We start from the raw sequence: 110,677 nt of genomic DNA on the forward strand, positions 1-110,677 counted from the left end.
AGGTCCTCGATGGGGGTACCCCCTGGTCTTCAAGACCTTGGGGGAGGAGCTACTAGGGCGTTTCGGCAACGCCGCGAGCGTGCGTGCCAGGCGCCGCGGGCCCGGGCGGGGTTTAGACACAGGCTCTCAGCATCAGGAGCGGGACCAGGGGGTGCGCCTTGCCACGCCGGGCAGGTGCGCCGAGACCGCTTCGGACCGGGGCCTCGGCGACCCCGTAGCCCGTCTCGGCGAGCGCCGTCGCCGCGATGGTGCGGGGGTCCCCCAGCTCCGCCAGGATCTTGCCGATCGCGGCGTCGGGGCGTTCGGCGCGCGTTACCTCGATGTGTTCGGCGAGGTCGGCGATGAGTTCCTGGCGACGGTCGGCGGGGAGGGTGGAGGCCTCGTGCTCGACGACGGAGAGGTAGTCGCGTACGGGGTCGGCAGAGGTCTTCATGCGAGGTCTCCGGTGGAGGGGGGCGGGGTGGTCAGGAAGGCGTCGACGGCGTTGCGGAAGCCGGGCCAGACGCGGGTGAACTCGTCGAGCGCGGCCCGGCCGCTGTCGGTGAGCGCGTAGTAGCGACGGGGCGGCCCGGAGGCGGACTCCTGCCAGGTGGTGGTGACCAGGTCGTCGCGGCGGAGCCGGGAGAGCAGCGGGTAGACCGTGCCCTGGCTGGTGGCCAGGGCTCCCGACTCCTCCAGAGCGTGGAGGAGTTCCACACCGTAGCGGGGACGGTCCCGCATCAGGGCGAGTACGCAGTACTCCAGGACACCCTTGCGCAGCTGGGCGGCCGCCCGGGCCTGCTTGGTCGAATCACCTGGTTCCATGCAATGCAAGATACCTGGCGGGGCAAGAGAAGGGGAAAGGGGGTAGCTTCCCCACCGCAGCGAGAGCGGTACTGAACACCGGGGGGCGAGCCGGTTGGTGAGCCATCGCCGAGCGGTCCAACTTGACGATTGGATACGGGAGTTGGTGCGCCGGGGTGCTGTGGGGTGGAGGGGGTGGGCCCGCGACGTTCGGCGAGAGCGGCGCCGATGTCCTCGCGGGCGACTCCGCGTGCCGCAGGCCCGGGTTCGACGTGGGCGAGGTCGTCGTCGAGGACGACGGGGCGAGAGGTGCCCATGTCGACGTGGGCGGTGGGCCAGCCGCGGCCGGCCCCGGTGATGAGGACGGGGACCCGGCAGATGGGGCGCCCCATCTCCACGGCGACCGGAGCCGGCGGCGGGGCGGGCAGTGACCAGTGCGGCAGCCGGCCCGGGTCGCGATCGGGTAGCGGCCGGGGCAGACCCGGCCGGAGCCGACGAGGCGGCAGGCGAACAGGCGGATGCCTCGTTGCCCGGCGTGGGAGGGGTCCGGCTTCGAGCTACGTGTTCGCGGGCGCAGTGAGCGCTCAGGCCGGGCCTGCGGCCGAATCCCCCATGGTGCCTTGTACTAGATGAGGTTTCGTACTAGAGGGAGCTGGAGGTCGGAGGAATCCTTGGAGACGTGGACGCTCTTGGCCTCACTGGGGAGGCCAGTAACCCGGCGTTCGGTGGATTCGAGGAGGACGTGTCCCCTGCAGTTCTTCTCCCTGTGAACACTGGCTCGGAAGCCAGGGGGAAGATCGATGCTCTTGATGTCCCGCGTGAGGTTGACGCACACGTTCTCCGATCGCGGACCGACGGTCAGGACGCCTTTGTCATCGGCATGGGCGGCTGTGGCTGCCAGCATGGGCGCGAGGATCAGCGGGGCCGTGAACAGCATTCTCTTCTTCATGACCTGACAACGATGAAGGCCCGCTGAGGAAACCGACCTTGGGGGACGATCACCGGTACGGACCTGGCCGCGCGACCGCGGTCACGTCCGGCTCCGGCGACACCAGCACAGCCGCACCCGCCGGCCAGTACGCCTGCGAACTCAATTGCCGACAGCCGACGTCACCACGTCTACGACCGGGCGGGCGACAACTCCGCCTGGCCGTGCCCGTGGCCGCCACCCACCGGTGGGTCGCCGAGTACGTGTTGGGAACAGTACGGCCGTCCAACCCTCATCCCCCCTACCCCCAACTCACAGGTGAGGCGGCACGTCGACCAGGTTCGGAATCCGAGAGGCCGACCATGAACGATGCCTACCACGAACGCTTTTGGCGAACAGAGCTGTGGCTCGGGGAAGGCTGGCGTCGGTCCTGTCCGGTGGGTTACGTTGGGCCGCGATGACTACCGGGACGGCCTTGCGCCACACACGAATTGGCAACCCGGTGCTCTCCTGAGCGCCGTACGGGCCCATGCCGGCCCGCCGTTGGACCGGGGACCCGGCGCTGCTGCGCGGGCCCCGCCCCCTGTCGTGTTGATCCCAGCTCAGCACATCAACCACGACAGGAGAACCCATGCCCATCAGGACACTGCACATTCCCACCCCGGACGGCCACGCCGACGCCTTCGCCGCCTTCCCCGACCGCGGCGAGCAGCACCCAGGCGTGCTGATGTACGCCGACGGCTTGGGCATCCGGCCCGTACTCCGGGAGATGGCCCAGGAACTCGCCGCACACGGGTACTACGTGCTCGTCCCCAACCTCTTCTACCGGCACGGCCCGGCGCCGGTGATCGAACTTCCCGAGCACATCGGAGAAGAGACCCGGCCCGCGGTCTTCGCCCAGGTGATGCCCTTGATCGAGGCGCACACCGCCGAACGTGCCCTGCGTGATGCCGACGCCTACCTCACGTTCCTCACCTCCCGGCCCGAGGTCAGCCCCGGGCCGGTCGCGGTGACCGGCTACTGCTTCGGCGGCCTCCTGGCCATGCGCACCGCCACCGCCCACCCCCACCAGGTGGCCGCCCTCGCCGCATTCCACGCCCCCGTGACCGCCGACGGACCCGACAGCCTCGCCAAGCTCACCGCCCAGGTCCACCTCGGCCACGCCGAGACCGACCTGACGCCCGAAGCCCTCAGCGAACTCAACCAGGCACTGGATGCCGCAGGGGTCAACTACACCTCCGAGATCTACCCCGACACCATCCACGGCTTCACCATGTCCGACACCGACGCCTTCAACCCCGCCGCACTACAGCGACACTGGGACCGCCTGCTCCCGCTCCTCGACCGCACCCTGACCAACAACTGAGGCGCCCGCGGCCGACGACGGGCCGGGAGGCCTGCCCGGTCAGTCGGTCGGCGCGGTCAGTCGGTCGGCGCCCGCGGGGACGGGGACGGCGGCGAAGATGGCGTCCTGCTGTGCCTGGAGTTCGCGGGCGCGTTCGGGGGTGGTGCCGGGCAGCCGCTGCTCCTCGTAGAGCTTGTGGGTCACCTCCTGGGCGTGCTTACTGGCGGGCGTGTGGAACTGGACCTCGAAGGCGTGCTGCGAATCGGGAGCCCGCCAGGCCGAGTTGATGGCCTTGTACCCCTTGTCGCGGGCCCAGGTGTTGGACCACTTGATGCTGTCGTTGCCCCAGGCGGACAGCACACTGGAGGCGACGGTGACGCCCTGGGTGTACCGGCCGTCCGGCCACTGGAGGGTGTAGCGCACCGAGTCCTTGATCTCGGCCAGCGCTTGGTTGACCTGCTGGCCGGGGTGTTCCTTCAGGGAGGTGGCAACCTTGCGCTTCAGTGAGTCGGGCGACTTGAGGCGGTAGTCGAAGCCGATGACGTCGGCGCCGCTGATCCGCGCGGCCGCCCGCACCTGGGGGCTGACGGTCCGCTCGGCTTCCCGCGCCCGGTCGTAGAAGGCGTCGACCGCAGCGTTCTCGGAGGCGTTCAGCGTGAGGCCGTCACCGCTCCAACCCCCGTCATCCGCAGACTGGTTGGCGTGAGTCGACTTGCGCGGCTTGTCGGTCAGGGGTCCCGCGGCTGCTCCGTGGACGGCGGCCGCGCTGAGCGCGGTGGCGAGGGCGGCGGCGATCGCGGCCCGCGAAACGGTACGGCAGAGGTTCATCGGCAGTGGCCATTCCTGATTCTCTCGACGACAGCCGTCCGCCGCCCCGGTCAGACACGGGGCAGCCGACGGACTCTGGCGTAGGACTCAACAGGAATCGCCTCCTCCAGGTAACCGCGCCACTCGCGACCAGGAGCAAACTGGCCTGATCACACCGCATCCCGACGAAATCCCATGGCCCCTCCTCCTGGCCTGTCATGTCACCTGTCATGCGGCCTGTCCTGTCGCGGCCAGTACCAGTTCGCGGACGGTGATCCGCTGGGGTTGCTCGTAGACCCAACGGACCGCCTCCGCGACCTCATCGGCCGTCGGCAGTTCCACCGCGTCCTTGAACGCCTGGTAGTCGGCCTTGGCGGTCTCGTCGGTGGTGTGCGAGAGCAGGTCCGTAGCGACCGCGCCCGGGGCGATGGTCACCACCCGCACTCCGTGCGCGGCGACCTCCTCGCGCAGGCTCTCCGAGATCGCGTGCACCGCTGCTTTGGTGCCGCTGTAGACGGTGTGGTTCGGGTAGCTCTTGAGACCTGCCACCGAACCGATGTTGATCACCGTGCCGGCTCCGCGCTCGACCATGCCGGGCAGTACGGCGGCGATGCCGTTGAGCAGCCCGCGCACGTTCACGTCCACCATCTGGTCCCATTCCCCGGCCGGTTGGGCGGCGACCTCGCCGAGCAGCATCGTTCCGGCGTTGTTCACGATCGCGTCGGCGGGACCGAAGGCGGCCTCGGCCTCGGCGACCGCGGCTGTCACCGCGGAGCGGTCGGTGACGTCCACCGCCCGTGCCAGCGTGCGGGGCAGGCCCAGACCGGTGAGCCGGTCGAGGCGCCGGCCGAGCAGCAGGAGCGGGTGACCGCGGTCGGCGAAGGCGCGTGCGGTGGCCGCGCCGATGCCCGTACCGGCGCCGGTGATGACGATGAGCGGCTGTGCCATGGCGTGTTCCATTCCTGATGGCTTGCGGGTGCTGTCTCCGGGTGTGGCCCCGGAGGCGATGTCATCAACCCTGCTCGTGCGGCGACTTGTGAACAATGCCGAACCCCGAAAGGATCGATAACCTGAGGGTTATGGAAAGCCGTGAGATCGAGATCTTCCTGACGCTCGCCGAGGAACTGCACTTCGCGCGCACCGCCGAGCGGCTGCTCGTCTCGCAGGCCCGGGTCAGCCAGACCATCAAGAAGCTGGAGCGGCGGTTCGGCACCGCGCTGTTCGAGCGGACCAGCAGGCGGGTCGCCATCACCCCGGTGGGCCGCCGCCTCCGGGACGACATCGGTCCGGCGTTCGTACGTATCCAGGAAGGCATCGCGCGTGCGACCGAGGCCGGACGGGGTGTTGCCGGACCGCTGCGCGTGGGCTTCTCGGGGGCGCTCCAGGGCGACTTGGTCCTCTCCGTCCAGGCCGCTCTGCGCGTCGGCAATCCCGAGTGCGAGGTGCGGCTCCAAGAGGTGCCTGAAGTGGAACCGTACGGGCCCCTGCGGTCCGGCGAGGCCGACGTGGCCATCGTCCGATTCCCCGTCGCCGAACCGGACTTGGCGACCGGGCCGGTGCTGATATCCGACGTCGTGATGCTCGCCGTCCCCGCCCGCCACCGGCTGGCCCGCCGCGACGCGGTCGGCGAAGGCGACCTCGCCGGCGAGACCGTGCTGCCGGCCGGCTCGCTCCAGGAGACGCTGGCCCGGGTCGGCGCCGGCCAGGGCGTCCATCCCGTCCCGAGCCAGACAGCGGTCTACCAGACCCGGCCGACGATCGCCTACGTCCCCTACCCCGACGCGCCACCCGCCGAGTTCGGTGCCGTATGGCGGAAGGCGGCGGACAACGCCCGGATCCGAGCCTTCGTCGCCGCCGCCGCTGCCCTGGTGCGTACGGAAGGCGGCCCCACGCAGGTCTGCGGAGCCTGCCGGGCCGACGCCGTCAGCCCCACCTGTCGGTGAATACGCGGCAGATCGTCCGGCGCCCAGGAGCGGGGGCACCGACAAGGCGGAGGGTCGCCGGCACCGGTCTCGTGCGGTTCGGACGACGCTCACGACGGCATCCTGAGCCTGCCTCGAACAGCCGTCACTCACCTTCGGCTTCCCCTCACCCGGGGGCCACCCGGGTCAGGCGCCCAGCAACCCCTCGCCCAACTGCCGTAAGAAGCCGACCACTACCGCCGCCAGCGCACCTCCCCCGCTACGTGGGCTCGGGGCCGGTGAATGCTCGTCGGCTGTGCACGAGCAGCTCACGCACCGCGGGGCTGTGCGTGCTCTTCCAGATCAGGGCCAGCAACGCTGGTGTTTCGACGTCATCGATGGTGCATGCGGTGAGCCGGTCACGGTAGCTCGCGGCCATCGAGCTGCTGAGGATCGCGACGGCGAGCCCTCGGGCGGCGAGGTCGGCGATGGCGCCCGCGGCGCTGGCTTGCAGCGCGATCCTCGGGTGGAGGTTCTGCGCGGCGCAGGCGTGGTCGAATACCGTGCGCAGGCCGGTGCCGGGTGGCATGCACGCGATCGGGTGGGCGGCCAGGTCGCGCAGAGTGACTCGTCGCTGTTTCGCCAAGGGATGCCCGGCCGGAACTGCTACGACGAGCCGCTCGCTGACGATTGTCAACGCGTCCAGCCCGTCGGGGGCGGCGGTTGCCGTCCCGATGAGAGCCAGGTCGAGGGTGCCGGCGCGCACCCCCTCGACGAGCCGGTCGGAGTTGTCCTCCAGGAGTGAGATCTCTACACCGGGATGTGCCCGGTGGAACACGGCGAGCGCGTCGAACAACGGCGTGAGAGTGCAGCCGATGACCATCCCGACCGTGAGCCGACCCCGGATCAGGTCGGTGACCTCGCCCACCGCTTGGCCTACCGCCCCAGCCGCGGCGAGCGCGGCACGGGCATGTTCGAGCGCGGCCTTTCCCGCGACAGTAAGGGTGGCGGTGCGCGACGACCGGTCAAACAACTCGGCGCCCAGTTCACGTTCCAGCTGGCGAATCTGGGCGCTGACGCCGGACTGGCTGATGTGCACCCGCTCGGCCGCCCGCGTGAAGTTCTGCTCTTCGGCGACCGCGACGAAGTATTCCAACTGCCTCAGGTCCATGACTGGAAATTCTAGCTCCCATTAGAACCATCTGTTGGACTTCTGATCAGCTGGCGGCCAGGCTGGAATCACGGAAGCGCACGAAGTCCGACGCAAAGCACACGAAGCCCGACACAGTTCGACACAGGAGGAACCATGCCGGAATACGAGAAGGCCATGCGGCCCGAAGACATCACACGCCTGTTCGTCGAGCGGTCCAACGCCGGTGATGCGGCCGGGGTTGCCGCGCTCTACGAAGAGAACGCGGTGATGGCCTACCCGCCCGGCGGGCAGACGGCGGGCCGGGAGGCGATCCGTGCGCTGTGGGAAAAGGTGCTGGCCAACCGCCCCCACTTCGAGCCGGAACAGCCGCTGCCGACACTGATCAGCGACGACATCGCGCTCACCTCGACCCCGCCGAAGGACGGCACCGGGGCGCGGGCACAGGTCGTCCGACGCCAGCCCGACGGAAGCTGGCTGCGCCTGCTCGACCAGCCCGAGTTCGTCCCACCCACCCGGTGAGGTCTCTCATTCCGCGGAAAGCGACGTCCAGGCTGGTTACGGGCCGCCCCATCCGGCCGGGGCGGCATCACACGAGATGTCAGCTCAGGTTGGTGTAGGCGTTCCAACCACCACCGGGGCTGGGCCGGTTGCCGAACGCGCCGTCGCCAGCTTCGGGCACCATGCGCGTGGGATGCCGTACCGAAGACGCGACGGGGGCCCCAACTCGCGTACTGAGCTTCGAGGTCTTCAACGGTTCCGGCATGCCCGGTTCTGCTGGCTGCGCTTCGCAGTCGGCCACTACCGCGCTAGCTCGCGCTACGCGGCGGCAGCCATCGTGTGATCCGGTCGAACAGTTCCGTCAGTGGCTCACCGACGTCCCGGCCGAACTCGCTCAGCCCGTAGGTGACTTGGGGCGGCGTCGTTGGTTCCACCTTCCGCCAGACCAGGCCGTCCTGGACCAGCGCGCGCAGGGTCTGGGCGAGCATCTTCTCGCTGATGCCCTGGATGCTCTCGCGCAGTTCGTAGAACCGGAGGTCGTTGCTCCGCAAGGAGATCAACACCCAGACGCCCCACCTGCTGGTCACATGGTCGAGCACATCGCGCGCGGGGCAGTCGGTGTGAAGCACGTCATACCTCTCGCCCGGCTCGTCGCGTGTGAACTGCGCGCCTCCCGCCATGTCATGAGCTTACCTTCAGGTATGTCCTTACCGAAAGTGAGCTCAGCTCCTAGCGTGAACGCCTCAGAGCACATCGGGCGAGGAGCTGAACATGATCGTGGTGACCGGGGCTACCGGGAATGTGGGACGGCCGTTGACGCGGGCGCTGGCCGAGGCGGGGCATCAGGTGACGGCGGTGTCGCGGCACCCGGCAGCAGTACCGGACGGTGTCCGCCACATGGTGGCCGACCTGACCGAGCCGGCCGGTGTCGAACCCGCGCTGGCCGGTGCGAAGGCTCTGTTTCTGCTGCTGTCCGGCGACCTGCACGCCGCCGGGGCGAGGCCGGCCGATGTCATCGGCAAGGCCGCGGCCGGCGGGGTCCGCCGGGTCGTCCTGCTCTCCTCGCAGGGCGTGGCGACCAGGCCCTTCGGCCCGACGCGGATCACAATGCGGTCCGTTGAGGATGTGTTGCAGAAGTCCGGGCTGGAGTGGGTCGTTCTGCGGCCGGGCGGCTTCGCCTCCAACGCCTTGTGGTGGGCCGAGTCCGTCCGCGCGCGGCGGGTTGTGGCCGCACCGTTCGGCGATGTCGGGGTCCCGGTCATCGACCCGGCGGACATCGCCGAAGTCGCGGCGGCCTGCCTGCTGGACGACCGGCACACCGGCGGTGTGTACGAGCTGACCGGCCCGGAGGTGATCACGCCGCGCCAGCAGGCGGAGGCCATCGGCGCGGCACTGGGCTCGCCGGTGCGGTTTGACGACCTCTCCCGCGACGAGGCCAAGGCCGCCATGACCCGGAGTCTGCCGGCGGAACTCGCTGAGGACACCCTGGACATACTCGGTTCCCCGAGCCCGGCCGAACTGCGCGTCAGCCCGGACGTGCAGCGGATCCTCGGCCGCGCACCGCGCCCGTTCGCCGACTGGGCGGCCCGCAACGTCGCGGCGTTCCGCTGAGAGCTTCCGCTTTCCGATTGCTTCCGCACGTCGCCCTGCTTCCGCACATCACCTTGTTTTCGCACGTCGCCGTGTCTTCTCACGTCGCCTTGTTTTCCCACTTCGCCTTGTTTTCCCACTCCGCCTTCGACTGCCTTCGCGGCAAAGGACACGCAGCGATGGACGAAGGTGGCGTCGCGCGAGGGCCGCCCCGCTGGGCAAAGGCCCGCCCGGGCTGACCGTACGTCGACCCGGGCGGCCGATGGGGTTCACCGTGGAGGTGCCGATCCCCATCGAATGGTTCGAACCCACCTGCAACACATTGCCGTTGGGTGTGGTCAGTGTGGTGCAGAAGGCGTGCGACGGGCCGGTGGGCGCGACAGGCGGTGGTGTCCGCGCGAAGACCACGGCCATTGTCTTGCGGGAGTTCGGCCGAGGCGGGACGGGTTGCACGGCCCGGCACGCATGAACTGGCCGCCCACCGTGCGTACTTACGCCAACGGCGGGCTCATCATGGGCGCCGCCTGCCGCCCGCCGCGCCGCGGGCTTCATCGGTTCGGGGTCCGGCGAGCGGAGCGCCGGACCCCGTGGTTGCCGAGGCATTCGACGGCCGGGAGCGCACCACGGGGGTTCGGAAAATCCGAACCCCCCAAGCGGGGGGCTCCACGATGGTGGGAACAGGATGACTGCGTCAGCCTTGATCCATGACCACTTCGTCTTTCCGCAGAGTGTTCCTGTCCACCGCCGCGCTGGCTGTCACCGCGTGCCTGACGTGCACCTCCGCCGCCGTCGCGGCGCCTGCTGCGCCGCCGGGCCCGTCGGCCCTGGCCCGGATGTCGCTGCCCGCGCCGACAGGTGCGTATCCGGTCGGCACGACCTCCCTGCACCTCACCGATCGCGGCCGCCCCGACCCTTGGGTCGGCTCTCAGCCGTACCGCGAGTTGATGGTCAGCGTCCGCTACCCCGCGCAGAACGTGGCCGGGCATCCGCGGGCTCCGCAGATGCTGCCGGGTGAGGCGGCCGGATTCGATGCGCTGAACAATCTCACGGACATACCGAAGGGCCGGGCCGACTGGGCGGCGACCCGAAGCCACGCGTATACGGAAGCACCGGTCGCGCGGCACAGTCCGCGGGGCTTCCCGGTGGTGCTCTATTCGCCGGGCGTCGGGGACCCCCGCACCCTGGGCACCACCTTGTGCGACGAACTCGCCTCGCGCGGCTACGTGGTGGTGATGATCGACCACACCTATGACGCTTCGGCGGTGGAGTTCCCGGGCGGGCGGGTGGAGAAGACCGTGCTGCCCGAGGAGTTCGGGAAGGCCGACAAGGCAGGAAAGGCACAGGTCACCGCGCTGCTGAAGAAGACCCTGGCGGTACGGGTCGCCGATACCCGCTTCGTACTGGACCAGCTCGGACAGCTTCCCGGCCGGCTGCGGGGCGCGCTCGACCTGGACGCGGTGGGCATGTTCGGGCAGTCCGCAGGCGGGTTCACGGCCGCCCAGACCATGCACGACGACCCGCGGATCAAGGCCGCGGCCAACCTGGACGGCGTCATGGGCTACACGCAGCGCGACGACGACCCGGCCAACCCGTCCTCCGTCGGGACGGACGGCGTCGACCGGCCTCTGCTGCTGATGGGCAAGGAGGGCAACAACCATCACACGGTCGCGTCCTGGGGCGCGGTGTGGCAGCACAGCAAGGGGTGGCTCAGGGATCTGACACTCACCGGCTCCGAGCATGCGAGCTACACCGACATGCAGTCCGAAATACCGCAACTGGCACGCCCATTGGGGCTTTCCGCGCAGACGGTCGCCGCCAACATAGGCACGGTCGAGCCGAAGCGTTCGGTGGCCTCACAGGAGGCCTGCACAGCGGCCTTCTTCGACCGGTGGCTGCGCGGGCAGGATCGGCACCTGCTCGACGGCCCGTCCGCCCGTTTGCCGGAGGTGCGGTTCGTGAAGTAGCCGTTCCCGTACGAGCGCCATCGCATTCCCCCGGCGCCGGCCCGGGTTCGGCCCCGGGCCGGCGCCGGAGCCAGAGCAGGGCCCCGGCCCGGGGCTGGGCTGGAGCCGGGGCCGGGTCCGGCCCCGGGACTGGAGCCACCCCCGGGGCCCCGCCAACCGCCGCTGCTCAGCACCGCGACCACTGCCGCCCGGCAGGAATTCGTGTGCAGTCCAGCCACCTGCCCACTACCGTGGACGGCATGAAGGTCATCAGCCACATCAACAGCGCGCCCGCGCGAGCGACCAGCTCGCCGGTTGCCGCCGCCTGACCTCATTCCCCACTCCCCCGGCGACCGGAAACGGCCCGCCGGTGGATCGTCGGATTCATGGTCCGGAATCGCTGTCCCGGATTTCCGTCCGGATTTCTGTTCTGGATTCCTGTCACGTCCCGTGTCTGCGGTCCCTTCCGGTTACCCCCAGACAAGGACCCGCAGTCATGAATACCGTCATGAACACCGAGCACGTCATTCGCACGTTCGTGGAGTACTTCGAGGACCGGGACCACCGGCGCATCACAGGGTCTTCCCTGTTGCCGCCGCCCGGTGACCCCGTGCTGTTCACCACCTCGGGCATGCATCCGCTCACCCCCTATCTGGAGGGCCGGCCTCATCCGCTCGGCCGACGCCTGGTCAATGTCCAACGCTGCCTTCGCACCACCGACTTGGAGGAGATCGGTGACGACACCCACCTCACGGTCTTCGAGATGCTCGGCACCTGGTCGCTCGGCGACTACGGAAGCTCGCAGAGCCTCGGCTGGGGCCACGACCTGCTGGTCAACGGCTTCGGCGTCGATCCGGGCCTGCTGCACGCCACGGTCTTCGGCGGCGACGAGCACTCCGGCCCCGACACCGAATCGCTGCGCACCTGGGAGGAGCTCGGGGTGCCGATCGAGCTGACCACACAGGAGAACTGGTGGTCCAACGGCCCCACCGGCCCGTGCGGTCCGGACTCGGAAATATTCATCTGGACGGGGGACACACCGCCCCGGTCCACGCCGACCCGCGACGAGCGATGGGTGGAGGTATGGAACCACGTGATGATGCGCTACCACCGCCGTGAAGACGGCACCCTCGACCTGCTGCCCCGGCCCAACGTGGACACCGGGCTCGGGCTCGAACGACTCGTCGCCGTACTCCAGGGCAAGGGGTCGGTCTTCGAAACCGACCTGTTCGAGCCGTGGATGGGCTCCGTGCCTTCGCTCTGGCGGCTGGAAGAGCGGTCGCTGCGGCTGGTCTGCGACCATCTGCGGTCGAGCATCGTCGTGATCGGCGACGGCGTCCTGCCGTCCAACACGGGGCGCGGATACGTCCTGCGGCGTCTGATCCGGCGGGTGCTCACCACACTGTGGCGGGTCGACCCGTCCCGCACACTCGGTGATCTGCCAGAGGAACTGGTACGGCACACCCTGGCCCGCTTCGGGCAGGGCGGGCACAGGCACACCGGCCCGGCCCGCGACGTACTCCTCGACGAGGAGCGGCGCTTCAGGCGGCTCCTCAGACGAGGCCGCCGCGTCCTGTCCCAGCCCCGTTACTCCGGCCCGCTCACCGAGGACGACTACAGCTACCTCCACGACACTCACGGCCTGCCCCGCCACCTCATACTCGGCCTCCAGAACGGCACCCTGGGATGACCTCTGGTGCCAGGCCCCTGGGGGCGGGCCCGCCCCGCGCTGTGGACGGGCCCCGAGCCGACACCTCGAAACCGTCGGAACCGGCCGCCCAGGCGCACGGACCTTAGACTCGGCGGATGGCAAAGTACTTTGACGTGCACCCCGAGAACCCCCAGCGGCGCACCATCAGCAGTGTGGCGGACAGCATCCGTTCCGGCGCGCTCGTCGCGTACCCGACGGACTCCTGCTACGCGCTGGGATGCCAGCTGGGCAGTCGTGACGGCATCAACCGGATCCGGTCGATCCGCGAGCTGGACGACCGCCACCACTTCACCCTGGTGTGCCAGAACTTTGCGCAGCTGGGCCAGTTCGTGCAGATCGACAACGACGTGTTCCGCGCGATCAAGGCGGCGACGCCCGGCAGTTACACGTTCATCCTGCCCGCGACGAGGGAGGTGCCGCGCCAGTTGCTGCACCCGAAGAAGAAGACGGTCGGGGTGCGCATCCCCGACCACGCCGTCGCTCAGGCTCTGCTCGCCGATCTCGGCGAACCGCTCCTCTCCAGCACTCTGTTGCTGCCCGACGAGGAAGAGCCGATGACGCAGGGCTGGGAGATCAAGGAGCGCCTGGATCACGTGGTGGACGCGGTCCTTGACTCCGGGGACTGCGGTACCGAGCCCACCACGGTCATCGACTTCTCGAACGGCGAGCTCGAAATCGTACGCCGGGGAGCCGGCGACACCTCGCGCTTCGAGTAGGCGCCCGCACCCACGCGGCCCTGTACCCGCGGTGCCTGTCAGTCGCGGCGAGGTCCGATGACGCCGCTCCCGTCGTGCACCGTGATCGCTTGGGCGGGGCATGCGTCGGCGACGTCCAGGATGCGTTCCTCCGGCTCGATCCCCTGCGGCAGCACCCGCGCGTGCTCGCCGTCCAGCGCGAACACGTCGGGGGCCGCTCCGGCACACATGCCCGATGCCAGGCAGAGCCGCGGATCCACGCGTACGGTCCAGGTCATGGCGGTCACCACGCGACCGGCATGACGCGCGGGCCGCGGACCAGCATCTCGGACTTCCAGGTCACGTCGCCGGCCAGTTTCAGCCCGGGGAAGCGGGTGATGAGGGCGCTCAGGGCTTCCTGGAGTTCGAGGCGGGCCAGTGGGGCGCCCAGGCAGTGGTGGACTCCGTGGCCGAAACCGAGGTGCTGGTTGCCCTCGCGGGCGATGTCGAGCACGCCGGGGGCGGTGAAGCGGAGCGCGTCGCGGTTGGCGGCGCCCATCGCGACCAGGACCGGGGTACCGGCCCGCACCAGAGTGCCGCCCACCTCGACGTCCTCGGTGGCGTATCGGGCCTGGCCGGCCCCGCTGCCCAGTGGCACGAAGCGAAGCAGTTCCTCCACCGCTCCCGCGATCAGCTCGGGCCGGGCCCTGAGCCGCGCCAGCTGGTCGGGGTGGTCGAGCAACGTCAGGGTGAAGTTGGGGATCTGGGACGCGGTGGTCTCGTGTCCGGCCACCAGGACCGCCACGCACAGGTCGACGAGTTCGAGTTCGGAGAGGCGGTCGCCGCCGTCGCGGGCCTCGATGAGCGCGGTCATCAGGTCGTCCTGCGGATCCTGGCGGTGCCGCTCGATCAACTCGCCCATATAGGCGCGGAGTTCCTCACGGTTGGCCTCGAACTCGGTGGCGGTGAGTGAGCTCGTGGACAGGGCCGCGTCACTCCACACCCGGAAGCGCGGCCGGTCCTCGGTGGGCACGCCGAGCATGCGGCAGATCACCGCGACCGGCAGGGGCAACGCATACGTGTCCACGAGGTCGGCGGGCGGTCCGGCCGCTTCCAGGTCGTCGAGCAGGCTCGCGGTGAGCTCGCGCACCTGAGGGCGGAGTTTCTCGACCTGGCGCACAGTGAACGCCCGCGCCACCAGGGAGCGCAGCCGGGTGTGGTCCGGCGGGTCCATGCCGAGGATCCCGCTGTCGTTCCGCCCCTCGGACTGCCGGGGCTCGTCGTGCGAGGCGCCTTCTGCCCGGCTGAATCGCTGGTCGCCGAGGACGAGCCGGGCATCCGCGTAGCGGGTGACGAGCCAGGCGGGCTCCCCGTACGGCAGTTGGACGCGTAACAGGCCCGGTATGTCGCGTACGCGCTCGTACTCCTCGGCGAGCTGGAGTCCGTCGGAGGTGTTGAAGGGATAGGCGAGGGGTGTGATGTCGGCTGTCGTCACTGCGGCCTCCCGGATGTAAGCAGCTGCTTACAACGGTAGGGGCGCTCCTGTGGGCGGTCAACGGCGCATTGTGGCCGTTATCCTGACGGGCCGTCTGAGAGGACCTGCCCCATGGAAGAAGCCCCCGATTCGCTTGGCCCCGATTCAGTCGCTCCCGGCTCGGCTGCTCCCGACTCGTCCGCCGGTGAGCGCCGTCGCGATGCCGGGGCCACCCGCCGCCGGCTGCTCGACGCGGCCCGGGACCTGTTCGCGGAACGGGGCTACGAAGGGGCGACGGTCCGCGAGATCGCCGAACGGGCCGGCGCCAACCAGGCGTTGCTGTTCCGGTACTTCGGGTCCAAGCAGGGGCTGCTCACGGAGGTCGTCGCGCAGGGTGGCCTGGAGCAGTTGCGTGCCACGCCGCCCGAGGAACTTTTCGAGACGGCGCTGCGTTCGATGCTGACCAGCAGCGCCTCGGGAACCGCCGACCGGTCCCTGGAGGTCTATCTGCGCTCCATAGGGCGGGGGGACGAGGCGACCGGGACGCTGCGGGAGCTGGGCGGGCAGTATCAGAGCGCCCTCGCCGCGCTTTCCGGAGCCAAGGACGGCGCCCTGCGCGCGGATCTGGCCATGGCCTGGCTGCTCGGAATCGGGCTCATGCGGACGGTCGTGGCGCGCGAGCCGCTGGCCAGCGCGGATCCGGACACCGTCTGCCGCCTCGTGGTCGACACCCTCGAACACCTCTGGTCCGCGCCGGAGAGCGAGACACCTTAGCGGCCCTCCGTTCGTAGCAGGCTCTCAACTTCCCGACCGCCAAGGGAAGATGAGGTCGGTCGGCTCCGCGGGACATCTGAGCGCGGCGGGATCCGCGCCTGTCCCGCGCATCGGACGGGAGCGGCGCTGAACGGCGTAGAGTCACCGCGCTCGTCCGGGCCGGAACCGTTCGAGAGGTCCGGCCCGGACGGGGGCGGGGGCTATTCGCTGATCCGGACGGCGCCGGACGGGCAGAGGCTGCCGGCCTGACGGGCGGCGGTCCGCTGGTTCGGGTCGGGATCGGGGGTGAGCACGTCCACGAGACCGTCGTCGTCCTGGTCGAAGACGGCGGGCGCGGTCAGCGCGCACAGCCCGGCGCCGACGCAGACGTTCCGGTCGGCCGACACCCGCATGGGGCCTCCCTTCTCCCCGGTCACCAGGTGACCGGGAGTTCGTTGACGCCCTGGATCGTCGTGCCCGGGCGCAGAGTCAGCTGATCCACGGGGACGGCGAGGCGCAGGGTCGGAATGCGCTCGAAGAGCGCGGTGAGGATGACTTCGAGTTCCAGGCGGGCCAGGTTCTGGCCGAGACACTGGTGCACCCCGTACCCGAAGGACAGGTGATGACGGGCCGAGCGGTGCACGTCGAAGGCATCCGGGTTTTCGAACACCGAACTGTCGCGATTGGCAATGGAGTTGGTGACGATCACGCCCTCGCCCGCCCGGATGAGCTGCCCGTCGATCTCTATGTCGGCCGTGGCCACGCGGCCGCCCGCGATGTCGGCGATGGCGAGGTAGCGCAGCAACTCCTCGACCGCGCCGGGCAGCAGAGTGGGGTCGGCGCGCAAGGCGGCGTGCTGGTCGGGGTGTTCGAGCAGGGTGATCACGCTGAGCGAGGTCATGGAGGCCGTGGTCTCGTGACCGGCGACGAGCAGCAGCAGCGCGGTCGAGATCAGCTCGTCGCGGTCGATCTCACCGGCCGCCAACTGGCGCGTCACCAGACTGTTCAGCAGGCCAGGACCGGGCTCGGCCTGCATCTTGGCGATCAGTCCGTCCAGGTAGTGCTGGAAGTCTTCGCGGGCGGCGATCGCACCGGCCGCGTCCGACGCCTGGACAAGGCGCCTGCTCGCGTCCTGGAAGAAGTCGTGGTCGGCGTACGGCACGCCGAGCAACTCGCAGATCACCATGGAGGGAACGGGCAGTGCGAACTGGCTGACCAGGTCGGCGGGCGGCCCGGCGGCGAGCATCTGGTCGAGGAAGCCGTGCACGATCCGCTCGACGGCCGGGCGCATGCCCTTGATGCGTTTGACGGTGAACTCGCTGATCGTCATCCGTCGGCGCGGCCCGTGTTCGGGCGGGTCCAGGCCGATGAAGGCCGGGCGGACCTCCCGGATGGCCTCGAAGCGCGGGGAGGTGGCGGGGAATTCGGCGCGGGTGCGGTCGGACGACAACCGGGGGTCGGCGAGTAGCTTCCGCGCCGTCTCATGCTTGGTGACGACCCAGGCCCGCCGGCCGTCGAAGAGGGTTACGGCGCTCAGCGCGCCGGGCTCGTCCCGTAACTGGCGGTATGTCTCGGGCAGTTGGTAGGGACACGTGCGGTCGGCAGGGAAGGCGGGGGCCTCGTGCGTCTGGATCGCTGTGGCGGTCTCGGTCATGTCGGTCATCGAATCCCTCGAAACCTCAGACGTTAAAGAACGGTCAGTTCTCTAAGGGCGAGGCTAAGCTGTCCCCCTTAGAGAACGCAACGGCTCCTATCGGACACACCCGGGAGGCATGGGTGCCCAGCAGCACCGGCCCGGCCACCGAACCGCCCGCTGACCATCGCAAAGGGCCGCGCCGCCGCGGCGAGGAACTGGAAGGCGCCATTTTGCTGGCGACCCTCGATGAGCTCACCGAGGTCGGTTACGCCGCGCTGACCATGGAGCGGGTCGCCGCCAGGGCCCGTACCGGCAAGGCCGCCGTCTATCGCCGCTGGTCCAGCCGGGCCCAACTGGTGGTGGACGCCTGCCGGTTGGGCAAGATCTCCGAAGTCGGCCTCCCCGACACCGGCGAGCTGCGCGCCGATGTGCTGGCCCTGCTGCGGCAGATGTCGGCCAAGATGGACAGCCCGCTCGGCGACATCATGCGCGGGCTCCTCGGGGAGATGACACGCGATCCGGAACTCGCCGAGCTGATCCGGGAGCGGGTCCACACCGTCGGCCCGTCGACGATCCTGATCATCCTGGAACGCGCCGTCGAACGCGGCGAGGTGGAGCCGTGGGTCCTGACCTCACGAAGGGCCTCGGTCGCGACGGACCTGCTGCGCAACCAGTTCCTGATGTTCGGCGCCCCCGTGGCGGACGAGGTCCTCACGGAGATCGTCGACGACGTGTACCTGCCACTGGTCCTGAGCCCGGCCCCGAAACCGCCGGACAAGGCCGACTAGGTTACGGAACCTGGTCGCTGGGTCCTCCGCCCATCATCCGGAGCATCCCCAGCCCTCCCGTACGGAAGAAACGTACGACCAGGACCGCCGCCAGCACGAGGAACGCGATGTTGAGCCAGGTCGTGTAGTTCCAGGCGATGCCCGCCATGGGGATGGTGGCCGAACTCCGGTCGGGTACGAGGCCGAGCCCCCCGAAGACGAACTCCACGACGTACCCGGCGACAGCCATCGCCAGGTAGAACGTGCCGAGGAGGAAAGCGGCCATGCGGGCGCCGTAGTACTTCCGGTAGATGGTGAGGATCGGCAGGATCAACAGGTCCGCGAAGATGAACGCGACGACACCGCCGAAGCTGATCCCGCCCTTCCAGAGGACCACCGCCAGCGGCACGTTCCCGATGGAGCAGACGAACGAGGCGATGGCCACGAGCGGGCCGATCAGCGGCCCCCACAGCTTGGACGCCAGCGGATGCCCGTCGAAGAAGAACGTACGCCAGAAGGAGTCCGGCACCCACGCGGCGATCGCGCCCGCGATGACCAGCCCGACGACGAGATCGCGCAGGATCGCCGCCCACTCCATGACGAAGACGTGGGCGGTGGAGGTGAATCCTTCGGCCGAGAACAGCCGCCTGGCGAACGACCCTTCCTTCTGTACGGACATGTCCATCGCGGCATGGCCTTCCATCGAGCCCGCCAGACCGCGCTCGGCCTGTTCGCGGGCCCGGCTCAGCAGCCCCTCGCGGAGGAAGAGCCGGAACAGCACCGCGAGCAGCACGATCATGAGAGGACCGCCGACGAACTCGGCCGCCGTGAACTGCCAGCCCATCAACAGGGCCAGGATCACGCCGAGTTCGACGACGAGGTTGGTCGAGGCGATCTCGAAGGCCATCGCCGCGGTGAAGTGCGCACCCTTGCGGAACAGCGAGCGGGCCAGCGCGACAGCGGCGTACGAGCAGGAGGACGAGGCCGCGCCGAGCCCGGCCGCAAGCGCGAGGGTGCGCGGCCGGTCGTCACCGAGCAGCGCGACTACGGTGGACCTGCGCACCACCGCCTGCACTACTGCGGACAGGGCGAAGCCGAGAACCAGGGCCCAGGTGATCTCCCAGGTCATCGAGCCGGCGATGCGCAGGGCGTGCAGTACGGCATCCATGGGCGTGCCTTCCACGAGGAGGGGCGTGGGGCCGGATGGGGGCGGGCGTGCGGAAGAAGCGGGGTTCCAGGCCCCCGTCGAGACGAAGACCCGGAACCCACATCCCTGCCGTCGGTTGACGGTTGTCTGCTATCTGTCAGCCGTCACCTGTCCACTGACAGCCGATGACTGATGACCGATGACCTATAACTGATAGCTGACAACCGTCGGCTGTCAGCCGTTACTTGAGCCGGTCGACGATCTTGTTCATCTGCTCGATCTCCGCGTTCTGCGCCGCGATGACGTTACCCGCGAGCCTCTTGGCATCGGGGTTGCTGCCGTTCTTCTGCTCGCCCTTGGCCATGGTGACCGCGCCCTGGTGGTGGCCGATCATGAGCTGGGCGAACTTCTTGTCGAAGTCCTTGCCCTTGGCGGACTTGAGGTCATTCATGTCCTGGTCGGACATCATCCCGGCCATGCCGGACGAGCCGTGGTTCATCCCGGCCATGCCGGACGAGCCGTGGTTCATCCCGGGCATGTCCCCCATCGGCGACGAGGCCGAAGGCAGCGGCTTGCCCCACGACTTCAGCCAGCCGTTCATGGTGTTGATCTCGGGGTCCTGAGCCTTCTCGATCGCGGTGGCCAGGCTCTTGACCTCGGAGTCGGCGGCGCGGCCATCGGCGAGGCGGGCCATCTCGATGGCCTGCTGGTGGTGCGGGATCATCTGCTGCGCGAACGTCACGTCCGCGTCGTTGAACGCACCGCCCGGGGACGGGGTGCCGGACGACGTGGCGTTGCTGGGCCCGTGGTTCGTTCCGGGCGTGGCCGGGCCGTCGGGCTTGGAGCTGTCGGAGGAACCGCAGGCCGTCAGCGCGAGGGCGAGGGCGGCGACGGTGCCGGCGGCCGCGAGCGTGCGACGGCGGGCAGCGGAGGGGAGGGAAGCGGACATCAAAGGGTTCTTTCCAGGTGGACGCGCCCCTGCTGGGGCGGGCGTGAACGGGTAGGGCACTCTTCGCCGGTCCGGCCGGGAGGCCGGGCCGGGCAGTGCCTGTCACGTCCGCGCGACGCACACCTGGAGGAGCAAGCCTCTGCCGCTGAGCGGCGGACCGCGCCGCGCCGCGACGAACCGGCCCGCACGGCGGAGCCCCCGGCCGACGAGGACCACCAGGCCGAGCACCGTGAGGAGACCGGCCGCGTCCAGCGGCAATCGCTCCCGGGCGGGGGTGGACACGCAGAGCTCGCCGCTCGTCCCCGTGACGACGGGGGTGGCGTGCTGCGCGCCCTGGATGTCCGCGTGGCCCGTACCCATGGGCACAGTCATGGACGTACTCATCGGCGCGGTCATGGGCGCCGGCGCGGCCATATCGCCGTGGCAGCCCGCGGCGGCGTTCGCCGGAGCCCCGTGCATGGAGAAGAGGCCGAACAGCACGGCACACAGCACGAACAGCCGGGACAGTCCCGTCCTGCGCGTCCGTCCGCGGTCCACGGCTTCCTCGGCCTTCTCTCGCTCGTACGACTCCTGTGCTACCGCCCGACGATACCCCCACCGGGTTTACTCGGGGTGCCCCCGCCCCGGTGTTGGCAAGGCTGGACGGTCACGCCGTGCGCCACCTCCGTTCGGGCTCCGACGAGTGTGGGCTTCATCGAAGTTGCCAGGTCAGTGGTGGAATTTGGGCTGGTCCGCCACAAGGGTGAGCTATGTTTTGAGCACACGTGGCATGAGAAGGAGGCCCGCCGGTGTCATCGGGGCAGCAGGTACGCGCCCAGTCGGCCGCGATCACGCCGAGCGGGGAGCCTTCGACCCATGAGCGCGCCCCGGCCGACCGGGTCCGCGCGCTGTTCGACGGCCACCGCCTCTCCCCCGGTCAGCGGCGCATCGCCCAGTACCTCATCGATCACCTCACCGACGCGGCCTTCCTCTCGATCACCGAGCTCGCGGAACGGGTCGGTGTGAGCCAGCCTTCCGTGACCCGCTTCGCCTCGTCCCTCGGCTACAGCGGCTATCCCGCGCTGCGGGAGGTGCTCCAGCCGATCGCCCTGAGCGCGCTGGCGGGCACTCCCGAAGGCCGCGAGGAGAGCCGCCACAACGAGCTCCAGGCGGCGGTGGACGCGGAGATCGAGAACCTGGAGAACGTCCGCCGCCTGGTCGCCAACACCACCCAGGTCCTGGAGATCGGCCGCGAGCTGGCCCTCTCGGTGCCGCTGACCGTCCTCGGCCTCAGGATCTCCGTGTCCCTCGCCGAGTACTTCGCGTACGCGGCCCGGCGCATCCACCCCGATGTCCGGCTGGTGACACGTGGCGGCAGCGTCGCCTATGACGCCCTGCTGCAGTCCCGTTCGGCGGGCGGGACCTGGGTGCTCGCCTTCGCGATGCCCCGGCACGCCAAGGAGACCCTGGCCGCGATGCGGGCGGCCCGCAGCGCCGGGCTGCGTATCGCACTGGTCACGGACACCACGCTCGGCCCGCTCGTCGACGAGGCCGATGTGGCGCTCACCGCGGGCACGGGCTCACGGCTGGTGTTCGACTCGTACGCGGCGCCGGGCGTGCTCGCCGCGGCCATCCTTCAGGCGATGGCCGACGCCGATCCCGAGCGGACGCAGGCACGGCTGGAAGAGTACGAGCAAGCCGCCGACAAGCACGGTTTCTTCCTCTAGAGCGGCCTGGCGCGGCCTGATCGGTTCTTCCGTTTCTTCCCTCAGCGGCCGGATTCGCCCAGGTCATTGCGCAAGATCTTCACACCCTGTGCGCGCATGAATTTTTTCATACCCTTGTGTACTCAACGGTATATATGTTTACTGAGCCGTGGCGGCCACCGATCTCTTCCTGCCAAGGAGAGCGACCCCAGTCCCTCTGAGAACGAACATCCAGCGTGACGCTCTCCCCCTCCTCCTCACGTCGCGCTGGATGTCCGATCCAGGCTGTTGGATCCGGTGGAACCGCTCGTGGCGGCCTCGGCTAACCCCTGAGCCGGGGCCGCCCCCCTTTCTCTCGATCAGAGTTCGACAACCATCGGAAGCGACGAGAATGTCCCCTACGGCCCCCACCACCACGCTCAGCCCGGACTGGCCCTGCCAGGTCAAATCGCCGGGGAGTCGTGACTGGGAACGCACCGCCACCCGTTGGCTGCGCGACCTGCTGCCGGCCCGCTACGCCGGCTACTCACCCCTCATCCGCCACCACGTCCTGCTCGCGCGGCACGCACAGATCCAGGTGCAGCACGAGATCCGCGCGGTGCGCGTCGCCCTTCAGACCAGCCGCGCCGAACTGCCCACCCTGGGCGTGGCCCCGGCCGTCATCGAGAACACCATCAGGATGTACGCGATGGAGCTCGAACAGCTGGGCCGCCTGGCCCGGGGCGTTCGGCTCGTCATGGAGGCCCTCATGGACGACGGCGCCCCGACGCGCAGAACCCACATACCGCGAAGGTGACGTCGGGGTCTACGCGGGCGTCGGCAGGTCGAGCCGCGTGAAGTGTTCGGGCGTGAGCGACCGCAGGAAGTCCGCCGCGTCGAAGGCCTCCCCGGCGGCGACCACGCCCGTCGCGTGCGAGCGTCCGTCGAGGATTCGCGCGAGGGCCTCGACGACGAGCGGCGCCGTGACCGCGTAGATGTCCCGACCGCCCGCGACCGCACGGCGCGTCTCGGCGCCCTTGCGGGCGGCCGCCTCGACGAGGAACGTCTGCGCCGAGCGTCCGCTACTGTCGGCGGGCACGGGCTCGGGCGTCGTCGCGTCCCGTACGTCCCGCAGCGGCGCGAGGTTCATGACGGCGCGCACCTCGGGCGTCCGCACATGGCGCGGGATGGTCACCTGGTCGGCCGTCGCGAACGGTGCGGCCTCCTGCTTCCCGAACGGCTCGGGAAACTCCCAGGGGAATTCCCGCGGCGTGTAGTCGAAGGGGGTCAACTTGCCTGCGGTGTAAGCGAGTTGCTGCCCCGCGTTGCTCTTTCCGGTGAGCCGGCTGCCGAGGGTGGGCAGCCAGCTGTCGAGGGCGTACGCGAGAACCACCTCGTCCGCCTCCGTCCAGTCGCCCAGGGCCGCGGTGGCCAGCAGGTCGCCAACGGCGCCGTAGAACGCGACCGAGGGCGCGAGGACGACGCCCGCCTCCTTCGCCCGTGCGTCGTACGTGTCGAACAGCGCGGCCGTGACGGCCTGTTCGGCGGCGACGTCCAGGTAGGGGAGGCGGGCGCGCAGTGCCGCCTGGGCGACGGGGAGCGCGGTCGCGAGGAACGGGCCCGCGCAGTTGACGACCGCCGATGCGCCTTCCAGAGCGCGGTCGAGGGAGGCCGCGTCCCCGGTCGACGCTACGCGCACCGGCGCGTCGGGGGCGAGCTCGCCGAGCCCTTCGAGCTTCGCCCGGTCGCGGCCTGCGAGCACGACTCTCGCACCCCGGCCGAGGAGCTCCTTCACGACGAAGCGGCCCGTGTGGCCGGCGGCACCCATGACGGCGACGGGCCGCTCGTCGGGCCAGGCGACAGTGTGCGGAACAGACATGGGGGAAAGGGCGGAACTCATCGTCGGCTCCCGGTTTCTGCGGGTGGTGTGTGGTGTGACGCCATGGTGCGGGAGCCGGACCCACAGGCACCAGCGGCCGGAATGACGAGGGGCGTACAGTTTCGGACATGACAGTTTCCGGAGTGAGTACGTCTGCGGCTTCGGGCGGCCGGACCGTGGCGCTGGCCGTCGCCGAGGGGAGCATGCTCTTCGAGGCCGCGGCGGCCTGCGAGGTGTTCGGCACCGACCATCGCGAGCTGGTCGACCCCTGGTACTCGTTCCGTGTGTGCGGCTCGCGGCAGGCCCGCGTCGGGGGCTGGCTCCGCGCCGACACCACGCACGGCCTGGATGCCCTCGCGTCCGCGCACACGGTGATCGTTCCGGCCCAGGACGACATCGAGGGCGACCCGCCAGGTGAGCTGATCGACGCCGTCCGCGCCGCGCACGCCGCCGGCGCCCGCATCGTCTCGCTGTGCACCGGGGCGTTCGTGCTGGCCGCGGCGGGGCTCCTCGACGGCCGCCGCGCCACCACACACTGGGCCCATGCCGGCCTGCTCGCGGAGCGGTATCCGAAGGTGGCGGTCGACGCCGGGGTGCTCTTCACCGACGAGGACGGCGTCCTCACCTCGGCGGGCAAGGCCGCCGGGATGGACCTGTGCCTGCACATCGTCCGCACCGACCACGGCGCGACGGTGGCCAACGCACTCGCCCGCCACCTCGTCGTACCGCCGCACCGGGACGGCGGCCAGGCCCAGTTCATCCCCGCACCGGTGACCCACGGGCGTGACCACCCGCTCGCCGACCTGCTGCCCTGGGCCCTCGACCGCCTCGACCAGCCGCTCACGGTGGAGGACCTGGCCCGGCAGGCGGCCATGAGCAGCCGCAACCTGGCCCGGCACTTCCACGCCGTCACCGGGACCTCGCCGCTGCGCTGGCTGCTGAGCCAGCGCGTACGGCTGGCTCAGGAGCTTCTTGAGTCGGGCGACGACAGCGTCGAGCACATCGCGGCGCGCACGGGCATGGGAACGTCCGCGACGCTGCGGCGCCACTTCGCCCGCGTCACGGGCCTGCCGCCCGAGGCGTACCGGCGCACCTTCGGGATGCGTTGACACGCCCCTCGGCCCGAGCGCCGGTGGGGCGGCGACCCAAAATGCGATCTACGGGGGTGCGTGCGAGCGTGGGAGGTGGCTCTACCTCCGACTGCCCAGCAGGGGGCGACCACCATGAGCAAGAAGCAGACCCGTCAGAACCGGGGAGCACGTACCGGCGGCCATGACCGGAGCACCACCTCCGAGGTCAAGGAGCAGGCGACCACCACCACGCCGGAAACGACGCGCTCCACGCCAGAGGTGTCCCACAAGCAGCCGCGGAAGTTCGGCCACAACTAGGGCCTGTCCGGCGGAACTTGACCGGGACGCGCGGCCCCGGCTCGCCACTCCGGTGCGAGTACCGACCAGATCTCCTCGTCGTGCCGCTCGCCCCGGTAGAGGTAGCTCTCGCGCAGCACGCCGTCCCTTGTCATGCCCAGCCGTCGGGCGACGGCGATGCTGGGTTCGTTGGCCGCCGCGACCCACCACTCCACCCGGTGGATGCCGCGCTCCTCGACGGCCCAGTCGATGATCGCGCGCACGGCCCGGGTCACCAGGCCCCTGCCCACCGCCGACGGCTCCAGCCAGCAGCCCGCCTCGGCGATGCCCTGCGCGGTGTCCAGCCTCCGGAACAGCACCGCGCCGACCAGTCTGCCGTCGGTCCGGATGCCGTAGAGCCGCCCGGTGTCGGCCGCCGTCCGGTCCGCGTACGTCTGGAGGAACGCCCGGCTCGACTCCAGGTCCGTCACGACGTCGGGCAGCCCGTTGTACCGCCCGATGAACTCCCGGCCCCGGTCCACATGGTTGAGGAACTCCTCGGCCTGCCAGGGTTCGAGCGGGCACAGTTCGGCGCCGTCCTCGCCCAGGGATATCGCGTACATCCACACCCTCCACGGTCTCGACCGGCACCCACAGCGCCGTCGGCCAGACCTTACGTCCCTGGGTAGTCGCGTGCGCCTCGCGAGAACACGACATCACCCTGTGCCCCCACCGGTGGTGTCGCGGATCCGCCAGAAGTCGCCTTCCCGCCCTGCTGAAGTGGTGGCCACACCTATCCCTGGCCACGCCATGTGGTGCCTCCACACAGGACGGGAGTCATGTCCTCCTCCACAGCGATCAACGCTTCCAGCGAGCCCTCCGCACCACCGGCTCCATCGCCGCTCTTGTCCTGGCTGGCGGTGCTGTCGGTGATGTTGGGGATCTTCTCGATCGTCACCACCGAGATCCTTCCCATCGGCCTGCTGACGTCGATCGGATCAAGTTTCACCATCTCGGACGGTACGGCCGGACTGATGATGACCATGCCGGGCTTCCTGGCCGCGCTTTCGGCGCCGCTGGTCACCGTCGCGACCGGGCGCGTCGACCGTCGGCTGATGCTGGGGGCGTTCACGGTCCTGCTGGCGCTGGCCAACTTCCTTGCGGCAGCGGCGTCGAGCTACTGGCTGGTGCTGGTCTCCCGGGTCATGGTCGGGGTCACGATCGGAGGGTTCTGGTCCATCGGTGCCGGTCTCGCCGGTCGTCTCGTGCCGGCGGGCTCGGTGGCCCGGGCGACTTCAGTGATCTTCGCGGCGGTACCGCTCGGCTCGGTGGTCGGACTGCCCCTTGGCACGCTGATCGGGGACCTCGCGGGCTGGCGCACGGCGTTCCTCGTCATGGGGGTTTTCACCGTCGGGGTGCTGGTGCTGCTGCTCCTGGTGGTCCCTCCGCTCCCTGCCGCGCGGACGACCCGGCTGCATGTGCTCGGCGGCATGTTCCGGAGCGTCAACACCCGGTTCGCACTGGGGACTACGTTCCTCATCGTCCTCGCACACTTCGGCACCTACACCTATGTGGCGCCCTTCCTGGAGCGGGTGACACATGTGGGCTCCGGCTCCATCACAGTCTTTCTGCTCGGCTACGGAGTGGCGGGCATCGCCGGCAACTTCCTCGGCGGGGTGGCCGTCGCGCGTCGCCCGCGAGCCACCTTCGCGGTCGCCGCCGCGATGATCGCCGGAGCCACCCTGCTGCTCCCGGTGCTCGGCCGGTGGGAGCCGGGAGCCGTGGCCCTGCTGATCGTGTGGGGCGTCGGATACGGTGCCGTGCCCGTCTGCTCGCAGACGTGGTTCGCGAAGGCATCTCCGGACTCGCCGGAGGCGTCCTCAGTGCTCTTCACCGCCTCGTTCCAGGCCACCTTCTCCACCGCGGCTCTGCTCGGTGGCGTCGTCGTCGACCGCTCTTCACCTTCGACGGTCATGACGATGGGTGGTGCGGCGGCCCTGCTGATGGTGCTGGTGGTGTGGGTCCACCACATGGGGAAGGTCTCGTGGCCCGAGCCCGGGTAGGGGCACCTGAAGAGTTCAACTCCCTTGGATCATGGTCGAGTTGACGGGACATTCCCCCGCCATGACGTGAGTACCGCAGCCCGCCGGTGAACCGGGTCAGCCCTGCGGCAGGGTGAACACCATGAAGATCACGGCCAGTGGTGGCAGCAGTGCGCACCAGGCAATCGCCCTGCGCGACACGGCGTACCGCATCTTTCGGGGCAGGACCCACGCCGTCAACAGCATGGCGGGCGTGCCGAACAGGCTCGCGTACAGACCGCCGACGATGATCCCCAGGGCCTCGTTCAGCGCCCGGGAGCAGTGGTCGGGCCCGCAGCTGTCCGTGGCCATCGCCGAGAGCCCGCCGAACATCACGGCCACGGGGACAAGCAGCAGCGCCAGCCCCGTGGCCCAGCCGGGCGCCGCCCAGGCGCTCTCGTCGCGGTCGGCCGGGCCACGGGGACGGGACTCGTGTGCGCTCACCACAGCATCTGAGGCATTCGCCGTGGCCCACGCCTGCCGCAGTTCCTGGTCCGTGCAGATCCCTTGATCGTTCATGTGCCCAGTGAACCGCCGTCCCCCGCAGGCACGCCTCCGACCACGTACTCATATGGCGCTCGCACACATACTCATCCGCCGCGGTCGCCCTCAGAACCCTTCGGAGCCCTCAGGCCCTCAGAACTCGGAGTTGGCAACCCAGCGCGCGAGCAGTTCGTCGTCCCCGGAGGTCTCGAAGGCGTCCGAGGTCCGGTCGAGGCGCCCGTACATGAGCAGGAGCAGATCGGCGGCGGCCCCCTGGACGGTGGCGTCCGCCGGGTTCGCGGACTCGGTGCCCGTGGGGTCGGTACCTGTGGGGTCGAGCCCGAAGCCGTCGGGGCTCAGCCGCACCAGCCAGTCGCCCGCCCGGTCGGTGCAGCGGAAGCGGATGGTCTCGTCCTGGCCGCGCAGGTGGGCGGTCTTGGGTGCGAAGGACGCGGCGAACGGCAGGTTGACCAGGAACTCGTCCACCCCGTCGGCCGCGAGAGCGGGGTCGATGACGGGCCGGAGGCCAAGGGCGAGTTCCGCGTCGACACGGTGCACCAGCGTCTCGAACAGCATCCGCCGCATCCAGAACCGGGCATGGGGATCGGCGCCCCACACCCACATGGTGGCGTCCGGGTCGGTGTCGGCGAACGCTCGGGCCGCCACCTGCGAGCTCGCCGTCAGCCAACCGGGGTAGCCGGCGTCGTCGGCCGGCAGCTCCAGTGCCGCGTCGCGAGTGAGAGGGCGTTCCTGAACGCGCTGACGCAGCAGCCAGGAGAACATGCGCTGCACGCTTCCGGTGTGCCTGATCAGGTCGACGAGCGTCCAGCCGGGGCAGCTCGGTACCGGCGTCGTCAGGTCCGCCCCCTCGACGACCGCCACGAACCTGGCGGTCTCCGCCATCACCGCCTCGCGGTGGGTCGCGGGCGAGGAAGCCCAGCGCGAGCCATGTGACCTGTCCCTGTCCATGCCGCTGTCCATGTGGCTGCACCTTTTCCGTTGTGGCTCTTACGGTCCGACAGCCCGGGTGGGTCCGCCCTCGGGAACTCTTCCACGGTCTGCCGGGGACCAGTCTGCTCCGCGGCCGGCCTCCTCATCGACTCGGGTCAGCTCATGGACTCGGGTCACCCCTGGGGCAGTGTGGTCGGAGCACACTCGGCCCGCCGTCCTGTGTGTGGCGTTTGCCCACCCAGCGGGGTGCGGACCACCCGTGGGGACCCGATGATGGGAAACCTGTGGGGCATACGTATCCGAGAGGCGGGACCGGGCCATGCCGCAGGAACCAGTGGGCGCGCGGGCCTGGTCAGGGCCCGAGGGCGCGGAGGCCTTCGCGGCCGTGGACGCGGCGACGGACTGGCTGGTCGGCTATCCGTTCGTGTTCCAGGCGCTCGCCGAGAAGAGCCGGGCGGGCAGAGTACTGCTGGACTTCGGCTGTGGGCCGGGCCGTGTCGCCGACCACGCGGCCCGGCGGCTCGGCATGCGGATCATCGGCGTGGACGCATCTTCGGAGATGCTCGTCCTGGCCCGCCGACAGAACACCCCGGGAGCCGAGTATCACCTGGTCAGGGACGGCCGCGCCGACGAGTTGCCCGATGCCTGCGCGGACGCCGCCATGTGCAACCACGTCCTGGCGTCGCTGCCCGACGAGCAGGCCGTCCTCGGCGTGTTCGGCGAGATCCGCCGGCTGCTGCGGCTCGGAGCCCCGCTCGTCCTGCTGACCACGGATCCGGCGGGCAGCGGCATCGAGTACGCCTCCTTGCGGATCGGCGAGTCCGGTGTCACTTACCGCCCCGGCCAGTCCATGTCCGTACGGCTGCGCCGCACGGACGGCTCCTGGCAGACCATGCCGAACCATGCGTGGCCGCCCACCACGATCTCCGCCCTCCTGGAACGGGCGGGGTTCACCATCACCGCGCAGCATCACCCGACGCCGGACGAGGCACAAGGCGTCGCTGACCCCGACCATGTGCACAGCCGCGACTGGGCGGCCGAACGCCGACTCCCACCGCTCGTGGTGACGGTCGCCACCAGGGCCTGAGTTGGGTCACCACGACAGCTCAGAGGTTGCTGTTTAGGAATCCCTTCAGCGCGGTCCCGTCCATCGGGCCGCTCTCCGCGGCCGTCGCCTTCCCGCCCTTGATCAGGACAACGGTGGGCGCTGCGGTGACTCCGTACCGCTGTACGGGCCCGGGGCACCGCGTCATGTCGACCTTGACGGCGGTCAGGCGCCCCGCGTACTCCTCGGCGGCTTCTCCCACGACCTCGTCCATCTGCTTGCACACCTTGACGGCCTTCGGCCAGGTCCCGCAGAAGTACGCGAGCACCGGGCCGTCGGTCATGCCGAGGATGAAGTCGAACTCCTGGTTCTCCAGCGGTTGGTGGACCCTGCGGGCCATGGCACTCCTCGTGTTCCGAGCAGTACTCCGGTCGGTACTGCGATCAGCACGGTCATCAGTGCTGCGGCCCCCATCATGACCCGCGGATCCGGCACACCCTGCCCCGCACCCCTGGGCAGACGATGGTCCAGCCGGTCGCCGCTATGTACGCGACCTGCGGGAACGGACACGTTCCGCTTACGTATTGAGCAGGTCATGGAACGGTGACGGGCCTGGTGGAAGCCCACGTTCCCGTACTAAGAAGTGTGATCGCAGGGACCGCGTTTGACGGTCCACAGTCACGTATGGGGGAGAACAGTGAGTAGTTTTGGCGTGCGGCGGACCGCATTCGGTGCCATCAGCCTGGCGGCCATCGGGGCACTGGCTCTGACCGGTTGCCAGAACGGCGACGGCAACGGCGGGGGCAAGGACGCGTCCACCCCTCCCGCCATCGGGTCCACTCCTCCCACCCACTCCGCACAGCCCAGCGCGCCCGCCCCGGCCGGCGATGGCGGCACGGCGAAGGCGGGACAGAGCTTCAAGATCGGCGAGGCGGCGCAGATACCGTTCAGCTACGGAACCACCACCAAGGGCACGATCGCGCTCACCGTCACGTCGATCGACCAGGGGCAGCCCGGCGATCTGGCCCCGCTCAAGCTGGGTGACAAGGTGAAGGGGAAGGTCCCCTACTACGTCCGGTACTCGATCAAGAACACCGGCACGACCGACCTGGCCTATGCGTCGGTGGGTCACATCAAGGGCCTTCTCGGGGACGGCACCGAGGCGCAGGACCTGATGGTCATCGGCACGTTCGACAAGTGCCCCAGCGAGCCGCTGCCGAAGGGCTTCACCAACGGCCACACCGCGACCGGTTGTGCGGTCGCCCTGGCGCCGTCGGCCGCGACCAAGGTGGCCTCGGCCGAGTACTGGGGCGACCCGTACACGCTCGGCAAGGGCCTCATCTGGAAGTAACGCATTCGAGGCCCCTTTGCATGGTGCTGCGCCCCATACCTGTCTCGTCCGGTGTGGGGCGCAGCACCATGTGGTCGGTGGTGGCCGGGCGCCGGATCCGGCCCAGGACGCGGATCGGGTCGGTTGCCCGGCGAGGCGCGCCGCCGCCGGGTCGCACGGGCGCATACTGGCGGCATTTCCGTATGCCGCGCGTCCGAGGAGCCGGTCATGGTCCTGTCTCCCCCGCCCTGCCAGCATCCGCCCGGAAGTCTCGCCCGCCGTTCGGTGCTGCTCGGCACGGCGGCGTGGTGCATGGGCGCCGCCGCCTGCTCGGGAGGGGCGAAGACGTCGTCGGCCGCCAGCACTTCGCCCGCCACCGGCTCGCGTACGCCGTCCGCCGCATCCGTCTCCGGCTCGCCGTCCGCCGTCGCGAGCCCGGGCGCCGTCGCGAGCCCGGGCGCCGGGTTGCCCCGGGCCGTCCCGTGGCGGCCGGGGCCCGGGGAGATCGAGCCCGCCGCCAAGCTCGCCGCCGTCAGACTCGTCGAGGCGCTCGGCACGTGGCCTGCCGGGCAGGGCGGCGAGCAAGCGGCGGTGGACCGGGCCGCCGCCCTGGGCACCCCCGTCTCATCGGCGTCCCAACTGACCGCCCAGGCAGGGTCGTTGAGGCCGATCGCGGATGCGGCGGTCGTCCGGGTGATCGACGCCCAGTACGGCGGGATCCTTTCCGACACGGCGAGCGTTCTGGTCGTGTGCGACCAGCCCACCCTGACCGGTACGACCGTCCGGCCCGGCGGCACCACGGTCGACGTACGGCTCAGCCGTGGCTCAGCCGGCTGGCGTGTCACCGCCCTGCACCCCGCAGCGCCCGGCCCGGCCACAGCGTTGGATTCGGCGGCGCGGGAGGTGCTCGCCCAGTCCCGGATCGAGCTGCCGCCCGCCTCCGCCGCCGACATCCGCAGCGGCGCCGTGCACGACAGTGTGCTGCGCGCGATGCTCCAACTGGCGGGCGCCTACCGGCTGTCGGTCAGCGTCGTACGTTCCGGGCACCCGTTGGACGTGTTCGGCACCGACCGCCCCAGCGACCATCCGCTCGGCCGGGCCTTCGACGTATGGCGCATCGACGGCCACCCCGTCGTCGATCCGGCGACCTCCCGTACCCTGATCACCGCCTTCATGCGGGCCGCGGCGGCGGCCGGTTCGTACAACGTCGGCGGCCCCGTGCAGTTGGCGGGTGGCGCCACGGCGAACCAGTTCTTCTCCGACGACACCCACCACGACCACGTGCATGTGGGCTTCACCGCCTGACGCCACCGCTCCACCGGATCAGGACCCGCCGTACTGGATCAGGACCCGCCGTTCCTGTTACGGGCCGCCATCGCGGTGGCACAGTTCGGCGCTGCTTGCCCTGCGGGGCGTGGGCGATCATCCGCCCTGCTGGGGCGTGGCGAACAACGAGCGCAGATACTTGCCGTTGACCAGTGCCGCGACGGCGAGCAACAGGACCCCGCAGACAGCTTGTTCGGCCTTCATCCACACCGGGAACGCGCCGGGCAGCGCGATGATCGCCGCTATGGCCACGATCATGACGCCGGAGATGACCCTGAGGCGGCGGTACGCCGAGCGCGAGCCGCGGGCAGTACGGATGGCGCACAGGTATGTCACCAAGGCGCTGGCGACGACGATGGTTCCGCGCACCCATACAGCCGAGTTCACGTCGGCGGAGTCGTTGCGCAGGAGCACGATGGCCACCAGCGTGAGCACGCTGATGCCGAGGTAGCCCCCGACCAGGAGCTTCGTACCGCGGAAGGCCGCCAGACTGCGCGGATGGTTCAGGCGTTCCGCGGAAACCGGGGCGGCTGCGGAGTGCGAACTCCGGGCGGCTTTCATGATGGTCCCTTCTCTGTCGGTCGCTGTCTGGCTCTCTGCCGATGTGTGGTCTCTGCCGATGTGTGGCGGCGGGGGCTATGGGCGTGCCGCACATCCTTCGCGGCGCGGCTTCCACAGCCCCCTGTGCGGCCATTCCCAAGGGTCCGTCCTGCCCGCCGCCCATCCATCGTCCCCGCGAACGAAACCCGGCCGACTCGGCCTCAGGGGCCGGTGAGGGCCACCCCGTAATGGAGCCCGGGGCATGGAGCCCGGGCCGAAACCCCTACACCAGGGGGCGAGCGGGGCCGCGCGGGATCGGTATGACTGTTTCCCCCTTGGGGGTGACCGGGGCGCCCATTCGCCCCGATACCTGATCCGTGCCCGTTAGAAAGGGCCCGTCCTGTTGATCAACAGATGGGCTGTTCCAGCATGTTGAAGACCGCTCTGCGCATCCTGGCCGCCACTTCCTTGGCCACCGCCTCGCTGACCGTCGCCGCTCCCGCCGACGCGACCGTCCAGCGCGCCACGACGGTACGGGCGCAAGCCCCCGACACCGGACCTTGCGGGCCGGTCGGCCGGTTCAACCCGTCGGACTGGTGGCGCACCACCACCTCAGCCTCCATCGCCCCGGCCGTCTGGCATGCGTCGGCGGCCGAGAACTGGCAGTGGCGCGACGACGCCAACACGCTCTGGCGGGGCGACACCCGGGACAACGTGGAGCAGCTCTTCAACGACGGCTTCACGCCGCGAGGCGAGGCGCTCACCCCGCTCGCCGAGTACATCGTCAAGGGCGGGGGCCAGAACACCGCGCATGTCAGCACGAGTTGCGAGAAGTGGGTGGCGGAGAAGTTCGCCACGTACGGCGCGGCGAAGACGGGGTGGGTCTACGAGATCGAGGCGCCCGGCGGCATCGATGTCAACGCCACTGCCCACCTCAATGGGTATGAGTCCCCGTACCTCTGGAACAAGGAGATCGACTTCCCCGGTGGGATCAAGGGGAGTTACATCAAGCAGGCCTGCAAGTACCACCTGGTGAAGACCGATCCGGACACCAAGGTCAACTCGTACGAGAACCTCGGTTGCCGCACCAACGGCCACTTCGAGCACCCTTTGACCGTCACCCGCTGACCACCCGGCGCTCCTGAACATCCGGGCGGGGTGGCGGGTGAGAACCCCGCTACCCCGCCGACCCACCGACTCTCAAGACTTACGCTTCGGCCTTGCGGGCCAAGAGGCAGGCGTGCGCTCTCCTCACCCGGCCGTCCGGCTCCTGCTCCGTGCGCGCGGTGACGACGAAACCGGCCTGGCGCAGCAGCTCGGCTGTGCGGTCCAGCGGCAGGAAGTAGGACTCGTACGAGACCGGACGGTCGAAGGCCCGCGTCGGGCACATGTGCTCGTTGTCACCTATGTAGTCCCCCCACATGAGGAGGCCTCCGGGCGCGAGGGTGCGGTGGAACTCGGCGAACACCGTCGGCTGCCGCTCGGGCGGTGTGTGGTGGGTGGAGTACCAGGCAAGGATGCCGCCGAGTTCGTTGTCGGAGAGGTCCAGCGCGGTCATCGAGCCCTCCATGAACTGCAGCTCCGGACAGGTCTCCCGGGCATCGAGCCCGCTCCGGTGGCCACGCCGACGAGCCGTCAGGAGAATTCTCCCAGGGCGTGTCGAATCGGCCGGGTCCCGTTCGACGCAGGGGTGAGAGCAGAGTCACGTGTGGTAGCCGCCCCACCCATCGTCCGGTCCCCTCCGTCGTCCCGGCCCACCCGCCGTCCGTCCGATCAAGGAGAGAACGCCATGCCCAAGGTGCGCGTACACAACCTCACCGTCACCCTCGACGGCTTCGCCGCCGGTCCCGACCAGCGCTTGGACGCGCCCTTCGGCGACGGCGTGGACGGCCTGCACGCGTGGATGTTCGCCGCGATGCGCGACCGTGCCGAAGGGAAGACCGGGATCGACGTCGACTTCGTCGCCCGCAGCGAGGAGAACATCGGCGCCACCATCATGGGCCGCAACATGTTCGGTCCCCTGCGCGGCCCCTGGCAGGACGAGTCGTGGACGGGCTGGTGGGGCGACAACCCGCCCTACCGCCATGACGTGTTCGTACGCACCCACTACCCGCGGCCCTCGCTGCCCATGGAGGGCGGGACCACCTTCCACTTCAGCGACGAGCCCGTAGAGACGGTCCTTGAGCGGGCGTTCGACGCGGCGGCGGGCCAGGACGTGCGCATCGGCGGCGGCCCGGACACCGTGCAGCAGTACCTCCGCGCCGGTCTCGTCGACGAGCTCCACCTGGCCATCGCCCCCATGCTCGCGGGCCGCGGCGAGCGCCTTCTCGACCATTTGGGCGATGGGGTCGACGGCTACCGGGTCGCGGAGCTGATCAGCTCCGCGACCGTGACCCATGCACGTCTGGTACGCCGCTGACGTGCGTCAAAGCGTAGGCCGGGACGTAGGTCGGGGGCACATGCCGAGCGTGTAGGGCGCGTGGGCACGGGGGGGGAGGGGGTGGTAGCCGCGTGTGTCGCGGAATGAGGACTGGGGGACACCCACGGGAACGCCCACGGGGACGCCCACACGGAATGGTGGGCGCGTATGGCTGCCGAGGGGAATGGTGGGCGCTTATGACGTCGTGTCAGGTCATCGCCACGGTCAGCAGGAATGCCGAGTCCTCCAGCGCCTCCACCGTGTGCGCCGTGGCCGGCACTGCCAGCAGGTCGCCGTCCCGGCCCTCCCATGTGTCCGCCCCGGCGACGAGCCGGATCCGGCCCGACCACACCAGGAGCGTCGCCTCTCCCCCGAGCCCATGTTCGCCGAGCGTGTTCCCCGCGGTGAGGGCCATGACCGTCTGTCGCAGTACGCGCTCGTGCCCGCCGATCACCGTGGACGCGCTGCGCCCGGCCCCGGCGTCCCGGGCAGCCTTCAGCTGAGCGCGGGCGATTGCTTCCAGGGAGAACTTCTCCATGCCTTGCTCTCACTTCCTTGTGTGAAGGGTGCCGCGTGTGAGGGGTGCCTCGCCACGGGGTTCGTACCAGGCCGACCCTGGCAGAACCGCGCGTCGGCGGCACGCCGGGACGCGCCGGAAGGCAATTCGGGGTACGGCCACCGACGGGGGCCGCCCTCGCCTCCCGCCCGGCACATGGGCCTCGTGCGATCATCGGCCGTCGTGACGGAACGGGAGGGTCGGATGCTGCTGACGTTGACCGGCGGTGCGGGCGCGGGCAAGACGACGCTGGCCGCGGCCCTGGTGGAGACCGCGCCCCGCGCTCCCGTACGGGTCCTGCACGGAGACGACTACTACTTCCTCACTCCGGAACGCGGGGTGTGGGCGCCCGACGAGGCGGGGACGCCGCGCCTGGACGTCGGCGATCCCCGCTCGATGGACGCCGAGCGCCTCGGCCGCGACGCCGACGCCGCCCTGGCAACCGCCGCATACGTCATCGTCGACGGCATGTTTGCCCACCACATAGCCCCGATGACCCGGCACGCCCGCTTCGACGTGTTCGTCGATCTGCCGGCCGACCTCCGCCTGGCACGCAAGATCCGGCGCAAATGCCTGCGCGAGGGCTTCCCCCTCGACGTGCTCCTGCGGAACTACGTCGACCACCGCCGGGACGCCCACACACGCCACATCGAGCCTGTGCGCCACTCCTGCGACCTGGTCGTCGACGCCACCCTGGATCCACGCGACCTGGCGGCAATGGTGTGGTCAGCCATCACCAACAGGGGCTCCGCACAGAGAAGTTGAGCCGTCAGTGGGTCTGCCGCACACCCAGTCCGCGTACCAGCGTCGACGCGGTGCTCGCGACCACCGCGTTGTCCGCGGCGGCATCGGCGGTCGTGTGGTTGGTGTAGATCGCGATGATCACCGGGTGTCCCGACTTCGGCCAGGCCACGGCGATGTCGTTGGCGGATCCGTAGGCGTCGCTGGTGCCGGTCTTGTCGCCGACGGTCCAGTCCTTGGGCACTCCGGCCCGGATGCGTTCGTCGCCCGTGACGGTGGCGCGGAGCCAGTTGTTCAGCCGATCCCGGTCCGTGGGTACCAGGGCGCTGCCGAGGGAGGCCTTGGCGAGGTCGCGGCCCATGGCGGCGGGGGTCGTGGTGTCGCGCCGCTCGCCCGGCTGCCAGTCGTTCAACTCGGGTTCCCAGCGGTCCAGTCGGGAGACCGGGTCACCGAGGGACCGGTAGTAGTGGGTCAGCCCCTGGGGGCCGCCGATCCGGCCGAGCAGCAGGTTGCCCGCCGTGTTGTCGCTGCGGGTGATGGCCGCACGGCAGAGTTCGGCCACGGTCATTCCCTTCTCGCCCTGGCCTTCGGTGGCCGGGGAGTTGGGGACCTCGTCACTCTTCTTCCAGTGGATGACCTTGTCCAGCAGCCCCGGCTCCGTGCGCCGCGCCGTGTCGAGGACGGCGGCGCACACCATGGCCTTGAAGGTGGACAGGGACGGGAACTTCTCGTTGCCCCGGTAGGTGACGGTCCGTCCGGTGGCGGTGTCGAGGGCATAGGCACCGATCCGTACGTGGTGTGTCCTCTCCAGGCGGCTCAGCTCGTCCGCCACGTCATGTGTGCCGCCCACATGGAACGGCACCGGTGCCGTGGTCGGGGTCCGGTCCCGAGCCTCGGCCGCCTGCACGGTGGACGCGGTACCCGTGGTGAGGACCGCGAGGGCGAGCAGCGCGGTGGGCCACTTCGTGCGGGAATGCGTACGGGGACGGCGGAAGGAGGCAAGGCGTGTCGTTTTGTCTCGCATGGCTCCAGAAGAACAGGCACGGGCCGCCGCCGTCCAAGACCCGTCCCGGCAACGCGGCCATAGCGATCTGCCTATGACGCCTGTTGAGGGCGCGGTCGCGGGGCGGAAGCCCGAGGCCCCGGATACGGGGACGAATCGTCCCTGGCGGGAGGGCCGTATGGGGGTCGAACGGGACAGCCGGGGTGCCGTATTGGTCATTTGTCACTCGGATACATCAATGATCCGTTGGATTTACTGACAAGTTGGCGATTGTTCACCCTGTGGCCTCCTAGAGTCTGGGGTCTCTTCCCGTACACACACGTACGGCCTCGCACGCACGTAAGGAGCGGAGCCATGGACTCGTTACGTCACCTCGTCGCCCATCTGGGGCTGGACCTCACCGCCATCTGCCTGCTCACGTTCGCGATCTACTATCCGAGGCACCGGCGGCGCGATCTCGTGCCGGCGTATCTCGCCCTGAACGTCGCCCTGTTCACCATCGTCGCGGCCCTCGCCGAAGTGGGCGGCAGTGGCGGCATGGCGCTCGGCTTCGGGCTGTTCGGCGTCCTCTCGATCATCCGGCTGCGCTCCGACGCGGTCCAACACGAGGAGGTGGCCTACTACTTCACGACGCTCGTCCTCGGTCTCATCTGTGGTCTGCCGCACCTCGGGTTCGCCCTGGCCGCCGCGCTCAGCGCCGTTCTGCTCCTTGTCGTCTACGCGGCAGACCATCCGCGCCTGTTCGCCCGCGCCCGGCGCACCGTCATCACCCTGGACACCGTCCACACCGACCCCGCCACCCTGCGGGCCGACCTCGCACGGCGCCTGGGCGAGCCCCTGCACTGGACGGTGATGGAGATCGACTTCGTACGGGATCTGATGGTCGTCGACGTCCGCTATCGCGAACCCGAATCGCGGCCGGTCGGGCAGCAGACCGGTTCCGTCGAGGCTCTTCGTCCGGCCGCGCCCGCGCTGGACGCCGTATGACCGTCCAGACCGCCGCGCTGCCGGCCACGGAAGCCGTACGGGCCATCAACGAGGCGGCCCACCAAGCCGATCCGATCTCACTGGCCGAGCTCAATGAGCGGTCCTCCCTGCTCACGCGGTTCGACCGCAGCTATCTCGTACCCGCCCCCACGTTCCTGCGGGTGGTCGGCCGGCTCACCGATGGCCGGCACCCCGGCGGGGCCTTCCGGGCGCTGGCCATCGACGGCCGTCGCTCCTTCCGCTACCACTCGGTGTACTACGACACTCCGGGGCTCCGCTCCTTCCACGACCACCGCCAGGGCCGACGCCTGCGGTTCAAGATTCGTGAACGCATCTACGAGGACAGCGGGGAGCGGCAGTTCGAGATCAAGCTCAAGGGGGCCCGCGGCGACACCGTCAAACATCGCTGCCCTCTGACCGGCACGGACACCCCGCTCGACACCACGCAGCGGGCGTTCCTGGCCGACACCCTGCGCCATGCCTACGCGATCGACGCGCCCAGCGCGCTGGGGCCCTCCCTGTCCACCGACTATCTCCGGACCACCTTCGTGGCCGACGGGCAGCGCATCACCTGCGATGCCGGGCTCGTGTGCGTCGATCTGCGCTTGAAGCACAGGGTGCGCGCCAACAATGGCCTCGTGCTGGTCGAGACGAAGTCCGCCGAGCATCTCACCGAGGCGGACCGGCTGTTGCACGCCCACCGGGTGCGGCCCGCCGTGTTCACCAAGTACTGCGGCGCGTTCGCCGTGCTGCGCCCCACACTGCCCGCCAACCGGTGGCGGCGCGCCGCGCGCCAGGCGTTCGGCCCGCAACCGCATTGACGGCACATATGGCCGAAAGCCATACCGCCCGTTCGTAAGGGGTGGGGCCACCATGTCACCGACTCGGCGCGCCCGGGCAACTTCGAGCGCTTCTGCCCGCAACCGTGCCAGTCGTATGGTGGGCCGTCACATGTGTCCGGACAGAGGGGTACTGATGGTGCGTAGAACGAGGCTCATCCGACAGGCCACCGCGGTCGCGGCCGCCCTGCTGCTGTCCGCCGGGCTCGGCTCTGCAGCGTTCGCCGCAGGCTCCCCGCCCACGCCGAACCCGGACGCGGCCGCGCTGGGCGCCTACTGGACCCCGGCCCGTATGACGGCCGCGGTGCCCGACGACACAGGCCGGGGTGGTTCCCTGTGGGCCCGCACCACATCGCCCACCGTGGACGGGCCCCGGCCCGGCGAGTTCATCCCGCCGAGCAAGAGCTTCGACGGCATCCCCCAGGCCGGCACCTTCTTCTGGACCGACGCCTCCGGCAAGGGCCGTACGTGCAGCGGCTCGGTGGTGCGCAGCCCGGGCCGCGACCTGGTCCTCAGCGCCGGGCACTGTCTGAAGGGGTACTCCGGCACCTCCCCCAAGCGCCATCTGGGTTTCGTGCCGCAGTACCACGACGGGCTCACGCCGTTCGGCATCTTCCCCGTCAAGGACAACGGCGTGTACGTCTCCCAGGAGTACTACGACCGGGGTGAACACGCGGGTGCCGCCTACGACTTCGGGTTCGCGGTCACCGAGCCCAACCAGGACGGAAAGCGGCTCCAGGACGCGGCCGGCGCGGTCCAGCTGCTCACCGGGACGGGGTTCTCCCACGCCCCTGTGCGGATGATCGGCTATCCCGGCGGCGCGCAGAAGCCGCTGGAGTGCCTGAGCTGGACCACCAAGTGGGTCAGCGACGACCCGGCCGACCCGGGCACCTTCGAGCGCATCGCCTGCGACGCCTTCGTGGGCGGGACCAGCGGCGGCCCGATGCTGGTGCCGTGGCCGGGCGGCTGGGCGGTGGTGGGGGTCATCGGCGGCTACCACACCGGCGGCAACACCCCGCAGGTCTCCTACAGCGCGGAATTCGGCGCCGCCACACAGGCTCTTTACAACGCCGCGACCACCGGCGCCCCGCCGGCGAGGCCCGCCTCCTGATGACCGTGACGATCACCCTGCGCGAGGTGCGCGACAGCGACCTGCCCGCCTTCTGGGAACAGCTCTCCGACCCGGAGGCGCAGCAGGTCGCCGCGGTCACCAGGGAGTACAACTACGACCGCCAGAAGTTCGACGCCCACTGGGCGCGGGTTCTCGGGGATGCTTCGGTCACGATGCGCACCGTGCTCGCCGACGGTGTGGTGGTCGGCTATGCCGCCCTCTACGGTCCGCCGGACGAGCGCGAGGTCACGTACTGGATCGACCGGGCGCACTGGGGCCGCGGCATCGCCACCGCTGCCCTGGCCCAGCTGGTCGGCCTCGAAAACGGCCGCCCGCTGTACGCACACGCGGCGGCCGACAACACCGGCTCGATCCGCGTTCTCGAAAAGTGCGGCTTCGTCGTCACCGGGCGCGGCCGGGGTTTCGCGTTCGCCCGCGGCCAGGACATCGACGAAGTGCTGCTCACCCTCGACTAGGGCCTGGCCGGCGGATCTGGTCCCCCGCTATGCGGCCCAGCATCTTCGATGCTGGTGAGCGGGGGTCTGGTGCGTCCAGCTGCAAGGCGGAGGAGGGCGGCGACGCGATGGGGGTCTCCCCTGTTCGAGCGGAGCCGAGAACTTGGGGGAGTCGGCAACCGACGACAACGCCGTGGGGGTCCCCCCTGGCCGATTAGGCCTTGGGGGAGGGCGTGCCAGGGCCACGCGTCCCAGACAAGATCCGCCGGACAGGCCCTAGCCCTCAGTCGTCCGCTGTCGCCGGCCGAGTCGGTCCGAACCATTCGGCCGCGCCGCCGACGCGGGCAGGGCGGAGAAGTAGCCGCGATTCATGGGCCAGTTGGAGCGCTCCCGGCGGGAAGGTACTCGCTCTGCCACACGGCGCCCGCCGAGGTCACCACCAACGTCTCGTATGCGCTGTGGGCCCGGGTCCAGGCCTGGGCGGCTTCGGCCCCCATGGCGAAGAGGGCGGTGGCGTATGCGTCGACCTGCGTGAGGTGGCGTCCGGTGACGGTGACCGACGCGAGGCCCATGGCGGGCAGCCCGGTGTGTGGGTCGAGGATGTGATGGCCGCGTTCGGCGGTGCCCGAGGTGGCGATCGCGAGGTCTCGGCCGGTGACGACGGTCAGGAGCCGTCCGGGGCGCAGCGGGTGCGCGATGCCGATCCGCCATGCGCTGCCGGGGGCCGGCTCGCCTCTGAGTTGGAGGTCGCCGCCGCCGTTGACGCAAGTGTTCCGCGCCCCGGCGTCGTACAGGATCTGCGAGGCGTGTTCGGTTGCCCAGCCCTTGACGAGCCCGGACGGGTCGAGCCGGCCGCCGGGGGTGTGGCTGAACCAGCCGTCCGTCGTGGCGGCGGCCGCCTCGCAGAGGGCGAGCACCTCACCCACCTCGGGCGGGCAGTCGCTCACTCCTATGTGGCCCCGCGCCATACGGCTGATCTCGCTGTCGGGCCGGTAGGTGGAGAAGACGGCGTCCACGTGGTGCAGCCACGCGACAGCCTGGGCCAGGGCGTCGCGGACTTCGGGGGTGGGCCGGTCGCGGATGTCGAAGGAGAAGACGGTGCCCATGACGTGTTCGGCGTGGCGCAAGCCATCGGCCGTGCGGGAGGGGTGCGATCCTCCGGCCGGACCGGATGCGCGCGGCCCTTCGGCCGCGCGGCTCGGGCGTGGTTCCTCGGCCGCGTGCGCCGGGAGCGGCTCCTCTGCCGGGCGGGCCACGTCACTCACCGGCCCTGTCCAACGCGCTCTGCAGGGACTGGATGTAGCCCTCGCTGGTGTAGCTGGCTCCCGACACGGCGTCGATCTGGGCGTTCTGCGCGCCGAGCGCCTCCTCCTTCAGGCGGGGCACGGCCCGTGCGGCGATCTCCTGGTCGCGCCCGCTCTCGGATGGCACTTGGAGGACGTGGACGGCGGTGAGGCGTCCCTTGGCAAGGGTGACGGCGACCTGGACCGGCCCGTAGCGGGTGTCGATGACGTCTCCGGTGAAGTCGCCGGTACGGGTGCCGGTGGCTGCCTGCCCCGGCGTCGAGGCGGCCGGCCGGGGTGCGGACACGGCGGGCGGATGGCTCTGATGGGGCTTGAGGGACAGCAGCAGGACGACGCCCGCGGCGGTGGACAGGGTGGTGACGGCGACTCGGCGCACGGCGGGTCTCCTCGGGGCTTCGGGGCGCGCGTCAGAACGCGAAGGACTCGTGGTGGATACGGCGGCGGTGCACGCCCGCGCCGCGCAGGGCGCGCAGGGCCGCGTCGGTCATGCCGGGAGGGCCGCACAGGTACACGTCCCGGTCCCTCAGGTCGGGCACGTACTGGAGCAGTGCCGCGGCCGTCAGCGGCAGGCGGTGCGCGGCCGGTTCGTCGACCGAGTACAGGATGCGGGCGCCTCGGGCGGCGGCCAGGGCGTCGAGTTCGCCGCGCAGAGCGAGGTCCTCGGGGCGGCGGGCCCAGTAGATGAGGGTGATGTCGCCGGGCAGGGTCTCCAGGAGGGTGCGCAGCGGGGTGATGCCGACGCCGCCTCCCAGGAGAAGCGTCTTGGTGGTGGTGCGGCGGGCCGCGGTGAAGCCGCCGTAGGGGCCTTCGGCCCAGACGCGGGTGCCGGGGGCCAGCCGGGCGAGGGCGGCGCTGTGGGTGCCGACGGCTTTCACGGTGATGCGCAGGGAGCGTTGGTGGGCGGGGGCGGAGAGCGAGTACGGGTTGGCCGCCCACCACAGGCCCGGGGTGAGGAAGCGCCAGCGGAAGAACTGGCCTGGTTGCGCGCCGAGTTCGTCGAGGTGCTCGCCGGTGAGGTGGACGGACACGACCCCGGGGGCCTCGCCGCGGACCTCGGCGACGCGCAGGCGGTGGCGGATGCCGCGGCGGACGGGGACGACGAAGCGGTACCACAGGAGCAGTGCGGCGACGCCGAGGTACATCGCGTACCAGGCGAGCTGGACGGACCGATTGCCGACGAAGTCGGCGCCGTTGGACAACTGGTGCCCGAAGGCGAGGAAGACCGCGAGGTAGGTGGCGAAGTGGAGGTGGTGCCAGGTCTCGTAGCGCAGCCTGCGGCGGGCGGCGCGGGCGGAGACGATGCCGGTGCCCATCAGGAGGAGGAATCCGGCGGTGCCCTTGAGCAGGTCCGGATAGTGCAGCACGAGGGTGGTGGTCTGGTTCACCACGTTCGTGTGCGAGGTGACCGCGTAGCCCCAGATGATCAGCAGGGTGTGGGAGAGGGCGAGCGAGAGGGTGTAGCGGCCGCCCATGGCATGCCAGCGGGCCAGGCGGTCGGTCCCCACGCCGCGGTCCAGGACGGGGACGCGGGCCATGAGGGCGAGCAGGACGGCGCATGCGTACCCGGCGAGGAGGCCGGTGATGCGGCCCCCGTCGGTCAGCCATCCACCCGTTCCGACGACCGATGTGGTGTCGCTCCACCACAGGCCGAGCACCCCCGCGGCCCCGCTCCAGATGAGGATCTGGGCGGCGACGGGTATCCAGGCGGTGCTGCGCGGTGCGGTGTGCGCGACGCGCGCCGCGGGCCGGTTGTCGTACATGCTGGCGGCCATGCGGCCCCCTTTCCGGGCAGCGGACCATGTGGTCCGGCACTATGTGGGCAGTGCACGGCCAGCCTCACACCGGCACTTCTGAGTTCCCTCTGAATGGGGCCCTGGGGCCGGATCCACAGGTGATTCAGAGGAAACTCAGAGCTGCGGGTTCCCCCGTCGGCGGGGCTCCGGGGGGATGCTGGAGGCACCATGGAAAACCCCTCACCACCTGCCGTGCCTGCCGTGCTCCGCCGGCCCGATGGCAGTCCCGTCCGGATCCTCGTCGTCGACGACGAGCCCGACCTGACCGAGGTGCTGTCCGGCGCCCTGCGCTCGGAGGGCTGGGAGGTCCGCTCGGCGGCCGACGGCGCGAGCGCGCTCAGCACGGCGTCCGCCTTCCGCCCCGACGCGGTGGTCCTGGACTGGATGCTGCCCGACCTGGACGGGCTGCATGTCCTGCGCGCGATGCGGGCCGGGCTTCCGGACGTCTGCGTCCTGTTCCTGACCGCGCGCGACTCCGTCGAGGACCGCATCGCGGGCATCACAGCGGGCGGCGACGACTACGTCACCAAGCCGTTCAGTCTGGAGGAGGTCCTGGCCCGGTTGCGCGGCCTGCTGCGCCGGGCGGGCATGGCACGCGAGCCGGGCGGGAACCGCCTCGTGGTCGGCGATCTCGTGATGGATGAGGACGCGATGGAGGTCAGCCGGGCGGGCCGGCTCGTGGACCTGTCCCGCACCGAGTTCGAGCTGCTGCGCTTCCTTATGCGCAATCCGCGCCGGGTGCTGTCCAAGGACCAGATCCTGGACCGGGTCTGGTCGTACGACTTCGGTGGCCGCGCGCACATCGTCGAGCTGTACATCAGCTATCTGCGCAAGAAGATCGACGCGGGCCGGGCGCCGCTGATCCGCACGGTGCGCGGTGTCGGCTACGTACTGAAGCCCGATCCCTCGTGAAGCGGCCCGGTCTCCCCCGCACGCTGCGGGCTCGCCTCACGGCCGGGCTCGTCCTGCTCCTGGCGCTGGCCTGTCTCGCGGTCGGGGTCACGTCCGTGCTCGCCCTCGAAGGGTTCCTGGTCAGCCGCCTCGACCAGCAACTCAGCGCGTCCGGCGGCCGGTTCGCGGCCAGCCTCGAACACGACGAGAAGCCCGACGCCGACAACCAGCCGGACACCAGAGGCCAGTCGAACGGCACATTCGGCGCCCGGCTGCTGCGCGGCCAGACCACCCAGGCGGCCGTGGTGCATGCCCAGACCGACGCCGCGGTGCCGCTCAGCGCCGCGGACCGCGCATCGCTCGCGGCCGTGCCGGTCGACGGGCGCGGCCACGACGTCCGGCTGTCGACGCTGCACCACTACCGGGTGGTGGCGGTGCCGGGCGACGACGGCGACGTGCTGATCACGGGGCTGCCGCTGGAGCCGGTGGAGGAGACCGTGCATCGCCTGGAGGTCGTCGAGGCCGTTGTGTTCGGCGCCACCCTGGCGGCCACCGGAATCGCCGGAGCGCTGTGGGTACGTCTCTCCTTGCGCCCGCTGCGCAGGATGGCGGCCACCGCGACCGAAGTCACCCAACTTCCCCTGGCCAGCGGGGAGATCGCGATGCCGGATCCGGTTCCCGACACCGATCCGGGTACGGAGGTCGGCCAGGTGGGCGCGGCGCTCAACCACATGCTGGGCCACGTCGGGGACGCCCTGGCCCAGCGGCAGGCCGACGAGGAGCGGCTGCGTCACTTCGCCGCCGATGCCAGCCACGAGCTGCGCACCCCGGTCGCCACCGTGCGCGCCCACGCCGAACTGGCGCTGCGCCACCGCGGCCCCGTACCGCGCGAGGTGCGGCACGCCCTTGAGCGGATCGAGTCCGAGACGCAGCGCATGACCGGTCTCGTCGACGACCTGCTGCTGCTCGCCCGTCTGGACGCCGGCCGCCCCCTGGCTCGTGAGCCCGTCGACCTGACCCGGCTCGCGCTGGACGCGATCAGCGATGCGCAGGCCGCCGCCCCCGGTCACCGCTGGCTGCTCGACCTGCCGGAGGAGCCCGTCACGGTGACCGGCGACGAACACCGCCTCCACCAGGTCATCGCCAACCTCCTCACCAACGCCCGCACCCACACCCCGCCCGGCACCGAGATCACCCTCAGCCTCGGCGAAACCGGCTCGGGTGCAAGGGAGTTGAGCGTGACGGACACCGGACCCGGCATCCCCGAGGACCTGCTGCCCGACGTGTTCGGGCGCTTCACGCGGGCCGGCCACAACCGCGCCAGGTCGGCGGGCTCCGGCCTCGGCCTGGCCATCGTGCTCGCGGTCGTCCAGGCCCACGAGGGAAGCGTCGCCGCCACCAGCCGCCCGGGCCGCACCACCTTCCGCGTGACGCTGCCACACTGACATCATCGACATGACGGTGCGTCAGGAGGCGTTCACTACATGAGCACTTGAGCTGTCTCAGCCGTACGAAAGATTCGAGCAGGGGTCGTCGTCGGCGGAGCGGGCGGTCCCGGCCACGCTGGTGGGGAGGGCGGTGGGCGCGGTCACGTCGGCGGTGGGTGCGGACGACGCGGTGGACGCGGGCGGCGTGGCGGCCGCGGGCGATGCGGCGGGCTGCGGGGCGTCGGCGTAGGTCCGGCCGAGGATCACGTTGATCCCGGGCGCCGCGGCCGAGGTGACTTCCGCCCCGGGGAAGACCTGGGCGACCTTCTCGGCCTGGTGCTGCTGCCCGGGTCCGTACTCGATGACCGTCTTGGTCTGCGTACGGACCATGGCCGGCGCGGTGCCGGTGACGGTGAAGCCGTGCTGCTTGAGCGCGTCCGCCGCGCGGGTGGCGAGGCCGGTGACGGTGGTGCCGTCGTAGACGGCGACGGAGATGCCCGTGCCCGCCGCCGGCGTGCTGCCGCTCGGGGAGGGGGACGTCGCGCCGGGCGCGGCGGTCTGGTGGCTGCCCGCGTCCTGGCCGTCGAGGGTTCGGTCGGTCTTGAGCGCGGCCCACAGCGCCTCGGCGTCGGGGTGGACGATGGCGACCCGCGCACCTTGGTAGCGCCATGGCAGGGTGACGAACTTCGTGTTGTGCAGATCTATGTCGCGCAGCGACATGGCGAACGAGATCAGCTTGTCGGCGGAGCCGAGTTCGGGATCCACGGTCAGGGACTGGGTGGCGGCGTCCGCGAGGGGAAACAGCTTGGTGGGGGTCAGGCCGTCGCTCTTGACCTTCTTGATGAGGGAGGCGACGAAGGCCTGTTGGCGTTGTATCCGGCCTATGTCGGAGCCGTCGCCTATGCCGTGCCGGACGCGTACGTAGTCCAGGGCCTTCTGACCGGAGACGGTCTGCGGGCCCTTGGTGAAGATCTGGTCACCGCGTGTGGCTCGGTTGGGGTTGAGGTCCCGCTGGTAGACGTCCTGGGGCAGACAGACCTGGACGCCGCCGACAGCTTCGGTCATCTTCGCGAATCCCTTGAAGTCGACGACCATGGTGTGGTCGACGCGCAGCCCGGTCAGCTTCTCCACCGTGTTCTGGGTACAGGCGGGGTTGCCCTTGGCGCTCTCGCCCACCGAATAGGCCGCGTTGAACATGGTGTTGGTCTGCGGCTTGGTCCAACTGCCGTCAGGGAGTTTGCAGGACGGGATGTCCAGGAGGGTGTCGCGCGGTATGGAGACTGCGACTGCATGCTTGTGGTCGGCATACACATGCAGCAGGAAGGCTGTGTCGGATCGCCCTATGTCGTCCTTGTCGCCGCCGCCGAGTTCGCTGTTGCCGGCGATGCGCGCGTCCGTGCCGATGACCAGGACGTTCATGCCCTGCGTCGAAGCCGGCGGGCGGTCGCCGGAGATACCGTCCGCGCTGAACGTGTCGATGTTCCCGTCGAGCCGCAGATAGGCCCAGCCCACACCCGCCGACGCCAGGACGAGCACGGCCAGCGTGATGCTCAGACCGATCCGTACTCCTCTGTGTTTGCGCCGCCGCCCGCTCACCCCGGCCTCACCCCCTCGCCCGGCCCCCTCTTGACCGCCCCGACCGCCCCGATCGCCTGCCATCCCACACCCTCCCAGTCTTTCCGGCCCACCTCGAAGGGGATGGACCGCCCCCACCCACTAGATTTTCAGTGGCGCAATCTAGCAACTTCTCCTGTCACGGCACCCCGGGCGGAACGCTCACGCAGGCCGTCGCGGCCGACGCCGCCGCGTTCTCGCGCGATGCCAGCCGTCGCACCACCCCGGCGCCGCCCAACCCGCCGGGCACCGGCGGCTCCATCAGGGGCTGGCGCCGTCGAATCCGTAACGCAACGGCTCTTCGTAGCTGCGGTGGTCGCGGCGGTAGACGTACACCGCCTCGGCGCGCACCCCCGGTGTCGGCGACTCCCATTCACACGGGTACGTCACCTGCACCACCGACGGGCGGCCGTCGACGTACATGCGCAATCCGTCCGCGGGGCCGCCCGACAGCACGGCGACTTCCCTGCGCATCTCCGTTCCCGCGTCCGTCGCATCCCCTGCACCCATCCCCACATCCATGCGGTTACTTTAAAGCTTGCGCAATAATTGAACTATGGTGAGGTCCGTCACGCGCCGAGCGGAACGCCTCACTTGGGGAGCGCCTCAGTTCCGGCAGGCCGCCGCATGCACAGGGCGGACGCCGCACGCCGCCGGGGCGAGCCCCTCCGGCACTGATCCATACTTCAGGGATTGCGCAATCATGGAACCGTAGCGACGTTCCGGGCGTTGTAACCGGACGACGGACCCGGCACAACCACGGAGGTAGAAAATGGGCGTGAGCCTGGCCAAGGGCGGCAATGTCTCGCTGAGCAAGGAAGCCCCCGGACTGACGGCCGTCACGGTCGGCCTGGGCTGGGACGTGCGGACGACCACCGGCACGGACCACGACCTCGACGCCAGCGCACTGCTGTGCAACGAGAGCGGCAAGGTGCTTTCCGACAGCCACTTCGTCTTCTACAACAACCTGACCAGCCCCGACGGTTCGGTCCAGCACACCGGCGACAACCTCACCGGCGAAGGCGAGGGCGACGACGAGACGATCAACATCGACCTCACCTCGGTCCCCGGCCCGGTCTCGAAGATCGTCTTCCCGGTCTCGATCCACGACGCGCAGGCCCGCGGCCAGAGCTTCGGCCAGGTCCGCAACGCCTATATCCGCGTGATCAACCAGGCGGGCGGTGCCGAACTGGCCCGTTACGACCTGAGCGAGGACGCCTCGACCGAGACCGCGATGGTCTTCGGAGAGCTCTACCGGCACGGCGCCGAGTGGAAGTTCCGCGCGGTCGGCCAGGGTTACGCGTCCGGCCTCGCCGGCATCGCCTCCGACTACGGCGTCAACGTCTGACCCCCGCCGGCCCACACCCCCGCCGCCCGTGCACCATCCCGAGGCGGGCGGCGAAGGCCGGGATGCCGCGCGAGACCCCGGCCGGGGCGGGGGCGCACCGGCGCCCCCGCTTCGTTCTGATGGTGCGTCTGACGGTGTACTCAACGGCGCGTTTGACGGTGCGTCAAATCCTCAGCACGCCTTGACGTGCCAGGCCGGGGCGAAGTTGTAGCTGCCGTTGTACCAGTTGTAGACGGGGTCGGTGTCGACCAGTGTCCGGTAGTTCCGATCCTGGATCAGGGCGTGTGCGCCGCCCGTGTTGTCGTTGATCCAGGAGCCGACGCCGTTCCAGTTGTTGAGGTTGTATTCGCCGCAGTGGTACATCCGGAACATGGTTCCGGTGTAGTCCGGGCCGGTGTAGATACAGAAGTAGCCGGGAGTACAGCCCTCGCTGGGGCTGACGCCCGCGACGCCGGTCACGCTGGCACCGTTGTTGTCGCCCGGGCCGGCGAAGGCGACTCCGGACGTGGCGGCGACGAGTGAGAGCGCCATGGCGCTGATGCCGAGTGCGGCCTTGGTTGCCTTGCGCTTTGTTGCCATGCTGATTCCCCTGACATTCCCCTGGCGGGATGGGCGGGACCGGCACCGTACCGGTCCTCGTGCCGTGTACGTGATCGCCGAATTCGCCCCGTTGGCAGAATCGCTCGGCCTGTCGATGTGGTCAGTCGATCCGGCCCGGCACATCGGCCTCCGTCGACCCGGTCCACGACGCAAAGACCGTCGCACGAAAAGCGACCTGTCACGAGGGGCATATCGGCTGTCCCGATGTCGCCGACCGAGTCCCCATCGAATCCCGTTCGGCAGTGGCTCGACGTCGAAAGGATCGTGGAAAGGATGCAGAAGAGGGGAGCTACCAGCCCTCTGGGAGGTACGGGTCCAGGGGGCTTCGTGCTCGATACGGCCACCCGGTCGTCGGCCGCCGAGTTCGGCCTGGCCGGATGACAGCCCCCTCGCCGCCCGGCATTTTCCGATGATCACGGTTCTGACGCGAGCGGGTGAAGTGAGCGTCCAGCGCCTCGACCTGGCACCTCGATCCCCGCTACGAAGAGGTCGCAAACTCTCTCCGCTGCCCACCCGGACCAGGAGGTGCCCCCGTCGTGGAATGGTTCTCGTCGTCGGCGTACTGGCTCGGCCGACTGGTGTTCCAGCGCTCCCTCGCGGCCGTCTACCTGGTGGCCTTCCTGTCGGCGGCCCTGCAGTTCCGGGCGCTCATCGGGGAACGCGGCATGCTGCCCGTGCCCGCCTTCGTCCGGCGCGTGCCGTTCCGCAGCGCGCCCAGCCTGTTCCAACTGCGTTATTCGGACGGGCTGTTCGCCTCCTGTGCGTGGTCGGGCGCGCTCCTTGCCGGGGCGGTGGTGGCAGGGGCGGGCGATGCCGTTCCGCTCTGGGCGGCGATGGCGTTCTGGGCGGTGCTGTGGGCGCTGTACCTGTCGATCGTCAACGTGGGCCAGACCTGGTACGGCTTCGGATGGGAGTCGCTGCTCCTGGAGGCCGGATTCCTGGCCGTCTTCCTGGGCAACGACGAAGTCGCCCCGCCGGTGGTGCTGCTGTGGCTGCTGCGCTGGGTGCTGTTCCGCGTCGAGTTCGGCGCCGGGCTGATCAAGATGCGCGGCGATCCGTGCTGGCGCGATCTGACCTGCCTGTACTACCACCACGAGACCCAGCCGATGCCCGGCCCGCTGAGCTGGTTCTTCCACCATCTCCCCAAGCCGCTCCACCGCGCCGAGGTCGCGGCCAACCACTTCGTCCAACTCGTCGTCCCCGTCGCCCTGTTCACGCCTCAGCCGGTGGCGAGCATCGCCGCCTGCCTCATCATCTGCACCCAGCTGTGGCTGGTCCTCTCCGGCAATTTCGCGTGGCTGAACTGGCTGACCATCGTCCTCGCCGCCTCCGCCCTGGACGGCTCACTCATCACCGAACCGCCTTCGCTGCCCGGCCCCCCGCTCTGGTACGAGATCCTGGTCATCATGGTCGCCGTACTCGTACTGGCGCTCAGCTACAGGCCCGCCCGCAATCTTCTCTCCCACCAGCAACGCATGAACACGACGTACGAACCGCTGCATCTGGTCAATTCCTACGGCGCGTTCGGAAGCATCACGCGGATCCGGCACGAGGTCGTCATCGAAGGAACGGCCGACGAGGAGATCACCCCGCACACCACCTGGCGGGAATACGAATTCCATGGAAAGCCGGGTGATGTACGGCGCCTTCCGCGCCAGTTCGCGCCCTATCATTTGCGGCTCGACTGGCTTCTCTGGTTCGTCGCGCTCTCACCGTCGTACGGATACTCCTGGTTCGGCGGATTCATCGAACGGCTTCTGGTCAATGACCGGGACACGCTGCGGCTGCTGCGGCACAATCCTTTCCCCGACGTGCCGCCGGTGTTCGTCCGTGCCCGTATGTGGCGCTACCGCTTCACCACCTGGCAGGAACTCCGTACGACCGGAGCGTGGTGGCATCGTGAAGCGCCCCGCGAGTTCCTTCCGCCGACGACACTGCGCTGACGGCGACACTGCGCTGAAGTACCGTCGCTCTGAAGTACCCGTCCCGATCCACCCGTCCCTCTGCGCCCGCTGCTATGCGGCGGGCTCGATGTTCTGGTTGGCGTGGAACAGGTTGTGCGGGTCGTACAGCCGCTTGATGGCGGCCAGGCGGTCGTAGTGGTCACGGTATGTGGCCTTCACCCGGTCCTGGCCCTCGCCGGCACCGATGAAGTTCACATAGGAACCGCCCATCGAGTGTGGGTGCAGCTCACCCCAGTAGTCGACGCACCACTGCCGGACGAGTTCGGCATTGGCCGGGTCGGGGTCGATGCCGCCGATGACTCCGGACCACATGGCGTCCCGGTAGGCCCAGGCGGTGTCCTTCTGCGCGACGCGGTGGGCGGCGCCGTCGACCGGGTAGAGGTGCATCGTCGACAGGGCGGTGGGCAGGCCTTCCGCGTACTTGGTGTGCACATCGATGGCGCCGTCCGTGATCCGGTCGAAGAAGTCCCCTCGCCAGTACCACTGCAACCCCTTGGGGATCAGCTCGTCGAACATGGACTGCAGCATGGGGTACGGCATCGGGCTCGTGAAGTGGAACGTCGGCGGGCCCGCCTCGTTCACCGGCTCGAAGGTCTTGTCGGCGGCGTCCGGGTCGCCGGTCCAGCACCACACCACGCCGCACATCTTGTGGCCGTGGATCTCCTCGGGGAACGGCGGCCCCGGCGGGACGACGAGCTCGGCGAAGAAGCCGTTCAGGTCGTTGGGCGCCTGGGGCAGGAAGTCGCGGTACCACCGCAGTACGTCACCGATCCGGTCCAGCGTCCACAGGGTCACCCCGAGCACCACGGTGTGCACGGGGTGCAGCCGGAAGGTGAAGGAGGTGACGACGCCGAAGTTGCCTCCGCCGCCGCGCAGCGCCCAGAACAGGTCCGGGTTGTCCCGCTCGGTCGCGGTGACGAAGGTGCCGTCGGCGAGCACCACATCGGCGGCCAGCAGGTTGTCGGCGGTCAGGCCGTACTTGCGGGTCAGGTGGCCGTGGCCGCCGCCGAGGGTGAGGCCCGCGACGCCCGTCGTCGACATGATGCCGGCGGGTGTGGCGAGCCCGAATCCATGGGCGGCGTGGTCGAGGTCGCCGAGCACGCTCCCGCCACCGACCTGGGCGGTCTCGGTCACGGGGTCGACGCGCGCCCAGCGCATCGGCGACAGGTCGATGGTGACACCGTCGTCCACCAGGCACAGTCCGGCACCGCTGTGTCCGCCGCCGCGTACCGCCAGTTCGAGGCCGTGGTCGCGGACGAAGTCGACCGCGTCGATGACATCGGCGGTGTCCGTGCAGCGCACAACGGCGGCCGGTCTCCGATCGATCATCGCGTTGTAGATCGTGCGGGCCTCGTCGTACTCCGGGTCGTTCGGGCCGATGACCGGGCCGCGCAGCACGGTCCGCATCGCCTCCAGCGTCGTGCCGTCCATGACGATCTCCTTGCAGAGGGCACGGTACGGGCCGTGTCCGCCCGGCACTTCCCCTGCTGGGCCGCCGGTGGTGACACGCGCGCGCCGGTGCCCCGGCACCCTCTCGGGCCGCACGCGCGGCCGGACGCCACAGGGCTGACCCTTCAAGCGTCCCGCCGGACGCGCGGAGCCGCAATCGGTGGCTCGGCGTACGTGGCTTGGCGCCGCGCATCGGCATCGCGGTTCGGCGTCGCGCATCGGCGCCGTGTCTGGGCGTCGCGTCGCTGCGTCGTGTCGCTGCGTCGCGTCGCTGCGTCGCGTCGCTGCGTCGCGTCGCTGCGTGATGGCTCGGCATCGGGCGCGAGATGCCGGGATCCGGCCTCCGGGCGCACCATGGATCCATGGACCGTCGCATCGGCGCCATCAGTCCACCGGGGCGCCTCGCCGACCCGGCCGAAGGCATCGGCTCCGAGGAACTGGCGCTCGCGACCCGGAATCACGGAATGCCGCTGGAGTCCCTGCGGTACGACCTCACGCCGCCGGGACTGCACTATGTGCTGGTCCACTACGACATCCCGGCCGCGGACGCCAATACATGGGCGCTCACCCTATGTGGCCGGGTCCGTACACCCCTCACACTGGACATGGCGGCGCTGCGGTCCTTCACGGCCGTCACACACCGGGTGACGATGGAATGCGCGGGCAACGGCCGGGCCCTGCTCATGCCGAGGCCCGTGAGCCAGCCCTGGCTCGTCGAGGGGGTCGGGACCGCCGAGTGGACGGGTGTGCCACTGCGCACACTCCTTGCCGAGTGCGGTGTGGCACCGGGCTCCGTCGAGGTGGTCTTCACCGGCGCCGACCACGGCCTGGAGCGCGGCGTCGAACAGGACTACCAGCGCAGCCTGCCCCTGGAGGTGGCTACGGGCCGAGATCCCGAGGTCGTCGTGGCCTACGCGATGAACGGTGCTCCCCTGCCACCCCAGCACGGCCATCCGCTGCGGCTCGTGGTCCCCGGCTGGTACGGCATGGCGCACGTGAAGTGGCTGCGCGAAATCACCGTCGTCGACACCGAGTTCACCGGATTCCAGCAACACGTGGCCTACCGCTACCGGCAGACGGCGGACGACCCGGGCGAGCCGGTGACGCGGATCGCCCCGCGCTCGCTGATGGTCCCGCCGGGCTTCCCGGACTTCATGTCCCGTACTCGCGTGGTGCGGCCCGGACCGCAGCTCCTTGAAGGCCGAGCCTGGTCCGGCCGGAGCCCCGTCGTACGGGTCGAGGTGAGCACCGACGGCGGACGCGGCTGGCACGACGCCGAGCTCACCGAGAGGCACGGTCACGCCTGGGCCTGGCGGCACTGGCAGGCGCCCTGGGTGGCGACGCCCGGCGCCCATGTCCTGAGCGTCAGAGCCACCGACGCCGAGGGCAACTCCCAACCGCTGAAGCAGAGTTGGAACCGCGGCGGCTTCGGCAACAACGTCGTCCAACGGGTGGCGGTGCATTGCGAGGCGGCAGGCGCGCCTGACGACGGCGACCAAGACGCCGCCGACCATCTCGACTCCCCCGCCCGCAGCCACGCCGGCTCACCCGCTCCCTCCCCGCCCCGCTCCCGCGCCGACTCCTGACGACGCGGTGAACAACCTGGACGCGCGGGCAACGGAGGCGTGCGGCAGCGGAGACGCGCAGAGGACCCAATGCTGCGGCAACCCGGGTCGACAGCGTGGGTCAGCGGACGATCTGGTCGCCGTCCGGCACGTCCTGGACCGTCACGATGCGGCGGGTGCGGCCGAGCCCGTCGGCGACGGCATGCGCGATCCCGTCCAGGTCCTGGCCGGTCGGGACCGGGACCTGTTCCCCTTCGCCGTAGCTCTCGATCGCCTTCGTGAAATAGCTCGGGTGCCAGGCGCCGACCGCCCCCTTGACCTCGATCGCGGTCACCTGCCGACCGCCTACGAGGACCTTCAGGGCGGGCAGTATCTCGTCGGAACGCAGCTCACCCGGCACCTGGAACAGGCTGGCGTGCGCACCCACCAGGCCCCCGCCGCGCAGCCGGACCGTCACGGTGAGGCAGCTCGTCACACTCGGGTACGTGATCACACCGCCCGGGCCGACCTCCTTGACCTGCCCTTCCGAGACCGTGGCTTCGAGCGGAGCCCTGGTTCCCTGTGCGACAGCCTTGGTTCCCTGTGCGACAGCCTTGGCCGTGACGCCGCTCCCGGCCTTCACCGGCTCACGCGTACGGGCCTGGGCCGACGAGCCGGTCTCCAGCGCGAGCAGCACCAACGGAAGCACCAGGGCGCCGGCCGTCGCGGCCCTCCATGCCGTCGACCGGCCGGGGCCTGGGGCGGACTGACGGGCAGGCGGGAACGACACGTGAACTCCTGGCGGGTAAAGCGGGGCCGACCACACAAGTGCGGCCGACCAGTGGTCGGCCAACAACTGTACGCAGCCGAATGGGTGGCCACCGGCCGGGGCGTACGCGAGCCATGTGCGCAGGCCATATGTGCTCGGCAACCATGTGGCCGCGCGCCATAGCCGCCTCACCCATAGGGACGCCATGTGGCAGCCCTATGGCCGCGCCACATGGCTCGGCCCCTTCGGTCGACACATCCCAACGACGCGGCCGCGTGGCCGAATTGGCCCTCCTGATCTCTATGGAAAGGGCGGATAACGTCGCACAAACACCAGCACCAGCACCAGCACCAGAGCAAGGACTGCAGCGATGAGCCAAGAGAGCACGGCCGGTGCCGCCGAGTCGGCACGCCGCTATTACGACACGAGCGACGTCGACGCCTTCTACGCCAAGGTGTGGGGCGGCGAGGACATTCACACCGGGATCTACACCGATGAGCGGGAGCCGGTCGCCGATGCCTCCCGGCGCACGGTCGAGACCGCGGCGGCGAAAATCGCCGAACGGCTCACTCCCGCCTGTACCGTGCTGGACCTCGGATCCGGATACGGCGGCCCCGCCCGCCATCTGGCAGGCGAGTTCGGCTGCCGGGTCGTCGCGCTCAACATCAGCGAGGGGCAGAACGACCGGCACCGCAAGACCAATGCCGAGCGCGGGCTCGACGGGCTCATCGATGTGGTCACCGGGTCCTTCCAGGACATTCCGTACCCCGACGGACGGTTCGACATCGTGTGGTCGCAGGAGGCCTTCTGCCACAGTGGGGACCGCGAGCGGCTGCTCAGCGAGGCCGTGCGGGTCCTCAAGCCTCAGGGCGCCCTGGTCTTCACGGACCTCATGGCCGCCGATTCCGCGCCGCCCGAGGCGCTGCGACCGGTGGTGGCCCGTCTCGGTGTGGAGGAGTTCGCCACGCCGTCGTTCTACCTTCGCCAGTTGGCCGAACTCGGCCTGAATCAGGTCGAGTTCGACGACCGAAGCGACCAACTGCTCACGCACTACCTCCGGCTCACCGAGGAGACCCGGGGTCGCGCCACGGAGCTGCGGGACGTCATCAGCCCGGCGTACATGGAGAGCCTCCTGGAAAATCTGCCCCTCTGGGTGGAGGCCTGCCGCCAGGGCTACCTGAGCTGGGGCATCTTCACCTGCCGCCGATAGCGAGCCATCCGCCAACCGGGAGATCCTGACCGAGGGCCTGTGGCTGAACCGGGCGGGGTTCAGACACAGGCCCTCAGCTGCCGCTCAGGGCTCCATGCCCTTGATCATCGAGGCGAGCACCGAGCGCAGGTCCTCGCCCGGCGCGGGGCGCAGAGCCGTCGCGAGGCGGTCCGCGCGGTAGTGCCAGCGGTGGTCGAGGTCGCGGTGCGCCTCGCTCTCGAAGTCCTCGAACGTGACGGCGCTGTCGCTGCCGAGCAGCGTCACCAGTTCGGCGGTCAGGTCGGACCAGGCCACGTGCCCGCTCACCGCGTTGGCCACGCCGTGGACGGGTGTGTCGAGGCACGCGGTCACGGCGCGGGCCAGCGCGGCCGCGTGCACCCAGGGCGCTCCGTACCAGTCGTGCCCGCCGGCGCCGGGAGCGGGCAGGCTGATGGGCCGGCCTGCCAGGGCCGCCTGGTACAGCAACCCCGTTGCTCCCCAGCGCAGTTGGTCGCGCAGCCGGTCGTGGGCTCCCCACACGATGGGCGAGCGGACGGCGCTCGCGCCGCCGCGCCCCTCCGTGCCCGCCGCCTTCAACAGGAGCCGCTCGCAGTCGAGTTTGGCCTGCCCGTACGCGCTCAAAGGGGCCTGGGACGGCGATTCCTCCGCGACCTGGCCGCTCGTGGGCTGCCCGTAGGCGTCCACGCTGCTGACGAAGACGAAGGGGCCGCCGCGCCAGGCGTCGACCATGGCCTCCATCGCGGCCACGTCCACCTCGGGGCGGGTGAACGTACACGCGGCGTGGATCACCGCGTCGGCGCTTTCGACGGCGGCACGCAGACTGTCCAGATCGCCGAGGTCACCCTCGATCACCTCGATGCCGTCGCCCCCGACCAGGTGCGCGGACTCCGGGCGGGCCAGGGCGAGCACCGGCCGTCCCTGCGCGGCCAGTTCGCGCAGCACGAAGGCGCCCACGCCGCCCGTGCCCCCGGTCACCAGGACCGTACCCTCGCGCACCCGGCGCGGACGTGGGGTCGTGGCGGCGGTCGCGACAGCCGCCGCCCGCTCCGCCTCGCGCGCGTCGAGGAGGGCCGCGATGGCACGTGGCGTACGGGTCTGCATGATGTCGAGGCCGATGAGCGGCAGCGTGAGGGCGGACCGCAGGCGCTCGGCGAGTTGGACGGCGGCCAGCGAGTGTCCGCCGAGGGCGAAGAAGTCGTCGTCCGGGCCGGGCCGTCGGTCGAGGAGGTTCGCGAACGCCTCCGTCACCGCTTGGAGGTGGCGGCTCTCGGGCAGCGCGGGACGAGGGCCCGCGGGAAGCCTGCTCGCATCCACCGCCCCGTCGGCCGTACGCGGCATCGTGTCCAGCAACATGACGGCGGCCGGGACCAGTTCGCGTGCGAGCACACCGCGCAGATGGGCGCGGAGCTGGGCGGGCGAGGGGCCGCCGGTGCGGCGCAGCACCGCGTACGCGAGGAGGGGTCCGCCCGCAGGGTCCGGTACGTGTGCGTCGGCGATCTCGGGGTGGGCTCGGAGCCGGATTTCGGCCGGGTGCCCGGCGGTTGCCTGCGGCCGCGCGAGCCGGCCGGGCAGTTCGGAGAGCCGGAGCGCGGGGTCGGCCGCCACGGCGGTCAGCAACTCGGCGAAGGAGGCGCCCAGGGCCAGGCCCGTCTGCTCGTCGAGGGCGGCCCGGCCGTACTGGACCAGGCTCGCGGGGGTGTCGGCGTCCAGCAGACCGAAGGTGAGGTCGAACTTGGCTTCGCCCACACCGACTTCGACAGCGCGGGCCTCAAGTCCCGGGAGGCGCAAGGCGGTTTGCTCGCCCACCACGTCCGAGGTGACGCGTACCAGGGCGGTGCCGTCGTCGCCCCGGGCCGCGGCGCCGAGCCGCTCCAGGATCAGGTCGAACGGCACCTCGCGGTGCTGCTGCGCTTCGAGCAGTGCGTCGCGTACGCGCTCGACGAGGGTGGCGAACGCGGGGTCGCCGGACAGGTCGACGCGTATCGGAAGGGTGTTGACGCACAGGCCCACCAGGCCGCGCATCGACTGGCCCTCGCGGTGCGTGGCGGCGCAGCCGATGACTAGGTCGAGCTCGCCGGTGAGGCGGTGCAGCGCGGCGAACGCGGCGGCCAGGCCCACCGTGAACACCGTGGCCCGGCGCTCGCGGCCCAGCTCGCGCAGCGCGGGCAGCACCTGTTCGCCGAGTTCGGTGGTGCGGGTCGCGGCGGGGTGTTCGGCCACGTCGGCGGGCAGGGTGGCGGGCCGGGGCAGCCGGGGCGGGGTGGCTCCGGCGAGACGCCGGGTCCAGCGGGCGAGACCCTCGTCGAGGCCGGACGCGTCGGTGTGCTCGCGGCGCGCGAAGTCGGCGTACTGCGGCGGCTCGGGCAGTGTGCGGGGGCGGCCGTCCACCGCGGCTTCGTACAGCGCCGCGAGTTCATCGGCGACGGTCTCCAACGAGCCGCCGTCGATGGCTATGTGATGGAACGTCAGAAGAACGGTGTGGTCCTGGGGGCCGTGTCGCAGGACGAGGGCGCGCGGGACCGTGTCCGCCGCGAGGTCGAAGGGGCGGCGGGCCTCCTCGGTCAGGAGGTCGTCGCCGTCGCCGGGCGACTCGACCACCCTCACCGTCACCACCTCAGGGGCGGGCAGCGGCTCCTGGTACGGCTCTTCGCCGTTGCGGCCGTAGCGGGTGCGCAGGATTTCGTGGCGGCGTACCAGCTCGGTGAGCGCGGTGCTGAGCGCGTCCACGTCGAGCGGGCCGTGCAGCCGGGTCGCGAACGGCACGCTGTACTGGGCGCCGTTCTGGCCGAGCCGTTCCATCAGCCACATGCGGCGCTGGGCGTGGGTGAGCGGGGCGGGGCCGGCTTCGCGGGCTGCCGCGGGCGCCGGGGCGGCGGGCCGGGCGGCGCGGGCGCGGGCCCTGCGCAACAGCTCTTCCTGCAGGGCGGCGGAGGTGTCAGTGGCCATCGGAGTCCTCGGGCGCGTCGGGGTGCAGATCGGTGTGGGCGGCGAGCAGGGCGCGCTCGACGAGGGCGGCGTGTCCGGCGACCGTGGGGGCGGTGAAGAAGTCGGCGAGGGACAGTTCGACACCGAGGTCCTCGCGCAGTTCCTCGGCGACGACGAGGGCGAGCAGGGAGTGGCCGCCGAGTTCGAGGAAGTCGGCGTCGGGGCGGGTGACCTCGCAGCCGAGCGAGCGGCTCCACACGTCGGCGACGGCCTGCTGGAGCGGGGTCAGCGGCTCGGCGGCGCCGATGGTCCCGGCCGCCGTGGCGAGGTCCGCGAGCGCCCGGCGGTCCACCTTGCCGGAGGTGGTGAGCGGCAGCCGGTCGACGACGGTCAGCTCGTCCGGGACCAGGTGCGCGGGCAGGAAGGCGGTGAGGCGGGCCAGGAGTGCCTCGGAGCGGGGCACCGGGCCGGGCGCCGCCACCACGAAGGCCGCCAGGCGCGCGTCGTCGGGGGTGGGGCGGCGGACCGTGACGGCCGCGTCGTCCACCTCCGGCTGCTCGCGCAGGGCGTGCTCGATCTCCCCGGGTTCGATGCGGAAGCCGCGCACCTTGACCTGGTCGTCGGTGCGGCCGTGGAAGTCGAGGACGCCGTCGGGGCGGGCCGAGACGAGGTCGCCGGTGCGGTAGAGGCGGCCGAGCGCGGGATGGTCGACGAAGCGTTCCGCGGTCAGCTCGGGCTGCCGGGTGTATCCGTGGGCGAGGCGGCTGCCGCCGATCCACAGTTCGCCGCGGGCTCCGTCGGTGACGGGCAGGCCCGCTTCGTCGAGGACGTGGGCCGTGGCGCCGGCCATGGGGCGGCCGATCGGCACCGGTCCGTCGCAGTCGGCGTCGCCGACGCGGTGGGTGGTGGCGAAGGTGGTGGCCTCGGTGGGGCCGTAGCCGTTGACGAGCTCGACCCAGGGGAACGCGCGAAGGACCGCGCGGGCGTGCTGGGCGGCCATCGCCTCGCCGCCCACGACCACCGTGCGCAGCAGCGAGAAGACGCGGGAGCGGCGCGCGGCGAGCTGGTGGAAGAGGGCCGTGGTGAAGAAGGCGACGGTGACGCCGTGCCGCTCCACCTCCTTGGCGAGGTCCTCGAACGAGGGCCGCTCGGTGGTGCACACCACGACGGCCGCGCCGTTGGCGAGCGCCGACCACACCTCGAAGGTGGAGCCGTCGAACGTCGCCGGGGAGTGGAGGAGCACCCGGTCGCGCGCGGTGACGGTGACGTACTCCGGGTCGGTGACGAGCTCGGCGATGGCGCCGTGGCGGATCGCGACGCCCTTGGGGCGGCCGGTGGAGCCGGAGGTGAACATGACGAACGCGGTGTCGTCGGGACCGGGCCCGTCGCCGGTCGTCTCCGCGTCGGCCAGCTGCTCGTCGCTGGGCAGGGCCAGGGTGGCGCCGGGCGTTCCGGCCGCTTCGAGCAGCTTGCTGTCGCCGACGGTGAGCGTGGCGCCCGAGTCTTCGAGCATCGCCGCGGTACGGGGCCCGGGGTGCGCCGGGTCGAGGGGCACGCAGGCCGCGCCCGCCCACCACAGGGCGAGCTGGGCGACGACGGTCCTGGCCGAGCGCGGCATGAGGAGCGCCACGGAGTCGCCGGGGCGTACGCCCTGTTCGTGAAGGTGGGTGGCCAACCGGCGTGCCGCTCCTGCCAGTTGGGCGTAGGTCAGTGTGGTGTCGCCGTCCGCCACCGCGAGGGCGTGCGGGGTGCGTGCGGCGTGCCGCGCCACGAGGGCGGGCAGGCCGGTCCGGGCCACGGTCACGGTCGTTTCCTTCCGGTCGTCGAGGAGGTTCTCGGGGTTCGTCATGTCAGGACCTCGCCTTGCGGCGCTTGTCGATGACGGCGGCGATCGCCCGAAGGTCGGGCTGGCGCAGCAACTCCGGTGCGCGGAGCCTGACTTGGGTCTCCTTCTCCAGGACTTCGAGGAGCCGGGCCGCGAGGAGTGAGGTGCCTCCGGCGTCGGTGAAGTTGTCTTCCAGGGTGGTCTCGGGGCGGCCGAGCAGGTCACGGACCGAGGTGAGGACGAGTCGCTCGTCGGCGGTCGCGTCGTCCGGGAGGGCGAGGTCGTTCGCGGTTGCCCCAGGTGCTTCCTCGGCGTGCTTGAGGAGTGCGGCCCGGTCCACCTTGCCGTTGGCGTCCAGCGGGAAGGCGTCCACGACGCGCACGGTCGAGGGCACGGCCTGCTCGGGCAGCCAGGCCCGTACTCCGGCGAGCAGTTCGTCCGTTGCGGGCGCGGCGCCAGGGGTCGGCAGTACGTACGCCACGAGCCGGGCGCGGCCCCCGGTGTCGCGGGGGGCGGTGACGACGGCGCTGCGGACGGCCGCGTCGTGCTCGAACGCGGCCTCGACCTCGGCGGGTTCGATGCGCACTCCGCTGATCTTCACCTGGTCGTCGAGGCGGCCGAGGAAGACGAGCCGGCCGTCGTCGAGCATGCGTACCCGGTCGCCGGTGCGGTACATGCGGTCCACGCCGGGCAGCTCCGGCAGGGGGGCGGTGAAGCGGCGCGCGGTCAGCTCCGGGTCCAGGTAGCCGAGGGCCAGGCAGGTTCCGCCGATGCGCAGTTCGCCGTCCTCGCCGCGTGCGAGTACGGTGCCGTCGGCGTCGGTGACAGCCACGGTGGCGCCCGCGATCGGGGTGCCGATGGGCGGTGGGGCGTCGGAGTGCACGTCCGCGTCGTCGGCCCGCATGGCGTGGGTGGTGGTGACGACGGTGGCTTCGGCGGGACCGTAGGCGTTGTGGACGGTGGCGGTCACGTCGGGGCCGGGCCGGCGGCGCATCCGGTCGCCGCCGACCATGAGGTGACGCAGCTTCAGGTCCTGTGGCCAGGGCCGGTCCAGGAGCGGCTCGATCATGGGGGTGGCCGACACGGCAACCGTGACCTCGGCCTCGCGCCACCAGTCGGTGAGGGCGGCCGGGTCCCAGCGGACGTCGTCCGGGGCGGGTATGAGGGCCGCGCCGGAGGTGAGGCCGCCCCACAGCTCAAGGAGGTGCGGGTCGAAGGCGACGCCGATCAGCAGGGACTGGCGGTCGCCGGGCGCGAGCCCGGTCTCGGCGCGGTACCAGTCCAGGAGTGCGGCCAGGGCGGGTTCGGCGACCGCGACGGCTTTGGGCCGGCCGGTGGAGCCGGAGGTGAGCACGGCGTACAGGGCCTCGGGTGGGGCGGTCCGGGCACCTGGTGTGACCGGGCTGAAGGCCGCGACGACGGAGGCGGCGGCGTTGACCCCTTCGCCCGACAGGGGCAACTCGACGTTCTCGACGCCATTTTGACGGGACGTCAGGACATCAGGGTCGCCGATGAGGCAGACGACGCCGATGTCGTCGGTGACCGCCGCGATACGGCGCTCGCCCGGGCGCGGGCCGAGCGGCAGATAGACCGCGCCGATCCGGGCCAGCGCGACCGCGGTGATCACCAAGGCCGCCGAACGGTCGAGGCAGACGCCGACGAGGTCGCCGGGCCGGACGCGGTCGGCCAGCGCCTTCGCGACCGCCTCGGCCGCCTCGTCGAGCTGCGCGTACGTCCAGCGACACTCCCCGTCGATCACCGCTGGGGCCCCTGGGGAGCGGCGCACCCACTCCTCGTAGCGCGACAACACCCCGGACTCGGGGGACCCGGGAAGGGGCGCGCCGTGCAGCACGCTCAAGGCGGCGTTCGTACGGCCGGTTTCCTGACGGTCCATCAACTGCTCGGTCATCACGACTCCTTCGGCGTGGCGAGGGCGGGGGTGGCGGTCCCGGCGAGGGCGGAAGCGGCGGTCTCGGCGACGGCACGGGGTGCGGCCTCGGCGAGGGCGCGGGCCTGGTCGGCGAGGACCGGGTGCTGGAAGAGCAGGCGCAGCGAGGGGCGTTCGCCCAGGCGGGGTTCCAGCCAGGCCGCGAGCTGGGCCGCGAGCAGCGAGTGGCCGCCGATGTGGAAGAAGTGCGAGCTCTCCTCGAAGCGGTCGTGCCCGAGCACCTCGCGCCAGCCCTCCGCGAGCAGCACGACGGCCGGGTCGTCCGACAGCGTGGGGTCCGGCATCGGGGCGGCTTCCTCGACCGGGGCGGCCGGGGTCAGCTCCGCGGCCGTGCGGGCGAGGGCCACCCGGTCGGGCTTGCCTCCGGCCAGCGTCGGCATGGTGTCCAGGAGCACCCAGCGGCTGGGCACGAGGGCGCCGGGGAGGCGGGTGCTCAGCTGGGCGTGCAGGGCCTGCTCGTCCCACTCCTCGACCTCGTCGGCGCGCTCGCGGAAGGCGACCAGGCGGGGGCCGCCACTGGCCTCCTTGTCGAGGACGACGGCGCAGGACCGGCCGCCGAGTGCGGCGGAGGCGGCGGCCTCGACCTCTTCGAGTTCGATGCGGTAACCACGCAGTTTGATCTGGTTGTCGCGGCGGCCCAGGAAGCGGAGCAGTCCGTCCTGGCCTCGGTAGCCGAGGTCGCCGGTGAGGTAGACGCGTTCGCCGCCGAGCGCCTCGACGGTGACGAAGCGGGCCGCGGTGGCCTCCGGGTTGCCGACGTAGCCCTCGGCCAACCCGGCGCCCGCGATGGCCAGTTCGCCGACCGCGCCGGTGGGCAGCGGTCGCAGGCCCTCGTCCAGGACGTGGATCCGCTCGCCGGGCAGCTCGGTGCCGAGCGGAATCTCGGCGCCTTCGACGAGGCTGTCACGGGTGATCTCGTGCACGGTGGAGCTGATCGCGGCCTCGGTCACGCCGTACACGTTGAGCACGCCGAATTCCCGGCCGGTGTCCGTGTCGGCGAAGAAGGCGCGCATCACGTCGGCCGGGATGCGTTCGCCGCCGAGGACGAGCAGGCGCGGCGTCCAGCGGCCTTCCTTGAGGACCGGCAGTAGGTCTTCGCGGGTGGCGAGGAAGTAGCTGGTGGGCAGGTTGGCCACCGTGATCCGGGCGGCGGCCAGGAGCTCCGCCAGCTCGGTGCCGGTCGGCACGTCCTGCTCGGGTACGACGAGGCAGGCGCCCGCGTACAGCGAGGGCAGCACCTCTTCGAGGGCGACGTCGAAGGACGGCTGCGCGAACAGGAGCACCCGGTCGCCGGCCGCGAGGCCGAACCGCTCTGCCGCACCGGTCAGATGGTTGATCAGCGCGTCCCGCCCGACGGCGACGGGCTTGGGGATGCCGGTGGAGCCGGAGGTGTGGATGATGTACGCCGCGTTCGGCACGATCTGCGCCGAGCGTGCGGTCGGCAGGGTGGGGGCATCGACTTCGGCGCCGGGCAGGCCGTCGGGGATGCGTACCGGGCTGTTCTTGGCGGTGAGGACGAGCGCCGGGCCGAGGCGTTCGAGCAGCAGATCGAGGCGGGCGGCGGGGTCGGACGGCGACAGCGGGCAGTACACCGCGCCGGTCCGCAGACAGGCGAGCAGCGTCACCACCGAGTCGGCGCCGCGGGGCAGCACCGCGGCGACCGGCTGGCCTGCCGTGACGCCCGCGGCCAGCATCCGCTCGGCGAGGGAGGCGACCTGCGTGTCGAGGTCCCCGTACGTGAGGCGGCGGGCGCCGATGAGGAGGGCGGGCAGGGACGGGTCCTGGGCGGCGGCCGGGTCGAGCGGGTCGCGGCCGTCCGGCGTCACGACAGCAACAGGCGCTGCTTCCTTGGGAGTTGGCGGAAGCGCGAGGTCGGCGAGGGCGGTGGCGGGCGCGTCGAGGTAGGCGCGCAGCAGGTCGAGGAAGCGGTCGGCGAGCAGCTTGGCGACGTCCTCGCCGAACAGGTCGGCGTCGTAGTCCCAGACGAGGGTCATGCCGGCCGCGCCGTGGCGGAGGCTGACGCCGCGCCGGTCGTCGGGGAGCAGCACCACGTCGAGGTCGAAGCGGGTGGTGCCGGTGTTGAACCCTTCGAACAGGGTGATGTCGAGCCCGGGCACGTCGATTTCGGGCAGGGCCGCGTCGTGGGCGCTGAACATGACGCTGAACAGCGGGTTGTCGGCACCCGAGGTGTGCAGGCCGAGGGCCCGGGTGAGTTCCTGGACCGGCACCTCCTGGTGCGGGAGCGCGCGGATGAGGGTGTCGGTCACCTCGTCCATGGCGTCCTCGGCCGGTGCGCCCGAGTCCAGGTTCAGCCGCAGCGGAATGGTGTTGACGAACATACCGACGGCGTCCTCGAAGCCGCGCGGCCGGTTGCCCACAGCGGTTCCCACCACCATTTGGCTGCGACCGCTGTGGCGCCGCAACAGTTCGGCGAACAGGCCGAGCAGGGTGGCGAACGGGGTAAGGCCGCGCTCGCGGGTGTGGGCGCGCAGCCGCTCGGCGAGGTCCGCTCCGATGGACTGGCGCAGCTGGCCGCCGTGGTGGCGGCGCCGCGCGCCGGGCCGGGTCAGACCGGGCAGCGGCATGTCGTACGAGGCGTCGCGCAGCGCATCGGCCCAGTACTCCAGGCTCGCGCCCAGCTCCTTCGCCCGTACGTCCTCGGCCCGTGTGCGCACATGGTCGGCGTACGAGCTGGGAGTTCCCAACTCGACGCTCTCACCCAGCACTTGAGCCCGGTAGACGCTGAACACGTCGTTCAGGAGGATCGCGAACGAGTGCCCGTCGTGGATCAGGTGGTGCTCCACGTGGATGAGCCGGTGCTGGTCGTCGGCGAGCTTGACCAGGGTCCAGCGCAGCAGAGGTGCCTCGAAGGTGTCGAGGGGGGTCTCCGCCTCCGAGCGAAGCAGCTCCTCGAAGGCGGCCTCGGGGTCGGCCTCCCAGGTGACGTCCACGGTGCGCAGGCGCGGCAGGCAGACGTCGGCCACCCGCTGGCCCGGCATCGCACCCGCCACGGGCACGAGTTCGAGCCGCAGCCCGGGATGGCGGGCCAGCGTGGCCGTCAGGCCGCTGCGCAGGGCCTCGACGTCGAGGGTGCCCCACAGGTCGAGGGAGGCGGTGAAGTTGTAGGCGCGGCTGCCCGGCTGCACTTCTTCGTGCAGCCAGACGATCTCCTGCGAGGAGGAGAGGGGGAGCATGGGCGATCCCTTGGGTTGTCGGGTCGGGTGGCACGGGACGCGTTCGTGCGCCCGCGCGGCGGCGCGCCGACCGGTCCGCGGATCGCGCGGCACGGCCGGATGCTGGGAGTTCAGGGGGTACGCGGTCGTACGTCCGCGCGGGAGACGGAACCGGCCGGGCTCAGTGGGCGGGGGCCTCGGCGGGCAGTGCTCCGCACAGGGCCGCGAAGGCGTCTTCGGCAGCGGCGTCGTCGAGGACCGAGCGGTCCCACACCATACGGAGGTGGAGTTCGGGTCCCTGGGTGGCGGAGAGAGCGAAAGGGGCGCGGACCTGTCGGCCGCCGATGTGCACCTCGCGGCCCGCCGTCCCGCCGAGCCTCAGCGGGGTCCGGTTGCGGGAGTCGTCCACGGTGAGCAGGCCGTCGAGCCTGCCGGACCAGGCGGATCCGCCCGCCCGGGCCGCCCGTACGACTTCGTCGAAGGGGGTGTCGGCGCGGTCCAGGTCGTCCCACCAGTCGGTGGCCGTGACCTCCGGCGCCGGGGCGCTGCCCGTGTCGGCCGGGAAGACCACGGTGTTCAGGAAGCAGCCGAGCACTGGCTCGGCACCGGCCGGGCGGCCGCCCCACGGGTATCCGACGGGTGACACCGCCCCCGCTCCGAACAGGGTCCCGGCCGCGACCCGGCAGGCGTCGAGCAGCACCGGGAAGGGGACGCCCCCGGCGGGCGAGGGGAGCCTCAACTCGGTTGCGCCGGTGGGCAGTTCGGCGGATATGGGTCGCGAGCCGGGCAGCGGGGCCCGCTCGCGTACCGTACGCAGCCGCTCCCCCCAGTACGCCAGCGCCCGGGGCGAGGCGGCGTGGTCCTCGGCGTCGAGCTGGCGCAGGACGGCGTCCCGGTAGGCGGCGAGTTCGGCGGCCGCCTCGGCGGGCGACAGGTCGTCGGGGCCGAGACGGTCGCGGTAGGCGTCGCCGAGTTCCTCGACGATGCGGGCGAGCGACTGGCCGTCGCAGGCGGTGTGGTCCAGGACGACGGCGAGCAACTCCTCCTCGGCGCGCGGGCCGCTGTCGGCGAGGAACAGCCGCAGCGGCGGGCCCTCGGCGGCCCACCCGGCCAGGGTCCGGCGCAGCGCGTCCTCGGCGTCCTCGCCGGGTGCGCGGGCGACGTGTTCCAGGGGTACGTCCGCCGGTTCGGGCCGCAGCGCGGGCGTGCCGCGTACGACGCACGGCCGGTGGCGCAGTACCGGGTGGCGGGCGGCCAGGTGGTTCGCGGCGGCGCGCAGCCGTGCCGCGTCGACGGTGCCGCGCGGGAAGGCGAAGAACATCGGGACGATGTCGGCGCGGCCCTCTGGATCCAGGGAGCGCACGAGCAGGAAGCGCCGCTGGGCCCCGGTGACGGGCAGCAGTCCGGCCGCCGGGTCACCTGCGCCGAGGCGCTGGTAGCGGGCCAGATACTGGCCCGTGATGCTGGGGAGCACGTGATCCTCTCTCGGGGTTGGGAACTCTCGGGCGGGGGGGGGGCGGCGGGCTTGAACTGGCCTGCATTCAAGGGGAGTTGCCCGGGCGGTCGCTATGAGTCAGCGGTCGCTATGAGTCAGGCGACGGGGACGGTCTCGTCGTGGCCCGGCGTCGTACCCTGCCGATCGCCGTCCTCGGGGTGCGCGGTCTCGGGGGTCTCGGGGTGCGCGGTCTCGGGGAGGTCGCGCATCCGGCGCAGCGGGGAGAGCAGCAGCGGCAGCGGCACTGCGAGGAAGCCGATCGCGCAGATCCACAGCGCGGAGCGCGCGCCGGACGCGTCCGCGACGGTGCCGCCGACGAGCGCGCCGAGCGGCAGGGTGCCCCACATCATGAAGCGCAGGGTGGCGTTCATACGCCCCAACAGACGCGGAGGGCACAGGGTTTGACGGAAGCTCACCTGGGCGACGTTGTAGACCACGGCACCGAAGAAGACCATGGCGGAGGCGACCGCGAAGAGCGCTGCGGCCAGGCCCTTGCCCGACAGCGGCCACAGCAGCGCGAACGGCCCGGTGACCAGGGCCGACAGCCAGATGACGCGGGCCTGGCCGAAACGGCCGGCCAGGCGGCCCGCGCACAGCGCGCCGGCGAGTCCGCCGACGGCCGACGCCGAGAGCATCACACCGACGGCGGCGGGAGGCAGGTCGAGGACCCGGACCAGGAAGATGGTCTGGGTGGCCATGAGCATCGCGGTGAAGAAGTTGCCCAGCGCGGTGGTGCCCGCGATGACGCGCAGCAGCGGGTGGCCGAGGACGAAGCGCAGGCCTTCGGCGACCTCCTTGCGCAGGGACGCGCCGGGGACCGGTTCGGGCTTGCTCTCCGGGCGGCGGATGGCCAGCAGGAACAGCGCCGAGACGGCGTAGCCGATGGCGTCGGCCACGATCGCCAGATGTGCCCCGACGAGCTGGACGAGTCCGCCGCCGAGCCCCGGCCCGGCGACCTGCGCCGAGGAACGCACCGTCTCAAGGGCCCCGTTGCCCGCCACCAGGTGCTCCCTGGGCAGGAGTTGGGGCAGATAGCTCTGGTGGGCCACGTCGAAGAAGACGGTCGCGACACCCACGACCAGGGCGACGACGTACAGCTGGCCCATGGTCAGCACGCCCGCGACCGCGGCGAGCGGGACGCTGGCCATGGCCAGGGAGCGGACCACGTCGGCGCGGATCATCAGGGTCAGCTTGCGCATCCGGTCGACCCAGGCCCCCGCGGGCAGACCGATGAGCAGGAAGGCGGCGGTCTCCGCTGCGGTGAGCAGCCCCACCTGGAAGGCGGGCGCCTTGAGTTCGAGCACGGCCACCAGGGGCAGGGCGACCAGGGTGACCTGTGCGCCGACCTGCCCGGCCGCGGCTCCGGCGAGCAGAAATCGGAAATCGCGCATGCGGAGCAGGCCACTGGGAGCGGCCCGGGACGAAGGGGACATACACGAGACCTTCACCTCGCGCCGATCAGGAGTCAAAACAAACAGGACACTTTCGGTCGTTTCTTGCGCCATCCTGACAGTGGATCAAGAAAATCATCGGCCAGGTCAGGGCAACAGCCGGATGAATTGCAGATGTTGAGGCTCACGGGCAGAGGACTTCCCCCGCCTCAGGGCGAGCAATTCAAGGGGACAGTGCACCCCCGCACCCCATGAATGCAGGTATGTCCGAAACTCACTGTCCGCACACTTGCGCAGGCAACCAGAAGCGGTTTCAGACGTCGGGGGTGCCGGAACGGCGTGGGGCGCGCCGTCAGTCCTTGGCGGGGCGCAGGTCCAGGGCGTGCCAGTCGGCGGCGAGGATGGCGGGCAGCGGGAGGCCGCTGCGGGTGTTCAGCTGCAGCAGGGTCGCCTCGATCCTGGCCGGCCCGGACGGCAGCGGCGTCCCGTACGGCCTGGCCTGGTTGACCCAGGTGTGTTCGGCGCCGTCGCACACCGCGGACGTGCCGCCGATGCCGTGCTGCACGTCGCCGGTCCGCACCGAACTCGACACGAAGACCGGACCGGATCCCGACGGGACGGAACACCGGTAGGTGCCCGAGAGGGTGATGGTGCCGTCCTTGGAGACAGTCCCGGTCGGGTTGGCGGACACGGTGCCCGAGGGGGCGGCGGCGGCCGGGCCGGAGGCGGCACCGAGAAGGACTCCGGCGGCGACGACGGCCCCGGCGGCAACAAGACTTACGCGCATCGGCAGATCTCTCCTAATCCGTACGTTCGGGTGGTGTGCGACTTTCCTGTGGTGGGGGCCATGTGGTGGGACCCATGTCCAGGTGGGCGATGTGGTGAGCGCCTGTGTGGTCGGGGCCCATGCGGGGACGGTTCGTGTGGTGGGGCTTCATGCGGTCGGGGTTCATCTCGTGAAGCGCTTCATGTGGTGGAGCTTCACGTGGTGGAACTCCATGTGTGGTGGCACGAGGCCGACGGCGTTCGCGCCCGCGCCTCGCGCCCCAAGGAATACCGCCCAGGCACCCGCCCGCCGGGGATTCCCCCCGGTCGGTGGCGTGTCAGGCCGGGCAGGTTTGTGGCCCGAGTGACGGCAGAGGTGCGGGGGCGGCCCCTGGGGCAGGCGGTGCGCGGCCCTCCCGGGTGTGACCGAAAGAGGGCCCCCTCACCAGGAGTCGGGGGCGGCACCGGCCGGGCATGCTGGTGCCCCCGGCCGTTTACCGTGCCGCCCGATGGGCGCTCGGACAGGATGGGAGCGTCATTTTGCGCACCGTAGGCGTGGAAGAGGAACTGCTCCTGGTCGATCCGGGCACCGGGCAGCCGTGTGCCCTGTCCTCGGAGGTGCTGGCCCGGCTGGGCAAGTGCGCCGCCGACGGAGGCGGCCCGTCCAAGGACACGTTCGAGCGTGAACTGCAAGGCCAGCAGCTGGAGTTCGGCACCAAGCCGCACGTCGACATGGAAGAGCTCGGCGCGGAAATCGTCCGCTGGCGCCACGAGGCGGCCCGGCACGCGGCCGAAGCCGGAGCGGCGGTCGCCGCTCTCGCGACCTCTCCCCTGCCCGTCCGGCCCGCCGTCAATGAGGGCCGCCGCTACCGATGGATGGAGGAGCAGTTCGGTCTGACGACCCAGGAACAGCTCACCTGCGGATGCCACGTGCATGTGTCAGTCACGTCGGACGAGGAGGGCGTAGCCGTCGTGGACCGGATCCAGCCGTGGCTGCCCGTCCTGACGGCGCTGAGCGGAAACTCGCCGTACTGGCAGGGCAACGACACCCTCTACAGCAGTTACCGCAGCAGGGTGTGGGGGCGCTGGCCCATGTCCGGGCCGACGGGTGTCTTCGGCTCGGCCGAGCGCTACCACGCCCAGGTCGACGACATGGTGACGAGCGGCGTGGTGCACGACCGGGGCATGATCTATTTCGACGCCCGGCTCTCCCACCGCTACCCCACGGTGGAGATCCGCGTGGCGGACGTGTGCCTGGATGCCACCACCACGCTGCTCGTGGCGGGTCTGGTCCGCGCGCTGGTCGAGACCGCCGCCCGGGACTGGCGCGGGGGACGGCCGCCACTGGGCCACGGGGTGCAACTGCTGCGGCTCGCCGCGTGGCGGGCCGCGCGCTCGGGGGTCGACGACAACCTGCTGCACCCGCTGACCATGCGACCGGCCCCCGCACCCGTCGTCGCACGGGCCCTGTTCGATCACGTACGGGGGGCGCTCGAAGACACCGGGGATTTCGCGTGGGCCCACAAGGCGACGGCGGAGCTGCTCGCCCGTGGCAACGGCGCCCGCATCCAGCGCGAGCTGTTCGCCCGCACCGGAAGCCTCAGCCATGTCGTCGCGGCATGTGTGCGGCGCACCCTGGGCGAGCGCGAACTCCGGTACGTGACACCAGAGTGACGTCAGATCACTGTGGTGACGTCACTCCGACGCCTGATGGTGTCATCACTCCGACGCCTGCGGACCGTCGCGGACAGACTCATTCACCCTGAGCGGTCTCATCTACTGTCAAGTGGGTGCCCCTACACAGTGGAGGCGCGTAACATCCGGCAGCAATCACGTACGCACACGCCCCGGAGGAACGACTCGTGCCGGACAGCACCACGCTCCAGTCCCAGTACGCTGCCCAGATCCAGAGCGATCTCGACAGCAACGTCGCCGAACGCGAACACATCGCCGGCCAGATCAGTGCGCTCCAAGAGCAGTTGAGCGTCCTGGAGAACAACCACGCCCTGCTCGCATCCATGCAGCAGGCGATCGGCACCCCCGCCGTGCCCGCGCCGGGCAAGGCCCCCAAGAAGGCTGCCGGGGCTTCGGCCCCGCGCATCCCTCAGGCGCGTTCCGCAGCCAAGTCCGCAGGTCGCGCCGCCAAGAAGCAGGCCAAGCCCGCCGCCAAGGCCAAGGCATCCGGGGGCACTCCCACGCTGCGGGAGCTCGTCGCGGCCCACCTCGCCCAGAGTGGTGAGCCGCGCTCGGCGGCCGAGATCACGGCGGGTCTCACCGAGGCCCACCCCGGCCGCAGCATCGCCGGCACCGTGGTGCGCAACACCCTCGAAAACCTCGTGGCCAAGGGGCAGGCGCAGCGCACCCGGCAGAACCGGTCCGTCTTCTACACGGCTCCCGAGAGCGGCGCCGCCCAGGCGTCCGCGGACCCGGCGGACGGCGACGTCAAGAAGGGGGAGGACGCCGTCACCCCCGTGGCCACCGACTGACCGGCGCGTGGTGCCGGCTCGCCCGGCACACCCGCAACCACCGACCGGACAGGTGACATGGCAGCCCCGTGCCTCACACCACAGGGCTGCAGTCCGGGTGACCCCAGCCCTGCTCACGCTTCATGATGGGAGTACCCGCGGCATAGGGTCGGCCGCACGGGCAGCGTCCGGGGAACTTCGCCTTGATGGTCCGCGGCTTGCCCGAACCGGCTCCCGAGGCCGCCGACTTGGCCCCGGACGGTGCCTTCCGCGCGGTGGCGGGCCTGGCTCGCGTCGCGCCGGCGCGTGCCGGTGCGGGCACCGGCATCTCCTGGTCGCCGAGGGCGGTACCTGCGGCCCGCTGGGTGGTGGCCGCGTCGCTCGCGGCCTGGTCGGCGATGGCGTTCAGCGGGTCCCCGCCCACCTGGTGTGCGGGGACATAGACGAATTCCACCTCCCGTTCGGCCAGCAACTCGTCGATGCGCTCGACGAGTTCACGGTTGGCGACCGGTTTGCCCGCCGCGGTCTTCCACCCGTTGCGCTTCCAGCCCGGCAGCCACTGCGTGACCGCCTTCATGGCGTACTGGGAGTCCATGCGCACCTGCATGGGCGTGCCCGGCTCGACTGCTTCCAGGAGTCGCTCCAGGGCGGTGAGCTCGCCGACATTGTTGGTTGCGGTACCGAGCGGCCCCGCGCCCCAACGCTCCGGCCGCCCCTCCGCGTCGGCGATCACCCACGCCCATCCGGCAGGGCCGGGATTGCCCTTCGAAGCCCCGTCACAAGCGGCAACAACAACACGATCAGACATCGCGCCATCATCCCACCACCCTCCCCCACACCAGAAATCCTCCACCCCACAGGCCTGCGACAGCCCGGTCCGGCTCGGCTCGGTCCGACGCGGCGCCCAGGGTCCTGCGGTGGGATACGAGTCCGGGAAAGGGACCGGGCCGCCACCGTCGTCGGCCGACGCACCCAGGAACACGGCCGCACCGAAGCCGATCGCGGCGAAGAACAGGCCCACACATCCGAACACCACCCCGAAGGCCCCACCCACGGCGAACATTCCCCATCCCCATGAGAGGCCCGGGCATCCCGAGAGTCCCACCCACGGCCCGACGCCGCCGGTGAAGATGCACGCATAGGTGTGCCGGTTCCCTTTCCCGGGGCAACGGGCGCGGGCATACGGGCAGGGCGACGGCCGGCACTCCCCTCCCGAGGTGCCGGCCGTCGTCAACTACCGCTACACGCCCATCAGTTGGTGCGTGGCGGGATCAGTGGTGGCCCCAGGACTTGGTGACGACGACGTGGTTGCGGTTGTCGCGCAGCGTGGCGGTGTCCCCCGCGTTGTTCCACACGTAGGCGCGACGGTTCTGGTACACGTCGGTACGGGAGTTGCGGCCGATCCCGGTGTGGACGCGTACGGACGTGTGGCCGCCCAGGGTGAAGCCGCCGAAGGTGTACACATGGTGGCTGCGGTCGCTGAGCGTCCACCCCTTGAGGTTGACGGAGGAGCGGCCGGTGTTGGTGACGGTGACCCACTCGGCGTTGAGGCTGCGCTGCGAGCCGTCGTCCTTGCCGGGGCTGTCGTACTGGATGGTGCCGAAGGCGATCGGTGAGCGCGGAGCGGCGGCGGTGGCGGGCAGAGCCGCGGCGCCGGCCAGGGCGGCTCCGGCGGCAAGGACGGCGCAGACACGGGATATGGATCGTGCGGACATGGAAACCCCCAGTTCAGGACGGCGGGCAGCGTGCTGCACGGCCGTCCGACGGTGCGATTGTCCGGCGCTTCCCGCTGCCGGACATCCACACTCTGGACCTCATCCGCACCGGTCGAAGTAGGTAGTTCAACGCGTAACAGAATCCGGACATCGGCACACCACCAACCCGACCAGCGCACACGCCCCCGCGCACACCCACCCCAACGAGCCCGGCTCACAGGGTTCCCACAGGTGGGTGGGTCAGGCAGACCTACCCGCGGGCAGCCACCTCACGCACTTCGGCCCCCGGCACACTGGGTGCCGGGGGCCGAAGTCTCGTAGCGGGGACAGGATTTGAACCTGCGACCTCTGGGTTATGAGCCCAGCGAGCTACCGAGCTGCTCCACCCCGCGTCGGTGAACACAACCCTACGCCACCCGCGGCGGAGCTTTGACCACCCGGGAACCATCGAACCCTACGGGAACCGTCCGGGCCCCCGGGGGCCGCTCCGGGACCACTCGGGTCCGCTCTACGCCCCTGCGCCTCCGCCTTTTTTCCTTGTCCGCCGGGCAGACCTAGACGGTCGCCTCGTCCTTCAGCGTCTTCCTTATCTCTTCGCGGAGTTCGGGGGAGTCCGTGTGGCCGTGCACCGATGCGGCATGCTCGGCGGCCGCCCGGACGACTTCCTCTTCCGTACCTGAAATCATCAGGCTGCAATTCGATTCGCTCGGGTAGTCCCGACAGTCGACGACCTTACGCATGAGATGCCTCCTCGGGGCGATATGTCCCGGTTCCAGGATCTCACCGATTGCCCGACCCCGGCAGTGCTACTTCGCGTGAGCGGCGGTCGCACCGGGTGCACGAAAGGACGCATGGCGATGAGCGATGATTTCGCGCCCCGTGGGGAGTCTCCCTTGCGACCGGCCGGACTTCGAGAACCGGACTTCCAGAAGGTGGACTCATGAGTGCATTGCAGAAGATCCTCGCCACGTACGTCGACGACGGCACGGTGCCGGGCGTGGTGGCCCTGGTGGCCCGCGGCGACCGCGTGGAGTGCGCGGCCACCGGCTCTCGCGACACCAGCGGCGCCTCCCCGATGACCAGGGACTCGATCTTCCGCATCGCCTCGATCGGCAAACCCGTCACCGCCGCGGCGGTCATGATGCTGGTCGACGACGGACGGATCGGGCTGGACGACCCGATCGCCGAGTGGCTGCCGGAGCTGGCCTCACCCGTGGTCGTCCGTACGCCGTCCTCCCCCGTGGACGATGTCGTGCCCGCCGAGCGGCCGATCACGGTGGCCGATCTGCTGGACTTCCGCGCTGGATACGGTTTCCCCTCCGACTTCTCGCTGCCCGCCGTCGCGCCACTGTTCAGCGAGCTCCAACAGGCGCCCCCGCGGCCGCAGTTGGTGCCCGCCGTGGGTGAATGGCTCGCGAGGCTCTCCCGCATTCCGATGCTGCACCAGCCCGGCGAGGCCTGGCTGTACAACCTCTGCTCCGACCTTCAGGGCGTTCTCATCGCCAGGGTTTCCGGGCGTACGCTGCCCGAGTTCCTGGCCGAGCGCCTCTTCGAACCGCTCGGCATGGCCGACACGGGGTTCTCGGTTCCGGCCCGTGATCTGGACCGGTTCACCAGCTGCTACCGGCCCCTTCCGCAGGGTGGTCTGGAACTCGTCGACGCCCCCGACGGGCAGTGGAGCAGCCCTCCCGCGTTCCCGTCGGGAGCCGGCGGACTCGTCTCGACCGTCGACGACCTTCACGCCTTCGCCGGGCTGCTGCTCGGCGGCGGGACCGTCGAGGGGCGTCGGCTGCTCTCGCCCGAGTCGGTGCGCCGGATGACCACCGACCACCTGACCCCCGCCCAGCGCGCGGCCAGCACCCTGTTCCTGCAGGGGCAGGGCTGGGGATTCGGCGGCTCGGTCGACATCGAGCCCGTCGAGCCGTGGAACGTGCCGGGGCGCTACGGCTGGGTCGGCGGCACCGGCACCGCGGCCTACATCGTCCCGTCCACCGGCGACGTCACCATCCTGCTGAGTCAGGTGGAAATGACCGGGCCGACCCCGGACGCCATGATGCGCGACTTCTGGCGGTACGCCTCCGAGCGTCACCCTGTGTAGCTCTTCGACGTGCGCCGGGTGATGACTCATGTCACGGTGAAGGAGTTGTATCTCCCATCGCACAGCAGGAGTGAATCTCCATGGGCAAGGCCGACAAGATCCAGGACAAAGCGCGGCAAGCCGCCGAGCAGGCCAAGGCCAAGGTCTCCGAGACCAGGCAACAGATCTCCGGGCGTCCCGACCCGCAGCGCACTGACATGCAGCGAGTCGAGGACGAACAGGAGAGGGCCGAGCAGGCGATGCGCGACGCCGGGATCGACCGCGGCTGACCCCATACGTGGCACGAGAGCCGGGGCCCCACCCACCAGGGTGAACGCCCCGGCTCTCGTATGCTCACCGTGCCGGGGCCTCGCGGCTGCGGGTCCAGGTCAGCAGGTCGTCCATCGTCCAGGTCGTGATGACGCGCTCCGGCGGCACGCCGCATTCCTCCGCCCGGGCGCAGCCGTAGATCCCCCAGTCGAGCTGGCCCGGCGCGTGCGAGTCGGTGTCGATGGCGAACAGGACGCCCGCCTCGACGGCCCGGGTCAGGAGCCGGCGCGGCGGGTCGAGCCGTTCCGGGCGGCTGTTGATCTCCACGGCGGTACCGCCCTCGACGCAGGCGGCGAAGACCGCGTCCGCGTCGAACTCGGACTCGGGCCGCCCGCGCCCGGTGACCAGGCGTCCGGTGCAGTGCCCCAGCACGTCGGCCAGGGGGTTGCGCACGGCCGCGACCATCCGCCGGGTCATGGCGGCGGCGTCCATGCGGAGCTTGGAGTGGACGGAGACGACCACGACATCGAGCTGGTCGAGCAGTTCGTCCTCCTGGTCGAGGGAGCCGTCGTCGAGGATGTCGCACTCGATGCCGGTGAGGAGCCTGAATGGCGCCCAGCGCTCGTTGAGTCCGGCCACCACCTCCAGCTGGCTGCGCAGCCGCTCGGCGGTCAGCCCGTTCGCGACGGTCAGCCGGGGCGAGTGGTCGGTGAGTACGGCCCATTCGTGCCCGATCTCCGCCGCCGCGCGGCCCATGTCCTCGATGGTGCTGCCGCCGTCCGACCAGTCGGAGTGCATGTGGCAGTCGCCGCGCAGCGCGGCCCGCAGGTGTTCGCCGCCGACCGCGAGCGGTGCCGCGGCCTCCAGTTCCGACTCAAGGCGCTGGAGGTAGCCCGGCACCTGATCGGCCAGCGCCTCGCGCACCACCTGTGCGGTCTTCGGGCCGATCCCCTTGACCGACTCCAGGCCCCCGGCCATCGCGGCGCGCTCCGCGACCTCGTCCGGCGGCATCTCCTTGATCGCCGCGGCGGCGGTACGGAAGGCCTGTACGCGGTACGTGGCGGCCTGGCCGCGTTCGAGCAGGAAGGCGATCCGCCTCAGGGCCGAAACGGGATCCATGGACACCTCCTGGGGGCGGGGCCCCGCGACCACCCTCCCAGCTTCCCCCAGCCCCGGCCCGCTCGCAGGCTGTGGGCCGCCCGAACGTTTTGAGCCCGGTTGGCGGTCGTGTCGGCGCGGCTCCTTCCGGTACCCGGGGCCTAGCCTCGCCAGAGTGCTTATGAGAAGAAATGTGCACGGTGGCGGCCGGCTCAGGGCGCTGTTCGGCGTCGCCCTGGGGACGGCTCTGATCACGGTGCTCACCTGCACGTTGACGACCTGCCCGGCTTCTCGGGACGACGAGGCGACCACCGCCCTCGCCTCCTCGGCCCGCGCCGCCGAACTCCCGGCCGGCCCGCCGGGCGCTGCCGCCGCGCACCACCCGGGCGGCTCCCCCGTCGACCCCGGGGTCGACGGCGCGGGCCACCACCGGCTCGGCTCGCAAGGGTCGCCGGCCTGTGCCGCGGAGCAGCTCCGTCCGGATCCGCACGATCTGCGGTCGGCCTGCTCCTACCCGGCGGTGGGGGTCTTCCTGCGATCCGGTGGCAAGCAGTCCTGCACGGCCGCCGTCGTGGACAGCAGGCACGGCGATCTGCTGGTGACGGCGGCGCACTGTCTTCCGCTGGACGGGGCTTCGTTCGCGCCCGGCTATCACGACGGGCTGAGCCCGCGGGGCGAGTGGCCGGTTCTCGCCACGCTGCCGGACCCGCGGTTCGCCGAGGCCCGCGAGGGGTCCGAGAACTGGCTGTACGACTGGGCCTTCGTGCGGGTGGCCCGGGTCGGCGGCAGGAGCGTCCAGGAGGCGGTCGGCTCCCCGTTCCGCGTGCCCCCGCGCCCGGAACTGCTGCCGGACGACCTCGGCCGGGTCACCCTCATCGGCTATCCGCACGACAGGCCGGGGCAGCACACCTGCACGGTGGGTTCCCGGCCCGCCTACAGCGACTTCCGCCAGGCCCGGTGCGCGGGCTTCTCGACCGGGGTGTCCGGCAGCCCCTGGGTGACGGCGGGGCCGGACGGCGAGGGCACCGTGGTCGGGGTGCTCGGCGGCGCCGAGCGCGGCGGCGGCTTCGCGGACGACGTCTCGTACACCGCACGCTTCGACGCGGGGCTCAGCTCGCTGTTCGCGACGGCGCAGGGGGCCGGGCCGCGGGATTCACCGCTCTTCCCCTGACCGGCCGCACGGCAAGCCGCTGACGACCCGTCAACTAGCTTTATTTCACAGCACGTTGACCGGGCCGCCCGTCGGGGGATTCGACGGGCGGCCCGGTGCTTCAGCGCGGTGCTTCGATCAGCACTCGCGCAGGCCGGGGGCCGGGTCCTGGCCGGTGCTCACGTCGACGGCCGGGACGTTGCCCCAGGCTCCGTTGTCGAGCTGCGTCCAGTACCAGATGTCGTTGCCGCCCGGGTGCGGGTCGCCGTGGCCCCAGCACTGGAACCAGCTGAACGTGCCGACGAGCGTGCCGCGGGTCGCCGACCGGTAGGAGCGGTCGGCGTAGCCCTTCGCGCCGGCCTTGTTACCGCAGTACAGCCGGCCGTCCGACCGGACCCCGCACTCGGCGGCGGGCTTGGCCGCCTTGGCGGGCGCGGCGACGGCGGCGGGCAGCCCGGCCGCGCCGAGGCTCGCCGTCAGGGCGGTGGCGGACAGGAACAGGGCGATCTTCTTGCGTACGTTCACGGTGAACTCCTTGCGGATCGGTTGGGCGAGGCCGTTCAGGCGCAGGTGGGGACGCCGTCCAGCCAGGCGGAACCCTTGATGTAGATGTTGGTGATCCATGCCTTGTAATCGGGCAGGTACGACCAGGCGTCGTTGCGGTAGCCGTCCGCCTCGACGAGCTGGGCGTGCTTCTGGCAGCCGACCTTCACGCGGGTCGGGCCGGCGAACTTGTTGACCCGGGCGCTCGTCGTGGACGGCTGGGCGTGGGTCCACACGTCGGTGCCCCAGGTGGAGAAGGTGCCGCTCGGCGCCGGGTCCCCGCCGATGCGTACGGCGCCGTTGTAGTCGCCGCCGAGGCGTACGTCGCTGACCATCACATGGGTGCCGGACTGGCGGGCCTCGACCATCTTGCCGGCACCGAGGTAGACGGCGATGTGGTGGATGGAGTTGTCGCCGCCCCAGGCCATCAGGTCGCCGGGCCGCAGCGGTCCGGTGCCCTGGGCCGCACCGAAGCGGGCGGTGACGTGGGAGGAGTGGTACTGGCTGTTGGCGTTGCCGGCCAGGATGTCCTGCCCGGTGGCCTGGGCGTAGGCGTACCGGACCAGGCCCGAGCAGTCGAAGCCGAGCCGCTCCGGGTCGTGGTTGCTGGCCGGGTCGGTGGGGTCGACCTGTCCGTAGGTGGCGCCGGGCCTCGGCCCGTGTCCGCCGCCCCACGTGTACCAGATGCCGAGCTGGGAGCAGGCCGCCCGGACCGCCGCCTCGGCGGTGGCGGACGCGCCGGGGGCGAGCACGTCGCAGCCTCCGGCCGCCACCGCGGACGGCTTCATGTGGGGTGCCGCCGCGGAGAGTTGGGCGGTCGGCACGATGGCGCAGGCCGCCACTATGCTCGCCGCGACGAGGGTCCGCCGCGCTCTGACCAGCGTGTGGTGCATGTCCGTTTCCCCGTTTCGTCGTGCGTGTCGTTCGTGTCATTCGTGTCGCACGTGTCTCACGTGCACCGGGCCGATGCCCGGCGGGCGGCGGGGTGCTTCCGGGCGGAGCCGGATCACCTGCCGCGGTGCTTCGAGACTGTGCCGTGCCGAGGGTCGCTGTCGAGGTGGCAGCCGTCTCCTGTGCCGACGGGAAACGGGAAACACCTGGGAAACAGCCTGGTTCCGCAGGTCAGTTGGGGGCCGGGCACAGGGGTCGATAGGGCAGGTCGGGCAGCAGGTGGGCCCAGCGTTCGGGACCCGTGTCGCCCAACAGGCGGCACACCTGGGCCTGTTGGCGGGGCACGTCGGTGTTCCAGAGCCGGACGGTTCCGTCGTTGCTGCTGCTCGCCAGCGTGCCGGGCAGTCCGGGGTCGAAGGCGACGCCCCAGACGGCTCCGGTGTGTCCGCTCAGGGTGGCGATCTGCTGGGCGCGGGCGGGGTTCCACAGGCGTACGGTCTGGTCGCTCCCGCTGCTCGCGAGGGTCTTGCCGTCGGGGCTGAACGCGACCGCTCGAACCGATCCGCTGTGTCCGGCGAGGGTGCCGGCCGCCGTGCCGTGGGCGACGTCCCACAGGCGTGCGGTGCCGTCGTTGGCGCCGCTGGCCAAGGTGCGGCCGTCGGGGGCGAAGGCGACGGAGCGCACCGAGCCGGTGTGGCCGCGAAGGACCGAACGCGGCCCGTGACCGGGGTCGTTGACGTCCCACAGCCGGACGGTCAGGTCGTCGCTGCCGGTGGCCAGGGTGCGGCCGTCCGGGCTGAACGCGACGGCGTTGACGAAGTCCTCGTGGCCGTGCAGCGTGGCGTACGGCTTGCGGGTCGCGACGCCCCAGAGGGTGATGGTGCGATCGGCGCTCGCGGAGGCGAGCAGGTGCCCGTCGGGCGAGAAGGCGACCGCGAACACCGAGCCGTCGTGGCCGGTCAGGGTCGCCTGGGGGCGGCCGGTCGCCGCGTCCCAGAGCCGGACCGTGCGGTCCGCTCCCGCGGAGGCGACGAGGCGCCCGTCGGGCGAGAAGGCCACGGCGAACACCGAGCCGTCGTGGCCGGTGAGAGTGGCGCGCAGCCGGTGGTGGGTCACGTCCCAGACGCGGACGGTGCGGTCCGCCTCCGCCGAGGCCAGGAGGCTGCCGTCGGGCGAGAACGCGGACTGCCACGCCTCGGTGAACGGCCGTGCGGTGAGCGCGGAGCGGCCCGGGTCCCACAGCACCACCGACTGGTCGAACCCGGCGGTGGCGAGGCGTTCGTCGGGCCCGGCGGCGATGGCCAGGACGTAGTCGGTGTGGCCGGACAGAGTGGCGACCACCCGGTGGTTCTCGGCGTCCCACAGTTTGACGGTGCCGTCTCCACTGGCGCTGATGACGGTGTCGCCGGTCCGCGTGAAGGCGACCGCGTTGACGTCGTCGCTGTGCCCGGTCAGGACGCCGCGCAGGGTGTTGTCGGGCAGGTTCCACAGTCGTACGGTGCGGTCGGCGCCGCCGGTTGCCAGGGTGTGTCCGTCGGGGCTGAAGGCGACGCCGAGGACTTGGTCGCTGTGGCCGGTGAGGACCACCGGTGGCTGACTGCCCGTCACATCCCATAGCCGTACGGTGTGATCGGCCGAAGCCGAGGCCACGCTGTGCCCGTCGGGGGCGAAGGCGACCGCCATCACGGCGTCCCCGTGACCGGTGAGGACGGCGCGTGCGGTGCCGTCCGGCACGTTCCACAGGCGTACGGTGCGGTCCGATCCGCCCGACACCAGGGTGTGGCCGTCCGGGCTGAACGCCACGGAGCGGGCGGCTCCTTGATGGCCGGGCAGCGTCGCGGCCATGCGGTGGGTGACCGCGTCCCAGAGCCGGACGGTGCCGTCCGCGCCCGCCGTCGCCAGGCGCGTGCCGTCGGCGGAGTAGGCGACCGAGGTGACCGCTCCGGTGTGGCCGGTCAGGGTGGCGGTCACCTGGCGGCCGGCGGTGTCCCAGAGCCGCACGCTCGCATCCGAACTGGCCGTCGCGAGCGTCTTGCCGTCGGGGCTGAACGCCACCGAGTTGACCGGCCCCGAGTGGCCGCGCAGTCGCCCGTCGAAGTACGTCGCCTGGGTGCTGAGCAGGGCGCCGCGCGCCTGCGGGGTGCGGTTGGTGCGGTAGGCGCCGGCGGCGAGCAGCATGGAGGCCTCCGGCTGCCCGGCGGCGAGCGCCCCGGACCGCACGGCCAGGGCCTGCGACTGGGCGGTGCGGCTCTGGTCCAGGGCCCGTTGACGCTGCTGGAAGGCGAGCGCCCCGGCCGTCACCGCGACCGCGAGGAGTCCGGCCAGGGTGACGAGCAGGGCGCGGCGGATCCGGGTCTGGCGTCGCGCCATGCGCTCTCCGCGCCCTTCCTCGGCTTCGCAGGCGTCGATGAACCCCCTTTCCACCGGCCCGAGTTGGGCGCGGTCGGAGGCCTGCTGCGACCGGTCGCGCACGGCGGCGAGCCGGGTGCCGCGGTAGAGCAGGCTCGGATCGCGGCCGGCCCGTACCCACTGGGTCGCGGCGTCGGACACCTCCTGGCGCATCACCAGGCCCGCCCGGTCGGCGTCGATCCAGCCGCGCAGGCGCGGCCAGGCGTGCAGGAGTGCCTCGTGGGTGATCTCCACCGTCTCGCTGCCCGCGGTGACGAGCCGGGCGCGCACGAAGGCGTCGAGGGCTCGGGCGCCGGACTCGGGGTCGGCCAACTGCCGTATCAGCAGCTCGCGTTCGACGGGTTTGCGGGTCTGTGCGCTGTCGTCCGCCACATGCACGAGGCGCACGAGGAGCTGACGGGCTGTCACCTGCTCGGCCGGGTCGAGCCGGGCGTACACCGACTCGGCGGTGCGGGCGACCGCGCCGCGGATGCCGCCGGTGGTCTCGTAGCCGGCCACGGTCAGGGTCCGGCTGGTGCGCTGCTGCCAGGTGACGAGCAGGGCGTGCGCGAGCAGGGGGAGCGAGCCGACCAGGGCCGCGGAGTCGGTGCCCAGATCCCTCAACAGCAGTTCCACCAAACCGGGTTCGAGGCTGAGCCCGGCTCGTTCGGCGGGTCCCGTGATGGCCTGGCGCAGTTGGGTGCCGGACATCGGTCCCAGCGCGAAGAGGCCGTGCGTGAAGACCTCCACGAGGTGCGGGTGGTCCAGGCAGCGGCCGCAGAAGTCGGCGCGCAGGCCGACCACGACGGCGGCGCGGGCGGTGGCGCCGTCGAGGTCGCGGGCGGTGGCCAGGGAGTGGAGGACGGCGACGAAGTCGCGGCGCTCGCGGTCGTTCTCGCAGAGGGTGAAGGTCTCCTCGAACTGGTCGACCACGAGGACCAGGCCCGGGCCGCGGCCGTGCGCGGCGGAGGCGTCGAGCAGGGCGCGCGGGTGCTCGGCCAACACCTCGGGGGTGATCTCCGCGCCCGCCGCGCCGAGCACGTCTGCCGCGCAGCGCAGAAGCTCCTTGAGGGGATGGGCGGTTGGGGTGCACACCACGACCGGCCAGTCCCGCGAGCCGGGCACGGGCAGGGCGCCTCGACGCAGCGCGGGCAGCAGTCCGGCCTGGAGCAGCGAGGACTTCCCGGCGCCCGAGGGGGCGACCACGGCGAGCGGGCCACGACCCATCCGCTCGGCGAGGCGTCCGGTCAGTTCGGCCGTCGCGCTCTCGCGGCCGTAGAACCATTCGGCGTCCTGCGGCCCGTAGGCGGCGAGCCCCCGGTACGGGCACAGGGCCGTCTCGGCGGGACCGCCGTGCGGGGTGCGCGCCGCGGGGACGGTCGCCGGTTTCGGCAGCAGGCGCACGAGTTCGCCCCGCGCGCCCAGCGCTTCGTCGCAGCGGCGGGCGACGTCGAGGGTGGGCGGCTTGCTGCCGTTCTCGATCTTGCTGAGGTAGCCCTTGCTGTAGTGGATCGAGCGGGCAAGGCCGGTGAGGGACACCTTGCGCAGGCCTCGCAGGCGCCGCAGCTCCGCCGCGAATTCGCCGGCCGTTTCGTCGTCCATGGGCACGTGCCCTACCTTTCCGTGACGGACGGGACGTACGCCTGAAAAGGACGAACTTCGTCCGGTTCCGGTTGGCAACAGATGTACGAGCCGGGTTCGTTCGGCAACGCGCACTCCGTACCTGGACCTTCACCCAAACCTTGCGCGGGCCGGGCAACCCGCCGACGCGATCATGCATCTCCGCCGGTGAAGGGGAGTTGGACACCTTCCGGCCACCCACGTCGCGGCAATTGTTAAATCTGGGTTCCGGGAGCACAGAAACTGGATCATCCCTCTTTACATGTTCATGCCAGGCATAGCAGGGTTTCGGCCGGGACCTCATGGTCCCCGCGGTGCACAACAGCACCGTGCGTACGGGCGGTTGAGCCGACCGCCCCCGCACCACTAAGGACCCCCCACCGTGCGTACACCCCACATACGCAGCCTGGCGATAGCCCTGGCCGTCACCACGGCCGTCACCATCACGGCGGGAGGCGGGGCCACGGCCTTCGCCGCCCCGACCGCCCCCGGGGCCACCGCCCCCGCCGCGAGCGCCGGTTTCCAGCCGGTGATCGACGCGGCCCGCACCGCCGCCGTCGCCCACTCCTCCGCCACCGGAGTCGGCAAGGACGACACACTTCAGGCCAACGACGTCCTGGTCGACGCGGACGGCAAGCAGCACGTCCGCTTCGTCCGCTCGCACCGCGGACTTCCGGTCCTCGGCGGCGACCTGGTCATCCACCTCGACGCGAGATCCGGCTACGCCGGCGTGACCCGGGCGCTGCGCCACCAGGTCGACGTTCCCACCACCAGCGCCAAGGTGACGGCCGGGCAGGCGCAGGCGAAGGCCGCCGCGACCGCGAAGGGCACCGCCGGGGCCGCCCAGCTCGTGGTCGACGCCCGCGCCGGGCGCTCGGCGCTCGCCTACCGGATCCAGGTGACGGACAGCTCCGCCGCCGAGTCCGGCAGCCGTACGGTGGTCGTCGACGCGGCCACCGGCACGGTCCTCAGCAACACCCCGGCCAGCGATTCGTTCCTGTCGCCCAGCGTCCGGGAGAAGCTCCGCAAGAGCGGCCAGAAGCTCAGCCCGGCGCTCGGCACCGCCTCCCCGGCCCCGTTCGCCTCGTCCGCCGCGACCGGTTTCCCCGCGCAGGCGACCGGCACCGGCTCGTCCCTCTTCGTCGGCAGCGTGCCGCTGACCACCACGCAGACGGCGGCGAGCGCCTTCACGCTCAAGGACCCGAGCCGCGGCCAGACCGAGACCCGCGACGCCGGCAACAAGGAGCTGGGGCAGTTCGCCGGCGGCAAGGAGTTCACCAGCACTACCAACAGCTGGGGCACGGGCAAGGCGAGCGACCGCGCCACGGCCGCCGTCGACGCGCAGTACGGGATCACCAGCACCCTCGACTTCTACAAGAAGACGCTGGGCCGCGACGGGATCAAGAACGACGGCGCGGGCGCGCACGCCCTGGTGCACTTCGGCAACAAGGTCGGCAACGCCTTCTGGTCCTCCGACTGCGGCTGCATGCTGTACGGCGACGGTGACGGGCAGACCTTCGCACAGCCCCTCGTCGTCCTCGACGTCACCGGACACGAGCTCACCCACGGTGTCGTGGACGCGACGGCGAACCTCCAGCCGACCCGCGTCGACGCCAACGACAACCAGTTCGGCGAGCCCGGCGCGCTGAACGAGTCGCTGGCCGACATCTTCGGCACCAATGTCGAGTTCGCCACCAACAACCCCAACAACCCGCCCAACTACCTGATGGGCGAGAAGCTCGGCCTTGAGCAGAAGTTCCTGCGCCGCCTGGACAAGCCGTCTCTCGACAAGCTCGAAGGCACGGTCGACTACTGGTCGACGGCGTCGTACGACACCGAGGTCCACGCGGGTTCCGGCGTCTCCTCGCACGCCTACTACCTGCTGGCCGAGGGCAGCGGCAAGAAGACCATCAACGGGGTGGACTACGACTCGCCGACCTCCGACGGCTCGACGGTGACCGGCATCGGCCGGGACAAGGCGACGCAGATCTTCTACCGGGCGCTCACCCGGTACATGGTCTCCACGACCGACTTCCACGACGCCCGCACCGCCACGCTGAGCGCGGCCGCCGACCTCTACGGCGCGAGCAGCACCGAGTACAAGACGGTGGACAAGGCCTGGGCCGCCGTCAACGTGACCGCGGCGAACGCCCCGTCCGGCCACTGATCGAGCGTGCCGCTGCCGCCCCGCGCAGTGCGGGGCGGCAGCGGTATGTCCACCCCTCTACGGCACCAGGGTGTCGAGCGGTGTCATCACCACGTCGCTGGTGGGACGCGACAGATGCAGGGCCGTGTGGAAGTAGCCGTCGGACTCCTTGCCGTCGGGGTCCTGGCCGACCGCGGTCACCGCGTCGACGGCGTAGCGCCGTTCGCGTTCATCGGTGAAGCGGCGCTGCGGGAAGGTCGGCACGGCCCGCTCGGTGGCCAGGCCGAACGCGGCGAGGCAGCCGGCGACCTCCTCGTACGGGGTGGTGCGCAGCACGAACGAGGCGACCCACACCGGTCCGTGGGCCGCGGACAGCAGCGGCCGGAAGGTGCGGTGCGACAGGAAGCTGGTGCCGCCCGTCACGGTGATCAGCCGGGCGTCCCGCACCGCGCGGCGCAGGGCGGGGCTCGGCGGGGCGTCCTCCAGGTTCTCGGCGAACCCCTCCGCGAGCAGCCCGACGGCACGCGCGTAGGCGACGGCGTGCGAGGCGATGTCGAGCCCGACGACCGGAACCGGGTCGCGGCGGCGCCGCGCGGTGAAGAACTCCCGGTCCCACGCGACCAGTTGGGCCGTGCTCATCGAGGCGGCCTCGTGCGAGGTGTAGCGCTGGTAGAGGTCGTCCAGCGTCACGTCGTGGTTGAGCAGGGCCGCGTTGATGCCGTACGAGCAGCAGAGGTCGAGCACGGTCGGCGGCGGCCCGTCGGCCGGTGCCGTCGCGTTCAGTACGGACCGCAGCCGCCGGAAGATGGGCTGTGCGTGGCCCGGCGTGCGGTATTCGAGCGGGCCGAGCACTCTGAAGTAGGCCCGGGGGTCGGGCTGGTCGTAGATGTCGTCGAACTGGACCATTCCCTCTACGGCGGCGGTCTCCGCCACCACGACCCCGCCGGCCGCTCCCGGCCCGGTCCGCTGAGCATCGGTCATCGTGTGCCCGTCCCCTCTCGCTCCGTCGCCGTTTCCCGGGCAGAGCATTGGGGACGACAACGGCACTTGGGAACACGGCCGGTTCGAATCCAGCCATGCTCAACTCACCTACAGGAGCGCCTGGTTGGACGGCACCGCACCGGGTGAACAGGGCGGCGACCAGGCAAGGCACTCCACAGGATTCACCCCACCCGTCACACTGGACGCATGACCGCTCGCAACTCCGGAGAACTGCCGGACCCCGATGGGCATGTGGCCCCGCACCGACCGGACGACTTCCAGTGGCCCGGAGCCGGGCTTCTGCCTCCCGCCTCGGAGCAGCGGCAGCCGCCACCGGTCCAGCCGGGGTACGGCCAAGGACACCCGACGCCTCCGGGGCAGGGGCCCGTGCCGGGGAATCCCTACGCGCAGCCGCCGTCGGGGGGCTTCGGGCCGCCGCAGCAGCCGCCGATGGCGCCGCCCCCGCCCGGCCGCGACCCGTTCAGGGGCAGGCGCGTTCTGATCGTGGCCGGGGTGACCGCGGGCCTGCTGCTGGCCGGCGGCGGGGTGTACCTCGCGACCACGGGCGGCAGGGGCGGGACGCCGGTCGCCACGTCCAACCCCTCCCCCACCCCGTCCGGCTCGCCCTCCGTCGACCAGGGCGACGGCAAGGGCACGGGCGGCGGAGGCGACTACGACCCCAACGCCGGCATCAAGGCGGGCGAGGCGCGGGTCTGGCTGAACCAGAACAGGACCGCGCTGACCAAGCAGGGCGCCCAGCAGTACGGCCCGTGGCGGGTCGGCGACGTGATGGTCAAGGCGATGTACAAGGAGGTCACCGGCTACGGCGCGGCCGACGGCAAGGAGCGGTGGAAGGTCACCTTCGACACCCCGTTGTGCGGGGTGCCGCACGCTCCGTCCGCGCAGAACAAGCTGGTCGTCGGCCTCCTGGAGAGCAACACGAAGGGCGCCCACTGCAAGATCCTCCAGCAGATCGACCTCGCTGCGGGCAAGGCGGGCTGGAAGGCGGTCAGGGCCGAGGACAGGCCCGGCAACTCCGCGCTCACCCTCAACATGGCGATCTCCGGCGACACCGTCGCACTCGCCTGGGCGGGCGGCGCGACGGGCTTCTCCGTCGCCGACGGGCACAAGCTCTACGACCTGCGGAGCCAGGGTGGTTGCAGCTCCCAGGGGTTCGCCGGTGGCGCCCGGCTGATCAGCGCCGGGTACTGCTTCAACCCGAACGACCTCAAGGACCAGCCGGGCGACCTGCTCCAGGAGCTCGACCCGGCGACGGGCAAAGCCAAGTGGAACTACCAGTACGAGAAGGGCTGGCGCATCGGCCAGGTCCTGTCGGTGGATCCGCTGGTCGTCACCGCGCTCCCCCGCGAGGGCAAGAGCTGGAAGATCCTCGCCTTCACCCCGGACGGCAAGCTCCGCTCCCAGACCGAGCCGAAGTTCCAGATACCCAGCGTGTGCAGCGGTTGGGGGCAGAGCGTGGACCGGCTCCAGGAGTGCTTCGCCGCGGTGGCCGACGCCCAGACGCTGTATGTCGCGGGCGACGGCAAGGACATGGACCTGACCAAGGACGCCGAGGGTAACCAGGTCGTAGCCGTCGACCTGAACACCGGCAAGGAGAAGTGGCGCGCGAACCCGCCCCAGGCCCGCAGGATGCGCCCGCTCGCCGTCGAGAACGGCAAGGTGGTGGTCTACCTGGACGCCGGTCCCCAACTGGGCGCCGCGGTCGCGACGTTGACCGCGCAGGGCGGCGCCCCGCAGGTGTTCCTGCAGAGCCCCCAGGTCGCCGCCGAGGCCCAGCGCAGCTTCTTCCTTCCGCGCCTGGGCTGGGCGGGCGGCCGTCTGTTCATGCTCAGCGACCGGGTGCAGAACCCGACGCCGAACGCCAGCGTGAACGCGGCCCTGTCCTTCGGCTGACCCAAGTCGCCTCCGCGGTCCGCGCCCCGGACCGCGGAGGCGACTTGGGCAGGAGGCGAGGGGGCGGTCGGTCAGAGGCGCGGGGCCGTCGCCGGGGTGAGATCCCGCGTGGGCGGCAGCGGCACGGCGGGGGCGACGGGCTCGCCCGCCCGGTCCCCCGCGTCCTTGCCGCACAGCGCCTGGAGGTAGAAGCCGTTGAACGCCGCGTCGATCGGGCTCGGCTCCAACTTCCCGTCCTTGCCGATCTTCTGATACTTCGTCAGGTTGGAGGCTATGGCCATCTGGCGCTTGCCGTCCGCGCTGGACAGGACGGACGTCCCGGCCCCGAACACGACTCCGTTGTGCCCCCAGAACCGGCCGCACGGCGAGTCGACCGCGTACACGCCGAGCCCGTAGTGCATGACGACCTTGCCGTTCTCGTCGAGCACCGGCACCGTGGTCTGCATCTCGTGGAGCTGCGCCGCGGGCAGGAGCCGGCCGCGCAGCAGCGCCCGGTAGAAGTCGTTGAGGTCGCCCGTCGTCGAGACGAGGGCGCCCGCGGTCCCGCCCCACGACATGTCGTAGACGCTGTAGTCGCGCGGCGGGTCGATCAGCCCGAAGAACGACTCGTACATCTTGGGGTGCGGTCCGGCTATGTAAGGGGAGCGCGGGAAGTAGGTGTTGCGCAGGCCCGCCTTCCGGATGACGTCGCGGGTGATGTACGCCTCGGGGGCCTCGCCCGTGACCTTCCGGATCAGCATCCCGGCGATGGCGTAGTTGGTGTTGGAGTACGACCACTTCTCGCCGGGTTTGCCGGTGGGCGCGGCCTCGACGCCGAGGCGGGCCAGCTCCTCGGGTCGGAAGTGGCGGAAGCGGTTGTCCTCCAGGCTCTTGACCGGGTTGTCGACGAGCGAGGGGAAGGCGGCCGGAATGTAGTCGCCGATGCCGCTGGTGTGGTTGAGCAGCATCCGTACGGTGATGGCCCGCCCGCGTTCGCCGGGGACGGTGCCGGGGAGGTAGCGGCCGATCGGGGCGTCGAGGTCGATGCGCCCCTTGGCGACCTGCTGGAGCACGGCGACCGAGGTGAACGCCTTGGTGACGCTGCCCACGCGGTGCTGGAGCTGCGGCCGCATGGCGCGCCCGGTGCCGATGTCGGCGAGCCCCGTGGCGCCCTGCCACTCCTGGTTCCCGTCTCTGACCTCCGCGTCCGCGCCGTACATGCCTGCCGCGTGGACCGCGTCGAGCGCCGCGCCGAGCGCCTTGCTGTCCAGACCGCTCGAAGCGGTGGCCGCCGCGCCCGGGGCGGAAAGGACTGTGGGGGCGGGCGCGGCCTCGGCCGGGACGACGGTCGCGAGGAGCGCCGCCGCCAGTGCGGCGGTGGTGCCGGCGACCCGTACGCGACGACGTCGGTCCGGGCGGGGTTCAGACACAGGCTCTGAGGACATGGGGCCTCCCCTTCGGATGGGCGAACTGGGCATCAACTGTCGCAAGGGGCCCGGTCCGGGCAAATCATCCCGGGGAACGATCTTGCGCCCGCGCACTGCGCCGAAGGGACGATCCGCTCTCGGCCACCGGGGCGCCAGGCCGGCGGGGCTCGAAGTCGTCCTTCTCCGGGCCCGCCTGGGGGACCCCGGCGGCGTTGTCGTCGCTTGCCGCCGGTTCAGCGCAGCCGGCGGTCCGCCTCGGCGATCGGCACGTCATTGATGCTGGCCTCGCGGCGGCGCATCAGACCTGCGTCGTCGAACTCCCACTGCTCGTTGCCGTGGCTGCGCCACCACTGGCCCTGCGCGTCACGGCACTCGTACTCGAAGCGCACCGAGATGCGGTTACCGGTGTACGCCCACAGTTCCTTGCGGAGCCGGTAGTCCCGTTCTCGCTGCCACTTCTCGGTGAGGAAGGCGCGGATCTCCTCGCGGCCGGTCAGGAAGCGGTCGCGATTGCGCCACACCGAGTCCTCGGTGTAGGCGAGGGCGACCCGCTCGGGGTCCCGGGAGTTCCAGGCGTCCTCGGCGGCCCGCACCTTGGCGCGGGCGCTCTCCTCGGTGAACGGGGGCACGGGCGGGCGTACGTCGGCAGTCACGACAGCTCCGATCGACTCGGCGAAAGCGAAAGCGAAGGAGCGAGAACGTTCGTTCTCGGCCTGGTTCCGTACCGTAGAGAACGGACGTTCTCAGTGCAAGTCATAATGGGGGCATGGGTCGGACGGATGGCGTGATGGATGACGACGAGGCGAGGGTGCGGCTGCTGGACGCGGCTGACGCGCTCTTCTACACGTACGGGGTGCAGGCGGTCGGCATGGACCGCATCCGCGCCGAGTCACAGGTGCCGCTGAAGCGGCTCTACCGGGTCTTCCCCTCGAAGGAGGCGCTCGTCGCCGCCTATCTCGACCGCCACGACCAGCGCTGGACGGCCGGTCTGCGCCGCCATGTGGCGGGCGCACAGGGAGAGCCGCGCGAGCAGGTGCTCGCGGTGTTCGACTGGCTGGCCGAGTGGTTCAGCGAGCCCGCCTTCCGGGGCTGCGCCTTCCTCAATGCGCTCGGAGAGCTCGGCGACACACCGGCCGCCGTGAACGATGTGGCCCGGCGCCACAAGGCGGAGCTCCAGCGGATCCTGAACGAGCTGGCGGCCGCAGCGGGAGTCCCGGACGCGCTGGGGGCTCAGCTGATGATCCTCGTCGAGGGCGCCACGGCCGTCGCGGCCCTCGACCCCGGGCCCGCCCCGGCCCGCCGGGCCCGCGCCATGGCCGAGACGCTCCTGGAGCACTCCGGGAGGTGAGCGCCGCCCGGGGCGAGGCCGGAGCCCGCGTCCGGACCCCGCCCGGGCCCGCGGCGCACACCTTCGGCGGGTGTTGCGCATGCGTCGGCGTGGTACCGGTGACAGTGTCGAATGGCCGGGGCGTACCCGGCATCCGCGACCGGGCGGCCCGGCGCGGCCCGACACGGATGAGGAGTCACCAGTGCGCCACCGCATCGTTGCCGAAAGGCTTGCCGACGGCACCCTCAAGGAATGGCACATGGTCCGCGGCGACGAGGAACAGGTCATGTGCGGACGCGACTTGCCCGAGGGCACGGAGGAACTGCCGGACGACGCCTGGGGAACACAGCGCGCCCGTCCCTTCTGTCACACCTGCGGCGCGCTGTACCTGCGCGAGGTCCCGTAGGACCTGTCCGGCCACGGCGGGCGGGCCGCGATCCGCCCGCCCCCGGCTTCCGCCTCGTGCCCCAACTGGCCGCACACTCCGCCGAGTTGACTCCCGGGCACATCCGGACCCCCCTCTCCAACCCCTCCCCCTCGGCTCCGTATCGTGGAGTCCCGTTGCCGAGAAGGGACATCGCATGACCGGACCCACGCGCGCACCCGAGATCCGTACAACCGCCGGAACCGTCCGCGGACGCGTCACGGACGGCATGGCCGTCTTCCGCGGCATTCCGTTCGCCCAGCCGCCCGTCGGCCCCCTGCATCTGGCCCCGCCCGTGCCCGCCGTGGCGTGGGACGGCGTCCGCGAGGCCCTCTCTTTCGGCCCCACTCCCCCGCAGTCCCTCGCCCTGGGGTTCGGCTCGGGTCCCGAGAGCGCGGCCGGTTCGGACGAGTGGCTGACGGTCAACGTCTGGTCGCCGGACCCGGGCGGATCGGCCCGGCTGCCGGTCATGGTGTGGATATACGGCGGGGCCTACCTGGTCGGCTCCGCCGACGGGCCCACCTACGACGGTACGGCCCTCGCCCGCAGGGGCACGGTCGTCGTGACGTTCAACCACCGGGTCGGCGCCGAGGGATACGGCCACTTCGAGGGTGCGGTGCCCAACCGGGCGCTGCTCGACCAGGTCGCCGCCCTGGAGTGGGTGCGGGACAACATCGCGGCGTTCGGCGGTGACCCGGACCGGGTGACCGTCTTCGGCGAATCGGCGGGGGCGGGCGCGATCGCGGCGCTGCTGGCGATGCCGAGGGCGGCCGGCCTGTTCCACCGGGCCGTGGCGCAGAGCGTCCCGGGCTCGCTCTTCAGCCCGGCGCTGGCCGCGGACGTCGGCGCGAGCGTGGCCGCCGAGCTCGGCCTGCCCGCCACCCTGGACGCGCTGGCTCCCGTCGCGCCCAAGGCCCTGCGGGACGCGGCGGACGCGGTACTCGGCAAGATCACGCAGTACGGGGCGCGTTGGGGCCGGATCGCGCACGCGCACCTCCCGTTCTCGCCGGTGGTCGATGGCGAGGTGCTGCCCTGTTCGCCCTGGGAGGCGCTGCGCGCCGGCCACAGCCGCGACATCGAGCTGATCGCAGGTCACACCCGGGACGAGACACGGCTGTTCACGGTGATGGCGGGCCGCTACGGAAAGGTCACCCAGGAAGAGGCCGACACCACCCTGGCGAGGTTCGCACCCGGCCGCGAGGGCGTGGCCGCCTACCGGGCGGGCTACCCGGAGGCCGACCCGACCACGATGCAGGACCTGGTCATGTCGGACTGGCTGTTCCGGATGCCGAGCCTGCAGCTGGCCGAGGCGCACGCGGTGGGCGGCGGCACCACGTACGCCTATGAACTGGCGTGGCCCGCACCGGCGTTGGGCGGTGCGCTGGGTGCCTGCCACGGGCTGGACGTGCCGCTGGTGTTCGGCATGCTGCGCGGCGGGATCGCCACGGTCGCGCTCGGCGAGGAACCGCCGGCCGACGCCGTGGCCGTCTCGGAGGCGATGGGCAGCGCATGGACCGCGTTCGCCGCGCACGGCGACCCCGGCTGGGCCCGCTACAGCTGCGAGGACCGGCTGACCCGCGTGTTCGCCGCCGAGCCGCACACCGTGCCGTATCCGCAGGAGATCTCCCGCCGGATCTGGGCCGAACACACCTTTGTGGCAATGGAGTTGAGCCAGGACGCGGATCCCGTGCCGTCCGTCTGAGAGCCGCTGACGGCTGCGGGGCACCACCTGTTCGGGTCCGACTGCGTGCGGGCGATCGCGGGGAGTATGTCCGGTGGGCGCCGGGTACTCGCGTCCGGCAGGTGCGGTTTCGGCTCGCGGCGGCGGGAGGCAGTTCATGAGCGGCGCGGTGCAGGGCCCCGGCCCCCGGACCATCACGACCGAGGTGCCGGCGAGGCTGGACCGGCTGCCCTGGTCGCGCTGGCACTGGATGATCGTGATCGGCCTCGGCACCGTGTGGATCCTGGACGGGCTCGAAGTCACCGTCGTCGGGAACATCGCGAGCCGGCTGTCGGAGCACGGCAGCGGGCTCGCGATCACCGACGCCCAGGTCACGGGTCTTGGCGCCGCGCTGTATGTGGCGGGGGCCTGCTCGGGGGCGCTGTTCTTCGGCTGGCTGACCGACCGGTTCGGGCGCAAGAAGCTGTTCCTGGTCACCCTCGCGGTGTATCTCGCCGCCACCGCGATGACCGCGCTGTCCTTCTCGGCGTGGTGGTTCTTCGTGTTCCGCTTCCTGACCGGGTTCGGTATCGGCGGCGAGTACGCGGCCATCAACTCCGCCATCGACGAGCTGATTCCGAGCAAGTACCGCGGCCGGGTGGACCTCATCATCAACGGGAGCTACTGGCTCGGCGCCATGGGCGGGGCGCTGCTCTCCGTCGTCGCCCTGAACACCGGTCTCCTGCCGAAGAACCTCGGCTGGCGCCTCACGTTCGCCCTGGGGGTCGTGCTCGGTCTCGTCATCCTGCTGGTGCGGCGGCACGTGCCGGAGAGCCCACGGTGGATGTTCATCCATGGCCGTGAGGAGGGCGCGGAGCAACTGCTCGACGACGTGGAGCGCGAGGTGGCGGAGCAGACCGGCGAGCCGCTCCCGCCGCCGGGACGGTCGATCACCATCGAGCAGCGCGAGAGCGTGGGGTTCGTCGAGATCGCGCGCACCCTGTTCAGGGCCTACCCCAAGCGGGCGGTGCTCGGCTTCGCCCTGTTCATCGGGCAGGCCTTCCTCTACAACGCGATCACGTTCGGGTTCGGCTCGATCCTGGTGAAGTTCTTCGACGTCTCCAGCGGGAGCACCGGCTACTTCTTCGCCGTGATCGCCTTCGGCAACTTCCTGGGCCCGCTGCTGCTCGGCAGGCTCTTCGACACGGTCGGCCGCCGCAGGATGATCGCCGGTACGTATGTGCTGTCGGGCGTTCTGCTCTTCGTCACCGCGTGGTTCTTCGCCCAGGGTTGGCTCAACGCCACGACCATGACGGCGTGTTGGTGTGTGGTGCTGTTCTTCGCGTCGGCGGGCGCCAGTTCCGCGTACCTCACGGTGAGCGAGATCTTCCCGATGGAGACGCGGGCGATGGCGATCGCCTTCTTCTACGCGCTCGGTACGGCCGCGGGCGGCATCTCGGGGCCGCTGGTCTTCTCGGCACTGACGTCCAGCGGCGTGGTCGGCGACGCCGTCGTCGCCTTCAGCATCGGAGCCGCCCTGATGACGGCGGCCGGGGTGGTGGCGGCGTTCCTCGCGATCGACGCGGAGGGCAGGTCCCTGGAGGACATCGCGGCCCCGCTGTCCGCGCGGCTCGCCGCGGCAGCCGAGAGCACGACGCCGCCGGGGGCGCCGGCCTCGTGAGAGGTGGCCGCCCCGCCACAGGCGGAAGGCGGCGATCAGGTCCAGTCGGGCGGCGAGCAGAGCTCCCGCCCGACTTTCCCTTTCCTGGGTACGGGGCGCACAAGGCTGCCCCAGCGCCCCCCGACGCGCAGACCTTGCCCTCGATTGCGTCAGCCACACACTGGCGTTATAGTCTCTAACTAACGGCAAAGCGCATAACGAAGCCGGGGGCTGACGCCATCCCGGCCATGAGGGGAATCGACATGTCGCACACGGAAAGCAACCTCCACGTGGTTCTCGGCGCGGGCCCGGCCGGCACGGCGGTGGCCACCGAACTCGCGCACCGCGGCCACCCGGTCCGTCTCGTCGACCGCTCCGGAACCGGCCCTGGAATAGCGGGAGTTGACCGGATGAAGGGTGACGTGGCGTCGCCCGAGGGCGCGGCGGCGGCCATTCGGGGAGCCGGGGTCGTCTACCACTGCGTCAACGTCGCCTACCAGCTCCAGGTCGACGTCATGCCGCGGATCCAGGAGGCCGTACTCGCCGCCGTGGAAGCGCGGGGCGCGCGCCTGGTCGTCCTCGACACGCTCTACCCGTACGGCGAGACGCACGGCGAGGTCATGACCGAGGACACCCCGTGGCGCGCCACCGCCCGCAAGGGCCGGATGCGTGCCGAGCTCGACGAGAAGTACCTGGCCGCACACCGCGAGGCACGCGCTTCGGTGGTGCTCGGCCGGTCCGCCGACTTCGTCGGCCCCGGGGTCCTCAACTCGACGCTCGGCGCGGCCGTCTTCCCCGGGGCGCTGACCGGCGGCGAAGTGCTGACCCTCGGCGACATCGATCTGCCGCACAGCTACACCGACATCCGCGCGGTGGCGGCCGGGCTCGCCACCCTGGGCGAGAGCCCGCACGGCGACGGCCGCGTCTGGCACCTCCCGACGGCGTCGGCCCTGACCACCCGCGACGTACTGGAGATGATCGAGGACCGGGTCGGCCGCCCGCTGAAGATCGTCACGCTCGACGAGCCGCGTCCCTTCGGCCCGTTCGACCAGGTCTTCATGGACGCGTACGCCGAGATGTTCTACCAGCACACCGAGCCCCAGATCATGAGCTCGGGCGCCTTCGAGGCCGCGTTCCGCACCGCCCCGATCCCCATGGGCGACACCCTCGACGCCACACTGGCGTGGTACCGCGGCCTGCTGGCCAAGCGTGCGTGAGTCCGGTGCCGGGCCCGCTACTCGATGACGATCTCGAACGGGATGTTGCCGCGGGTCGCCTTGGAGTACGGGCAGGCGGCGTGCGTCAGCTCGACGAGCTTCTCGCCGCTCTCACCCTCCAGGTGCGCGGGAAGCTCGACGCGCATGACGACACCGATACCGAAGCCGCCGTCGGCCGGGTCCTTGCCGATGCCGACCTCGGCGGTCACCGAGACGTCCTTGACGTCGAGCTTCAGCTGGCGTGCGACGGAGCCCATCGCGCTGGCGAAGCAGGCCGCGTATCCGGCGGCGAAGAGCTGCTCGGGGTTGGTGCCCTGGCCATTGCCCCCGAGGGCCGCGGGGAAGGCGAGGGGCAGGTCGAGCTGCCCGTCGGAGCTGACGGTGCGGCCTTCGCGGCCGTTGGCGGTCGCCACTGCGGTGTAGAGCGCGTCCATGGAGATCGGTTCCTCTCGTGTCCGTCCGTACGGAGTCGGTGCGACTCCCTACGGGGAAGCCTCGGCTGCCCGGAACCAACTGAAGCACACAATTCAGTTGTGCACAACTAAATGACGCGCGTGCTAGCCTGGCCGCATGGTGACCACGCCCCCCGCCCGCCCGCACGACGAGGACTATCTGCGGCTCGACCTCCAGCTCTGCTTCTCGCTGCACGCGGCCTCGCGCGCCTTCAACGGCGTCTACCGCACACTCCTGAAGGACCTGGGGCTCACCTACCCGCAGTACCTGGTGATGCTGACGCTCTGGGAGCACGGGGAGCTGCCGGTCAAGAAGATCGGCGAGAAGCTGCGGCTCGACTCGGGAACGCTGTCGCCGCTGCTCAAGCGCCTCGAATCGGCGGGCTTCGTGGAGCGCCACCGCAGCCGGGCGGACGAGCGTTCCGTCACCATCCGCCTCACGGAACAGGGCACGGCCCTGCGTGAACGCGCGCTGGCCGTCCCCCACCACATCGCGCGGGCCGTCAATCTCCCCCCGGAGGACTTCCACACCCTGCGCACGCTCCTGGCCACCCTCACCGAGGGCCTCGACGCCGCGCAGGGTCCGATGCCGACGGCCACGGACGAGGCGGCCTGCGCCGAGGGCTGAGAGCCTGTGTCCAGGAGGGAGGCCATTCGCACCGCGCGCGAACAGGGGCCCCGTCTTGCTGTCTGCCGCGCGTGCGATAGGACTGGCTGTCGAAGCATGCGTACACCAGCAAGCCCGGGAGGCGGCACATGGCACGTCCGGTCACCATCGTCACAGGCGGCAGCCGGGGAATCGGGGCGGCGACCTGCGCCCGCCTCGCGGCGGACGGGCACGACCTGGCGCTCGGGTACGTCAGCAACGGCACGGCCGCGCGGGAGGTCGCCGAGGCGGTCCGCGCGGCGGGGGCCCGCTGCGTCACCGTGCGGGTCGACACCTCCCAAGAGGCAGACGTGGAGCGGCTGTTCGACACGGCCGCAGCCGAACTCGGGCCGGTGACCGGCCTGGTCAACAACGCCGGAGTGACCGGCCCGCTCGGCCGCCTCGCAGACACCCCCACCGAGGTCCTGCGCCAGGTGGTCGACGTGAACCTCCTCGGCTGTCTGCTCTGCTGCCGGCGCGCCGCCCGCGACATGGCGGCGAACGGCGGCGGCGCCATCGTCAACATCTCCTCCGTGGCGGCCACGCTGGGCGGCCCCGGCGACTACGTCCACTACGCCGCGTCCAAGGCGGCCACCGACGCGCTGACCATCGGCCTGTCCAAGGAACTCGGCCAGGACGGCATCAGGGTCAACGCGGTCGCCCCCGGCATCATCGACACCGACATGCACGCCACGATGGGCGACGCCGAGCGGCCGGCCAGGATGGCGCCGACTATCCCGCTCGGCCGCCCCGGCGAGGCCTCCGAGGTCGCCGCCGCCGTCGCGTGGCTCCTGTCGCCCGACGCCTCGTACACCACCGGTGCGATCCTCAAGGTCTCCGGCGGACGGTGATCCCGGCTCGGCACGGTGTCTTCAGGGAGGTGGGCGGTGGAGCACACGGCGGGACCATTCGAGGCGGCCACCGGGGACGGGCCCGTGATGCCTCCGGACGCGGGCCGGGATGCCGCCGTACGCACCGCTTTCGAGGGGCTGCTGCACATCCGGCGGGTCATGGGCACCTCGGGCCCCGCGCGGTGGGAGCGCCTCCAGCCGGTGCGGGCGGTCGCGCTCGCCCTGGAGGCGGCGGGCATCGAACCGTCCGCAGTCGACGAGGAGGGCAAGCGGTACGCCACCGGCTACCGCGTCAGCGCGGCCGAGGGCGCCGCCGTCGTCCGCGTCGAGTGGCTCGGCCCGCCCGGCAGCGGCGCCGAGTACGCGGCGAACGAGTCGCTCCGGCGCTGCGCCGCCGCACTGCGGCCGCTGGGGTGGGTGGCGCTGGAGTACCGCGGACCGCGCCGCCACCACTACCTCGAAGTCGAACCGGCGGGGTGAGGCGGGGCCGGTTCGCGAGCCGCACCGGCTGCCGCTAGAGTGCCATGCTTGTTCGATTGTCGAGGGGTGACGGGGGAAGCGTGAGCGGACAACTACGGGACACCGCAAGCGAGTTGGCCGGACTGCTGTGGCGGGAGCACACCGTGTACCGCGAGCGGTCGGGCAGTGTGGTCATCCGCGGGGCACACGTGGAGCGCTGGATCAGCCTCTCCCCCACCGGCGGCCAGGACCAGGTGCTGATCCGCGCGGGCCGGATCCTGGACGGCGGCACCACCGCCCCGGCGCGCTCGGAAACGGTGGCCAGCCTCACCGACGGCACGAGTGAACTCGCCGCCGTCTGCCGGAGGTTGCTCGCCGAGACCGCGGCGGGGCCCGCGCCCCGGAGCGAGCGGCCAAGACCTGGCAGAGGGAAGAGGACCAAGGCGGCCAAGCCGTCCAGAAAGCCGGTGCGCAAGGATCGCCACACCGGCTTCGCGTCCTGGATGATCATCCTCGCCCTCGTCGGCGTCATCGCCCTCTTCGTACGCAACCTGGCGACGGGCTTCTGAGGACGGCGGTCAGCCGGGCCCGTTCACACCGCTTCCGCCTCGATGATCGACGGCAGCGACGGCGTCGGCAGGATGCGGTTCAGCTTGAACCCGGACCGGGTGAGCAGGTTCTCGAACTCCGTGGCCGTACGCTCCCGCCCCTTCACCAGCATCAGCATGATGATGTCCAGTTCCACGGCGGGGTGTGCGTCACCGTTGTCGGGCAGCACCGCGTCGACCACGAGGAGTCGTTTGCCCGGGGCGGCGGCCCGGCGGATCGCGCCGAGAATGCGCAGGCAGTCCTCGTCGTTCCAGTCGTGCAGGATGTGCTTGAGCATGTACAGGTCGCCGCCGGCCGGTACCTCCGAGAAGAAGTCGCCGCCCGCCACGCTCCAGCGTCCGCGCACCTCCTCGGCGTCGAGCAGGTGGTCGGACACGGTGTTCGGCTGGTCGAAGAGCACGCCGGTCAGGGCGGGTTCGCGGCTGAGCACCGCGCGCAGGAATCCGCCCCGGCCACCGGCCACGTCGATCACGGTTCCGCTGCCGGGGAACGCGTAGCTCTCCGCGACGAGTTCGTCGACCCGGCCGGACATCGCGGCCATCCCGGCGTCGAAGAGCTCCCCCTCGGCGGGCGAGCCCGCGAGGTGGGTGAAGAACGGCACCCCGTAGGCGGCTTCGAAGGGCGTCTTTCCGGTCCGCAACGTGTCCGGAATTCCGTCGGCGGCCCGGTGGAACATCTCGTGGGTGATCAGCATGACAGCCGCGTGCTGCGAGCCGGGTACGTCGGTACGCAGCACTCCGCCCGCCTCGGTCAGCGCGAAGGCGCCCTTCTCGTCCTGGGTGAAGAGCCCGTGCATCGCGAGCAGGCGCAGCACGCGCCGCAGGGAACCGGCGTGCAGACCGGCGCTCGCGGCGAGGTCCTCGACCGTGCGGGGCCCCTCGGCCAGGTGGTCGGCGATGCGGTGCACCGCCACCGCCCGGACCGAGGCCGAGTACACGTGGCCGTACAGCAGCCGATTGAGCGGTGAGGGGGTGAAGGGGTCGGTGGGGTCGATCGGGCTGTCCGAGCTGGTCGCCACGGTCCGCTCCTGTCGTCACGGGAGGTCTGCCTTTGTCACCGCAAAGGCGTGCCTTGCCATCGTCGCAGTGCGCGCCGCGCCCCGGTGCGGGTTCGCCGGGGCGCCAAGGGCGTCAAGTCGCCTTCCGGTCAAGGGCCGGGTGCGCCGGGCGGGCGGCTGCCCGGCCGGGTGTCTCACCGAGGGGAAGGGGACGGTTCGAGGCCGGTCGCGACGTTCGAGAGGCTGTCGATCCGGTCGAGGAAGAACAAGAGCATCTCGCCCCAGTGGCCCAGGACGATCAGCAGGCCCGGGTGCCGGTCGAACGTGCCGCGCAGGATCAGGCGAAGCGCCGCGAGCCCTGCCTCGACGTGCCACCCCCAGCCGAACGTGGCGAGCGCCCGCTCGACGGTGGGGTCGAACCCCCGGTGGGAGGCGTCCCGGACCGCGTTCGGCGGGATCTGGGGATGGATGAACACCGGCCGCCCCAGGGCGGCGGCCGTCGCGAGCAGCTCGTCGTGGGCGGGATCGTCCAGCGGGCGGTCGCCGCTGCGGCCGTAGGACATGATCCCGACGTGGGCGGGCACGTCCGCGGTCCGCCGGAGTTCGGCCACGGCCGCATCCGGATCCGACATCGGCAGCGTCGTCATCGCCCTCAGCCGCGTCGGATGACGGCCCACGGCCTCGGTGGCGCGGTCGTTCGCGTCGCGGCTCAGCGCGATGGCTTCGCGGGCCGGGAGCCCGTGGTTCCCGGGCGGGGCGAGCGAGAGGATCTGCAGGTCGACGCCCGCGGCGTCCATCGCCTCGATCCGTCGGTCGCCGATGTCGAGCAGCCGCTCGGGGATGTCTCCCCGGTCGTTCAACGCCACGCTCTCGTCGCGCGCCCGCGCCGGCCGCGCTCGCAGGGCCCGGTCGATGCCGCGCGACGACCTGCTCGGCCGCCGCCTCCCCCGCGCCGCCGCCGTGCTGGACCTGCAGGCATCCGTGATGCTCCGTCAGTTCCTGGGTGGGCGTGGGCATTACTGGGCCGCACTCGCCGGAACCCTGACCCCCGAGCAGGAGTCCGCCCTCGGGCCCGGCACGGAGCCGTTCACCGAAGGCCCGGTCGTACGGAGTGAGCCGGCACAACTCGACGCGCGGGACGAGGAGTTGCTCGCGGCCCTGGCCGCCGACGGGACGGCGACCTTCTGACCGATCCGCCGACCGGTCCGCCGACCGGTCCCGGCCGCTAGGAAGTCCTCCGGCCGGCACGTGACCCGATGGCCAAGAGCCCGTCGGCACCCACCTGCTGCGGCCCACCTGCTACAAAGAGCCTCCCACCCGCTTCGCGACCTCAAGGATGGCCTCATGAGTGCCGATGTGCTGGACCGGCTCGGCGCCGGCAAGTACCTCCTCGTCACGAGCTACAAGAAGGACGGCACGGCCGTCGCCACCCCGGTGTGGGTCGTCCGGGACGGCGACGCCCTGATGATCTGGACGGTCACCGACTCGTGGAAGGTCAAGCGCATCCGCAACCGGCCCGAGGTGCTGGCCGGGCCCTGCGACGTGCGCGGCAATCCCACCGGGGAACAGCACCCCGCGACCGCCGTGATCTGCGACGCGGCCGCCACCGACGCCTGCCGGGCGCTGCTGCGCCGCAAGTACGGGGTGCTCGGGCGGCTCACCCTGCTCGGCAGCCGGCTGCGGCGCGGCACGAGCGGCACGGTGGCCGTCCGGATCGCCCTCGACTCCTGACCGGGCTCCGCCGACGGGGGCGGGCCCGGCCCCGTCACGCGTTCAGGCAGGGAAGAAGTTCGCGTACGCGGGACGGGCGGCTGGTAGCTTGACGCGTCCGGAATTCGCGTCGCAGGGGGACGATCAGCAGTGCACAGGTTCTCGCGTACCACCGGCCTCGCCTCGATGGGGCTCGTCGGCGTTCTCCTCGTCTCGGGGTGCAGCAGCAGCGGCGGCGGCTCGGACAAGGCGTCGGACAAGCCGTCGTCGGGCAAGGGCTCGTCGGCGAGCGGCTCGCCCGCCAAGCCGCCCGCCGGGTCGGGTGGAGCCCCAACTCCCGTGCGGAGCAAGGGACATGGCACCCCGCCCGCGGCCGGCGGCATCGACGGCGACTGGGTCGCCGTGACCCAGGGCAAACCCGTCGCCCTCGTCATCAAGGGCAAGAACGCGTCCGTGCTCGGCGAGCACCTGTGCAGCGGAACGGCGAACAGCGCCGCCGGTACGGCGACGCTGCTGCTCAAGTGCCCGGACGGGAACACGACTCGCACCAAGGGCACGGCCAAGCTCAACGGCTCCACCCTGGAGGTCAGTTGGGCCGGCTCCGGGACCAAGGACGAGTTCACCCGGAACAAGACGTCCGGCTGAGGCTCCTTCGCCCGGTCCGGTCCGATCAGGCGTCGGCGAGCTGGGGCTCCACGGTGGCGTGAACTCCCTTGTGGCGGGCGCGAGTTGAGAGCGGGTCCCCCAGCGCCTGGTCGAGGTCGCGCCACAGGTCCTCCGCGTCCTCCAGGCCGACCGACATGCGCAGCAGCCGGTCGCTGACGCCGGAGGAGGCGCGGTCGTCCTCGGGCACGATGCGGTGGCTGATCGAGGCCGGGTGCTGGATGAGGGAATCGACACTGCCCAGGCTGACGGCCGGGGTGATCAGGCGGACCCGGGCGATCACGTCGTGCGGGTCGGTCAGCGTCTCGAAGGCCACCATGGCGCCGCCCACCTTCGGGTAGTGGACGCGCAGCACGCGGGGGTCGGCGGCCAGGCGCGCCACGAGTTCGGCGGCGGTCGCCGACGCGGCGCGCACCCGGACGGGCAGGGTCGCGAGGCCCCTCAGCAGCAGATAGCCGGCGAGGGGGTGCAGGACGCCGCCGGTGGCGAAGCGGATCTGGCGCAGCCGGCGGGCGAAGGCCTCGTCGCAGGCGACGACTCCGCCGAGGACGTCCCCGTGACCGCCGAGGTACTTGGTCGCGCTGTGCAGGACGAGGCGGGCGCCGCTGTGTGCGGGGCGCTGGAGCACCGGGGTCGCGAAGGTGTTGTCGACGAGCAGCGGCACCGTTCCGCAGGCCTCGGCGAGCGCCTTCAGGTCCACCTCGGCCAGCGTCGGATTGGCCGGGCTCTCCACCATGACCAGGGCGGTGTCGGGACGGATCGCGGCCGCGACGCCCTCCGGGTCGGCCCAGGTGACCTCGCTGCCGAGGAGCCCGGCGGTCAGGAGGTGGTCGCTGCATCCGTACAGGGGGCGTACGGCGACGACGTGGCGCAGGCCCGTGGCGTGCTGGGCGAGCAGGACGGCGGAAAGCGCCGCCATTCCGCTGGCGAAGGCGACGGCCGCCTCGGTGTCCTCCAGGCGGGCGAGCGCCGTCTCGAAGCGGGCGACGGTGGGGTTGCCGAGCCGCCCGTAGACCGGCGGGCCCTCGGGCGCCTCGCCGGTGGCGGCGAAGGCGTCGATGCGGGCGGCTTCGGCCCTGCTGTCGTACGAGGGGTAGGTGGTCGACAGGTCGATCGGCGGGGCGTGCAGGCCGAGGGCGGCGAGGTCTTCGCGGCCCGCGTGCACGGCGAGGGTGTCCACGGTGGTGGCGTCCACGGGTGTGGTGTCGGCGTCCATGCGCCCACTGTGAACACTCGCCGGGCCCCGGGAACCGTACGCCGTGTTACGTTCGGGCCATGGCTGAATCCGTCGTACTGGACCCGGTGGATCTGCACATTCTGCGCCTTCTGCAGAACGATGCCCGCACGACCTACCGCGATCTTGCCGCCGAGGTCGGTGTGGCGCCCTCCACCTGCCTGGACCGTGTCACGCGGCTGCGGCGCGCCGGGGTGATCCTCGGCTATCAGCTGCGCGTGGATCCGGCCAAGCTGGGCCGGGGGCTCCAGGCGCTGCTCTCCGTGCAGGTGCGTCCGCACCGGCGCGATCTGATCGCTCCCTTCGTGGAGCGGGTCAGGGCGCTGCCGGAGTCGCGGTCGCTGTTCCATCTGACGGGCCCCGACGACTATCTGGTGCATGTGACCGTCGCCGACACCGCGGATCTCCAGCGGCTCGTACTCGACGAGTTCACCTCGCGGCCGGAGGTGGCCCGGGTGGAGACCCGGCTCATCTTCCAGCAGTGGGACTGCGGGCCCCTGCTGCCACCGGCCTAGGACCGGTTCCGGGGCCCCTGTGAGGGGACCCCGGAACCGGTCCTGCGGACGTCAGCGTGCGTCGGCCTTCAGGAGGTCGGCGCACTTCTCGCCGATCGCCATCGTGGTGATGCACGGGTTGACCGTGACGAGCTCCGGCATGACCGAGCCGTCGCAGACCCGAAGGCCGTCGATGCCCTTGACGCGCAGCCGGGCGTCCACGGGCGCCATCGCGTCGTCGTCGGCGCCCATCTTCACCGTCGAGGCGGGGTGGTAGACGGTGTTGTGGGTCTTGCGGATGTAGTCGAGCAGCTCGTCGTCCGTCCGCACGTCCGGGCCCGGGGCCAGCTCGGCGCCCGCCCAGCCGCTGAGCGCGGGCTGGGCCGCGATCTGGCGGGCCAGCTTCAGTCCGTACGTCATGACCCGCTCGTCGTGCTCGTGCGTGAAGTAGCGGGGGTCGACCATCGGCTTGTCGCGGTAGTCGCGGGTGCGCAGCCGCACGGTGCCGCGCGACTTGGCCTGCGTCACGTTGGGGGTGAGGCAGAACGCGTTCTCGGTGGTCGGGTAGCCGTAGCGGGCGGTGTTCATGTCGAACGGCACCTGGCCGTAGTGGAACATCAGGTCCGGGCGCTCCAGGCCGGGTTCGGTGTCGGCGAAGATGCCGATCTCCCACCACTGGGTGGAGGCCGTCGTCATGGGCTGCTTGGCCTCCCACATGATGACGCCCTCGGGGTGGTCCTGGAGGTTCTCGCCGACGCCGGGGGCGTCCACCAGGACGTCCACGCCCACCTCGCGCAGATGGGCCGCGGGGCCGATGCCCGACAGCATGAGCAGCTTCGGGGTGTCGATCGAGCCGCAGGACACGATGACCTCGCGCCGGGCGGTGACGGTGCGGGTGTGGATGAGGTCCGGGTCGAGGTACTCGGCGCCGGTGCAGCGGCGGTTCCCGTCGATGACGAGCTTCTTGGCGCGCACCCCGGTACGCACGACGAGGTTGGGCCGCTTGCCCATCACGGGGTGGAGGTAGGCCACCGAGGACGACTGGCGGATGTTGTTCTCGTCCGAGTTGATCTGGAACCAGTTGGCCCCGCGCACCACGGTCCTGCCGTCGTTGAACTGCGTGGTGGGGATGCCCTGTTGGGCACACGCCTCAAGGAGAGCCGCGCCGCACGGGTCGGCCGACTTGACGTTGCGGATCTTCACCGGGCCGCTGCGGCCGTGGTGGTCGCCCGGGGCGTCGTTGGTCTCCAGGCGCTGGTAGAGCGGGAAGATGTCGGCGGCTCCCCAGCCCGAACAGCCCGCCGCCTCCCAGGCGTTGAGGTCCTCGGCCGGCGCCCAGAAGGCGATGCACGAGTTGTGCGAGGAGCAGCCGCCGAGCACCTTGGCGCGGGCGTGCCGCATGAAGCTGTTGCCGTGGGACTGCGGCTCGACGGGGTAGTCCCAGTCGTAGCCGGATTCGAGCAGGCCCATCCAGCGGTCGAGCTTGAGGACGTTGTCGTCGCCGACGTCGGAGGGACCTGCCTCCAGGACGCACACCGTGACCGAGGGGTCCTCGCTGAGCCGGGCCGCGACCACGTTGCCCGCCGTGCCGCCGCCGACGACGACGTAGTCGAACTCCTCGGCGGGGACGGGGGATTCAGTGGGAGGTGTGGACATGGGTGTCTGACTCACTTTCGGTTTCCGTTGCGGCATGGCTCGCGAGGACGCCGGTGCGGTGGCGCTGGACGAACCAGTAGTAGGCGAAGCCGCCGAGCAGGACGGCTCCGACGAAGAGGAAGGCGCCCCAGCGCAGGTACCAGTGGTAGGGGGCGGTGGCGTTGTAGACCTCGGCGCGCGGCCAGGCGAGGTTGACGGTCATGAAGCCGCCCCACACGACGCCGACGATGTTCACCGGCAGGCCCCAGCGGCCCAGCGAGAACTTGCCGTCGCCGGCCGGGGTCCACTTGCCGCGCAGCCGGGCGATGAGCATCGGCGTGGTGACCAGGAGGTAGGCGACGTAGATCATGATGATGCCGATGCTGGTGACCACCGAGAAGATCTGCGGCTGGCGGATGTTCACCAGGAGGATCACCAGGGCCAGCACGCCGATGACGACGGCGGGCGCCACGGGGGTCTTGAAGCGCGGGCTGACCTTCGCCATCAGGGACGCGGCGGGCAGGTTGTTGTCCCGGGACATCGCGAACGCGAGGCGGATGGCGGCGGTGTGCACGGCGAGCGCGCACACGGTGACCGCGATCAGGACGCACCAGAGCATCAGCTTGCCGCCGGTGTCGCCGAGCACGTCGAGCACGACGTACTGGAGGCCGTCGGTGGTGATGCCCTTGCCGTCGAGGCTGCTGACGCTCATCAGGGCGAGGATCAGGATCAGACCGCCGAGCACGAACGAGGCGAGCAGCGCCCGCAGGATCGCGCGCGGCGCGTTGCGGGACGGGTCGACGGACTCCTCGCCCAGCGAGGCGGCCGTGTCGAAGCCGTACATCACGTAGGCGGAGGCGAGCGCCGCGGTGAGGAAGGCGCCCATGTAGCCGAAGCTGCCGCTGCCGCCGTGGCCGTGGGTGTCGAGCACCACGGAGGGGCCGCGTACGACGTGGACGGCGAACAGGACGATCAGGACGACGGTGGCGACGAGTTCGAGGAAGACGCCCGCCGTGTTGATGCGGGCCATCAGCTTGACGCCAAACGCGTTGACCAGGGTGGTGAAGAGGATGAGGACCGCGGCCAGGATCACGGCGTTGGTGGCGACGTCGTACGTGCCGGTGCCGTCGCCGACGATCTGGAAGACCTTGGAGATCTGCGGCAGGGTCGCCTGGTAGGCGAGCGCCACGGCGGCGATCGACACGATCGAGGCGACCAGCATCATCCAGCCGGCCAGCCAGCCGACGTGCGGGCCGCCGAGCTTCTTGGCCCAGTTGTAGACCGAGCCTGCCACCGGGTACTTCGCGGCGAGTTCGGCGAAGCACAGCGCGACCATCAGCTGGCCGACGAAGACCAGCGGCCAGGACCACCAGTAGGCGGGTCCGCCGAAGCCGAAGCCGAAGTAGAACAGCTGGAAGGTGCCGGTGAGGATCGAGATGTAGCTGATGCCGGCGGCGAAGGTGTGGAAGTTGCCGAGGGTGCGTTTGAGTTCGGGTCTGTAGCCGAACTCCCGGAGCTCGGCGTCATCCTTCGTCATGCTCATGACCAGACTCCAAGTAGGCAGGGGTGCAGGAGGGGCACGGGGCGGTGACCGGCCGTCCGCGGGGACGGCCGGCCGGGGTGGTGGCGGCTAGCTCTCGAACCACCGCTGGGGTTCGGGGGCCGTGTTGCGCCAGATGTGCTTGGTCTCCTGGTACTCGGCCAGGCCCGCGGGCCCGAGTTCCCGTCCCGTCCCGGACTGCTTGTAGCCGCCCCATTCGGCCTGCGGGACGTACGGGTGGAAGTCGTTGATCCATACGGTGCCGAGCCGCAGTCCGGCCGCGACGCGGCGGGCCCGGGACTCGTCGGCGGTCCACACCGCGCCGGCGAGGCCGTAGATGGTGTCGTTGGCCAGGCGCACGGCCTCGTCCTCGCCGGTGAAGCGCTCGACGGTCAGGACCGGCCCGAAGGACTCGTCCCGCACCACGCTCATCCCGGCCCGGCACTCGTCGAGGATGGTCGGCGGGTAGTAGTAACCGCCTTCCAGCTCCGGTGAGTTGGGGCGTTCGCCGCCGCAGCGCAGCACGGCGCCCTCGGCGATCCCGGCGGCGACGTACGCCTCGACCTTGTCGCGGTGGGCGGCGGAGATCAGCGGTCCGGTCTCGGCCCGCTCGTCGAAGGGGCCGCCGAGCCGGATCAGTCGGGCGCGGCGCACGAGTTCGTCCACGAACCGGTCGTGCAGCGCGTCCTCGACCAGGAGCCGGGTGCCGGCCGAGCAGACCTGCCCGGAGTGCAGGAACACGGCGGTCAGCGCGTTGTCCACGGCGGCGTCGAAGCTCGCGTCGTCCTTCGCCACATCGGCGAAGACGACGTTGGGGTTCTTGCCGCCGAGTTCGAGCGCGGTCTTCTTCACGGTGGGCGCGGCGGCGGCCATGATGCGGCGGCCGGTGACGAGGCCGCCGGTGAAGGAGACGAGGTCGACGTCGGGGTGCTCGGCGAGCGGCGCGCCGGCCTCGGCTCCCGCGCCGAGCACCAGGTTGGCGACGCCCGCCGGAAGACCCGCCTCGTCGAGGAGCTTCATGAGGTGGATGGCGGTGTGCGGGGTCAGCTCGCTCGGCTTCAGGACGAAGGTGTTGCCCGCGCCGATCGCCGGGGCGACCTTCCAGGCGGTCTGGAGCAGCGGGTAGTTCCACGGCGTGATCAGCCCGCAGACACCCACCGGTTCCTGGACGACCCGGCTGTCGACGGCCGGGTTCCCGGTGTCGACGACGCGGCCCGCGCCCTGCGCGGTGACGAGGGCGGCGAAGTAGCGGAAGCAGTTCGCGATGTCGTCCATGTCGTAGCGGGACTCGACGAGCCGCTTGCCGGTGTCGAGGGACTCGGCCCGCGCGAGGAGTTCCTTGTCGCGTACGAGCAGGTCGGCGACGCGCTGCAGGAGCGCACCGCGCTCGGCCGGTGCCGTCCTCGGCCACGGGCCGTGGTCGAAGGCGGTACGGGCCGCGGCGATGGCGGCGGCGGTGTCCTTGGGACCCGCTTCGTCGACGGTGGCGACCAGCGTGCCGTCGGCCGGACACCGGATCTCACGGGTCCGCCCGTCGACGGCGGCGGTCCACTGGCCGTCGATGAAAAGCTCGGGCATGGTTCGGGTCCTCCGATGGGTGCTGGGACAGGGCCATCACCGCCCCTGCCCCGGCATGCGGGGAACATGCCGAAAAAGTCACCCGAAGTGACGGGCCTCACTTTCCGTGGTCCATGCAGGTCAGGGACGTGCACGCGGTCACGTACGGTCACGCTCGGTACCGCATGGACTCCCGCGGGCCGCTTCGCGTACGGAATGTGAGACCGATCCGCCGGTTCGGGACCGCTTGTGCATACTGGCGCGTCGGCAATTGATCACTTCCAACCCCCGCGGGAGCAGCCATGGTTGACCGGGCCACCAGCACAAGGGCCGCCTTCAAGGCGGTCGTCGAAGTCGGCCCGGACGTGCTCGACCAGGCGCGAGCCGCCGAGGCCGTGCTCCAGGAGGCGATCGCGCCGGCGGCCGGGGACTTCGACTTCGGGGCCGTACGGTCGGCGGCGCGGGGTCTGCCGAACAGCTCCGTCGTCAAGATCATCCCCGGTTTCGGTCTTCAGGAGACCGCTCCGGTGCAGGTCATGGTGCTCACGCTGAAGCAGGCCGTGCGCCAGGCCCTGGTCGAGCCGTATCAGAACCCGGCGTTCTGGGCCAAGGCCGATGCCGCGCTCGC

The 110,677-nt window shown here is 71.1% G+C and carries 107 protein-coding genes, 1 tRNA gene and 1 pseudogene (1 of these 109 cut by a window edge); 52 read left to right on the forward strand and 57 right to left on the reverse strand.

The features are described 5' to 3' along the window. Positions 1–127 precede the first annotated feature (127 nt). Positions 128–433, reverse strand: a pseudogene (locus ACWC2B_RS21685) (HAAS signaling domain-containing protein); the annotation flags it as partial. Next, positions 430–804, reverse strand: a complete 375-nt coding sequence (locus ACWC2B_RS21690; RefSeq protein WP_450718938.1) for a PadR family transcriptional regulator — start codon at positions 802–804, stop codon at positions 430–432. The pseudogene ACWC2B_RS21685 and the gene ACWC2B_RS21690, both read right to left, overlap by 4 nt. Positions 805–926: 122 nt before the next feature. Between ACWC2B_RS21690 and ACWC2B_RS21695 the strand changes: the two genes are divergently transcribed. Further along, on the forward strand, positions 927–1,214 hold the full coding sequence (locus ACWC2B_RS21695; RefSeq protein ID WP_450718940.1) for a hypothetical protein: 288 nt from the start codon (positions 927–929) through the stop codon (positions 1,212–1,214). 194 nt (positions 1,215–1,408) lie between these two features. On the opposite strand, the gene ACWC2B_RS21700 is transcribed toward ACWC2B_RS21695, so the two are convergent. After that, on the reverse strand, positions 1,409–1,732 hold the full coding sequence (locus ACWC2B_RS21700; protein ID WP_450718942.1) for a hypothetical protein: 324 nt from the start codon (positions 1,730–1,732) through the stop codon (positions 1,409–1,411). Between the two features lie 610 nt (positions 1,733–2,342). Here ACWC2B_RS21700 and ACWC2B_RS21705 point away from each other — a divergent pair. Next, the gene (locus ACWC2B_RS21705) at positions 2,343–3,077 is read left to right on the forward strand and encodes a dienelactone hydrolase family protein (protein ID WP_450718944.1); all 735 of its coding nucleotides are present in this window, start codon (positions 2,343–2,345) and stop codon (positions 3,075–3,077) included. Positions 3,078–3,116: 39 nt separating this feature from the next. Here ACWC2B_RS21705 and ACWC2B_RS21710 read toward each other — a convergent pair whose 3' ends face one another. Both ACWC2B_RS21710 and ACWC2B_RS21715 read right to left on the reverse strand, forming a co-directional pair. Continuing rightward, entirely contained in the window at positions 3,117–3,884 is a 768-nt protein-coding gene (locus ACWC2B_RS21710) for an ATP nucleotide 3'-pyrophosphokinase (RefSeq protein ID WP_450718946.1), read from the reverse strand. Positions 3,885–4,091: 207 nt separating this feature from the next. After that, positions 4,092–4,811, reverse strand: a complete 720-nt coding sequence (locus tag ACWC2B_RS21715; protein ID WP_450718948.1) for an SDR family oxidoreductase — start codon at positions 4,809–4,811, stop codon at positions 4,092–4,094. A 131-nt stretch (positions 4,812–4,942) separates the two neighbouring features. On the opposite strand from ACWC2B_RS21715, the gene ACWC2B_RS21720 reads away from it, so the two are divergent. Then, positions 4,943–5,806 carry a LysR family transcriptional regulator gene (locus tag ACWC2B_RS21720; RefSeq protein WP_450718950.1) on the forward strand — a complete coding sequence of 288 codons (864 nt, stop codon included), beginning with the start codon at positions 4,943–4,945 and terminating at the stop codon, positions 5,804–5,806. Between the two features lie 238 nt (positions 5,807–6,044). Here the strand turns inward: ACWC2B_RS21720 and ACWC2B_RS21725 are convergent, their stop codons facing one another. Then, a complete protein-coding gene (locus ACWC2B_RS21725) occupies positions 6,045–6,935 on the reverse strand; it encodes a LysR family transcriptional regulator (RefSeq protein ID WP_450718952.1) in 891 nt (296 codons plus the stop codon). Between the two features lie 135 nt (positions 6,936–7,070). Between ACWC2B_RS21725 and ACWC2B_RS21730 the strand changes: the two genes are divergently transcribed. Next, a complete protein-coding gene (locus tag ACWC2B_RS21730) occupies positions 7,071–7,436 on the forward strand; it encodes a YybH family protein (protein ID WP_450718954.1) in 366 nt (121 codons plus the stop codon). Positions 7,437–7,723: 287 nt separating this feature from the next. Here ACWC2B_RS21730 and ACWC2B_RS21735 read toward each other — a convergent pair whose 3' ends face one another. Next, positions 7,724–8,095 carry a winged helix-turn-helix transcriptional regulator gene (locus tag ACWC2B_RS21735; RefSeq protein WP_450718956.1) on the reverse strand — a complete coding sequence of 124 codons (372 nt, stop codon included), beginning with the start codon at positions 8,093–8,095 and terminating at the stop codon, positions 7,724–7,726. Positions 8,096–8,186: 91 nt separating this feature from the next. Between ACWC2B_RS21735 and ACWC2B_RS21740 the strand changes: the two genes are divergently transcribed. The 4 genes from ACWC2B_RS21740 (at position 8,187) to ACWC2B_RS21755 (ending at position 13,375) form a co-directional block, all read left to right on the forward strand. Then, positions 8,187–9,026, forward strand: a complete 840-nt coding sequence (locus tag ACWC2B_RS21740) for an SDR family oxidoreductase (RefSeq protein WP_450718958.1) — start codon at positions 8,187–8,189, stop codon at positions 9,024–9,026. 683 nt (positions 9,027–9,709) lie between these two features. After that, on the forward strand, positions 9,710–10,969 hold the full coding sequence (locus ACWC2B_RS21745; RefSeq protein ID WP_450718960.1) for an alpha/beta hydrolase family protein: 1,260 nt from the start codon (positions 9,710–9,712) through the stop codon (positions 10,967–10,969). A 487-nt stretch (positions 10,970–11,456) separates the two neighbouring features. After that, positions 11,457–12,638 carry an alanine--tRNA ligase-related protein gene (locus ACWC2B_RS21750; protein ID WP_450719248.1) on the forward strand — a complete coding sequence of 394 codons (1,182 nt, stop codon included), beginning with the start codon at positions 11,457–11,459 and terminating at the stop codon, positions 12,636–12,638. Positions 12,639–12,754: 116 nt separating this feature from the next. Continuing rightward, positions 12,755–13,375, forward strand: a complete 621-nt coding sequence (locus ACWC2B_RS21755) for an L-threonylcarbamoyladenylate synthase (RefSeq protein ID WP_450718962.1) — start codon at positions 12,755–12,757, stop codon at positions 13,373–13,375. 38 nt (positions 13,376–13,413) lie between these two features. On the opposite strand, the gene ACWC2B_RS21760 is transcribed toward ACWC2B_RS21755, so the two are convergent. Next, positions 13,414–13,632, reverse strand: coding sequence for a ferredoxin (locus tag ACWC2B_RS21760; RefSeq protein WP_450718964.1), 219 nt, complete (start codon positions 13,630–13,632; stop codon positions 13,414–13,416). Positions 13,633–13,637: 5 nt separating this feature from the next. Beyond that, entirely contained in the window at positions 13,638–14,828 is a 1,191-nt protein-coding gene (locus ACWC2B_RS21765) for a cytochrome P450 (RefSeq protein WP_450718966.1), read from the reverse strand. A gap of 111 nt (positions 14,829–14,939) precedes the next feature. Here ACWC2B_RS21765 and ACWC2B_RS21770 point away from each other — a divergent pair, with 111 nt between their 5' ends. Continuing rightward, positions 14,940–15,581: a TetR/AcrR family transcriptional regulator gene (locus ACWC2B_RS21770; protein WP_450718968.1), complete on the forward strand. Its 642-nt coding sequence runs from the start codon at positions 14,940–14,942 to the stop codon at positions 15,579–15,581. 200 nt (positions 15,582–15,781) lie between these two features. Here ACWC2B_RS21770 and ACWC2B_RS21775 read toward each other — a convergent pair whose 3' ends face one another. Beyond that, entirely contained in the window at positions 15,782–15,973 is a 192-nt protein-coding gene (locus ACWC2B_RS21775) for a ferredoxin (RefSeq protein ID WP_450718970.1), read from the reverse strand. A 20-nt stretch (positions 15,974–15,993) separates the two neighbouring features. Continuing rightward, the gene (locus ACWC2B_RS21780) at positions 15,994–17,214 is read right to left on the reverse strand and encodes a cytochrome P450 (RefSeq protein WP_450718971.1); all 1,221 of its coding nucleotides are present in this window, start codon (positions 17,212–17,214) and stop codon (positions 15,994–15,996) included. A 122-nt stretch (positions 17,215–17,336) separates the two neighbouring features. Here ACWC2B_RS21780 and ACWC2B_RS21785 point away from each other — a divergent pair, with 122 nt between their 5' ends. Further along, positions 17,337–17,984: a TetR/AcrR family transcriptional regulator gene (locus ACWC2B_RS21785; protein ID WP_450718972.1), complete on the forward strand. Its 648-nt coding sequence runs from the start codon at positions 17,337–17,339 to the stop codon at positions 17,982–17,984. A 1-nt stretch (position 17,985) separates the two neighbouring features. On the opposite strand, the gene ACWC2B_RS21790 is transcribed toward ACWC2B_RS21785, so the two are convergent. The 3 genes from ACWC2B_RS21790 to ACWC2B_RS21800 all read right to left on the reverse strand — a co-directional run bounded on the left by ACWC2B_RS21790 (position 17,986) and on the right by ACWC2B_RS21800 (position 20,596). Then, positions 17,986–19,131: a permease gene (locus ACWC2B_RS21790; protein WP_450718973.1), complete on the reverse strand. Its 1,146-nt coding sequence runs from the start codon at positions 19,129–19,131 to the stop codon at positions 17,986–17,988. A gap of 220 nt (positions 19,132–19,351) precedes the next feature. Beyond that, the gene (locus tag ACWC2B_RS21795; protein ID WP_450718974.1) at positions 19,352–20,059 is read right to left on the reverse strand and encodes a DUF305 domain-containing protein; all 708 of its coding nucleotides are present in this window, start codon (positions 20,057–20,059) and stop codon (positions 19,352–19,354) included. Between the two features lie 102 nt (positions 20,060–20,161). Further along, entirely contained in the window at positions 20,162–20,596 is a 435-nt protein-coding gene (locus ACWC2B_RS21800; RefSeq protein WP_450718976.1) for a hypothetical protein, read from the reverse strand. 251 nt (positions 20,597–20,847) lie between these two features. On the opposite strand from ACWC2B_RS21800, the gene ACWC2B_RS21805 reads away from it, so the two are divergent. Beyond that, positions 20,848–21,765 (forward strand): MurR/RpiR family transcriptional regulator, encoded by a 918-nt coding sequence (locus tag ACWC2B_RS21805; RefSeq protein ID WP_450718978.1) that lies wholly within the window; start codon positions 20,848–20,850, stop codon positions 21,763–21,765. Between the two features lie 370 nt (positions 21,766–22,135). Then, the gene (locus ACWC2B_RS21810) at positions 22,136–22,540 is read left to right on the forward strand and encodes a hypothetical protein (RefSeq protein WP_450718980.1); all 405 of its coding nucleotides are present in this window, start codon (positions 22,136–22,138) and stop codon (positions 22,538–22,540) included. Between the two features lie 9 nt (positions 22,541–22,549). On the opposite strand, the gene ACWC2B_RS21815 is transcribed toward ACWC2B_RS21810, so the two are convergent. Next, entirely contained in the window at positions 22,550–23,602 is a 1,053-nt protein-coding gene (locus tag ACWC2B_RS21815; protein WP_450718982.1) for a saccharopine dehydrogenase family protein, read from the reverse strand. A gap of 128 nt (positions 23,603–23,730) precedes the next feature. On the opposite strand from ACWC2B_RS21815, the gene ACWC2B_RS21820 reads away from it, so the two are divergent. After that, positions 23,731–24,711 carry a GlxA family transcriptional regulator gene (locus ACWC2B_RS21820; RefSeq protein WP_450718984.1) on the forward strand — a complete coding sequence of 327 codons (981 nt, stop codon included), beginning with the start codon at positions 23,731–23,733 and terminating at the stop codon, positions 24,709–24,711. Positions 24,712–24,825: 114 nt separating this feature from the next. Beyond that, entirely contained in the window at positions 24,826–24,990 is a 165-nt protein-coding gene (locus ACWC2B_RS21825; protein WP_450718986.1) for a hypothetical protein, read from the forward strand. On the opposite strand, the gene ACWC2B_RS21830 is transcribed toward ACWC2B_RS21825, so the two are convergent. Next, positions 24,987–25,571 (reverse strand): GNAT family N-acetyltransferase, encoded by a 585-nt coding sequence (locus ACWC2B_RS21830; RefSeq protein WP_450718988.1) that lies wholly within the window; start codon positions 25,569–25,571, stop codon positions 24,987–24,989. The two genes, ACWC2B_RS21825 and ACWC2B_RS21830, sit on opposite strands and share 4 nt — an antisense overlap. Positions 25,572–25,741: 170 nt before the next feature. Then, positions 25,742–25,993, reverse strand: coding sequence for a hypothetical protein (locus ACWC2B_RS21835; protein ID WP_450719268.1), 252 nt, complete (start codon positions 25,991–25,993; stop codon positions 25,742–25,744). Here ACWC2B_RS21835 and ACWC2B_RS21840 point away from each other — a divergent pair. Further along, entirely contained in the window at positions 25,881–27,011 is a 1,131-nt protein-coding gene (locus tag ACWC2B_RS21840; protein ID WP_450719250.1) for an MFS transporter, read from the forward strand. The two genes, ACWC2B_RS21835 and ACWC2B_RS21840, sit on opposite strands and share 113 nt — an antisense overlap. A gap of 96 nt (positions 27,012–27,107) precedes the next feature. Here the strand turns inward: ACWC2B_RS21840 and ACWC2B_RS21845 are convergent, their stop codons facing one another. Further along, entirely contained in the window at positions 27,108–27,548 is a 441-nt protein-coding gene (locus ACWC2B_RS21845; RefSeq protein ID WP_450718990.1) for a hypothetical protein, read from the reverse strand. Between the two features lie 117 nt (positions 27,549–27,665). Beyond that, the gene (locus ACWC2B_RS21850) at positions 27,666–28,493 is read right to left on the reverse strand and encodes a maleylpyruvate isomerase family mycothiol-dependent enzyme (protein WP_450718992.1); all 828 of its coding nucleotides are present in this window, start codon (positions 28,491–28,493) and stop codon (positions 27,666–27,668) included. A gap of 289 nt (positions 28,494–28,782) precedes the next feature. Between ACWC2B_RS21850 and ACWC2B_RS21855 the strand changes: the two genes are divergently transcribed. Further along, a complete protein-coding gene (locus ACWC2B_RS21855) occupies positions 28,783–29,550 on the forward strand; it encodes a class I SAM-dependent methyltransferase (RefSeq protein ID WP_450718994.1) in 768 nt (255 codons plus the stop codon). 19 nt (positions 29,551–29,569) lie between these two features. Here the strand turns inward: ACWC2B_RS21855 and ACWC2B_RS21860 are convergent, their stop codons facing one another. Further along, positions 29,570–29,908 (reverse strand): thioredoxin family protein, encoded by a 339-nt coding sequence (locus ACWC2B_RS21860; protein WP_450718996.1) that lies wholly within the window; start codon positions 29,906–29,908, stop codon positions 29,570–29,572. 312 nt (positions 29,909–30,220) lie between these two features. On the opposite strand from ACWC2B_RS21860, the gene ACWC2B_RS21865 reads away from it, so the two are divergent. Both ACWC2B_RS21865 and ACWC2B_RS21870 read left to right on the forward strand, forming a co-directional pair. Further along, entirely contained in the window at positions 30,221–30,859 is a 639-nt protein-coding gene (locus tag ACWC2B_RS21865; protein ID WP_450718998.1) for a hypothetical protein, read from the forward strand. A 207-nt stretch (positions 30,860–31,066) separates the two neighbouring features. Beyond that, positions 31,067–32,143, forward strand: a complete 1,077-nt coding sequence (locus ACWC2B_RS21870; protein ID WP_450719000.1) for a hypothetical protein — start codon at positions 31,067–31,069, stop codon at positions 32,141–32,143. Between the two features lie 117 nt (positions 32,144–32,260). Here the strand turns inward: ACWC2B_RS21870 and ACWC2B_RS21875 are convergent, their stop codons facing one another. Next, positions 32,261–32,725: a hypothetical protein gene (locus ACWC2B_RS21875; protein ID WP_450719002.1), complete on the reverse strand. Its 465-nt coding sequence runs from the start codon at positions 32,723–32,725 to the stop codon at positions 32,261–32,263. A 408-nt stretch (positions 32,726–33,133) separates the two neighbouring features. Here ACWC2B_RS21875 and ACWC2B_RS21880 point away from each other — a divergent pair, with 408 nt between their 5' ends. Further along, entirely contained in the window at positions 33,134–33,832 is a 699-nt protein-coding gene (locus tag ACWC2B_RS21880) for a scabin-related ADP-ribosyltransferase (RefSeq protein ID WP_450719004.1), read from the forward strand. 79 nt (positions 33,833–33,911) lie between these two features. Here the strand turns inward: ACWC2B_RS21880 and ACWC2B_RS21885 are convergent, their stop codons facing one another. After that, positions 33,912–34,349, reverse strand: a complete 438-nt coding sequence (locus tag ACWC2B_RS21885) for a class I SAM-dependent methyltransferase (RefSeq protein WP_450719252.1) — start codon at positions 34,347–34,349, stop codon at positions 33,912–33,914. 144 nt (positions 34,350–34,493) lie between these two features. On the opposite strand from ACWC2B_RS21885, the gene ACWC2B_RS21890 reads away from it, so the two are divergent. Next, positions 34,494–35,123 (forward strand): dihydrofolate reductase family protein, encoded by a 630-nt coding sequence (locus tag ACWC2B_RS21890; RefSeq protein ID WP_450719006.1) that lies wholly within the window; start codon positions 34,494–34,496, stop codon positions 35,121–35,123. A 208-nt stretch (positions 35,124–35,331) separates the two neighbouring features. On the opposite strand, the gene ACWC2B_RS21895 is transcribed toward ACWC2B_RS21890, so the two are convergent. Then, positions 35,332–35,661, reverse strand: coding sequence for a LuxR family transcriptional regulator (locus tag ACWC2B_RS21895; protein ID WP_450719008.1), 330 nt, complete (start codon positions 35,659–35,661; stop codon positions 35,332–35,334). 222 nt (positions 35,662–35,883) lie between these two features. Here ACWC2B_RS21895 and ACWC2B_RS21900 point away from each other — a divergent pair, with 222 nt between their 5' ends. Continuing rightward, positions 35,884–36,444: a uridine kinase family protein gene (locus ACWC2B_RS21900; protein WP_450719010.1), complete on the forward strand. Its 561-nt coding sequence runs from the start codon at positions 35,884–35,886 to the stop codon at positions 36,442–36,444. A 4-nt stretch (positions 36,445–36,448) separates the two neighbouring features. On the opposite strand, the gene bla is transcribed toward ACWC2B_RS21900, so the two are convergent. Further along, complete coding sequence (bla, locus tag ACWC2B_RS21905) at positions 36,449–37,444, reverse strand: class A beta-lactamase (protein ID WP_450719014.1); 996 nt, start codon at positions 37,442–37,444, stop codon at positions 36,449–36,451. A gap of 333 nt (positions 37,445–37,777) precedes the next feature. Between bla and ACWC2B_RS21910 the strand changes: the two genes are divergently transcribed. From ACWC2B_RS21910 to ACWC2B_RS21925, 4 genes are all read left to right on the forward strand, one after another. Further along, a complete protein-coding gene (locus ACWC2B_RS21910; protein WP_450719016.1) occupies positions 37,778–38,410 on the forward strand; it encodes a DUF4956 domain-containing protein in 633 nt (210 codons plus the stop codon). After that, on the forward strand, positions 38,407–39,231 hold the full coding sequence (locus tag ACWC2B_RS21915; protein WP_450719018.1) for a polyphosphate polymerase domain-containing protein: 825 nt from the start codon (positions 38,407–38,409) through the stop codon (positions 39,229–39,231). Before ACWC2B_RS21910 ends, ACWC2B_RS21915 begins: the two co-directional genes overlap by 4 nt. 154 nt (positions 39,232–39,385) lie before the next feature. Beyond that, entirely contained in the window at positions 39,386–40,360 is a 975-nt protein-coding gene (locus ACWC2B_RS21920; protein ID WP_450719020.1) for a trypsin-like serine peptidase, read from the forward strand. Further along, complete coding sequence (locus ACWC2B_RS21925; protein WP_450719022.1) at positions 40,360–40,836, forward strand: GNAT family N-acetyltransferase; 477 nt, start codon at positions 40,360–40,362, stop codon at positions 40,834–40,836. The genes ACWC2B_RS21920 and ACWC2B_RS21925 overlap by 1 nt, the downstream gene beginning before the upstream one ends. Positions 40,837–41,183: 347 nt before the next feature. Here the strand turns inward: ACWC2B_RS21925 and ACWC2B_RS21930 are convergent, their stop codons facing one another. From ACWC2B_RS21930 to ACWC2B_RS21940, 3 genes are all read right to left on the reverse strand, one after another. After that, the gene (locus ACWC2B_RS21930; RefSeq protein ID WP_450719254.1) at positions 41,184–41,921 is read right to left on the reverse strand and encodes an FAD:protein FMN transferase; all 738 of its coding nucleotides are present in this window, start codon (positions 41,919–41,921) and stop codon (positions 41,184–41,186) included. Positions 41,922–42,072: 151 nt separating this feature from the next. Then, a complete protein-coding gene (locus ACWC2B_RS21935) occupies positions 42,073–42,495 on the reverse strand; it encodes an FMN-binding protein (RefSeq protein ID WP_450719024.1) in 423 nt (140 codons plus the stop codon). 31 nt (positions 42,496–42,526) lie between these two features. Further along, complete coding sequence (locus ACWC2B_RS21940; RefSeq protein WP_450719026.1) at positions 42,527–43,891, reverse strand: ferredoxin reductase family protein; 1,365 nt, start codon at positions 43,889–43,891, stop codon at positions 42,527–42,529. Positions 43,892–44,080: 189 nt separating this feature from the next. Between ACWC2B_RS21940 and ACWC2B_RS21945 the strand changes: the two genes are divergently transcribed. Together ACWC2B_RS21945 and ACWC2B_RS21950 are read left to right on the forward strand one after the other, a co-directional pair. Further along, positions 44,081–44,824: a response regulator transcription factor gene (locus ACWC2B_RS21945; RefSeq protein ID WP_450719028.1), complete on the forward strand. Its 744-nt coding sequence runs from the start codon at positions 44,081–44,083 to the stop codon at positions 44,822–44,824. Continuing rightward, the gene (locus tag ACWC2B_RS21950) at positions 44,821–46,248 is read left to right on the forward strand and encodes a HAMP domain-containing sensor histidine kinase (protein WP_450719030.1); all 1,428 of its coding nucleotides are present in this window, start codon (positions 44,821–44,823) and stop codon (positions 46,246–46,248) included. Before ACWC2B_RS21945 ends, ACWC2B_RS21950 begins: the two co-directional genes overlap by 4 nt. Positions 46,249–46,305: 57 nt before the next feature. Here the strand turns inward: ACWC2B_RS21950 and ACWC2B_RS21955 are convergent, their stop codons facing one another. Together ACWC2B_RS21955 and ACWC2B_RS21960 are read right to left on the reverse strand one after the other, a co-directional pair. Beyond that, on the reverse strand, positions 46,306–47,889 hold the full coding sequence (locus ACWC2B_RS21955) for an LCP family protein (protein WP_450719032.1): 1,584 nt from the start codon (positions 47,887–47,889) through the stop codon (positions 46,306–46,308). Positions 47,890–48,105: 216 nt separating this feature from the next. Then, positions 48,106–48,354, reverse strand: a complete 249-nt coding sequence (locus tag ACWC2B_RS21960) for a hypothetical protein (protein ID WP_450719034.1) — start codon at positions 48,352–48,354, stop codon at positions 48,106–48,108. Positions 48,355–48,616: 262 nt separating this feature from the next. Between ACWC2B_RS21960 and ACWC2B_RS21965 the strand changes: the two genes are divergently transcribed. After that, positions 48,617–49,192 (forward strand): TerD family protein, encoded by a 576-nt coding sequence (locus tag ACWC2B_RS21965; protein ID WP_450719036.1) that lies wholly within the window; start codon positions 48,617–48,619, stop codon positions 49,190–49,192. Between the two features lie 171 nt (positions 49,193–49,363). Here ACWC2B_RS21965 and ACWC2B_RS21970 read toward each other — a convergent pair whose 3' ends face one another. After that, on the reverse strand, positions 49,364–49,771 hold the full coding sequence (locus ACWC2B_RS21970; protein WP_450719038.1) for a peptidase inhibitor family I36 protein: 408 nt from the start codon (positions 49,769–49,771) through the stop codon (positions 49,364–49,366). Positions 49,772–50,328: 557 nt separating this feature from the next. On the opposite strand from ACWC2B_RS21970, the gene ACWC2B_RS21975 reads away from it, so the two are divergent. After that, positions 50,329–51,735: a lipase maturation factor family protein gene (locus ACWC2B_RS21975; RefSeq protein ID WP_450719040.1), complete on the forward strand. Its 1,407-nt coding sequence runs from the start codon at positions 50,329–50,331 to the stop codon at positions 51,733–51,735. Between the two features lie 72 nt (positions 51,736–51,807). On the opposite strand, the gene ACWC2B_RS21980 is transcribed toward ACWC2B_RS21975, so the two are convergent. After that, entirely contained in the window at positions 51,808–53,187 is a 1,380-nt protein-coding gene (locus ACWC2B_RS21980; RefSeq protein ID WP_450719042.1) for an FAD-binding oxidoreductase, read from the reverse strand. A 380-nt stretch (positions 53,188–53,567) separates the two neighbouring features. Here ACWC2B_RS21980 and ACWC2B_RS21985 point away from each other — a divergent pair, with 380 nt between their 5' ends. After that, positions 53,568–54,791, forward strand: a complete 1,224-nt coding sequence (locus tag ACWC2B_RS21985) for a sulfite oxidase (protein ID WP_450719044.1) — start codon at positions 53,568–53,570, stop codon at positions 54,789–54,791. Positions 54,792–54,891: 100 nt separating this feature from the next. Here the strand turns inward: ACWC2B_RS21985 and ACWC2B_RS21990 are convergent, their stop codons facing one another. Beyond that, positions 54,892–55,539: a hypothetical protein gene (locus ACWC2B_RS21990; RefSeq protein WP_450719046.1), complete on the reverse strand. Its 648-nt coding sequence runs from the start codon at positions 55,537–55,539 to the stop codon at positions 54,892–54,894. Positions 55,540–55,888: 349 nt separating this feature from the next. On the opposite strand from ACWC2B_RS21990, the gene ACWC2B_RS21995 reads away from it, so the two are divergent. Next, on the forward strand, positions 55,889–56,728 hold the full coding sequence (locus tag ACWC2B_RS21995; protein WP_450719048.1) for an SAM-dependent methyltransferase: 840 nt from the start codon (positions 55,889–55,891) through the stop codon (positions 56,726–56,728). A gap of 84 nt (positions 56,729–56,812) precedes the next feature. Here ACWC2B_RS21995 and ACWC2B_RS22000 read toward each other — a convergent pair whose 3' ends face one another. The 7 genes from ACWC2B_RS22000 to ACWC2B_RS22030 form a co-directional block, all read right to left on the reverse strand. Next, positions 56,813–59,674: a condensation domain-containing protein gene (locus tag ACWC2B_RS22000; protein ID WP_450719050.1), complete on the reverse strand. Its 2,862-nt coding sequence runs from the start codon at positions 59,672–59,674 to the stop codon at positions 56,813–56,815. Beyond that, entirely contained in the window at positions 59,664–61,502 is a 1,839-nt protein-coding gene (locus ACWC2B_RS22005; RefSeq protein ID WP_450719052.1) for an amino acid adenylation domain-containing protein, read from the reverse strand. The genes ACWC2B_RS22000 and ACWC2B_RS22005 overlap by 11 nt, the downstream gene beginning before the upstream one ends. A gap of 1 nt (position 61,503) precedes the next feature. Further along, complete coding sequence (locus ACWC2B_RS22010) at positions 61,504–63,387, reverse strand: non-ribosomal peptide synthetase (protein WP_450719054.1); 1,884 nt, start codon at positions 63,385–63,387, stop codon at positions 61,504–61,506. Then, a complete protein-coding gene (locus ACWC2B_RS22015) occupies positions 63,387–66,620 on the reverse strand; it encodes a non-ribosomal peptide synthetase (protein WP_450719056.1) in 3,234 nt (1,077 codons plus the stop codon). The genes ACWC2B_RS22010 and ACWC2B_RS22015 overlap by 1 nt, the downstream gene beginning before the upstream one ends. A 160-nt stretch (positions 66,621–66,780) precedes the next feature. Next, entirely contained in the window at positions 66,781–68,073 is a 1,293-nt protein-coding gene (locus ACWC2B_RS22020; RefSeq protein ID WP_450719058.1) for a condensation domain-containing protein, read from the reverse strand. Positions 68,074–68,189: 116 nt separating this feature from the next. After that, a complete protein-coding gene (locus ACWC2B_RS22025; protein ID WP_450719060.1) occupies positions 68,190–69,485 on the reverse strand; it encodes an MFS transporter in 1,296 nt (431 codons plus the stop codon). 352 nt (positions 69,486–69,837) lie between these two features. Beyond that, positions 69,838–70,272: a DUF6299 family protein gene (locus ACWC2B_RS22030; RefSeq protein WP_450719062.1), complete on the reverse strand. Its 435-nt coding sequence runs from the start codon at positions 70,270–70,272 to the stop codon at positions 69,838–69,840. A 518-nt stretch (positions 70,273–70,790) separates the two neighbouring features. Here ACWC2B_RS22030 and ACWC2B_RS22035 point away from each other — a divergent pair. Beyond that, entirely contained in the window at positions 70,791–71,924 is a 1,134-nt protein-coding gene (locus ACWC2B_RS22035; protein ID WP_450719064.1) for a glutamate--cysteine ligase, read from the forward strand. Between the two features lie 188 nt (positions 71,925–72,112). Then, positions 72,113–72,736, forward strand: coding sequence for a hypothetical protein (locus ACWC2B_RS22040; RefSeq protein WP_450719066.1), 624 nt, complete (start codon positions 72,113–72,115; stop codon positions 72,734–72,736). Positions 72,737–72,809: 73 nt separating this feature from the next. Here the strand turns inward: ACWC2B_RS22040 and ACWC2B_RS22045 are convergent, their stop codons facing one another. From ACWC2B_RS22045 to ACWC2B_RS22060, 4 genes are all read right to left on the reverse strand, one after another. After that, a complete protein-coding gene (locus ACWC2B_RS22045) occupies positions 72,810–73,523 on the reverse strand; it encodes a ribonuclease H family protein (RefSeq protein WP_450719068.1) in 714 nt (237 codons plus the stop codon). Positions 73,524–73,986: 463 nt separating this feature from the next. After that, positions 73,987–74,430: a lamin tail domain-containing protein gene (locus ACWC2B_RS22050; protein ID WP_450719070.1), complete on the reverse strand. Its 444-nt coding sequence runs from the start codon at positions 74,428–74,430 to the stop codon at positions 73,987–73,989. 318 nt (positions 74,431–74,748) lie between these two features. Then, positions 74,749–74,822 (reverse strand) — tRNA-Met (locus ACWC2B_RS22055). 162 nt (positions 74,823–74,984) lie between these two features. Next, positions 74,985–75,170 (reverse strand): DUF1059 domain-containing protein, encoded by a 186-nt coding sequence (locus ACWC2B_RS22060; protein WP_450719072.1) that lies wholly within the window; start codon positions 75,168–75,170, stop codon positions 74,985–74,987. Positions 75,171–75,370: 200 nt separating this feature from the next. Here ACWC2B_RS22060 and ACWC2B_RS22065 point away from each other — a divergent pair, with 200 nt between their 5' ends. Next, entirely contained in the window at positions 75,371–76,528 is a 1,158-nt protein-coding gene (locus tag ACWC2B_RS22065; RefSeq protein WP_450719074.1) for a serine hydrolase domain-containing protein, read from the forward strand. Positions 76,529–76,608: 80 nt separating this feature from the next. Then, positions 76,609–76,797, forward strand: a complete 189-nt coding sequence (locus ACWC2B_RS22070; protein ID WP_450719076.1) for a hypothetical protein — start codon at positions 76,609–76,611, stop codon at positions 76,795–76,797. Positions 76,798–76,861: 64 nt separating this feature from the next. Here the strand turns inward: ACWC2B_RS22070 and ACWC2B_RS22075 are convergent, their stop codons facing one another. After that, complete coding sequence (locus tag ACWC2B_RS22075) at positions 76,862–77,896, reverse strand: PHP domain-containing protein (RefSeq protein ID WP_450719078.1); 1,035 nt, start codon at positions 77,894–77,896, stop codon at positions 76,862–76,864. 154 nt (positions 77,897–78,050) lie between these two features. Here ACWC2B_RS22075 and ACWC2B_RS22080 point away from each other — a divergent pair, with 154 nt between their 5' ends. Beyond that, a complete protein-coding gene (locus ACWC2B_RS22080; RefSeq protein ID WP_450719080.1) occupies positions 78,051–79,046 on the forward strand; it encodes a trypsin-like serine peptidase in 996 nt (331 codons plus the stop codon). A 117-nt stretch (positions 79,047–79,163) separates the two neighbouring features. Here the strand turns inward: ACWC2B_RS22080 and ACWC2B_RS22085 are convergent, their stop codons facing one another. The 3 genes from ACWC2B_RS22085 to ACWC2B_RS22095 form a co-directional block, all read right to left on the reverse strand. Then, positions 79,164–79,550, reverse strand: coding sequence for a hypothetical protein (locus tag ACWC2B_RS22085; protein WP_450719082.1), 387 nt, complete (start codon positions 79,548–79,550; stop codon positions 79,164–79,166). Positions 79,551–79,585: 35 nt separating this feature from the next. Then, positions 79,586–80,461, reverse strand: a complete 876-nt coding sequence (locus ACWC2B_RS22090; protein ID WP_450719084.1) for a C40 family peptidase — start codon at positions 80,459–80,461, stop codon at positions 79,586–79,588. Positions 80,462–80,690: 229 nt separating this feature from the next. Continuing rightward, a complete protein-coding gene (locus tag ACWC2B_RS22095) occupies positions 80,691–84,449 on the reverse strand; it encodes an nSTAND1 domain-containing NTPase (protein WP_450719086.1) in 3,759 nt (1,252 codons plus the stop codon). 400 nt (positions 84,450–84,849) lie between these two features. Between ACWC2B_RS22095 and ACWC2B_RS22100 the strand changes: the two genes are divergently transcribed. Beyond that, positions 84,850–86,634, forward strand: a complete 1,785-nt coding sequence (locus ACWC2B_RS22100) for a M4 family metallopeptidase (RefSeq protein WP_450719088.1) — start codon at positions 84,850–84,852, stop codon at positions 86,632–86,634. Between the two features lie 57 nt (positions 86,635–86,691). Here the strand turns inward: ACWC2B_RS22100 and ACWC2B_RS22105 are convergent, their stop codons facing one another. After that, entirely contained in the window at positions 86,692–87,594 is a 903-nt protein-coding gene (locus tag ACWC2B_RS22105) for a hypothetical protein (protein WP_450719090.1), read from the reverse strand. Between the two features lie 207 nt (positions 87,595–87,801). Between ACWC2B_RS22105 and ACWC2B_RS22110 the strand changes: the two genes are divergently transcribed. Then, positions 87,802–89,508 (forward strand): outer membrane protein assembly factor BamB family protein, encoded by a 1,707-nt coding sequence (locus ACWC2B_RS22110; RefSeq protein WP_450719092.1) that lies wholly within the window; start codon positions 87,802–87,804, stop codon positions 89,506–89,508. 71 nt (positions 89,509–89,579) lie between these two features. Here ACWC2B_RS22110 and ACWC2B_RS22115 read toward each other — a convergent pair whose 3' ends face one another. Both ACWC2B_RS22115 and ACWC2B_RS22120 read right to left on the reverse strand, forming a co-directional pair. Continuing rightward, on the reverse strand, positions 89,580–90,932 hold the full coding sequence (locus ACWC2B_RS22115; RefSeq protein ID WP_450719094.1) for a serine hydrolase domain-containing protein: 1,353 nt from the start codon (positions 90,930–90,932) through the stop codon (positions 89,580–89,582). Positions 90,933–91,147: 215 nt separating this feature from the next. Next, positions 91,148–91,567, reverse strand: a complete 420-nt coding sequence (locus tag ACWC2B_RS22120) for a DUF1348 family protein (protein WP_450719096.1) — start codon at positions 91,565–91,567, stop codon at positions 91,148–91,150. A 113-nt stretch (positions 91,568–91,680) separates the two neighbouring features. On the opposite strand from ACWC2B_RS22120, the gene ACWC2B_RS22125 reads away from it, so the two are divergent. The 5 genes from ACWC2B_RS22125 to ACWC2B_RS22145 all read left to right on the forward strand — a co-directional run bounded on the left by ACWC2B_RS22125 (position 91,681) and on the right by ACWC2B_RS22145 (position 97,202). Beyond that, positions 91,681–92,262, forward strand: coding sequence for a TetR/AcrR family transcriptional regulator (locus ACWC2B_RS22125; RefSeq protein ID WP_450719098.1), 582 nt, complete (start codon positions 91,681–91,683; stop codon positions 92,260–92,262). A 181-nt stretch (positions 92,263–92,443) separates the two neighbouring features. After that, positions 92,444–92,647 (forward strand): hypothetical protein, encoded by a 204-nt coding sequence (locus tag ACWC2B_RS22130; RefSeq protein ID WP_450719100.1) that lies wholly within the window; start codon positions 92,444–92,446, stop codon positions 92,645–92,647. A 175-nt stretch (positions 92,648–92,822) separates the two neighbouring features. Next, positions 92,823–94,367, forward strand: coding sequence for a carboxylesterase/lipase family protein (locus ACWC2B_RS22135; RefSeq protein WP_450719102.1), 1,545 nt, complete (start codon positions 92,823–92,825; stop codon positions 94,365–94,367). 136 nt (positions 94,368–94,503) lie between these two features. Then, complete coding sequence (locus ACWC2B_RS22140; protein WP_450719104.1) at positions 94,504–96,006, forward strand: MFS transporter; 1,503 nt, start codon at positions 94,504–94,506, stop codon at positions 96,004–96,006. 242 nt (positions 96,007–96,248) lie between these two features. Next, entirely contained in the window at positions 96,249–97,202 is a 954-nt protein-coding gene (locus ACWC2B_RS22145; protein ID WP_450719106.1) for an NAD-dependent epimerase/dehydratase family protein, read from the forward strand. Between the two features lie 17 nt (positions 97,203–97,219). Here the strand turns inward: ACWC2B_RS22145 and ACWC2B_RS22150 are convergent, their stop codons facing one another. Continuing rightward, positions 97,220–97,636, reverse strand: a complete 417-nt coding sequence (locus tag ACWC2B_RS22150; RefSeq protein ID WP_450719108.1) for an organic hydroperoxide resistance protein — start codon at positions 97,634–97,636, stop codon at positions 97,220–97,222. Positions 97,637–97,772: 136 nt separating this feature from the next. Here ACWC2B_RS22150 and ACWC2B_RS22155 point away from each other — a divergent pair, with 136 nt between their 5' ends. From ACWC2B_RS22155 to ACWC2B_RS22170, 4 genes are all read left to right on the forward strand, one after another. Next, positions 97,773–98,282 (forward strand): MarR family winged helix-turn-helix transcriptional regulator, encoded by a 510-nt coding sequence (locus ACWC2B_RS22155; protein ID WP_450719110.1) that lies wholly within the window; start codon positions 97,773–97,775, stop codon positions 98,280–98,282. Between the two features lie 128 nt (positions 98,283–98,410). Next, the gene (locus tag ACWC2B_RS22160; RefSeq protein ID WP_450719112.1) at positions 98,411–99,151 is read left to right on the forward strand and encodes an SDR family NAD(P)-dependent oxidoreductase; all 741 of its coding nucleotides are present in this window, start codon (positions 98,411–98,413) and stop codon (positions 99,149–99,151) included. An 87-nt stretch (positions 99,152–99,238) separates the two neighbouring features. Continuing rightward, on the forward strand, positions 99,239–99,631 hold the full coding sequence (locus ACWC2B_RS22165) for a hypothetical protein (RefSeq protein WP_450719256.1): 393 nt from the start codon (positions 99,239–99,241) through the stop codon (positions 99,629–99,631). 80 nt (positions 99,632–99,711) lie between these two features. Next, positions 99,712–100,179, forward strand: a complete 468-nt coding sequence (locus ACWC2B_RS22170; RefSeq protein WP_450719114.1) for a hypothetical protein — start codon at positions 99,712–99,714, stop codon at positions 100,177–100,179. A gap of 23 nt (positions 100,180–100,202) precedes the next feature. Here ACWC2B_RS22170 and ACWC2B_RS22175 read toward each other — a convergent pair whose 3' ends face one another. Further along, entirely contained in the window at positions 100,203–101,237 is a 1,035-nt protein-coding gene (locus tag ACWC2B_RS22175) for a methyltransferase (RefSeq protein ID WP_450719116.1), read from the reverse strand. Positions 101,238–101,410: 173 nt separating this feature from the next. Beyond that, complete coding sequence (locus ACWC2B_RS22180) at positions 101,411–102,076, reverse strand: amidohydrolase family protein (protein ID WP_450719118.1); 666 nt, start codon at positions 102,074–102,076, stop codon at positions 101,411–101,413. A gap of 52 nt (positions 102,077–102,128) precedes the next feature. On the opposite strand from ACWC2B_RS22180, the gene ACWC2B_RS22185 reads away from it, so the two are divergent. The 3 genes from ACWC2B_RS22185 to ACWC2B_RS22195 all read left to right on the forward strand — a co-directional run bounded on the left by ACWC2B_RS22185 (position 102,129) and on the right by ACWC2B_RS22195 (position 103,571). Then, positions 102,129–102,404 (forward strand): hypothetical protein, encoded by a 276-nt coding sequence (locus tag ACWC2B_RS22185; RefSeq protein ID WP_450719120.1) that lies wholly within the window; start codon positions 102,129–102,131, stop codon positions 102,402–102,404. Positions 102,405–102,560: 156 nt separating this feature from the next. Continuing rightward, positions 102,561–102,947 (forward strand): PPOX class F420-dependent oxidoreductase, encoded by a 387-nt coding sequence (locus ACWC2B_RS22190; protein WP_450719122.1) that lies wholly within the window; start codon positions 102,561–102,563, stop codon positions 102,945–102,947. Between the two features lie 129 nt (positions 102,948–103,076). Then, complete coding sequence (locus ACWC2B_RS22195) at positions 103,077–103,571, forward strand: hypothetical protein (protein ID WP_450719124.1); 495 nt, start codon at positions 103,077–103,079, stop codon at positions 103,569–103,571. 25 nt (positions 103,572–103,596) lie between these two features. Here ACWC2B_RS22195 and ACWC2B_RS22200 read toward each other — a convergent pair whose 3' ends face one another. Continuing rightward, positions 103,597–104,805: a trans-sulfuration enzyme family protein gene (locus tag ACWC2B_RS22200; RefSeq protein ID WP_450719126.1), complete on the reverse strand. Its 1,209-nt coding sequence runs from the start codon at positions 104,803–104,805 to the stop codon at positions 103,597–103,599. A gap of 59 nt (positions 104,806–104,864) precedes the next feature. Between ACWC2B_RS22200 and ACWC2B_RS22205 the strand changes: the two genes are divergently transcribed. Then, the gene (locus tag ACWC2B_RS22205; RefSeq protein ID WP_450719128.1) at positions 104,865–105,338 is read left to right on the forward strand and encodes an Lrp/AsnC family transcriptional regulator; all 474 of its coding nucleotides are present in this window, start codon (positions 104,865–104,867) and stop codon (positions 105,336–105,338) included. A 51-nt stretch (positions 105,339–105,389) separates the two neighbouring features. Here the strand turns inward: ACWC2B_RS22205 and ACWC2B_RS22210 are convergent, their stop codons facing one another. The 3 genes from ACWC2B_RS22210 to ACWC2B_RS22220 form a co-directional block, all read right to left on the reverse strand. After that, the gene (locus tag ACWC2B_RS22210; protein WP_450719130.1) at positions 105,390–106,973 is read right to left on the reverse strand and encodes a GMC family oxidoreductase; all 1,584 of its coding nucleotides are present in this window, start codon (positions 106,971–106,973) and stop codon (positions 105,390–105,392) included. Beyond that, entirely contained in the window at positions 106,954–108,495 is a 1,542-nt protein-coding gene (locus ACWC2B_RS22215) for an APC family permease (protein WP_450719132.1), read from the reverse strand. Before ACWC2B_RS22215 ends, ACWC2B_RS22210 begins: the two co-directional genes overlap by 20 nt. 87 nt (positions 108,496–108,582) lie before the next feature. Beyond that, a complete protein-coding gene (locus tag ACWC2B_RS22220; RefSeq protein WP_450719134.1) occupies positions 108,583–110,070 on the reverse strand; it encodes an aldehyde dehydrogenase family protein in 1,488 nt (495 codons plus the stop codon). Positions 110,071–110,351: 281 nt separating this feature from the next. On the opposite strand from ACWC2B_RS22220, the gene ACWC2B_RS22225 reads away from it, so the two are divergent. Continuing rightward, positions 110,352–110,677, forward strand: the 5' portion of a protein-coding gene (locus ACWC2B_RS22225; RefSeq protein WP_450719136.1) for a Type-2Aa cytolytic delta-endotoxin. Its footprint extends 271 nt past the window's final position; the window shows 326 of its 597 coding nt (coding positions 1–326); it begins with the start codon at positions 110,352–110,354; its stop codon lies beyond the right edge, outside the window.

The organism is Streptomyces sp. NPDC001415 (assembly GCF_053597395.1).

Bases quoted from the DNA above. Each gene is read 5' to 3' on its own strand.
- ACWC2B_RS21985 (WP_450719044.1), top strand. From the start codon at position 53,568: ATGGACCGTCGCATCGGCGCCATCAGTCCACCGGGGCGCCTCGCCGAC.
- ACWC2B_RS22150 (WP_450719108.1), bottom strand. From the start codon at position 97,636: ATGGACGCGCTCTACACCGCAGTGGCGACCGCCAACGGCCGCGAAGGC.
- ACWC2B_RS22010 (WP_450719054.1), bottom strand. From the start codon at position 63,387: ATGACCGAGCAGTTGATGGACCGTCAGGAAACCGGCCGTACGAACGCC.
- ACWC2B_RS22090 (WP_450719084.1), bottom strand. From the start codon at position 80,461: ATGCACCACACGCTGGTCAGAGCGCGGCGGACCCTCGTCGCGGCGAGC.
- ACWC2B_RS22135 (WP_450719102.1), top strand. From the start codon at position 92,823: ATGACCGGACCCACGCGCGCACCCGAGATCCGTACAACCGCCGGAACC.
- ACWC2B_RS22075 (WP_450719078.1), bottom strand. From the start codon at position 77,896: ATGGATCCCGTTTCGGCCCTGAGGCGGATCGCCTTCCTGCTCGAACGC.
- ACWC2B_RS21955 (WP_450719032.1), bottom strand. From the start codon at position 47,889: ATGGCAGGCGATCGGGGCGGTCGGGGCGGTCAAGAGGGGGCCGGGCGA.
- ACWC2B_RS21830 (WP_450718988.1), bottom strand. From the start codon at position 25,571: ATGTACGCGATATCCCTGGGCGAGGACGGCGCCGAACTGTGCCCGCTC.
- ACWC2B_RS21730 (WP_450718954.1), top strand. From the start codon at position 7,071: ATGCCGGAATACGAGAAGGCCATGCGGCCCGAAGACATCACACGCCTG.
- bla (WP_450719014.1), bottom strand. From the start codon at position 37,444: ATGCGAGACAAAACGACACGCCTTGCCTCCTTCCGCCGTCCCCGTACG.
- ACWC2B_RS21720 (WP_450718950.1), top strand. From the start codon at position 4,943: ATGGAAAGCCGTGAGATCGAGATCTTCCTGACGCTCGCCGAGGAACTG.
- ACWC2B_RS21740 (WP_450718958.1), top strand. From the start codon at position 8,187: ATGATCGTGGTGACCGGGGCTACCGGGAATGTGGGACGGCCGTTGACG.
- ACWC2B_RS21870 (WP_450719000.1), top strand. From the start codon at position 31,067: ATGGTCCTGTCTCCCCCGCCCTGCCAGCATCCGCCCGGAAGTCTCGCC.
- ACWC2B_RS21820 (WP_450718984.1), top strand. From the start codon at position 23,731: ATGACAGTTTCCGGAGTGAGTACGTCTGCGGCTTCGGGCGGCCGGACC.
- ACWC2B_RS21860 (WP_450718996.1), bottom strand. From the start codon at position 29,908: ATGGCCCGCAGGGTCCACCAACCGCTGGAGAACCAGGAGTTCGACTTC.
- ACWC2B_RS21900 (WP_450719010.1), top strand. From the start codon at position 35,884: ATGCTGCTGACGTTGACCGGCGGTGCGGGCGCGGGCAAGACGACGCTG.
- ACWC2B_RS22220 (WP_450719134.1), bottom strand. From the start codon at position 110,070: ATGCCCGAGCTTTTCATCGACGGCCAGTGGACCGCCGCCGTCGACGGG.
- ACWC2B_RS22205 (WP_450719128.1), top strand. From the start codon at position 104,865: ATGGCTGAATCCGTCGTACTGGACCCGGTGGATCTGCACATTCTGCGC.
- ACWC2B_RS22165 (WP_450719256.1), top strand. From the start codon at position 99,239: ATGCCTCCGGACGCGGGCCGGGATGCCGCCGTACGCACCGCTTTCGAG.
- ACWC2B_RS22140 (WP_450719104.1), top strand. From the start codon at position 94,504: ATGAGCGGCGCGGTGCAGGGCCCCGGCCCCCGGACCATCACGACCGAG.
- ACWC2B_RS21835 (WP_450719268.1), bottom strand. From the start codon at position 25,993: ATGGTCATCATCAGTCCGGCCGTACCGTCCGAGATGGTGAAACTTGAT.
- ACWC2B_RS22005 (WP_450719052.1), bottom strand. From the start codon at position 61,502: ATGACGAACCCCGAGAACCTCCTCGACGACCGGAAGGAAACGACCGTG.
- ACWC2B_RS21750 (WP_450719248.1), top strand. From the start codon at position 11,457: ATGAACACCGAGCACGTCATTCGCACGTTCGTGGAGTACTTCGAGGAC.
- ACWC2B_RS21980 (WP_450719042.1), bottom strand. From the start codon at position 53,187: ATGGACGGCACGACGCTGGAGGCGATGCGGACCGTGCTGCGCGGCCCG.
- ACWC2B_RS22105 (WP_450719090.1), bottom strand. From the start codon at position 87,594: ATGACCGATGCTCAGCGGACCGGGCCGGGAGCGGCCGGCGGGGTCGTG.
- ACWC2B_RS21690 (WP_450718938.1), bottom strand. From the start codon at position 804: ATGGAACCAGGTGATTCGACCAAGCAGGCCCGGGCGGCCGCCCAGCTG.
- ACWC2B_RS21875 (WP_450719002.1), bottom strand. From the start codon at position 32,725: ATGAAAGCCGCCCGGAGTTCGCACTCCGCAGCCGCCCCGGTTTCCGCG.
- ACWC2B_RS21795 (WP_450718974.1), bottom strand. From the start codon at position 20,059: ATGTCCGCTTCCCTCCCCTCCGCTGCCCGCCGTCGCACGCTCGCGGCC.
- ACWC2B_RS22060 (WP_450719072.1), bottom strand. From the start codon at position 75,170: ATGCGTAAGGTCGTCGACTGTCGGGACTACCCGAGCGAATCGAATTGC.
- ACWC2B_RS21960 (WP_450719034.1), bottom strand. From the start codon at position 48,354: ATGGGTGCAGGGGATGCGACGGACGCGGGAACGGAGATGCGCAGGGAA.
- ACWC2B_RS21755 (WP_450718962.1), top strand. From the start codon at position 12,755: ATGGCAAAGTACTTTGACGTGCACCCCGAGAACCCCCAGCGGCGCACC.
- ACWC2B_RS21710 (WP_450718946.1), bottom strand. From the start codon at position 3,884: ATGAACCTCTGCCGTACCGTTTCGCGGGCCGCGATCGCCGCCGCCCTC.
- ACWC2B_RS21780 (WP_450718971.1), bottom strand. From the start codon at position 17,214: ATGACCGAGACCGCCACAGCGATCCAGACGCACGAGGCCCCCGCCTTC.
- ACWC2B_RS21965 (WP_450719036.1), top strand. From the start codon at position 48,617: ATGGGCGTGAGCCTGGCCAAGGGCGGCAATGTCTCGCTGAGCAAGGAA.
- ACWC2B_RS21700 (WP_450718942.1), bottom strand. From the start codon at position 1,732: ATGAAGAAGAGAATGCTGTTCACGGCCCCGCTGATCCTCGCGCCCATG.
- ACWC2B_RS22000 (WP_450719050.1), bottom strand. From the start codon at position 59,674: ATGGCCACTGACACCTCCGCCGCCCTGCAGGAAGAGCTGTTGCGCAGG.
- ACWC2B_RS21815 (WP_450718982.1), bottom strand. From the start codon at position 23,602: ATGTCTGTTCCGCACACTGTCGCCTGGCCCGACGAGCGGCCCGTCGCC.
- ACWC2B_RS21760 (WP_450718964.1), bottom strand. From the start codon at position 13,632: ATGACCTGGACCGTACGCGTGGATCCGCGGCTCTGCCTGGCATCGGGC.
- ACWC2B_RS21825 (WP_450718986.1), top strand. From the start codon at position 24,826: ATGAGCAAGAAGCAGACCCGTCAGAACCGGGGAGCACGTACCGGCGGC.
- ACWC2B_RS21890 (WP_450719006.1), top strand. From the start codon at position 34,494: ATGCCCAAGGTGCGCGTACACAACCTCACCGTCACCCTCGACGGCTTC.
- ACWC2B_RS21725 (WP_450718952.1), bottom strand. From the start codon at position 6,935: ATGGACCTGAGGCAGTTGGAATACTTCGTCGCGGTCGCCGAAGAGCAG.
- ACWC2B_RS22050 (WP_450719070.1), bottom strand. From the start codon at position 74,430: ATGTCCGCACGATCCATATCCCGTGTCTGCGCCGTCCTTGCCGCCGGA.
- ACWC2B_RS21715 (WP_450718948.1), bottom strand. From the start codon at position 4,811: ATGGCACAGCCGCTCATCGTCATCACCGGCGCCGGTACGGGCATCGGC.
- ACWC2B_RS21925 (WP_450719022.1), top strand. From the start codon at position 40,360: ATGACCGTGACGATCACCCTGCGCGAGGTGCGCGACAGCGACCTGCCC.
- ACWC2B_RS22155 (WP_450719110.1), top strand. From the start codon at position 97,773: ATGGTGACCACGCCCCCCGCCCGCCCGCACGACGAGGACTATCTGCGG.
- ACWC2B_RS22200 (WP_450719126.1), bottom strand. From the start codon at position 104,805: ATGGACGCCGACACCACACCCGTGGACGCCACCACCGTGGACACCCTC.
- ACWC2B_RS21705 (WP_450718944.1), top strand. From the start codon at position 2,343: ATGCCCATCAGGACACTGCACATTCCCACCCCGGACGGCCACGCCGAC.
- ACWC2B_RS21840 (WP_450719250.1), top strand. From the start codon at position 25,881: ATGTTGGGGATCTTCTCGATCGTCACCACCGAGATCCTTCCCATCGGC.
- ACWC2B_RS22115 (WP_450719094.1), bottom strand. From the start codon at position 90,932: ATGTCCTCAGAGCCTGTGTCTGAACCCCGCCCGGACCGACGTCGTCGC.
- ACWC2B_RS21770 (WP_450718968.1), top strand. From the start codon at position 14,940: ATGGAAGAAGCCCCCGATTCGCTTGGCCCCGATTCAGTCGCTCCCGGC.
- ACWC2B_RS22125 (WP_450719098.1), top strand. From the start codon at position 91,681: ATGGGTCGGACGGATGGCGTGATGGATGACGACGAGGCGAGGGTGCGG.
- ACWC2B_RS22160 (WP_450719112.1), top strand. From the start codon at position 98,411: ATGGCACGTCCGGTCACCATCGTCACAGGCGGCAGCCGGGGAATCGGG.
- ACWC2B_RS22065 (WP_450719074.1), top strand. From the start codon at position 75,371: ATGAGTGCATTGCAGAAGATCCTCGCCACGTACGTCGACGACGGCACG.
- ACWC2B_RS21855 (WP_450718994.1), top strand. From the start codon at position 28,783: ATGCCGCAGGAACCAGTGGGCGCGCGGGCCTGGTCAGGGCCCGAGGGC.
- ACWC2B_RS21810 (WP_450718980.1), top strand. From the start codon at position 22,136: ATGTCCCCTACGGCCCCCACCACCACGCTCAGCCCGGACTGGCCCTGC.
- ACWC2B_RS22030 (WP_450719062.1), bottom strand. From the start codon at position 70,272: ATGCGCGTAAGTCTTGTTGCCGCCGGGGCCGTCGTCGCCGCCGGAGTC.
- ACWC2B_RS21940 (WP_450719026.1), bottom strand. From the start codon at position 43,891: ATGGCCGCCAGCATGTACGACAACCGGCCCGCGGCGCGCGTCGCGCAC.
- ACWC2B_RS22045 (WP_450719068.1), bottom strand. From the start codon at position 73,523: ATGTCTGATCGTGTTGTTGTTGCCGCTTGTGACGGGGCTTCGAAGGGC.
- ACWC2B_RS22145 (WP_450719106.1), top strand. From the start codon at position 96,249: ATGTCGCACACGGAAAGCAACCTCCACGTGGTTCTCGGCGCGGGCCCG.
- ACWC2B_RS22215 (WP_450719132.1), bottom strand. From the start codon at position 108,495: ATGAGCATGACGAAGGATGACGCCGAGCTCCGGGAGTTCGGCTACAGA.
- ACWC2B_RS22015 (WP_450719056.1), bottom strand. From the start codon at position 66,620: ATGCTCCCCCTCTCCTCCTCGCAGGAGATCGTCTGGCTGCACGAAGAA.
- ACWC2B_RS21920 (WP_450719020.1), top strand. From the start codon at position 39,386: ATGGTGCGTAGAACGAGGCTCATCCGACAGGCCACCGCGGTCGCGGCC.
- ACWC2B_RS21735 (WP_450718956.1), bottom strand. From the start codon at position 8,095: ATGGCGGGAGGCGCGCAGTTCACACGCGACGAGCCGGGCGAGAGGTAT.
- ACWC2B_RS21745 (WP_450718960.1), top strand. From the start codon at position 9,710: ATGACCACTTCGTCTTTCCGCAGAGTGTTCCTGTCCACCGCCGCGCTG.
- ACWC2B_RS21970 (WP_450719038.1), bottom strand. From the start codon at position 49,771: ATGGCAACAAAGCGCAAGGCAACCAAGGCCGCACTCGGCATCAGCGCC.
- ACWC2B_RS21790 (WP_450718973.1), bottom strand. From the start codon at position 19,131: ATGGATGCCGTACTGCACGCCCTGCGCATCGCCGGCTCGATGACCTGG.
- ACWC2B_RS21995 (WP_450719048.1), top strand. From the start codon at position 55,889: ATGAGCCAAGAGAGCACGGCCGGTGCCGCCGAGTCGGCACGCCGCTAT.
- ACWC2B_RS21880 (WP_450719004.1), top strand. From the start codon at position 33,134: ATGTTGAAGACCGCTCTGCGCATCCTGGCCGCCACTTCCTTGGCCACC.
- ACWC2B_RS22185 (WP_450719120.1), top strand. From the start codon at position 102,129: ATGCCGCGCGACGACCTGCTCGGCCGCCGCCTCCCCCGCGCCGCCGCC.
- ACWC2B_RS21895 (WP_450719008.1), bottom strand. From the start codon at position 35,661: ATGGAGAAGTTCTCCCTGGAAGCAATCGCCCGCGCTCAGCTGAAGGCT.
- ACWC2B_RS21930 (WP_450719254.1), bottom strand. From the start codon at position 41,921: ATGGGCACCGTCTTCTCCTTCGACATCCGCGACCGGCCCACCCCCGAA.
- ACWC2B_RS22070 (WP_450719076.1), top strand. From the start codon at position 76,609: ATGGGCAAGGCCGACAAGATCCAGGACAAAGCGCGGCAAGCCGCCGAG.
- ACWC2B_RS21945 (WP_450719028.1), top strand. From the start codon at position 44,081: ATGGAAAACCCCTCACCACCTGCCGTGCCTGCCGTGCTCCGCCGGCCC.
- ACWC2B_RS22210 (WP_450719130.1), bottom strand. From the start codon at position 106,973: ATGTCCACACCTCCCACTGAATCCCCCGTCCCCGCCGAGGAGTTCGAC.
- ACWC2B_RS21910 (WP_450719016.1), top strand. From the start codon at position 37,778: ATGGACTCGTTACGTCACCTCGTCGCCCATCTGGGGCTGGACCTCACC.
- ACWC2B_RS22110 (WP_450719092.1), top strand. From the start codon at position 87,802: ATGACCGCTCGCAACTCCGGAGAACTGCCGGACCCCGATGGGCATGTG.
- ACWC2B_RS22095 (WP_450719086.1), bottom strand. From the start codon at position 84,449: ATGGACGACGAAACGGCCGGCGAATTCGCGGCGGAGCTGCGGCGCCTG.
- ACWC2B_RS21915 (WP_450719018.1), top strand. From the start codon at position 38,407: ATGACCGTCCAGACCGCCGCGCTGCCGGCCACGGAAGCCGTACGGGCC.
- ACWC2B_RS22025 (WP_450719060.1), bottom strand. From the start codon at position 69,485: ATGCGCGATTTCCGATTTCTGCTCGCCGGAGCCGCGGCCGGGCAGGTC.
- ACWC2B_RS22190 (WP_450719122.1), top strand. From the start codon at position 102,561: ATGAGTGCCGATGTGCTGGACCGGCTCGGCGCCGGCAAGTACCTCCTC.
- ACWC2B_RS21850 (WP_450718992.1), bottom strand. From the start codon at position 28,493: ATGGACAGCGGCATGGACAGGGACAGGTCACATGGCTCGCGCTGGGCT.
- ACWC2B_RS21845 (WP_450718990.1), bottom strand. From the start codon at position 27,548: ATGAACGATCAAGGGATCTGCACGGACCAGGAACTGCGGCAGGCGTGG.
- ACWC2B_RS21775 (WP_450718970.1), bottom strand. From the start codon at position 15,973: ATGCGGGTGTCGGCCGACCGGAACGTCTGCGTCGGCGCCGGGCTGTGC.